The 115,343-nt window shown below is 48.1% G+C and carries 98 protein-coding genes and 4 pseudogenes (1 of these 102 running past the window's edge); 56 read left to right on the forward strand and 46 right to left on the reverse strand.

All coding sequences use genetic code 11. The features are described from left to right. Positions 1–274: 274 nt before the first annotated feature. The 4 genes from umuD to EDF88_RS00020 all read left to right on the forward strand — a co-directional run bounded on the left by umuD (position 275) and on the right by EDF88_RS00020 (position 5,558). Positions 275–694: a translesion error-prone DNA polymerase V autoproteolytic subunit gene (umuD, locus tag EDF88_RS00005; protein ID WP_134182058.1), complete on the forward strand. Its 420-nt coding sequence runs from the start codon at positions 275–277 to the stop codon at positions 692–694. Positions 695–696: 2 nt separating this feature from the next. Next, positions 697–1,971: a Y-family DNA polymerase gene (locus tag EDF88_RS00010; protein ID WP_134182060.1), complete on the forward strand. Its 1,275-nt coding sequence runs from the start codon at positions 697–699 to the stop codon at positions 1,969–1,971. A 273-nt stretch (positions 1,972–2,244) separates the two neighbouring features. Beyond that, positions 2,245–4,626, forward strand: a complete 2,382-nt coding sequence (locus tag EDF88_RS00015) for a dynamin family protein (RefSeq protein WP_243839561.1) — start codon at positions 2,245–2,247, stop codon at positions 4,624–4,626. Then, entirely contained in the window at positions 4,623–5,558 is a 936-nt protein-coding gene (locus EDF88_RS00020) for a hypothetical protein (protein WP_134182062.1), read from the forward strand. The genes EDF88_RS00015 and EDF88_RS00020 overlap by 4 nt, the downstream gene beginning before the upstream one ends. Before the next feature lie 62 nt (positions 5,559–5,620). Here EDF88_RS00020 and EDF88_RS00025 read toward each other — a convergent pair whose 3' ends face one another. Then, positions 5,621–6,295: an SOS response-associated peptidase family protein gene (locus EDF88_RS00025; RefSeq protein ID WP_134182064.1), complete on the reverse strand. Its 675-nt coding sequence runs from the start codon at positions 6,293–6,295 to the stop codon at positions 5,621–5,623. Between the two features lie 405 nt (positions 6,296–6,700). Between EDF88_RS00025 and EDF88_RS00035 the strand changes: the two are divergent. Both EDF88_RS00035 and EDF88_RS00040 read left to right on the forward strand, forming a co-directional pair. Further along, positions 6,701–6,820, forward strand: a pseudogene (locus EDF88_RS00035) (DUF4113 domain-containing protein); the annotation flags it as partial. Between the two features lie 346 nt (positions 6,821–7,166). Beyond that, positions 7,167–7,730 (forward strand): hypothetical protein, encoded by a 564-nt coding sequence (locus EDF88_RS00040; protein WP_134182068.1) that lies wholly within the window; start codon positions 7,167–7,169, stop codon positions 7,728–7,730. Positions 7,731–8,187: 457 nt separating this feature from the next. Here the strand turns inward: EDF88_RS00040 and EDF88_RS00045 are convergent. Together EDF88_RS00045 and EDF88_RS00050 are read right to left on the reverse strand one after the other, a co-directional pair. After that, positions 8,188–8,864 (reverse strand): annotated as a pseudogene (locus EDF88_RS00045) (SOS response-associated peptidase family protein). Positions 8,865–9,794: 930 nt separating this feature from the next. Further along, on the reverse strand, positions 9,795–10,817 hold the full coding sequence (locus EDF88_RS00050; protein ID WP_134182070.1) for a transporter substrate-binding domain-containing protein: 1,023 nt from the start codon (positions 10,815–10,817) through the stop codon (positions 9,795–9,797). A gap of 202 nt (positions 10,818–11,019) precedes the next feature. Here EDF88_RS00050 and EDF88_RS00055 point away from each other — a divergent pair, with 202 nt between their 5' ends. From EDF88_RS00055 to EDF88_RS00065, 3 genes are all read left to right on the forward strand, one after another. Next, the gene (locus EDF88_RS00055; protein ID WP_134182072.1) at positions 11,020–12,510 is read left to right on the forward strand and encodes a SulP family inorganic anion transporter; all 1,491 of its coding nucleotides are present in this window, start codon (positions 11,020–11,022) and stop codon (positions 12,508–12,510) included. Between the two features lie 416 nt (positions 12,511–12,926). Continuing rightward, positions 12,927–13,454: a GNAT family N-acetyltransferase gene (locus EDF88_RS00060; RefSeq protein WP_134182074.1), complete on the forward strand. Its 528-nt coding sequence runs from the start codon at positions 12,927–12,929 to the stop codon at positions 13,452–13,454. 55 nt (positions 13,455–13,509) lie between these two features. Continuing rightward, positions 13,510–14,154, forward strand: coding sequence for a metallophosphoesterase (locus EDF88_RS00065; RefSeq protein WP_064511920.1), 645 nt, complete (start codon positions 13,510–13,512; stop codon positions 14,152–14,154). 2 nt (positions 14,155–14,156) lie between these two features. Here the strand turns inward: EDF88_RS00065 and EDF88_RS00070 are convergent, their stop codons facing one another. The 5 genes from EDF88_RS00070 to yebS form a co-directional block, all read right to left on the reverse strand. Then, entirely contained in the window at positions 14,157–14,348 is a 192-nt protein-coding gene (locus EDF88_RS00070) for a YebW family protein (RefSeq protein ID WP_064511919.1), read from the reverse strand. A 105-nt stretch (positions 14,349–14,453) separates the two neighbouring features. Beyond that, positions 14,454–14,693 carry a YebV family protein gene (locus tag EDF88_RS00075; RefSeq protein WP_134182076.1) on the reverse strand — a complete coding sequence of 80 codons (240 nt, stop codon included), beginning with the start codon at positions 14,691–14,693 and terminating at the stop codon, positions 14,454–14,456. 113 nt (positions 14,694–14,806) lie between these two features. Then, on the reverse strand, positions 14,807–16,249 hold the full coding sequence (rsmF, locus tag EDF88_RS00080) for a 16S rRNA (cytosine(1407)-C(5))-methyltransferase RsmF (RefSeq protein WP_134182078.1): 1,443 nt from the start codon (positions 16,247–16,249) through the stop codon (positions 14,807–14,809). Positions 16,250–16,321: 72 nt separating this feature from the next. Continuing rightward, the gene (locus EDF88_RS00085; protein WP_064511872.1) at positions 16,322–18,955 is read right to left on the reverse strand and encodes a PqiB family protein; all 2,634 of its coding nucleotides are present in this window, start codon (positions 18,953–18,955) and stop codon (positions 16,322–16,324) included. After that, on the reverse strand, positions 18,924–20,168 hold the full coding sequence (gene yebS / locus EDF88_RS00090) for a membrane integrity lipid transport subunit YebS (protein WP_064511871.1): 1,245 nt from the start codon (positions 20,166–20,168) through the stop codon (positions 18,924–18,926). The genes EDF88_RS00085 and yebS overlap by 32 nt, the downstream gene beginning before the upstream one ends. A gap of 171 nt (positions 20,169–20,339) precedes the next feature. Here yebS and EDF88_RS00095 point away from each other — a divergent pair, with 171 nt between their 5' ends. The 4 genes from EDF88_RS00095 to htpX all read left to right on the forward strand — a co-directional run bounded on the left by EDF88_RS00095 (position 20,340) and on the right by htpX (position 24,758). Next, positions 20,340–20,828, forward strand: a complete 489-nt coding sequence (locus EDF88_RS00095; RefSeq protein WP_134182080.1) for a GAF domain-containing protein — start codon at positions 20,340–20,342, stop codon at positions 20,826–20,828. 104 nt (positions 20,829–20,932) lie between these two features. After that, complete coding sequence (gene proQ / locus EDF88_RS00100) at positions 20,933–21,613, forward strand: RNA chaperone ProQ (protein WP_034455172.1); 681 nt, start codon at positions 20,933–20,935, stop codon at positions 21,611–21,613. 20 nt (positions 21,614–21,633) lie between these two features. Beyond that, the gene (gene prc, locus EDF88_RS00105) at positions 21,634–23,682 is read left to right on the forward strand and encodes a carboxy terminal-processing peptidase (RefSeq protein WP_064511869.1); all 2,049 of its coding nucleotides are present in this window, start codon (positions 21,634–21,636) and stop codon (positions 23,680–23,682) included. Between the two features lie 194 nt (positions 23,683–23,876). After that, on the forward strand, positions 23,877–24,758 hold the full coding sequence (gene htpX, locus EDF88_RS00110; RefSeq protein WP_134183195.1) for a protease HtpX: 882 nt from the start codon (positions 23,877–23,879) through the stop codon (positions 24,756–24,758). 45 nt (positions 24,759–24,803) lie between these two features. On the opposite strand, the gene EDF88_RS00115 is transcribed toward htpX, so the two are convergent. Further along, the gene (locus EDF88_RS00115) at positions 24,804–26,180 is read right to left on the reverse strand and encodes an MFS transporter (RefSeq protein ID WP_064511868.1); all 1,377 of its coding nucleotides are present in this window, start codon (positions 26,178–26,180) and stop codon (positions 24,804–24,806) included. 179 nt (positions 26,181–26,359) lie between these two features. Between EDF88_RS00115 and kdgR the strand changes: the two genes are divergently transcribed. After that, positions 26,360–27,151 carry a DNA-binding transcriptional regulator KdgR gene (gene kdgR / locus EDF88_RS00120; protein WP_034455177.1) on the forward strand — a complete coding sequence of 264 codons (792 nt, stop codon included), beginning with the start codon at positions 26,360–26,362 and terminating at the stop codon, positions 27,149–27,151. A gap of 46 nt (positions 27,152–27,197) precedes the next feature. On the opposite strand, the gene EDF88_RS00125 is transcribed toward kdgR, so the two are convergent. Further along, positions 27,198–27,440 (reverse strand): YobH family protein, encoded by a 243-nt coding sequence (locus EDF88_RS00125; protein WP_034455179.1) that lies wholly within the window; start codon positions 27,438–27,440, stop codon positions 27,198–27,200. A 157-nt stretch (positions 27,441–27,597) separates the two neighbouring features. Between EDF88_RS00125 and mgrB the strand changes: the two genes are divergently transcribed. From mgrB to rlmA, 7 genes are all read left to right on the forward strand, one after another. After that, positions 27,598–27,741, forward strand: a complete 144-nt coding sequence (mgrB, locus tag EDF88_RS00130) for a PhoP/PhoQ regulator MgrB (protein ID WP_074391970.1) — start codon at positions 27,598–27,600, stop codon at positions 27,739–27,741. Between the two features lie 74 nt (positions 27,742–27,815). Then, positions 27,816–28,103, forward strand: coding sequence for a YebO family protein (locus EDF88_RS00135; protein ID WP_134182082.1), 288 nt, complete (start codon positions 27,816–27,818; stop codon positions 28,101–28,103). A gap of 36 nt (positions 28,104–28,139) precedes the next feature. After that, the gene (locus tag EDF88_RS00140) at positions 28,140–29,141 is read left to right on the forward strand and encodes an MBL fold metallo-hydrolase (protein ID WP_134182084.1); all 1,002 of its coding nucleotides are present in this window, start codon (positions 28,140–28,142) and stop codon (positions 29,139–29,141) included. A 531-nt stretch (positions 29,142–29,672) separates the two neighbouring features. Further along, positions 29,673–29,816 (forward strand): DUF2627 domain-containing protein, encoded by a 144-nt coding sequence (locus tag EDF88_RS00145; RefSeq protein ID WP_072009398.1) that lies wholly within the window; start codon positions 29,673–29,675, stop codon positions 29,814–29,816. A gap of 13 nt (positions 29,817–29,829) precedes the next feature. Next, the gene (gene cspE / locus EDF88_RS00150) at positions 29,830–30,039 is read left to right on the forward strand and encodes a transcription antiterminator/RNA stability regulator CspE (RefSeq protein ID WP_001062678.1); all 210 of its coding nucleotides are present in this window, start codon (positions 29,830–29,832) and stop codon (positions 30,037–30,039) included. A gap of 233 nt (positions 30,040–30,272) precedes the next feature. Then, positions 30,273–32,018: a peptidoglycan glycosyltransferase FtsI gene (gene ftsI, locus EDF88_RS00155; protein WP_134182086.1), complete on the forward strand. Its 1,746-nt coding sequence runs from the start codon at positions 30,273–30,275 to the stop codon at positions 32,016–32,018. Positions 32,019–32,080: 62 nt separating this feature from the next. After that, the gene (rlmA, locus tag EDF88_RS00160) at positions 32,081–32,893 is read left to right on the forward strand and encodes a 23S rRNA (guanine(745)-N(1))-methyltransferase (protein WP_134182088.1); all 813 of its coding nucleotides are present in this window, start codon (positions 32,081–32,083) and stop codon (positions 32,891–32,893) included. Here rlmA and mntP read toward each other — a convergent pair. From mntP to manX, 5 genes are all read right to left on the reverse strand, one after another. Beyond that, positions 32,885–33,457: a manganese efflux pump MntP gene (gene mntP, locus EDF88_RS00165; protein WP_064511863.1), complete on the reverse strand. Its 573-nt coding sequence runs from the start codon at positions 33,455–33,457 to the stop codon at positions 32,885–32,887. The genes rlmA and mntP overlap by 9 nt on opposite strands. Before the next feature lie 396 nt (positions 33,458–33,853). Further along, the gene (locus EDF88_RS00170; protein WP_064511862.1) at positions 33,854–34,312 is read right to left on the reverse strand and encodes a DUF986 family protein; all 459 of its coding nucleotides are present in this window, start codon (positions 34,310–34,312) and stop codon (positions 33,854–33,856) included. A gap of 65 nt (positions 34,313–34,377) precedes the next feature. Beyond that, positions 34,378–35,232, reverse strand: a complete 855-nt coding sequence (locus EDF88_RS00175) for a PTS mannose transporter subunit IID (RefSeq protein WP_034495941.1) — start codon at positions 35,230–35,232, stop codon at positions 34,378–34,380. A gap of 12 nt (positions 35,233–35,244) precedes the next feature. Continuing rightward, positions 35,245–36,045 carry a PTS mannose/fructose/sorbose transporter subunit IIC gene (locus EDF88_RS00180; RefSeq protein WP_064511861.1) on the reverse strand — a complete coding sequence of 267 codons (801 nt, stop codon included), beginning with the start codon at positions 36,043–36,045 and terminating at the stop codon, positions 35,245–35,247. Between the two features lie 75 nt (positions 36,046–36,120). After that, on the reverse strand, positions 36,121–37,089 hold the full coding sequence (manX, locus tag EDF88_RS00185) for a PTS mannose transporter subunit IIAB (RefSeq protein ID WP_134182089.1): 969 nt from the start codon (positions 37,087–37,089) through the stop codon (positions 36,121–36,123). Between the two features lie 476 nt (positions 37,090–37,565). Between manX and yoaE the strand changes: the two genes are divergently transcribed. After that, a complete protein-coding gene (gene yoaE, locus EDF88_RS00190; RefSeq protein WP_064511859.1) occupies positions 37,566–39,125 on the forward strand; it encodes a CNNM family cation transport protein YoaE in 1,560 nt (519 codons plus the stop codon). A 1-nt stretch (position 39,126) separates the two neighbouring features. Here yoaE and EDF88_RS00195 read toward each other — a convergent pair whose 3' ends face one another. From EDF88_RS00195 to EDF88_RS00205, 3 genes are all read right to left on the reverse strand, one after another. Further along, on the reverse strand, positions 39,127–40,722 hold the full coding sequence (locus EDF88_RS00195) for a cyclic diguanylate phosphodiesterase (protein ID WP_134182091.1): 1,596 nt from the start codon (positions 40,720–40,722) through the stop codon (positions 39,127–39,129). 164 nt (positions 40,723–40,886) lie between these two features. Continuing rightward, on the reverse strand, positions 40,887–42,062 hold the full coding sequence (locus EDF88_RS00200) for an amidohydrolase (RefSeq protein WP_134182093.1): 1,176 nt from the start codon (positions 42,060–42,062) through the stop codon (positions 40,887–40,889). Between the two features lie 10 nt (positions 42,063–42,072). Next, a complete protein-coding gene (locus EDF88_RS00205; protein ID WP_134182095.1) occupies positions 42,073–43,263 on the reverse strand; it encodes an MFS transporter in 1,191 nt (396 codons plus the stop codon). A gap of 158 nt (positions 43,264–43,421) precedes the next feature. On the opposite strand from EDF88_RS00205, the gene EDF88_RS00210 reads away from it, so the two are divergent. After that, entirely contained in the window at positions 43,422–44,330 is a 909-nt protein-coding gene (locus EDF88_RS00210) for a LysR substrate-binding domain-containing protein (RefSeq protein WP_134182097.1), read from the forward strand. Between the two features lie 45 nt (positions 44,331–44,375). Here EDF88_RS00210 and sdaA read toward each other — a convergent pair whose 3' ends face one another. The 3 genes from sdaA to pabB all read right to left on the reverse strand — a co-directional run bounded on the left by sdaA (position 44,376) and on the right by pabB (position 47,952). Next, positions 44,376–45,740 (reverse strand): L-serine ammonia-lyase, encoded by a 1,365-nt coding sequence (gene sdaA, locus EDF88_RS00215; RefSeq protein ID WP_134182099.1) that lies wholly within the window; start codon positions 45,738–45,740, stop codon positions 44,376–44,378. Positions 45,741–46,014: 274 nt separating this feature from the next. Next, the gene (locus tag EDF88_RS00220; RefSeq protein ID WP_064511853.1) at positions 46,015–46,593 is read right to left on the reverse strand and encodes a CoA pyrophosphatase; all 579 of its coding nucleotides are present in this window, start codon (positions 46,591–46,593) and stop codon (positions 46,015–46,017) included. Between the two features lie 3 nt (positions 46,594–46,596). Beyond that, positions 46,597–47,952 (reverse strand): aminodeoxychorismate synthase component 1, encoded by a 1,356-nt coding sequence (gene pabB, locus EDF88_RS00225; RefSeq protein ID WP_243839562.1) that lies wholly within the window; start codon positions 47,950–47,952, stop codon positions 46,597–46,599. 114 nt (positions 47,953–48,066) lie between these two features. On the opposite strand from pabB, the gene EDF88_RS00230 reads away from it, so the two are divergent. Further along, positions 48,067–48,336, forward strand: a complete 270-nt coding sequence (locus EDF88_RS00230; protein ID WP_064511851.1) for a YoaH family protein — start codon at positions 48,067–48,069, stop codon at positions 48,334–48,336. A gap of 23 nt (positions 48,337–48,359) precedes the next feature. On the opposite strand, the gene EDF88_RS00235 is transcribed toward EDF88_RS00230, so the two are convergent. Continuing rightward, a complete protein-coding gene (locus EDF88_RS00235; RefSeq protein WP_134182103.1) occupies positions 48,360–48,704 on the reverse strand; it encodes a RidA family protein in 345 nt (114 codons plus the stop codon). 129 nt (positions 48,705–48,833) lie between these two features. Between EDF88_RS00235 and EDF88_RS00240 the strand changes: the two genes are divergently transcribed. The 5 genes from EDF88_RS00240 (at position 48,834) to rnd (ending at position 55,241) form a co-directional block, all read left to right on the forward strand. After that, the gene (locus EDF88_RS00240; RefSeq protein WP_134182105.1) at positions 48,834–50,744 is read left to right on the forward strand and encodes an ATP-dependent DNA helicase; all 1,911 of its coding nucleotides are present in this window, start codon (positions 48,834–48,836) and stop codon (positions 50,742–50,744) included. A gap of 71 nt (positions 50,745–50,815) precedes the next feature. Beyond that, positions 50,816–51,511, forward strand: coding sequence for a tRNA (adenosine(37)-N6)-threonylcarbamoyltransferase complex dimerization subunit type 1 TsaB (gene tsaB, locus EDF88_RS00245; RefSeq protein WP_134182107.1), 696 nt, complete (start codon positions 50,816–50,818; stop codon positions 51,509–51,511). 45 nt (positions 51,512–51,556) lie between these two features. Beyond that, on the forward strand, positions 51,557–52,159 hold the full coding sequence (locus tag EDF88_RS00250; protein ID WP_064511847.1) for a Slp family lipoprotein: 603 nt from the start codon (positions 51,557–51,559) through the stop codon (positions 52,157–52,159). A gap of 203 nt (positions 52,160–52,362) precedes the next feature. Continuing rightward, entirely contained in the window at positions 52,363–54,048 is a 1,686-nt protein-coding gene (gene fadD / locus EDF88_RS00255; RefSeq protein WP_134182109.1) for a long-chain-fatty-acid--CoA ligase FadD, read from the forward strand. Positions 54,049–54,131: 83 nt separating this feature from the next. Beyond that, positions 54,132–55,241 carry a ribonuclease D gene (gene rnd, locus EDF88_RS00260; protein WP_134183197.1) on the forward strand — a complete coding sequence of 370 codons (1,110 nt, stop codon included), beginning with the start codon at positions 54,132–54,134 and terminating at the stop codon, positions 55,239–55,241. A gap of 159 nt (positions 55,242–55,400) precedes the next feature. Here rnd and minE read toward each other — a convergent pair whose 3' ends face one another. From minE to minC, 3 genes are read right to left on the reverse strand one after another with little or no spacing between them, the layout of a single operon-like run. Next, positions 55,401–55,679, reverse strand: a complete 279-nt coding sequence (gene minE, locus EDF88_RS00265) for a cell division topological specificity factor MinE (protein WP_034455225.1) — start codon at positions 55,677–55,679, stop codon at positions 55,401–55,403. A 3-nt stretch (positions 55,680–55,682) separates the two neighbouring features. Then, positions 55,683–56,495: a septum site-determining protein MinD gene (gene minD / locus EDF88_RS00270; protein ID WP_064511844.1), complete on the reverse strand. Its 813-nt coding sequence runs from the start codon at positions 56,493–56,495 to the stop codon at positions 55,683–55,685. A gap of 24 nt (positions 56,496–56,519) precedes the next feature. Continuing rightward, on the reverse strand, positions 56,520–57,227 hold the full coding sequence (minC, locus tag EDF88_RS00275; protein WP_064511843.1) for a septum site-determining protein MinC: 708 nt from the start codon (positions 57,225–57,227) through the stop codon (positions 56,520–56,522). A 126-nt stretch (positions 57,228–57,353) separates the two neighbouring features. On the opposite strand from minC, the gene EDF88_RS00280 reads away from it, so the two are divergent. From EDF88_RS00280 to EDF88_RS00305, 6 genes and pseudogenes are all read left to right on the forward strand, one after another. Continuing rightward, complete coding sequence (locus EDF88_RS00280; RefSeq protein ID WP_034455230.1) at positions 57,354–57,629, forward strand: YcgL domain-containing protein; 276 nt, start codon at positions 57,354–57,356, stop codon at positions 57,627–57,629. 75 nt (positions 57,630–57,704) lie between these two features. Further along, the gene (locus tag EDF88_RS00285; RefSeq protein ID WP_134182111.1) at positions 57,705–58,772 is read left to right on the forward strand and encodes a lytic murein transglycosylase; all 1,068 of its coding nucleotides are present in this window, start codon (positions 57,705–57,707) and stop codon (positions 58,770–58,772) included. Positions 58,773–58,850: 78 nt separating this feature from the next. Further along, positions 58,851–59,510, forward strand: a complete 660-nt coding sequence (locus tag EDF88_RS00290) for a fumarylacetoacetate hydrolase family protein (protein ID WP_134182113.1) — start codon at positions 58,851–58,853, stop codon at positions 59,508–59,510. An 89-nt stretch (positions 59,511–59,599) separates the two neighbouring features. Further along, the gene (locus tag EDF88_RS00295; protein ID WP_064511840.1) at positions 59,600–60,046 is read left to right on the forward strand and encodes a YcgN family cysteine cluster protein; all 447 of its coding nucleotides are present in this window, start codon (positions 59,600–59,602) and stop codon (positions 60,044–60,046) included. A gap of 95 nt (positions 60,047–60,141) precedes the next feature. Then, positions 60,142–60,261, forward strand: a pseudogene (locus EDF88_RS24835) (cold-shock protein); the annotation flags it as partial. A gap of 128 nt (positions 60,262–60,389) precedes the next feature. Further along, positions 60,390–60,626, forward strand: coding sequence for a DUF333 domain-containing protein (locus EDF88_RS00305; RefSeq protein ID WP_064511839.1), 237 nt, complete (start codon positions 60,390–60,392; stop codon positions 60,624–60,626). Between the two features lie 48 nt (positions 60,627–60,674). Here EDF88_RS00305 and dsbB read toward each other — a convergent pair whose 3' ends face one another. Together dsbB and nhaB are read right to left on the reverse strand one after the other, a co-directional pair. Then, on the reverse strand, positions 60,675–61,205 hold the full coding sequence (dsbB, locus tag EDF88_RS00310; RefSeq protein WP_134182115.1) for a disulfide bond formation protein DsbB: 531 nt from the start codon (positions 61,203–61,205) through the stop codon (positions 60,675–60,677). 144 nt (positions 61,206–61,349) lie between these two features. Further along, positions 61,350–62,915 carry a Na(+)/H(+) antiporter NhaB gene (nhaB, locus tag EDF88_RS00315; RefSeq protein WP_134182117.1) on the reverse strand — a complete coding sequence of 522 codons (1,566 nt, stop codon included), beginning with the start codon at positions 62,913–62,915 and terminating at the stop codon, positions 61,350–61,352. Between the two features lie 298 nt (positions 62,916–63,213). Between nhaB and fadR the strand changes: the two genes are divergently transcribed. Beyond that, positions 63,214–63,933, forward strand: a complete 720-nt coding sequence (gene fadR / locus EDF88_RS00320; protein WP_064511836.1) for a fatty acid metabolism transcriptional regulator FadR — start codon at positions 63,214–63,216, stop codon at positions 63,931–63,933. Positions 63,934–63,997: 64 nt separating this feature from the next. Here the strand turns inward: fadR and EDF88_RS00325 are convergent, their stop codons facing one another. Next, entirely contained in the window at positions 63,998–65,533 is a 1,536-nt protein-coding gene (locus EDF88_RS00325; RefSeq protein WP_064511891.1) for a SpoVR family protein, read from the reverse strand. 326 nt (positions 65,534–65,859) lie between these two features. On the opposite strand from EDF88_RS00325, the gene EDF88_RS00330 reads away from it, so the two are divergent. Both EDF88_RS00330 and dadX read left to right on the forward strand, forming a co-directional pair. Continuing rightward, positions 65,860–67,158, forward strand: coding sequence for a D-amino acid dehydrogenase (locus EDF88_RS00330; RefSeq protein WP_134183201.1), 1,299 nt, complete (start codon positions 65,860–65,862; stop codon positions 67,156–67,158). A gap of 20 nt (positions 67,159–67,178) precedes the next feature. Next, positions 67,179–68,252: a catabolic alanine racemase DadX gene (dadX, locus tag EDF88_RS00335; RefSeq protein WP_134182119.1), complete on the forward strand. Its 1,074-nt coding sequence runs from the start codon at positions 67,179–67,181 to the stop codon at positions 68,250–68,252. A gap of 76 nt (positions 68,253–68,328) precedes the next feature. On the opposite strand, the gene EDF88_RS00340 is transcribed toward dadX, so the two are convergent. Continuing rightward, a complete protein-coding gene (locus tag EDF88_RS00340; RefSeq protein ID WP_064511833.1) occupies positions 68,329–70,059 on the reverse strand; it encodes a potassium/proton antiporter in 1,731 nt (576 codons plus the stop codon). Between the two features lie 91 nt (positions 70,060–70,150). After that, positions 70,151–71,071, reverse strand: a complete 921-nt coding sequence (gene ldcA / locus EDF88_RS00345; protein WP_134182121.1) for a muramoyltetrapeptide carboxypeptidase — start codon at positions 71,069–71,071, stop codon at positions 70,151–70,153. A 134-nt stretch (positions 71,072–71,205) separates the two neighbouring features. Here ldcA and emtA point away from each other — a divergent pair, with 134 nt between their 5' ends. Further along, complete coding sequence (emtA, locus tag EDF88_RS00350; protein WP_034455250.1) at positions 71,206–71,814, forward strand: membrane-bound lytic murein transglycosylase EmtA; 609 nt, start codon at positions 71,206–71,208, stop codon at positions 71,812–71,814. A 116-nt stretch (positions 71,815–71,930) separates the two neighbouring features. On the opposite strand, the gene EDF88_RS00355 is transcribed toward emtA, so the two are convergent. Then, positions 71,931–72,662, reverse strand: a complete 732-nt coding sequence (locus tag EDF88_RS00355) for a flagellar brake protein (RefSeq protein ID WP_134182123.1) — start codon at positions 72,660–72,662, stop codon at positions 71,931–71,933. Positions 72,663–72,895: 233 nt separating this feature from the next. On the opposite strand from EDF88_RS00355, the gene EDF88_RS00360 reads away from it, so the two are divergent. Continuing rightward, on the forward strand, positions 72,896–73,147 hold the full coding sequence (locus EDF88_RS00360; protein ID WP_064511831.1) for a GlsB/YeaQ/YmgE family stress response membrane protein: 252 nt from the start codon (positions 72,896–72,898) through the stop codon (positions 73,145–73,147). Between the two features lie 164 nt (positions 73,148–73,311). Here EDF88_RS00360 and ygjK read toward each other — a convergent pair whose 3' ends face one another. Both ygjK and ygjJ read right to left on the reverse strand, forming a co-directional pair. After that, the gene (gene ygjK / locus EDF88_RS00365; protein WP_134182125.1) at positions 73,312–75,681 is read right to left on the reverse strand and encodes an alpha-glucosidase; all 2,370 of its coding nucleotides are present in this window, start codon (positions 75,679–75,681) and stop codon (positions 73,312–73,314) included. 9 nt (positions 75,682–75,690) lie between these two features. After that, positions 75,691–76,758 carry a protein YgjJ gene (ygjJ, locus tag EDF88_RS00370; RefSeq protein ID WP_134182127.1) on the reverse strand — a complete coding sequence of 356 codons (1,068 nt, stop codon included), beginning with the start codon at positions 76,756–76,758 and terminating at the stop codon, positions 75,691–75,693. A 185-nt stretch (positions 76,759–76,943) separates the two neighbouring features. Here ygjJ and ebgR point away from each other — a divergent pair, with 185 nt between their 5' ends. From ebgR to EDF88_RS00390, 4 genes are all read left to right on the forward strand, one after another. Further along, positions 76,944–77,927: a transcriptional regulator EbgR gene (gene ebgR / locus EDF88_RS00375; RefSeq protein ID WP_134182128.1), complete on the forward strand. Its 984-nt coding sequence runs from the start codon at positions 76,944–76,946 to the stop codon at positions 77,925–77,927. Positions 77,928–78,098: 171 nt separating this feature from the next. Further along, entirely contained in the window at positions 78,099–81,170 is a 3,072-nt protein-coding gene (gene ebgA / locus EDF88_RS00380) for a beta-galactosidase subunit alpha (RefSeq protein ID WP_134182130.1), read from the forward strand. A 13-nt stretch (positions 81,171–81,183) separates the two neighbouring features. Next, a complete protein-coding gene (locus tag EDF88_RS00385) occupies positions 81,184–81,636 on the forward strand; it encodes a beta-galactosidase subunit beta (protein ID WP_134182132.1) in 453 nt (150 codons plus the stop codon). Positions 81,637–81,727: 91 nt separating this feature from the next. Then, the gene (locus EDF88_RS00390; protein ID WP_134182134.1) at positions 81,728–83,227 is read left to right on the forward strand and encodes an amino acid permease; all 1,500 of its coding nucleotides are present in this window, start codon (positions 81,728–81,730) and stop codon (positions 83,225–83,227) included. Between the two features lie 82 nt (positions 83,228–83,309). On the opposite strand, the gene EDF88_RS00395 is transcribed toward EDF88_RS00390, so the two are convergent. The 5 genes from EDF88_RS00395 to EDF88_RS00415 form a co-directional block, all read right to left on the reverse strand. Further along, positions 83,310–85,487, reverse strand: a complete 2,178-nt coding sequence (locus EDF88_RS00395) for a TonB-dependent siderophore receptor (RefSeq protein WP_134182136.1) — start codon at positions 85,485–85,487, stop codon at positions 83,310–83,312. A gap of 304 nt (positions 85,488–85,791) precedes the next feature. Beyond that, complete coding sequence (locus tag EDF88_RS00400; protein WP_134182138.1) at positions 85,792–87,504, reverse strand: alpha,alpha-trehalase; 1,713 nt, start codon at positions 87,502–87,504, stop codon at positions 85,792–85,794. A 136-nt stretch (positions 87,505–87,640) separates the two neighbouring features. Further along, positions 87,641–89,026 carry a protein kinase gene (locus EDF88_RS00405; RefSeq protein ID WP_134182140.1) on the reverse strand — a complete coding sequence of 462 codons (1,386 nt, stop codon included), beginning with the start codon at positions 89,024–89,026 and terminating at the stop codon, positions 87,641–87,643. A gap of 40 nt (positions 89,027–89,066) precedes the next feature. Beyond that, the gene (locus EDF88_RS00410; protein ID WP_134182142.1) at positions 89,067–90,017 is read right to left on the reverse strand and encodes a hypothetical protein; all 951 of its coding nucleotides are present in this window, start codon (positions 90,015–90,017) and stop codon (positions 89,067–89,069) included. A 59-nt stretch (positions 90,018–90,076) separates the two neighbouring features. Next, a complete protein-coding gene (locus tag EDF88_RS00415) occupies positions 90,077–90,571 on the reverse strand; it encodes an SH3 domain-containing protein (RefSeq protein WP_134182144.1) in 495 nt (164 codons plus the stop codon). Between the two features lie 288 nt (positions 90,572–90,859). On the opposite strand from EDF88_RS00415, the gene EDF88_RS00420 reads away from it, so the two are divergent. The 4 genes and pseudogenes from EDF88_RS00420 (at position 90,860) to tnaB (ending at position 96,736) form a co-directional block, all read left to right on the forward strand. Continuing rightward, entirely contained in the window at positions 90,860–92,731 is a 1,872-nt protein-coding gene (locus EDF88_RS00420; protein WP_134182146.1) for a putative nucleotidyltransferase substrate binding domain-containing protein, read from the forward strand. A gap of 2 nt (positions 92,732–92,733) precedes the next feature. Further along, entirely contained in the window at positions 92,734–93,447 is a 714-nt protein-coding gene (locus EDF88_RS00425; RefSeq protein WP_134182148.1) for an exonuclease domain-containing protein, read from the forward strand. Between the two features lie 523 nt (positions 93,448–93,970). Beyond that, a complete protein-coding gene (gene tnaA, locus EDF88_RS00435; RefSeq protein WP_134182150.1) occupies positions 93,971–95,386 on the forward strand; it encodes a tryptophanase in 1,416 nt (471 codons plus the stop codon). Positions 95,387–95,486: 100 nt separating this feature from the next. Next, a pseudogene (gene tnaB / locus EDF88_RS00440) lies at positions 95,487–96,736 on the forward strand (low affinity tryptophan permease TnaB). 156 nt (positions 96,737–96,892) lie between these two features. On the opposite strand, the gene EDF88_RS00445 reads toward tnaB, so the two are convergent. From EDF88_RS00445 to EDF88_RS00455, 3 genes are all read right to left on the reverse strand, one after another. Continuing rightward, positions 96,893–97,822: a dihydrodipicolinate synthase family protein gene (locus EDF88_RS00445; RefSeq protein WP_134182152.1), complete on the reverse strand. Its 930-nt coding sequence runs from the start codon at positions 97,820–97,822 to the stop codon at positions 96,893–96,895. A gap of 231 nt (positions 97,823–98,053) precedes the next feature. Next, on the reverse strand, positions 98,054–98,701 hold the full coding sequence (gene zinT, locus EDF88_RS00450; protein WP_064511817.1) for a metal-binding protein ZinT: 648 nt from the start codon (positions 98,699–98,701) through the stop codon (positions 98,054–98,056). Between the two features lie 94 nt (positions 98,702–98,795). After that, entirely contained in the window at positions 98,796–100,268 is a 1,473-nt protein-coding gene (locus tag EDF88_RS00455) for a PLP-dependent aminotransferase family protein (RefSeq protein WP_134182154.1), read from the reverse strand. Between the two features lie 110 nt (positions 100,269–100,378). Between EDF88_RS00455 and puuE the strand changes: the two genes are divergently transcribed. The 3 genes from puuE (at position 100,379) to EDF88_RS00470 (ending at position 104,903) form a co-directional block, all read left to right on the forward strand. Continuing rightward, positions 100,379–101,644 carry a 4-aminobutyrate transaminase gene (gene puuE, locus EDF88_RS00460; protein WP_134182156.1) on the forward strand — a complete coding sequence of 422 codons (1,266 nt, stop codon included), beginning with the start codon at positions 100,379–100,381 and terminating at the stop codon, positions 101,642–101,644. Positions 101,645–101,655: 11 nt separating this feature from the next. Next, on the forward strand, positions 101,656–103,104 hold the full coding sequence (locus EDF88_RS00465) for an NAD-dependent succinate-semialdehyde dehydrogenase (RefSeq protein WP_134183205.1): 1,449 nt from the start codon (positions 101,656–101,658) through the stop codon (positions 103,102–103,104). 320 nt (positions 103,105–103,424) lie between these two features. Beyond that, positions 103,425–104,903: an APC family permease gene (locus EDF88_RS00470; RefSeq protein ID WP_134182158.1), complete on the forward strand. Its 1,479-nt coding sequence runs from the start codon at positions 103,425–103,427 to the stop codon at positions 104,901–104,903. Between the two features lie 52 nt (positions 104,904–104,955). Here the strand turns inward: EDF88_RS00470 and EDF88_RS00475 are convergent, their stop codons facing one another. Together EDF88_RS00475 and EDF88_RS00480 are read right to left on the reverse strand one after the other, a co-directional pair. Continuing rightward, complete coding sequence (locus tag EDF88_RS00475) at positions 104,956–105,651, reverse strand: cache domain-containing protein (RefSeq protein ID WP_134182160.1); 696 nt, start codon at positions 105,649–105,651, stop codon at positions 104,956–104,958. Between the two features lie 24 nt (positions 105,652–105,675). Further along, the gene (locus EDF88_RS00480) at positions 105,676–106,401 is read right to left on the reverse strand and encodes a GntR family transcriptional regulator (RefSeq protein ID WP_134182162.1); all 726 of its coding nucleotides are present in this window, start codon (positions 106,399–106,401) and stop codon (positions 105,676–105,678) included. 279 nt (positions 106,402–106,680) lie between these two features. On the opposite strand from EDF88_RS00480, the gene EDF88_RS00485 reads away from it, so the two are divergent. The 5 genes from EDF88_RS00485 (at position 106,681) to EDF88_RS00505 (ending at position 112,885) form a co-directional block, all read left to right on the forward strand. Then, entirely contained in the window at positions 106,681–108,111 is a 1,431-nt protein-coding gene (locus EDF88_RS00485) for a gamma-aminobutyraldehyde dehydrogenase (RefSeq protein WP_134182164.1), read from the forward strand. A 15-nt stretch (positions 108,112–108,126) separates the two neighbouring features. After that, complete coding sequence (locus EDF88_RS00490) at positions 108,127–108,603, forward strand: ester cyclase (protein WP_134182166.1); 477 nt, start codon at positions 108,127–108,129, stop codon at positions 108,601–108,603. A gap of 12 nt (positions 108,604–108,615) precedes the next feature. After that, positions 108,616–110,508, forward strand: a complete 1,893-nt coding sequence (locus tag EDF88_RS00495; protein ID WP_134182168.1) for an NAD(P)/FAD-dependent oxidoreductase — start codon at positions 108,616–108,618, stop codon at positions 110,506–110,508. A 6-nt stretch (positions 110,509–110,514) separates the two neighbouring features. Beyond that, positions 110,515–111,717, forward strand: coding sequence for a cytochrome c (locus EDF88_RS00500; RefSeq protein ID WP_134182170.1), 1,203 nt, complete (start codon positions 110,515–110,517; stop codon positions 111,715–111,717). Between the two features lie 271 nt (positions 111,718–111,988). Continuing rightward, positions 111,989–112,885, forward strand: coding sequence for a transporter substrate-binding domain-containing protein (locus tag EDF88_RS00505; protein WP_166671926.1), 897 nt, complete (start codon positions 111,989–111,991; stop codon positions 112,883–112,885). Between the two features lie 24 nt (positions 112,886–112,909). On the opposite strand, the gene EDF88_RS00510 is transcribed toward EDF88_RS00505, so the two are convergent. The 3 genes in view from EDF88_RS00510 to EDF88_RS00520 are tightly spaced (at most 5 nt apart) and all read right to left on the reverse strand, a layout consistent with a single transcriptional unit that may run on beyond the window. After that, positions 112,910–113,740 carry an A24 family peptidase gene (locus EDF88_RS00510; RefSeq protein WP_134182174.1) on the reverse strand — a complete coding sequence of 277 codons (831 nt, stop codon included), beginning with the start codon at positions 113,738–113,740 and terminating at the stop codon, positions 112,910–112,912. 5 nt (positions 113,741–113,745) lie between these two features. Beyond that, positions 113,746–114,321 carry a general secretion pathway protein GspB gene (locus tag EDF88_RS00515; RefSeq protein ID WP_134182176.1) on the reverse strand — a complete coding sequence of 192 codons (576 nt, stop codon included), beginning with the start codon at positions 114,319–114,321 and terminating at the stop codon, positions 113,746–113,748. Beyond that, positions 114,318–115,343: the 3' portion of an AAA family ATPase gene (locus EDF88_RS00520; protein WP_134182178.1), read on the reverse strand. 552 nt of this gene lie beyond the right edge of the window; only the last 1,026 of its 1,578 coding nucleotides appear in the window; its start codon lies off the right edge, out of view — the gene reads right to left on this strand; its stop codon occupies positions 114,318–114,320. Before EDF88_RS00520 ends, EDF88_RS00515 begins: the two co-directional genes overlap by 4 nt.

Raw genomic sequence — 115,343 nt, forward strand, 5'->3', positions numbered from 1 at the left:
GTGTCGAGATGCCACATGACAGCATTTATAACCAGGCACAAGAGGCCGCACAAAAAGCCCTGGAGGAAGCCGCCCGCAAAGCGACTGAGGAAGCACAAACTGATCCGAACCAACCAGAATCCTGAAAAATTTACACAGTGCATAATCCCTTCATCAGTAAAGCCCTTTAATCCCGTTAGCTCAAAACCTCGCCAGCCCACTCAGCCGGTTCGCTTGATCAGATTTAACGATAGATATACTGTATAAATACACAGTAGATAATTATGGCTATCATATGAACCTTATCAAGCCCGTCTTACTTCGCGAAGTTATTACCATTCCGCTGTTTAGCGACCCGGTGAAGTGTGGTTTTCCGTCCCCCGCGCAGGACTATGTAGAAGAGCGCTTAGATATTAGTGAGTTAATCGCACCTCACCCAAGCAGCACTTATTTCGTTCGTGCGTCGGGTGACTCAATGATTGACGGTGGGATTAGCGACGGCGACTTGCTGTCAGTTGATTGTTCACGTACCGCCAGGCATAACGATGTGGTCATTGCCTCGGTTGACGGTGAATTTACGGTTAAGCGCCTGCAGCTTTATCCGACGGTCCAGCTTAACCCGATGAACAAAGCTTATTCCCCAATACTGATCGACAGCGAGGGCACGCTCAACATTCTGGGCGTGGTCACGTTCGTCATTAAATCGATGGGCTGAGCATGTTTGCCCTGGTGGATGTCAATTCGTTCTATGCCAGTTGTGAAACGGTATTCAGGCCTGATTTACAGGGCAGGCCGGTAGTCGTGCTCTCGAATAACGATGGATGTGTTATTGCCCGGAGCGCAGAGGCGAAAGCCATTGGCGTCAAAATGGGTGACCCGTATTTCAAGCAAAAGGAGTTGTTCCGGAGGTTCGGTGTTGTCTGCTTCAGCTCCAATTACGAGTTGTATGCCGATATGTCTGACCGGGTGATGACCACACTAGAAGAAATGTCGCCACGCTGTGAAATTTACAGCATTGATGAAGCTTTCTGTGACCTTACTGGCGTGCGTAATTGTCGCAACCTTGAGGATTTTGGCAGGGAAATCCGGGAAACCATCTTGCTGCGTACGCGTCTGACCGTGGGCGTTGGGGTGGCGCAAACCAAAACTTTAGCCAAGCTCGCTAACCATGCAGCAAAGAAATGGCAACGCCAAACGGGTGGTGTGGTGGACCTGACGAATTTAGAGAAACAGCGCAAGCTGATGGCGTATTTCCCGGTTGATGAAGTCTGGGGCGTGGGCCGCCGTATCTCCAAAAAGCTCGAAGCCATGGGAATTAAAACGGTTCTACAGCTGGCTGACACGGATATCCGGTTCATCCGGAAGCACTTCAACGTAGTACTCGAGCGCACCGTTCGTGAACTACGCGGCGAACCTTGTCTCGGCCTGGAAGAGTTCGCACCAACCAAACAGGAAATCGTCTGCTCACGTTCATTCGGTGACCGGGTGACTGAATACGAACAAATGCGCCAGGCCATTTGTAGTTACGCAGCGCGTGCCGGGGAGAAACTCCGCGTTGAACATCAGTTCTGCCGATATATCTCGGTATTCATCAAAACATCACCGTTCGCGCTGAATGAGCCCTATTACGGGAATCAGGGGGCCGTGAAGTTAATGACACCCACGCAGGACACCCGCGACATTATTGCGGCGGCAATGCGCTGTCTCGATAAAATCTGGAAGGATGGATATCGATACCAGAAAGCCGGAATTATGCTGGGTGACTTCTTCAGCCAGGGCGTGGCGCAGCTCAATTTGTTTGACGACAACGCGCCGCGGCAAAACAGTGCAGCGTTAATGGAAGTGCTGGACCATCTCAACCACAAGAATGGGAAAGGGGCGCTGTATTTTGCAGGGCAGGGCATTCAGCAGCAGTGGCAGATGAAGCGGGACATGCTTTCACCACGCTATACGACGAGATGGTCAGATTTGTTATTGGTGAAGGTTCGATAGGTTGAGCTGCTCGCTAGGTATGAAAACGTCTGCTTTGCACTGTGTGTTGCATCCTTTGCTTGAACATACAACCAGAAACGGACATTGCTTGCACTGGACCATGTTAATTCATGGTAAGCAGACGACAGTAACATTAAGATTTTTTTCAATACTTTTGATAACACTTAATAACAAGTTTCTTCTATTTGTCATTTCATTCTGATACGCGATTACTATCAAAGACTTACCGGAGAGTCGATTATAACCTAACGGGAAAGTTGATTTTTTAGACCAATGCGTCTGGATTTATTACTTGCTCATTGCTATTTTAGACGTACCGGTCTGAAAATGGTAGGCATTGTAATGAACGATAAGCTGAAAATGTGGCGGGTTAAATCGGGTTTAAGCCAACAGGAGGTGGCTGAGCGGGCAGGTGAAAGTGTTTTGACCCAAAAGCAGGTCTCTCGTATTGAACAGGCGCCACTCTCGCAAAATTTAGAACTTGTTCTGGCCTACCTTCGCATCGTTGCACCTGAAAAGATTCAGGAATTTATCTCTGAGTGTTTACAGGCGCAGTTAAACACATCCTCTTTAAATGAAAACTACACACAGCAAAAAGAGAATATGATGAGAAATAAAAAGGAACTAATACAGTACCTGGAAAAATCAATTTCCACGCTTTCCAATACCTCTAATCCATTTATTAAAAACAGCAGTATCACTAAAGATATTTCCGAGCTTAAGGACAATCTGAAAGATATTCACGCCAAGCCCGTCCTAAGTGCGATGGGTCCTTCGGATGCAGGAAAGTCGACGCTGTTAAACTATATTCTGGGTAGCGAAATTCTCCCAGCGAAATGGCAACCTGCGACCTGCCTTGTCACACTACTGATGCATACTCAGGATAAACCTGATTATCTGGATAAGCATAAATCCGTCTTTATTTTCAAAACGGGTTTCAAGCCGCATATGATTTTTGATCGGCATATGTTAGCTGATTTCCTGATCGATTCCGGCGGCAAAGAGCTCATTAAAACCTATGGCGAAAAAGATGAAAATGATAACGTCCTTAATCCACAAGCTTATATGGTCGTGGTATTTGAAAGTTTCGCGATTTTGGAAAACATCTGGTTACTTGATACCCCCGGGCAATTAATCGAACCCGAGATGTATGATGAAATTGAGGGGTGCTCCAGCGAAGAAATCCTTAATGATAAAGCCAAAGCTATGAGCGCGATTTCGCTGGTGGATGGCCTTATCTTCGCCTCAGCTACCACCAAATTTATGCGTGACGAAGATCCACATTTCTTACAAAATATTTTAATGCATAAAGTCCCTCTGGAAGGAGACAAGCCGCTTGCGAATTTGATTATATTGAAAACCCACAGTTACGATCAAATCACCGCCGAAGCAAATGACGCAACGTTTCGTACTGCCGCGAATCACCTGACGAAATCATTTTCAGATACTTTGTACGATGAATGGGAGCATCAGTTAAATAATCCCGCTCATCCACAGAAATTACTACGACCCGACGCCGCTGTCTGGTCCAGCAGAATGTTGCCTTTCTTCCGCGAAAATAGCCAGTATTGCGAGGCTTTTGATGCCCGTCTGCTAGATGTGATCAATTATCTCCTTGCCAATCGAACAGCATTGATTAACAACCGGGTTGAGACCATCCAAAAACGCATCCAAAATCGGATTGCAATAGCGCTACAGGAGTTAAAGCAGAGTAGCCGTTCTGTTCAGGAGAAAAAGGAGGATATTGCTCAACAGGATGCGCGATTTCGCGAAGGTTCCGGCGCGTTAATTGCTCGCTTTACTGAAATCAGTAACCAGTGCTCGCGCTACGCTGAGGAAGATATCGAGCGCATCCGCGATATTTTCTATTCGCTTTGCAATGAAGAGAGTATGTACCGTTTCATCGACAATCGCTTTGAAGATAAAGATGAAGCGAAACGCGCTATTAATAAAGCGCTGGGTAATCATTTCGAAAGTAAATTTCGTCGTGTGATGGAAGATAGCACCCGTAGGTTCAGCCTTGAGGTGGAAAGCGTGGTTCAGGCATGGCAGAAAATCGTGCCCTCAGCCCAGGGCGCAAGCCACGCAGGAATGCCGGATACTGATATTTCCCTTTCCGCTAGCTCCGACTTCGATGCTTACTCCGCGTTCGTCGGTGGTATGGCCGGATTAACCAGCTTCGGCGCGATGGCGGGTTATGTGGCAACGATATCCAGCAACTTAGGAGCTTACATTTTAGTTGGTAAAGCGGCTGGCGTACTGACTTCTCTGGGAATTACCAGTTCAGTCACGACATTACCGACGCTGGTTGCTGCCACGGGTGGCCCAGTGGCATGGGGCGTAGCCATTGCCGCAGTCGTCGGTTTGCTGGTTTATCGGTTGTTCTCAAACTGGAAAAAAGCGCTCGCTAAATCAGTTGTTAAGGGGCTGGAATCCAGCAATACGTTAAGCAATGTGGAAACCGATATCACCCGATACTGGCAGGATTCACGCAACGCACTGGCGGCGTCGGTTGATTCCCTGAAAACTGAAACTGACACCTTTATCAGACATTTGTATGCAGAAGCTAATATAGAATATCAGCAGCAGGACATTGCTGAAGCTGAACAAATTTTGAATACAATCAACAATAATCAGGGTGGTGAGACTAAATGAGTTTTTTTCAACCATTCATGGGTATCTTTAAAGAGATCACAGATTCTTTAACTAATGCCTCGGCGACAGACAATAAAGAAGAACGTCGCAGTGATGAAAAATTTACCGATGTCAAAGACGACCGCAGCCTTATTAACTTTCTGACAAAGCAATATATCGACAAGGAACTCGCGGTCGATAAAAGCAAAGATCATTGGGAGATTTTCAGCAAGCACCAGCAGCCACTCATAAGGTGTTTGAAACGCTATGAGGATGCCAGCCTCAGCAAGCTTGAAGTCTCGCAAAAAGAGCAGGCGGCAGCTCTGCTGGAAGCCCTACAGCAGGGTAAAGAACTACCGGAGCACAGCGGCAACGGCGCAATCATTGACAGAGATGACTATGTCAACTGCCTGAAAAAAATCACTCTTAGCTATTGCCAGAAGCACGTAATCACCATGAGTGACTTCGTGGATTACGTTCCTGAACATCTGTGCGACGGAAAAAATGCCAGCACCTCATGGCAATCGGATAGAAATGATGCCAGTAAAAAACGCTGGAAAAACTTTGACCAAGCATGCAGTGACAATTCACTTTATGGTTTGAGGGGGAACGTCTTATTTGATACTACGTTGTGGGGCTCAGGGAAGAATGGATTTATGTTAGGGCACGATGCTATTACTTGCTTAGGTGGGGAGCCAGACAAGTTCCGTGTTTTATGGAGCAAAGTGACAAGCTTGTGGTATCACAAAGGCTATCTTTACGTGAATGATTATAAAACAGGTTTTGTCGCGAATGATGAAGCTTGTGAATTACTAGAATTACTGGAAGAACATTACGATAAAACGAAACGTTCCGAAGGAAATCTGTTATTAGCATATCTGAATTACGACCACTCTAGCCAGCAAGCCATTAAAAATGCTTACGAAGCGGATGTGCAGCAGTTTGTTGAATGAGAAAAAGACGACTGCTACAGTAAATATCATACTGTGACGGGCCTCAGTGCCCGTCACACTGCCTAATGGTCAATTTTTATGATCAAACCTTTACTCTGATTTTTCACATTACCCACGGATCGAGTTACAGGATGCCAGGTAAATTCTTTAGCCGGTATAGCCGCCTCATGAGCCAGCTCACTCGCTTGTGCACCGCTGGTTTCCGGATTCATCCATTCTAGGATAGCTTCAGGCGTAAACACTAAAGGCCTACGGTCGTGAATATCAATCAGGCCTTTATCGGCTGCCGCAGTCACAATCAAAAATCCCTCTGCTTCATCCCCAGTATCAAACGGCTGCTTACCAATAGCTGCGAAGAAAAGTGGCTTCCTGTCTTTCCTGTAGATGTAATAGGGCTGCTTTTTGTCTCCATCCTTTTTCCACTCATACCAACCATCAGCAAACACAATCGCCCGACCATTATTCCACAGCGTCTTTAACATCCGGCTGGTGGCCGCTGTTTCGACCCGCGCGTTAATTAGTGGTGGTTTGTTCCACCAACCTGGTGCGTATGACCAGACAACGGGATCAAGGTGAAAGGTATCGTCGCGATTATTTAGAAGGAGAACCTTGGAGCCAGGTGCGACGTTGTATCGACCAATAGGGTCGGGATCGTAAGCAATATCTTTCCCGACTTCTTCAGCCAAAAATTCAAGATAGTCATCGCGAGATTGGATTTGAGTAAAGCGTCCGCACATAGCCACCTCCAGTTTGCTTACTTAAAGCATAGGCAAAAAAGAGATCAAAATACGATCCGAAATTATCCCGTCGAGCATCCGAAAAAGATAGCAAGTGTTTGATCGCCAAAGGGCGCAATGGTAAGTGTTGATGAGTGATTTTAATGCGAATTGTTTAGGTATATAATTGATTTTAAATGGAAAAATGACAATGGATAGTAAACAGGAATCGTATTCGGTCTTTTTTTATATGTCTTTAAATACAAGGGCTTAGGTTGGTCATTCCGAAATTCCATATCCGGTCTTTTCGCCCTGTTAAATCAATGTAAACATTTTCTCCCTCACATCCAAGTACTTTTCGGCCATTTTTTCTGACTTATGTCCGAGCAGTTTTTGGGTGAACTCCTTTCCAAAAGCTTTCTCATAAAAGGGGCGCTGTATTTTGCAGGGCAGGGCATTCAGCAACAGTGGCAGATGAAAAGGGACATGCTTTCACCTCGATATACGACGCGCTGGTCAGATTTGCTGGTGGTGAAGGTCAGATAGGTTAAATTTGTTATATCTCCTACTCTCCCAGTTTGGGCGCATTCAGGGAAGCGCATCCATTACAGATGATGGCGACGTGATAGAGAGCCAAGCGCTGGATGATGTAGTCATAATTGGAAAGGTAAAGATGACGATTGCGAATGTGCAGCAGGAGCGCAATCCGGTCATCTAGGTGGACAGAGTATCATTGTCTGGCAATTGAATTATTCAGGCTCGGTGATTATCTGAGGTATTACAGTTATTTAGTCGTGCGAGTAAGAGGGAAATTCCTAAAGTGTAGTATTACGTTTTTTGCGAGTAGGGCATTATGATAATTTAACCCCTGAATTTTATCAGGAGATAGGCTATGGAAGGTAAAAAAGAAAGTAAGGTTTCAGCCTGGCACATTATTGTAACCGTGCTGGTGGCGCTGATTGCATTTGGCAAGATGGGTAGCAGACTTTATCAGGAACAAGTAGTTGAACCCAGACAACAGGAAGAGTCTAAAAACAGCCTGATGGTTCAGGTTTTGAAGATGGCTCAAGCTCGCTACGATCATATGGATATGATTCTTAAAGATCTTAATAAAGAAATATCCGGTGTGGATAAAGCTGAAGATGGAAATTATATCGAGAGCATTGTCCGAGTTGAAGACGATATTGTACTTACTACGGTAATGACGAAACCACTGGAGCCGAAAGATCTCAAAGAGATTAGTGAAGCGCCAGATAAGGTGAAAAGAGAAACACTCGCCGAAACTCTACCATCAGTTTGTGAAAAAGGTTTTTTTAGAAATATTATTGATGATGATTTTAATGTGAAATTAGTACATAAGGATATTAATAAGAAAGAATATATTTCCTACGTTATAACAAAAAGTGACTGCGAAAATTTTGAAAGTAAAAATTCTGCAGTTCCGAAAAAAAGATGATTCATGATTTATTAAGAAGGACGTATCTAATCTCTGTATTCTGTCATTTCTTTATTTGGCGTGCATAGTTTATTATTTGTTCTTTTTGAAAATTATTGCGAAACTAAATCCAAACTGATGTGCATCCTATTTATCCATGCAATGGAATGCTTGCTACGTCTGCTTAGTGTCAGTATGTCTGCCACCCGTACCATTCACTTTTAGAGATCTTTCGTCAAACTGATTCTGTCCGCATGAGGCTAACTTTCGCTTTTCGCTCATGGTAGTTCTTCCTGCGGGCGATTTAGTGTCAGAAATGGGCGTTAAAAAATATCGCCTGTTTTAGTCAATGGGGAGCAAGTAAAAGATTCACTGCCCCAGTATTTAGAGATTTTCAAAAATCCGGCTTTGATATGCGCGGTTAGACACAAGACGATCATGAGTATGTCCGCATCTCGCTGATAAGGGACAGTCAAGTTCAGTCGTCAGTATTCCTGATCAGCTCTGAACCTTGATTTTTTACATTCCCGACAGCTCGTGTCACAGGATGCCAGGTAAATTTTTCTGCCGAAATTGCGGCATCATGGGCTAGTTCGCTGGCCTGTGCTCCTGTAGTTTCAGGATTCAGCCATTCCAGTGCTGCTTTAGGCGTAAATACCAAAGGTCTACGGTCGTGAATATCGACCAGACCTTTATCAGCAGCAGCAGTCACAATCAAAAATCCCTCTGCATTATCCCCCGCATCAAACGGCTGCTTGCCAATCGCGGCAAAGTAGAGTGGCTTCCTGTCTTTCCTGTAGATGTAATACGGCTGCTTTTGTCTCCTTCCTTCTTCCACTCAAACCAACCATCAGCAAACACGATCACCCGGCCATGATTCCACAACGGTTTAAACATCCGGCTGGTGGCCGCAGTTTCTACTCTGGCATTTATTAGCGGTGCTTTATCCTACCAACCCGGTGCGTATGACCAGACAACAGGATCGAGGTGAAGGGTATCGTCGCGATTATTTAGCAGGAGAACTTTAGTGCCGCCTGGCGCGACGTTATACCGACCAATTGGCACGGGATCGTAAGCGATATCGCTCTCGACTTTCTCAGCCAAAAAATCTAGGTAATCATCACGAGACTGGATTTGAGTAAAACGACCGCACATGTTCACCCCTGGGTAAAATTGAAGTATAGATGGCCGCTAAAGGTATGAGTTTTTCAAAACGAATAAAGATGCAATTGGGCGCAAAAACATTACAAAGAGGTTAAAAGGTACCGAGGAAGGTATTCACGCGGTTTTACAGTGTTTTGTAAATTTTGACGGATTTCTTAGGGTAGATAATCCAACGAAATTTTCCCGAACCTACCCGAAAAAAATGATATGTGTTTGATTATTTGGGCATGTTTTCGCATGTGTTTTTGAGCGTAATTTGCGCATAAAATCACGCAAATCATTGAAATTAAATGGTTTATTTGTGCTCGAGCGAGAACGGGAATCGTGTTCGGTCTTTTTTATATGTTTTTATATACAAAGACTTGGCAATGCACTGTCTGGATGTTCACGAAAAAATTTCAACTTTCCCTATTGGAACTGACGTAAACCCCGTAACAGACTCATAACAACATAAACTTCTTTTTGGATGAATCCAAATACTTTTCGAGCATTTTTCTGGGTGAAGATGGGACTGTTTAAGCCAAAAAAAATCAAAACACTCTTCAAAAGCTTCTGTTCACCTGATGTCAGAATCCATTAACTTACTGAGCTTTATATTGAAAATATCACTTCAGTGGGAACAGTATCAGAATCACAACTTTGATGAATTATCATCACTTAAATCTTCCGTATTCATCTGATATTGCTCTCAGTTTTCCAGGTTTGTGTATTTCCCGCGAATACATGTAGTCTTGATTCAGTTTTTTGCATCATTAATGCGGCAGTCCCACAACTTATTACACCCACGGAATGCCCTGCCAATATTTATGTATTTGCTATGTTTTCTGACTGCGCTTCAATTATTGATTATTTATCATTCTAAAATGAAGTGAGTAGTTTTGAGGAGATGCTTACATTCTTTTAATATTTCTCTGCTCATTTTTAATCTGTAGTTGGAGTTTCTGTTGCAGGTAGATAGCTATTTTTTTCTTTGATGAGGTCTTTTGACATGGGTTGCCTCATGTTTTCACCAGTAGGGGAAATAGGGGACATAAACCATTTATTATATAACTCATCAAATCGTTTTGAGATAAACAGGTTTTTTAACTCTTCATTGATGATGGGCTCTATTTCATCTGCATCCTTAGCTATCACCATTCCATAGGGTATTACGTCACCAAATCCTTCGGTACTCATTTGATAGTCATCTCTGTCAGCCATTTCAGCTAACTTGCTATGTATGATAATGTCATCAGTGACAAATGCCGAGATGTGCCCTTGTTCTAGTAAATCAAATCCTTCATCGAAACTTCTCATCAGCTTAACTGAGATCGAATAGTTAATGTTTTGGTTCATTGCAGAGAGTAATAATGCAGATGTTCCGCCACTAATAGCACCCACGGTCCGTCCCGAGAGCATCTCCAGGCTATTTATATGCTGCGATTTTTTAGCCAGAAAATTTGTCCGTGTAAAAAACCATGGCTTTGAAAAATTAACAAATTTATTACGCTGCGCTGTATTTCCGGCAATGGCACAGAGAATGTCTGCTTTATGATGAATTATATATTCAAAGCGCGCAGCTGAAGAAATTTCTACCCATTGTATATTTATATTTGTGTTGTAGCGTTTTTTTATACTATCGACAACACCCTGGCAGATATCCACCGCCATACCCGTCGGTTTTCCATTTAGCTCCCAGGAAATAGGCTTGGAACTACCCACCCAAGCCAAGGTAATACTATGCGTGCTAAGTACTTTATTAAGAACAGGATCGGCAACAGCATTGCTGCAAAAAAATATCATAGCAGCCAACAGAAAAGAACCAATCATTTTACAATAAGTCAAATGACTAAACAAAAGTAAGCCTCCATTAATTAAAATGGCTAAAGTAAAATTATATATTTCGAAAATATCGGCGGTATTGTAATTGCTTTTATGTTGGTTTACTAATAATTGTCTTTCCAATAATAGCCATTAATATCAATCTTTGTGGTATGCCTCAATATTCATCTCCCTGAAATCGTCCACATGAAAACCCTTGTTTGCTCAGAGGATAGGTCTGAGATAGGGATCACATTAATTAGCATCCATACTATCCTCTCTGTACAATCACGCCCGACCTGAAGGTCGCTTCAACTAATAACGACAAACCTGCAAAGACAAAACTATGACCACAACTCAAACTGAAACACATCGTCGGGAAAACTCTCTCGCCTCGGTTTTGCGTAGCCCTCGTTTGCTCGCTCGCGAATCCCTTGCGGGAGTGGTAACGGCATTGGCACTCGTACCTGAAATCATTTCATTCTCAGTAATCGCTGGTGTTGACCCGAAAGTCAGCCTCGTCGCCTCTATTGTGCTTTGTTTATCCATGTCACTGCTTGGTGGGCGCCCTGCAATGGTGACAGCTGCTGCTGGCTCAGTAGCATTAGTTATCGGTCCAATGGTGCATCTGCATGGTGTTGAATATATTTTCCCGGCGGTGTTGCTGGCAGGGTTAATCCAGATTTTATTCGGTATCACTGGTCTTGCTCGTATGATGCGCTATATACCGCTGTCGGTGATGACCGGGTTTGTGAACGCGTTGGGCATTCTCATTTTCTTTGCGCAGGTGCCGCATATTTGGGGGGATAACCCGCTGATCTGGGGGCTGTTTGCGCTCACCCTGGCAATAGTGCTGTTTCTCCCTCAGGTATTTAAAATGGTTCCGTCGCCGTTGGTGGCGATTATTGTGATTACAGCCGCATGCATTGGGATGGGGTTATCTGTACCAACAGTGGGTGAGGCGGGGCCAATGGCTGCTGGATTACCAGGAATGACAGAGTTGTTGGTGCCTTTGAACCTGGATACTTTACGAATTATCTGGCCTTGCGCTTTGAGCATTGCCTTCGTTGGCTTAATGGAGTCGTTGTTAACCGCCAAACTCGTTGATGAGCTGACTGACACACCATCGAGTAAACGTCGTGAATGTTGGGGGTTGGGAGTATCTAACATCTTCGCCGGTTTTTACGGTGGTATTGCCGGCTGCGCTATGATTGGCCAGACCATGGTCAATGTGGAACTTGGCAAGGGGCGTACGCGTATCTCGACAATTGCTGCTGGCTTAGTGCTGTTGCTGTTAGTCACCGGTTTAAGTGAACTGATGGCAAAAATTCCAATGGTGGTTTTAGCCGGAATTATGGTGATTGTGGCGGTGAAAACGCTCAACTGGCACAGTGTTAAACCCGCTACCTTAAAAAGAATTCCCATTCCGGAAACTTTAGTGATGGTGAGTACTGTCGCAGTGACCGTTGCGACCGGAAACCTGGCATTGGGTGTCGTCGGTGGGGTGGTTTTTGCGATGATCTTGTTTGCTCGCCGAATTGCCCACGTGGTACGCGCAGAAAGAACATTAGCTGAAGACGGGCAATCCGTAAGATATACGGTAACCGGGCCGTTGTTTTTTGCCAGTAGCAACGATTTGGTTGAACATTTCCAGTATGCCGACGATCCGCAAAACGTGATTATTGATTTGTCGCAGGCCCAAATTTGGGATGTATCGACAGTTGCCGTGCTTGATGCTATCGAAACCCGCTATCAACGCTATGAAAGCAAAGTACAAATTGTCGGTCTCGATTTACGCAGCAGCGACTTCCACGAGCGGCTGAGCGGCAAAATTTGAGCACTACTCACGCGTTAATCCAGATTTATTTGATGAGAAAATGGCAAAACTGTGAATTTGCCGTTACTTTTACAATGTTAAGGCTGCTAGATTAGCTTTAGTTCCAGAGTGAAACGGAGGTGCCAGATAGTTTTGAAACTGATCCTCAAAAGTAAACTGGTGGGTTCGTGGTAGGTTTAATGACCACATTCCCTTGGGGCGTAAGCCATATTTCATCGCTTTAAGAAGCGTAGTATTTACCAGACAACTCGTATCACCTCTCTAAAGGCTGCATTTATGCAGCCTTTTCTATTTGTAACGCTGACTCGCTTTTCCTTCAACTCCCACGAACGCAGTGTGCTGATTGTGTCTCAAGCCGTATGGCGGCAAAATAAGTAAAAAATCGTACGCCAATAATACGTTTGAAGGATATGAGCATGGTTAATGCAGCGCCTCGCCTGGAAACTGAACGTCTAATTCTCCGCCATTTTACGCTGGATGATTTTCCGGCATTAGCTGCCTGTTGGGCGGACCCAGAAATGGTGAGATTTATTGGTGGTGGACAACCGCAAGGCCCGGAAATGACTTGGGGAAGATTGCTGCGTTACATCGGTCATTGGCAGGCGCTGGGTTACGGCTACTGGGCTGTCTTTGAAAAAGAGACTGAGCGTTATATTGGTTCGTTTGGTTTTCAGGACGCACAACGTGAGTTAACTCCAGCGCTTGAACTTCCAGAAGCAGGATGGTCACTGATTCCAGCTGTTCACGGTAAAGGCTATGCCAGCGAAGCGCTAAACGCGATTCTGCAATGGGCTGACCGTGAGTTTACGACACCAGTTTGTTGCATTATTGATGATGACAACCTGCGTTCCATCCATCTGGCTGAGCGATTTGGTTTCCAGTTCCAGCATTTTGTTGAATACCACGGCAAGCAAATCAAAATGTTCATTCGTTCTGCCCGCTAACCATTACTGCCCACTGGTTTATAATTGAGCAATAAATAAACAAAGTGGGGGCGGTATGTATCAGAGAATTGACGGCGAAGAGTGGCGGCATGTGTTTATTGTTGGTGATTTACACGGCTGTCTCTCTGAATTAATTAGCCAGCTTAAACTTCATCATTTTGACTATCATCAGGATTTACTTATCTCGGTGGGTGATCTTATCGATCGCGGTGCAAACAGCCCAGGATGCCTGGCACTGCTCGGTAGTAAGTGGTTCAAAGCAGTAAAGGGCAACCATGAAGCGATGGCTTTAGAGGCGCTTGACGAAGGTGAGGGGATCCTCTGGCAGATGAACGGTGGTGATTGGTATCGGGAATTGCCAGAACAGCGTCAACATAATGTGCAGCTAGCCTTATTACAGTGCCGCGATTTGCCGTTGGTGATTGAACTTCATACACACGACAAGACGCTGGTTATTGCTCATGCAGACTACCCTTCAGCACATTACAGTTGGAATCAGCCCGTCGATGAACATTTACTGGTCTGGAGCAGGGATCGGCTTAATAAGAATTTACAGGGACGAGGCGAGGATATCGACGGAGCTGATGAGTTTTACTTCGGGCACACGCCGCTCAAAGAAGTGAGTCATTTTCATAATCAATATTATATTGATACCGGCGCGGTGTTTGGTAATAAGCTGACTATGGTGCAGGTTCAGTAACACTACAACGAGCTGTATTCTTGCGCCGGGCGCCAGAAACTATCAATAAAATCTTCCACCGGGAAACAGCCACCGTAGCGTATCCGCTGCTCATCCATAGCGAACAGGCACTGCTGTTCAGTATTAAAGACATCTACCACAATATCTTCGCAGCCGCCGTCCAGGTAGCAAACAAATAAAACCAACGCAAACATGATTGCCTTTGAGTTGCACCGTTTGGCTTAATTGTAGGGGAAGTCACGAGAAGAGGGTAATCAGTGTCAATTAATTAACCCGTCTGGGCGACGGGTCACTTTGAGTTATGCAAGGCGCATGACCCAGGCATCAGATTTTTGGTCGTAATGTTGACGGTAGAGGACTGAATGTTCGCCATCAAGGACGGCGGGAATGCTTGTTTCATCATCCCAGGCATCAAGTTGCATGCACAGGTCCGGGTCGGATTTACAAGGGATGCTCAACGTGCGGTCCCCTTGCTGCTCGCCATGTAATTCAGCATCATCAATTTCGAAGATGCCTATTCGTACGCAAGTTTTCGTCATCTCGCTCTCCTTGGGTCTGGGTACATGTGGTATGACCAGTAAGGCCTCCCACAGTAGAGCGTAGACAAACGTACAAAAACTGCAAACTACATGGCGACTATTTTTTTTACGCATCAGCCCCTGGCGGCAAACAGTTTTCCGTCGCGAACCAATTCACGCGGATAGCTATTTTTCAGGCGAGATCCAACTTTTCTTGCCAGACCAAGAGGTTGCCCCTGGTATGTCACAACAACCTCATTTAGCGCGGGTGATACATCGGGGTAAATATCGCGACCGTGATACCACTCGTCCGCTTCAAATTCAGTAAGCGCAAATCCTAGCGGTGAATCACCAGGCACCAGGGCTATGACGGCTTCATGCTGCCAGCGGTAACCTTTGTTGTATTGCTCAGCAAGGCGCAAACCAATACGTGAAAAACGAACCTGGCCAAATAGCGGAATAATCTCTTTGGGAAATAGCCAGATTTCTTTATCTCTCAACCAAAGTTGTTGGTCAGCTTGCCAGGCGATCCCAGACTGTTTTGCAGCAGCGGTTACTTCCGCAGCTTGTTTTCCGTGCATTGGTACAAACGGGAATTTCCCCACTTTGTAACCGGGGGCCGGGAGCGCTTCTACGGATGCAGTTTTGCGCAGACGAGCAACAAAGAATCCTTCGCAATCGTAAATTTGCGGGAAAACATGCAGGTAACCTTCGGCGGTAATAGCTTTATTCGCCTCTGGGAACAGATCGTCAAGCGGGGCGATTTCAACTGCATCAGGCCACTCATCCAGTAACCACTGGCAAATTTTCTGATTCTCTTCACGGTTTAAAGTGCAGGTGGAATAGATCAACGTACCGCCGGGGCGCAGCGCATGAAAAGCACTGGCAATCAGCTCACGCTGCGTATCGGCAATGCTCGCAGTGCTTTCTGGCGTCCAGTTGCGCAGGGCGTCAGGATCTTTACGCACCACACCTTCACCTGAGCACGGGGCGTCCAGCAAAATTGCATCGAAACACTCCGGTAGCGCAGCACCAAACACCCGGCCATCAAAATGCGTCAACGCGACGTTGCTGATACCACAGCGGCTGATGTTAGCGTGTAGCACTTTTACCCGACTAGCGGAATATTCATTGGCAAGGATAGCGCCATGATTGCCCATACGCGCAGCAATTTGCGTGGTTTTGGAACCAGGTGCCGCCGCGACATCCATAATCCGGTCCGGTTGATTGCCGTCAGCAAACAATGCCGTAACGGGTAACATTGAACTGGCTTCCTGAATGTAGAACAGACCACTTAAATGTTCGGCAGTACTACCCAACGGCAGGCTTTCTTCATCATCTCGTTCAATCCAGAACCCTTCTGCGCACCACGGAATCGGTGTCAGATGCCAGTCATAAGAGGCGACAAGCGCAAGAAAATCGTTGACCGAAATCTTGAGGGTATTTACACGCAAGCTGCGACGCAATGGGCGTTGGCAATACTCGATAAAGCTCTCGAGAGTTTGATCTGCCGGGAGTGCATCACGAATAACATCAAGAAAAGCTTGCGGGAGAAAGGCGGTGTGAGAGTGAGCCACTAAGGAAGTCCAGAAAAAAATGAAGGAGCGATGGTAACACAAACGCCCCGGTGAGACACCGGGGCGAAAGTATTAGCGAGGCAGTGCGGTGCCCCATTGACGCCACTCTTTAGGCTCACTTTGCTCTAACAGGAAGTGTTTACCCGTTTCTGCTTTCGGTGCCAGTGGTGTACCAGGCGGCGTGGCGAAGGCGATACCACCGCGGATGAACTGGTTGAAGGTGCCGGTTTTCACTACACCACCCGTCAGACCGAAATCGAGACTATAACCAGAGGCCAGCCAGAATACTGAGCTATCACGCACCAGATGCTGGAAGCGCTTGCTGATACGCAGGCCGACCATCACGCGGTCAGAGAGGTTGCCGAGGGTTAACCCGGTCACCGTACCCACTTCGATGCCGCGGAATAGTACTGGCGTACCGATGTTTAGTGCGCCCGCTTCAGTCACTTCTACAACGATGTTCAGACCGTCTGAATAGCGAGAGTCGGTAATAGAGGCTTCCTGCAATTCAAAGTCACGACGTGCTGCGCCGCGGCCGGGTTCAACGTTGATATAAGGCTGGAGGATAGTATCGAGATTATCCACGCCAGAGGCCGAAATTTTCGGGGTGACAACAGAGAAGCGTGTGCCGCTGCGAGCAAATGTCTCTACAAACTCAGGGTAGAGTACCGCTTTGGCTTCTACTTCACTGCGTGAAGCTGTCAGATTCAGCGACTCAAGCTGGCCGATGTTAATACCCAGATAACGGATTGGCATACCTGCGGAAAGCTTACCTGCGTCAAAGGTGTGCAAGGTAATCTGGCTGCCAACGGCACGGGCGGCGGTTTCAGAGGCGTAAAGTATCCGCTTATCACCTTTTTTCAGGCCGACGCTTGCGCCACTTAAGTTGTCGAAACTGATTGCCCCTTTTAAGGCGCGTGAAAGCGGTGAAGCCTGAACCGTCAGGCCGCTACCGTTAAGTTGCACGCGTGCGCCACCTTCAGCCCAGAAGACGCTGTTGGCGGTAAGCAGACTGCGATATTCCGGTTTAACGTTGACGTCGATATCAAAACTATTCGCTCGTGGACGCACGCTGATAATTTCACCGACCTGGAATTTACGATAAAGCACCACTGAGCCGGTCTGAATATCTGGCAGGCTGGCCGCGGTTAACGTTAATGTGGTCGTTGGTAGGTCGCTCAGGCTGTTTTCCACCGCCTTTTCAAGGTTGGCGTAGAGTGGATAGCTATCTTTCATAGCGCCTTTGTTACCTGGAATGACCCTGACACCGCCGTTGACCCATTCGCTGGCGCTGGCGCCCAGGAATTCAACGCCATCGATACCCAGCTTTACATCAATACGGCTGTTGACGACGAATTTGCTGTCGCCCTGAATCAAATGGCGATATTCAGGATCAATAGCTGCGGAGAAGGTGACGCCTTTTGCCGACAATTTGCGTTCAAGAATCTGCCCTACCTGCACGCCATGCAAAATAATCGGCTGGCCTGCATCAATGCCATAACTTTCCGGTGCCGTGAGGTTCAGGGTCAGAACATCAGGTTGCTGCAAGAGAGTTTTATCGCTTGGGAAAACCACAAAATGATTTTGCGGTTCACCTTCACCGGGCACCAATTCAAAAGTACTTCCCGTTAACAGACTGCTGATATTCGGGTTGCTGAGGGAAATCTTAGGGCTGCGCAATTCAATGCGTGTTCCGCTCCGCATCAAATTGACAACGCTTGGGTCCACCGTCATTTGACCGGTTACCGTGCTGCCTGGATTGAGGTTTAGTTTTGTCAGCGTTCCGACTTCAAGCCCTTGATACATCAGCGCGGTTGAACCGGCGTTTAAACCTTGTCCGCTCGGCAAATCAAGATCGATGATTACGCCACGCTGGCTATGCGCTAGATCTTCATACAGGCCAAACTCATCATCAGCTTTGGCTTCGGCTGAGTTTTCAGGTGAGTCAAAGGCGATAGCGCCGTTGACCAACGCCGCCAGGCTTTCTAGCTGAACTTGTGCGCCGGAAAGACTTACGTTGGCTTTTACCCCGGATACGTTCCAGAAACGGCTGCCTTTCTTCACCAGTTGGGTGAAGCGGCGATCAATAAGCACGTCAATAGTGACGCCCTGCTTATTGTTGTTGATGGTGTAGTCATACACTCGGCCTACCGGAATTTTGCGGTAATAAACTAGCGATCCACTGTTAAGCGAACCTAAGTCAGGAGCATGGAGATGAATCATCAACTCGCCGTTATTTAGGCGATATTTCGGTTGGGTATCCAGCGCGGTAAAATGCTCCTGCGGCTTGCCTTTACCTGGCATCATGCCGATATAGTTACCGCCTACCAACGCATCTAGCCCAGAAACCCCAGCCAGCGAAGCTTTCGGTGTCACCAGCCAGAACTGAGTATCTTCACGCAGTGCGTCTTTCATATCGCTTTTGACGCTGACTTTAACTTCAATTTTGCGCAGGTCTTTACTTAGGCTGATGCTTTGCACCGTGCCTACTTCAACACCCTGATAGCGTACAGGTGTGCGCCCGGCAACAATGCCGTCGGCTGAAATAAAATCAATAGTCGCTGTGGTGCCGCGCTCTTCCCAGGTTGTCCAGATGAGCCAACTGGCAATCATCAAGGCGATAATTGGCAGTAACCAGAAGGGCGAAATTCGGCGTTTTGTTTTAATTCGCGCTTCAGTCGGTGAAGCGGGCATTTCCTGACTCATGTGCGTCCCAAAGTAGTCGGCTATCCAGCCATTCGACTGCAAGAATAGTTAAAATAACCGCTGCGCCAAAATAAAACGCAGCCGGTCCCATAGTAAATGCCAGTAATTGATCGCGGTTAACCAGCGACATCGTTAGCGAAATAACAAAGAGATCTAAAATTGACCAGCGGCCAATCCAGGTAATAAAGCGTAGCAGCAAAATTCGCGTTCTAAGTCCTCGCTCGCATTTGAAATGAATGCTTACCAGCAGTGAAATCAGCACGATAACCTTGGTGAATGGCACCAGGATACTGGCAATGAAAACCACTGCGGCGACGGCAACATTACTGCTAGCTAGAGAGATAATGCCGGAAAGAATAGTATCTTCCTGACGCGAACCATTGACGTAAAGAATCGAAATTGGCAGTAGGTTGGCCGGCAGTAGGAAAATTAACGAACCGATTAATGCTGCCCATGATTTTTGTAAGCTGTGGCGACGACGTGCTCTTAATGGCACATGGCAACGAGGGCAACGCCCACGGCTGTCAGGCACTCCTGTGAAATGGCAGCCCAGGCAAACTCGTAACTGGGGACCCCACGCTCGAGGAGGTCGCTGTGGATAAAAGCGAGCCCATAGCTGTTCTACATTTAGGTGAATTAGCGTCAACAGGCTCAGCACCACTAATGCAATAAACGCCACGAGACCTACGCCCGGTTGGATAAATGCAAACTCTCTGACTTTGATGCAGGCCACACCGATAGCGACCAGGTAAATATCTAACATTACCCATTCTTTGAGTTTATCAAGCATGAGTAAGACCGGGCGTAAATTCATCCCAAGAATATTACCAAAGTAGAGGTAAGCAATTGCGGCAACTAATGTTGCTGGCGCACCCACAGCACAGAACAACACCATTGCGGCTGTCAGGGGATCACCCTGGCTAGTCATCTGCCATATGCCCTGGAACAAGTTGGCATCTATTCGCGTACCCAGTAAATAGATGCGTACCAGAGGCTCGGAAAAAGCGACAGGCATAAGCAGTAGCATGGCAATTGCCATTGCCGCCAGACGAGTAAGTGACCAGTCGCGTCCATGGTAAACTTTGGCATCGCAGCGTGGGCAATACGCGCTCTGCGAGGATTTAACCGACGGTAACGAGAAAAGTGTATCGCATTGGGGGCAACGCTGATAACGTGCCTGCGGTACAGCATGGCTAATGGCGTGTATTTTCATGTGTCATCGTAAACTGGGAATACCGCTGGCGCATGGGGTATCTCAATGGGTTATGAAATATTCGTTAAGCGTATAGTAATTCATTGAATGATACACCTTGTGGCATAAGGCATTTAATGCTTATTTTACTATGCTATGCAGTTGAGTAAGACAACATACTATGGTTAATCAATGAACAAAGAACAATTTTACGCGGACTTGAACCGCGATTTCAGTGCGTTAATGGCAGGTGAAACAAGTTTTTTGGCGACGTTGGCAAATACCAGCGCGTTGCTGTTCGAACGTCTCGACTGCGTTAACTGGGCAGGCTTTTACCTATTAGAAGACGAGACTCTGGTTCTGGGACCTTTCCAGGGCAAGATTGCTTGCGTTCGTATCCCGGTAGGAAAAGGTGTTTGCGGTACTGCGGCTTCCACTAAAAGCATCCAGCGCGTCGAAGATGTGCATGCTTTTGATGGTCACATCGCTTGTGACGCTGCCAGCAACTCCGAAATTGTCCTGCCACTTACGGTAAATGGCGAGCTAATAGGTGTTCTGGACATTGATAGCACGGAGTTTGGGCGCTTCACACCTGAAGACCAACTCGGCTTATCTCAACTGGTGACGCAGCTTTCGCTGACGCTTGCCGACACGGATTTTAAAAAATTCTTCACTCGTTAGCATGATAAACAACGGATAACGTGGCATTTGCTGATAGCGTCATTATAATGTCGCCTGTTCATGCCTGCGGATTGTTGGCAACTCCGTTGTAATCAGGAAATTTCATGGAAAATCAACCTAAGTTGAATAGTAGCAAAGAAGTCATCGCCTTTTTGGCAGAGCGTTTCCCACAGTGCTTTAGCGCTGAAGGTGAAGCCCGCCCCCTGAAGATTGGTATCTTCCAGGATTTGGTCGCGCGCGTTGAAGGGGAGATGAGTCTCAGTAAAACTCAACTTCGCTCCGCGTTACGTCTTTATACTTCAAGTTGGCGTTACCTGTACGGTATCAAAGTCGGCGCAATCCGTGTTGATCTCGACGGTAACCCTTGTGGTGAACTCGATGAGCAGCACGTAGAGCATGCTCGCAAGCAGCTTGAAGAAGCAAAAGCTCGTGTTCAGGCACAGCGTGCAGAGCAGCAAGCGAAAAAACGTGAAGCGGCTATTGCTAACGGCGAAACCGTTACCGATAAACCTCGTCGCGAACGCAAGCCTCGTCCTGCTCCGCGTCGTCCAGAAGCTACAGAACGTAAACCTCGTGTAGAAAAACCGGCGCCGCAAGCTCCGCGTGAAGAAAAACGCACTCCGGTTACAGACATTTCTGCTTTGCAGGTGGGTCAGGCAATCAAAGTCAAAGCGGGTAATAACGCGATGGATGCCACAGTACTGGAAATTACCAAAGATGGCGTCCGTGTACAGCTGACTTCTGGTATGGCAATGATCGTACGCGCAGAACACTTGCAGTTCTGAAACGGAGGCCAGACCCGGGCATGAACAAATTCTTTAAGCGTACGGCTGTCGCTAGTCTGTTGTTTCTTGCAGGTAGCGCACTGGCCGTCGAAAATATCACGCAAGCTTCTCAAATCCCGCAGTTAAAGGAAGAGACACAGCATGCAACGGTGAGTGAGCGTGTAACTTCACGCTTCACTCGCTCGCACTATCGTCAGTTTGACCTGGATGAAAATTTTTCCGCAAAAATTTTCGATCGCTATCTAAACCTCCTCGACTATAGCCACAACGTGCTGCTAGCCAGTGACGTTGAGCAGTTTGTGTCGCGGAAAAAACAGATTGGCGATGAATTGCGCACCGGCAAACTGGACGTATTTTACGATCTCTACAATCTGGCCCAACAACGTCGTTTTGAACGTTATCAATACGCGTTGAAGGTGCTGGAAAAACCTATGAATTTCACGGGTAACGATACCTTTAATGTTGACCGCAGCAAATCGCCGTGGCCTGCAAACGTTACAGAGTTAAATTCCCTGTGGGACAGTAAAGTTAAATTTGACGAACTGAGCCTGAAGCTGACCGGTAAGACCGATCAGGAAATTCGTGAAACGCTGACCAAGCGTTATCAGTTCGCCATTCGCCGTCTGGCTCAATCCAATAGCGAAGATGTTTTCTCTCTTGCGATGACAGCCTTTGCCCACGAAATCGACCCGCATACCAATTACTTATCGCCACGCAACACAGAACAATTCAATACCGAAATGAGTTTATCTCTGGAAGGTATTGGTGCTGTGCTGCAAATGGACGATGACTACACGGTTATCAACTCGATGGTAGCGGGTGGTCCTGCTGCGAAAAGCAAAACGATTACCGTTGGTGACCGTATTGTTGGTGTCGGCCAAACAGGGAAACCTATGGTTGATGTGATTGGCTGGCGTCTTGACGATGTCGTTGCGCTGATCAAAGGGCCTAAAGGTAGCAAGGTTCGCCTGGAAATCTTACCGGCAGGTAAGGGTACTAAAACACGTGTGGTTACCTTAACCCGTGAACGCATTCGTCTTGAAGATCGCGCCGTCAAATTGACGATTAAAACGGTCGGTAAAGATAAAGTGGGTGTGCTGGATATCCCAGGCTTCTACGTTGGTCTGACAGATGATGTCAAAGTCCAGCTTCAGAAGATGGAAAAACAGAACGTGAAAGGCGTGATCATCGATTTACGCTCGAACGGTGGCGGTGCATTGACCGAGGCTGTCTCACTTTCTGGCCTGTTTATCCCAAGTGGCCCAGTTGTTCAGGTACGTGATAACAACGGTAAAGTGCGTGAAGATAGCGATACTGACGGCGTTGTCTACTACAAAGGTCCGCTGGTGGTGATGGTTGACCGCTTTAGTGCTTCGGCTTCTGAAATCTTTGCAGCAGCAATGCAAGACTATGGGCGTGCGCTAATTGTGGGTGAGCCTACCTTCGGTAAAGGCACTGTTCAACAGTACCGTTCTTTGAATCGTATCTATGATCAGATGCTGCGTCCGGAGTGGCCTGCGCTTGGTTCTGTGCAATACACCATCCAGAAGTTCTACCGCATTAATGGCGGAAGTACTCAGCGTAAAGGTGTAACGCCAGACATCATGATGCCTACCGGTACTGAAGAGACTGAGACTGGCGAGAAGTTTGAAGATAATGCGCTCCCTTGGGATAGCATCAACGCCGCTACTTACGTTAAGTCAGGCGATCTGACTCAGTTTGAGCCGCAATTGCTTAAACTGCACCAGGATAGAATAGCAGCCGATCCTGAGTTCCAGTACATCATGAAGGATATTGCTCGCTTCAATGCCCTGAAAGATAAGCGCAATATTGTTTCCCTGAATCTTGCTCAGCGCGAGAAAGAGAACCAGGAAGATGATGCTACGCGTCTGGAGCGGATTAATGACCGCTATAAACGAGAAGGAAAAGCGCCGTTGAAGAAACTCGACGACCTGCCGAAGGATTATCAGGAACCTGATCCTTATCTCGATGAAACGGTTCATATCGCGCTGGATTTTGCAAAAATGCAGCAAGATAAACCAGCTGAGCAACCCGCTCCTGCTAAGTAACTCCTCCAACGGGCACAAAATTTTGTGCCCGTTTTTTTTACCTCTATCAAGCCGCGTAAATCAACCTCTTCTTAAATGTAAAGTTATGTATTATTAACCACTTGGCAACGATGAATGCTTGAAAATAGCAAGCTTGCCCCTACGATGTGGGGTAACGCAGAATGCGTATTTTTAACCGAGGTAAAAAGAAAATTATGATGCGTATCGGGCTTTTCCTGTTGACCAACCTTGCAGTCATGGTCGTTTTCGGGCTAGTGCTAAGCCTGACGGGGATCCAGTCGAGCAGCGTGCAGGGTCTGATGATCATGGCGGTGTTGTTTGGCTTTGGTGGTTCAATCATCTCATTACTGATGTCCAAATGGATGGCATTGCGTTCAGTGGGCGGGGAAGTGATTGAGCAACCGCGCAATGAAACAGAGCACTGGCTGATGGAAACAGTGCGCCAACAGTCTCAGCAAGCGGGTATCGCCATGCCGCAGGTGGCTATTTACCATGCGCCAGATATTAATGCGTTTGCCACCGGCGCTCGTCGTAATGCATCGCTTGTTGCTGTTAGCACCGGTCTTCTGCAGAACATGAGCCGTGATGAAGCAGAAGCGGTTATCGCACACGAAATCAGCCATATCGCGAATGGCGACATGGTAACCATGACGCTGATTCAGGGCGTAGTGAACACCTTCGTAATCTTTATTTCTCGTATCATCGCGCAAGTCGCTTCTGGCTTCTTGTCTGGTAATCGGGATGAAGGTGAGAGCAACAACGGCAACCCGTTTGTCTATTTTGCCATTGCGACTGTTCTGGAACTGGTATTTGGTATTCTGGCGAGCATCATCACAATGTGGTTCTCACGTCACCGTGAATTCCATGCTGATGCCGGATCTGCAAAATTGGTCGGTCGTGAAAAAATGATTGCCGCACTGCAGCGCCTGAAAACCAGCTATGAACCGCAAGAAGCTAGCAGCATGATGGCGTTTTGTATCAATGGTAAGGCGAAGTCTATGAGTGAATTGTTCATGACTCACCCACCGTTGGATAAACGCATTGAAGCGCTGCGTAACGGCGAATACCTGAAGTAGTCGTAAAACGTGGTAAAAAAGCGTGCCATCGCTGGCACGCTTTTTTTATGCCTGCGAAGTCGTAGGTTGGGACATGCGTAAACTGCTGACAATGGCGGCGATGGTTGCAAAACTCCCTGCCAGTAAAAGCGAGGCATGCGTTCCGTGAATCGCGAAAAGGTTGAACATCAAAGCCACCAGGGCTGCACCGCAACTCTGTCCTAATAAACGAGCCGTGCCTAACATGCCACTAGCACCGCCGCTGCGGTTACGCGGCGCTGAAGAAATAATGGTGTGGTTATTAGGTGACTGGAACAAACCGAACCCAGCACCGCACAAAAGCATGCGCCAGATGATATCGATATCGGTAGGGTTGTGTGGTAACAACGCTAAAGCAAATAAACCGAATGCCATAATAACAAGCCCGAGCCCACCCAGCAGCCCTGCATGTACTCGCCCAATCAAATGACCTGCAACCGGAGCCATTATCATTGTTGCAATTGGCCACGGTGTGAGAAGCAGACCCGTTTCGACTTCGCTGCGTCCTAATGTTGATTGCAGGAAGAAGGGAAGTGAAACCATCGCTAGCATTTGAGCGGCGAAGGAACAAACGGACGTTCCCATAGATAATGAAAATACAGGAATACGTAATAAATCCACGGGTAACAGAGGGAAGGGCAGTTTCAGTTGGCGACGAATAAAGAAGAAGCCAATCACAGCTAATGCAACGAGCTCGGAAATGATCAGCCACCCTGACTGCCCTTGGGCAAAACCACTAATTGCCGAGATCAACAGACCGAACGTCAAGGCATTCATAATCGCGCTGGGGATATCAAAGCGTTGGCCCTGTGATTTTTGTTGATTGGGAGGTAGAAAACGAATTGCTAGCAATAGCGCGAGAATACCAATTGGCACATTAATCAAAAACAGCCATTTCCAAGACGCGACAGAAAGAATAGCGGCGGCAATAGTTGGCCCGGCAGCTGAGGATACGGCGACAATAAACGAGTTAATTCCCATTCCGCGGCCGAGATGTCTTTGCGGGTAGATAAGCCTGATGAGAGCAGTATTGACGCTCATTAATGCGGCACCGCCAAAGCCCTGAAGCACACGAGCAAACGTCAACATGGGCAATGAATTCGACAGCGCACAGAATAGTGATGTCATGCAAAACAGAATCAGCCCGCACTGATATACCCGGCGATAACCAAAAATATCGCCTAAGAATGACATCGACAGTAACGAAATAATTATCGCGATTTGATAGCTGTTCACTATCCAGATGGATTCTGCCGGACTGGCGTTTAGTTCTCGGGCAATAGTTGGAAGTGCTACGTTTGCGATCACGCCATCCAGAACTGCCATTGTGATACCCAACGCAATGGCCAAAATAGCACCATAGCGCTGCGGTATTGGCAGCCCATCAGCAAGGGTTTTATCCATAAGGGAAATTTAACTTCATGGGTGATTTATTCGAAGAGCAATAATAATAGCACTAAATTTAAGGGATATGTCGCAGATTTGTAACGAAATAGAATAGATTCATTGCGATGACATGGTAGTCAACTTATACTAAAAACCAGTTCTGATTTTTATAAAACAAATGCGATCGAGGTGATTTAATGGCTATCGCAGATCTGGATAAACAACCTGATTCTGTCTCTTCTGTCCTGAAAGTTTTTGGCATTTTACAGGCGCTTGGCGAAGAACGCGAAATTGGTATTACTGAATTATCGCAACGCGTAATGATGTCAAAAAGCACCGTCTATCGCTTTTTGCAGACTATGAAATCCCTGGGTTATGTTGCTCAGGAAGGCGAATCTGAAAAATACTCGCTAACCCTAAAGCTGTTTGAGCTGGGTGCGCGTGCATTGCAGAACGTTGATTTGATTCGTAGCGCAGACATTCAAATGCGAGAACTATCGCGTTTGACGAAAGAAACCATCCACTTGGGTGCGTTGGATGAAGACAGTATTGTCTATATCCATAAGATTGACTCTATGTACAACCTGCGCATGTACTCGCGCATCGGTCGTCGTAACCCATTGTACAGCACCGCGATTGGTAAAGTGCTTCTGGCGTGGCGCGATCGCAATGAAGTGCGTGAAATCCTTGCTGATGTGGAATATAACCGCAGCACTGAGCGCACTATCATGAGTACCGACGAATTGTTGGACGTTCTGGATACCGTGCGTGAGCAGGGTTACGGTGAAGATAACCAAGAACAGGAAGAAGGTTTACGCTGCATCGGCGTACCTGTTTTTGACCGATTTGGAGTTGTTATTGCCGGTTTGAGTATTTCATTCCCGACACTTCGTTTTTCTGAAGACAGGCTCCATGAATATGTAGCGATGCTTCATGACGCAGCGCGAACTATTTCTGAACAAATGGGTTATCACGAATATCCATTCTGATGAAAGAGAAAACGCCGCTATTTAGCGGCGTTTTCTTTATATGTTCCTAGTTACCCGTATCGATAACTTCATCACTTTTACGCAATACTGGGCAATCGCTAAGTCCGATAATTCCACTACTGGTATGAACAAATTGTGCGGTGGTGACATTTCGAGCAGTTAGGTATTTGCATTGAAGCCCCATACCTGCAGCATTTTCATGACTTCCAATCAAAACTCCATATCCAGAGAGGAGTAAACCGATCCACAAAAGCGCTATTACAATAATAGTGCGGATCACAATACGCATAGGTGCCTCTTATTATTAAGTAATTAGACTTCTAAGCGTAGCGGATTGCACTGTACTAGCAATGTGATGATTCTTAAATAATATACGTGAGAGTTATGTGTCGTTTAGGCTGTCTATGTCAGACTTTACAATAAATAGGAAAGAGGTGGAGAGTGTAGTGAGAAAGTACAGATGGCTTATTCTGATTGCGGTTTTTTTCGTCTGCATGCTGCTATGGACCCAAATGGTCAATGTAATGTGCGATCAGGATGTACAATTTTTCAGCGGCATTTGTACAATTAATAAATTTATTCCCTGGTAGTGTGTTTTTATCCACATAGTGCTTACCTTAAGACCCGGCAGGTGTAGAATAGCGCGTTTTGCTGAGGTGGTAATATGAACGAATTAAGTGTTGGCGCGTTGAATATCGTGTCCCTGACAGTTTCCCTGGTGGTACTGGTTATCGGCCTCGTAATGTGGTTCTTTGTTAACCGTGCAAGTAGCCGCACCAATGAACAGATCGAGCTTCTTGAAGAGTTGCTGGATCAGCAAAAGCGGCAGACTGCACTGTTACGACGTTTGTGTGAAGCGAACGAGCCTGAAGTAGTCAAGGAAGCACCAGAAGTAGCAAAGGAAGATGACGAAGTGGAAGATGATTTTATTCGTCTGGTCGCTGAGCGCTAATCCTGATTAACCTGTTTGTGTTGCTGTGGAGTGACCATGCGGTGGAAAAATCCTTGGTTTGATCCCCTAAAATCTCATCACCAAATTGACGGTTTTCGTAATCTGGAGTCAAGCTTACGAAAACCGGGTGATGTTGAACGTTGGCGTAAAGAGCGAAAAGCGCAGGGATTGCCCCATCCTCCGAGTAATGGTTATGCCGCCTTCACTGAACGTTGGTGGCAAAAGGCTGAACTCCAGGGAGAAGATGACCGGCTGTGGTGGTTAGGGCATGCAACGGTATTGTTGCGTATCAATGGCCTGTATTTACTTACCGACCCCGTGTTGTCCCAGCGAGCTTCCCCATTATCGTTTGCAGGCCCTAAGCGCAAGACTCCATCCCCAATTCATATCAATGAATTGCATCAACTTGATGCTGTTTTGATTTCACATAATCATTACGATCATCTGGACCGTTCCACCATTCAACAGATTGTCCGTCGTTTCCCCGACACTCATTTCTTTGTCCCGCTGGGCTTAAAGCAGTGGTTTACCCGTCGTGGTATACGCCATGTAACTGAGCTTGACTGGTGGCAGAGCTTTACCCTGCAAGGAATGACTTTTACAGCGGTGCCGGCACAGCACTGGAGCATGCGTTCATTCTGGGATCGTAACCGGAGTTTGTGGTGCGGGTGGATTATCGAAAGTAGTCACTTAAGGATATGGTTTAGCGGTGATACAGGCTATACGGCAGGACTTGCTGATATTGCTTTGTTCAGAGGCTCCCTGGATGCGGCATTGATACCAATAGGTGCTTATTCCCCGCGCTGGTTCATGAGTAGCCATCATATGGATCCGCAGCAGGCGGTTAAGCTTTGGCAGCAATTGGGCAGGCCTTTTACGGTTCCTATCCATTGGGGGGTATTTGAACTGGCTGATGAATCACTGGACATGCCACCGCAAGAGCTACTAACCGCACTTGATGATGAAGGTGAGGATGGGCGACTCTTTTCGCCGTTGTGTATTGGTCAAAGTTCACACTTATTTAAAATTAAGACTTAAACATTATTAAAAATTTTTAAGACGCTATTACGAGCTATCTTTTGGTTACTTTATTACATCGAAAATATAGCGAAACGTTTTTATTGCCTCATCATGAAGCATGGGTTGATTAAACTTTCATTCTTTTGGTGCAATATAAACAGACAACTGCTCAAGCTTTATTCATTTTTCCATTCTCGCTATTTCTTATACCAGTTATATTGTTTTAGTAGCAATGTGAGATTGTTCATTTTTTGCATAGCTATGCTAAAAAAATCATAAGCATAATGCCGGTGATATCGACTTTTTCGCACTTCGCCTGGACGAAAAGATATCTTTGGGCTATGGTAAAAACGTTGTCTGTGGTCGTCATATGAATGCACGGAATCATCATTGTTTACTGTTAATCTATGCACAAATTGTGCATTTCATTTTCATTACAATATGAGTTTCGGAATTTGTGCGACAGATCGATACACGCCGAAAAATGGCTTGCCATTGATTGCGTTGTATGTGATAACACGTTGGGTTAAACGAGGTACAGTTCTGTTTATGTGTGGCATTTTCAGTAAAGAAGTTCTGAGTAAACACGTTGTCGTTGAATACCGCTTCTCTGCCGAGCCTTATATTAGTGCCTCATGCAGTAATGTCTCTGTTTTAGCTAAGTTATGCCTCCGGGCAAAGAAAACAATCTAAGGAATTTTGCAAAATGGCAAAGATTAAAGGTCAAGTTAAGTGGTTCAACGAGTCTAAAGGTTTTGGCTTCATTACTCCTGCTGACGGCAGCAAAGATGTGTTCGTACACTTCTCTGCAATCCAGGGTAACGGCTTCAAAACTCTGGCTGAAGGCCAGAACGTTGAGTTCGAAATCCAGGACGGCCAGAAAGGCCCTGCAGCGGTTAACGTAACTGCTATCTAATTCGTCTGAATTAGACCTGGCGCGAATAACGCCAAATTTTGATGAAAGCCTCGCTCTTGTAGCGGGGCTTTTTCATGTCTGAATGTTGACCATTATTTTTCTATGTGTTTCTGGAAAGCTCTCTCAGTTATGTCTTGTAGCAAAGCAGCGCATCTTGTAGCACTGTTCCTGTCTGGTTAGTTTCCCCATTATGTTTAAATTTTCAATCGCTTAGTTGTCGTTAAGGATTGAATGTGAGAAAAACCGCCCCTGGAATCGTGGGTAATTTTATTCAGTGGCGTTTTGCTCTTCTTTGCATCGCTATCTTTATGTGTCTGGTGTTCTTACTGGGGCGTGTTGCCTGGTTGCAAATCATCTCACCCGAAAATCTGGTTAAGCAGGAAGACATGCGTTCATTACGTGAAGAACCCATCGTCGTACCGCGTGGAATGATAGAAGACCGCAATGGCAGACCTTTGGCGGTGAGCGTCCCGGTAAAAGCAATCTGGGCTGACCCGAAAACAGTAATGGAAAAAGGTGGCGTGCAAATTAGTAGCCGCTGGCAGGCTCTGGCAACAACCTTACATATGCCACTTAATGAAATTGCCGCCCGCATTCGCCGTAATCCAGCCGATCGCTTCATTTACCTCGCCCGCCAAATTGATCCGCAACAAGCGCAATACATCGAGAGCCTGAAACTGCCAGGAATTTCATTACGTGATGAATCACGTCGGTTTTATCCCGCAGGCCATGTTGCAGCAAACTTGCTCGGCTTTACCAACATTGATGATCAAGGTATTGAAGGTATTGAGAAGAGCTTCAATCGCCAGTTGACGGGTAAAGCGGGCGAGAGACTGGTTCGTAAAGACAGGCATGGGCACGTCATAGAAAATATCACGGAAACTGCAGCAAACCCTGCTCACAACCTCATGCTAAGCATTGATGAACGACTGCAAACGGTCACGGAAGACGCACTGAGTAATGCTGTCTCCTGGAATAAAGCTGAATCTGCCGCAGCAGTTATCCTTGATGTGAATACTGGCGAAGTATTAGCGATGGCGAGTTGCCCGACGTTTAATCCAAATAATCGTGACGGTGCCACGCTGAACGATTTCCGTAATCGGGCAATTAGCGACACATTTGAGCCAGGTTCAACTGTTAAACCGATGGTAGTTATGACCGCACTTCAGCAGGGGATTGTCCAACCAGATAGCGTGGTGGACACCCATCCTTATACCATCGATGGTCACCGTATACGCGATGTGGGTTACTACCCGCAGCTTACGTTGACCGGAATCCTGCAAAAATCGAGCGACACAGGGGTTTCACGGCTTTCTCTGGCGATGCCAATCCAAAAATTGTTGGATACCTATAAGAACTTCGGTTTTGGGATGCCAACAGGATTGGGGCTGACAGGGGAGAGCAGTGGCCTGTTACCGCACCGTAAGTTCTGGGGAGAGTTGGATCGCGCCACATTTTCATTTGGTTATGGTTTGATGGTCACACCTCTGCAACTGGCGCATGTTTACGCCACTATCGGTAGCTATGGCATTGCCCGCCCACTTTCTATTACCCGTGTTGATCCGCCAGTAGTTGGGCAAAGGGTGATGTCTGAAACCATTGCCCATCAGGTTGAACATATGATGGAAAGTGTGGCATTGCCTGGCGGCGGTGGGATTAAAGCCGCGGTGCGCGGCTATCGAGTTGCCATTAAAACCGGAACGGCCAAGAAAATTGGCGATGATGGCAAATACATCGACAAATACATTGCTTACACCGCAGGTGTCGCTCCTGCGAGTAATCCGCGCTTTGCGCTGGTGGTGGTAATTAACGATCCGGAAAATGGTGCCTACTACGGCGGTGCAGTTTCGGCACCGGTCTTTAGCCAGATAATGAGCGATGTGCTGCGACTGGAGAATATCGAACCTGATGGTTTGCCACAGGGAGATACCAATTTAACGGTGTTAAATAAGGCTGTTGTCGAGGGTCCTGCAGGTTAGTGGCTTTTCGAAGCGGAGCGTAAGCGGTACACTTGCGCCCTTTACGATTGCCTGGAGTTCTTATGTCTTATCTTTGCCCGCTTTGTCATGCACCGCTTGCTCCCGAGGGGAAGAGCTTTGTTTGCCCGCAAGGCCACCAATTCGATAAGGCAAAAGAGGGATATGTGAATTTGCTGCCAGTTCAGCATAAGCGTTCAAAAGACCCGGGCGATAGCAGCGAAATGATGCAGGCCCGCAGAACATTCCTTGATGCCGGGCATTATCAGCCGCTGCGCGATGCTATCTGCCTTATTTTAGAACAGGCTGCCCCGGTTACTTTGTTGGATATTGGCTGCGGGGAAGGGTATTACACGGCGGGTTTTGCACAAATTGTCGCAAAAAATGAAGGAATGACCTGGGGATTAGATGTTGCAAAAGTAGCGGTTCGCTATGGGGCAAAGCGCTATCCGCAGGTGCAGTTCTGTGTGGCATCGAGCCACCGTTTGCCGTTTGATGATAATAGTCTGGATGCCGTGGTGCGCATTTTTGCCCCGTGCAAAGCTGAAGAGTTGGCGCGGGTGGTGAAACCTGGCGGCATCGTCATCACTGCCACGCCTGGCCCACGCCATTTAATGCAGCTGAAAGGTTTAATTTATGACAACGTGGTGCTGCACAGTACCGAGTCTGAGTCTTTACCCGGTTTTGTAGCAGAACAGACGCAGAGGATTGGCTGGCCGATGACGTTACAGGGAAATGAAGCGGTTGCGCTATTGCAAATGACGCCGTTCGCCTGGCGTGCCCGCCCGGAAGTGTGGCAGGCTTTGACGGCTGAAACGGCATTCACTTGCGAGACAGATTTTGTCATTCGCGTCTGGCGACGCGAATCATCAGTTTAATGTGCTGAAGTGGCTATAAAGAATCTGACAACCAATCCCAATTAGCACCACACCGCCGAGGATCTCGGCGCGCTTACCGAGCAGAGGGCCGATAAACCGGCCCAGCATCATACCTAGCGTGGACATAATCATGGTCGCGCAACCAATAGCCAGAGCAGTTTCAATAATATTGACTTGCAGGAATGCGAGGCCGACACCGACCGCCATGGCATCAAGGCTGGTGGCGATAGCCGTGGTGACTAATAGCCAAAATCCATGACGTTGAAGCTTTGGCGCTTCTTCGTCATCGTTACCGCGCACACCTTCATAAATCATACGAATGCCGAGAAACACCAGCAGGATAAATGCAACCCAATGATTCCATTCCAGCACGACCTTGCTTGCCAGAAGACCCAGGCACCAGCCGATAAGCGGGGTGATGGTTTCGATGACGCCAAAGATAAGCCCGGTTCGTAACGCTTCAGAAAACTTAGGTTTATGGAGAGAGGCACCTTTCCCGATTGATGCAGCAAAAGCATCCATCGACATGCCAAAAGCGAGAATAATAGTAGCGGAGAGATTCATGCAAATGCCTCAGTTGGGAATATCCATATACACGTCAACCATCCCCAACTTAAATGATGGTTACGTGCCTATGGTCTCGCCTACTCAGTATTTGAGTCGTACATGCCACGTTATAAATCTTGCTTAAACAAGTAACGAGTATGTTGACATGTACATTTTCGCAATCGCGAAAATCGGCTACTCCCCAACGACGGGCGCAACCTTAACATATTCTTTAAAGATAAAACAATAATTGAAGCTATTATTCTTAATGCTTAAATGATAACGATTTTCATTAACTTTAATTGATGACCTAATCGTTAAAATAAGAGCACACTAATTGTGCGAAATAGCAGCGGCTATATTTTATAGATTGTACAAAAAATATAAAAATATAGACTTTGCTATGTTGCTAACTTATTGAGTAACAACCATTAACTTATAAATCCTCTCCAGGTCATCAATGTTTTTCACTCGGATGAGCAAGCGGCGTTGTTCTAATTGCAAAACCAGAACACCATCCTCAGATAAATTCATCTCTTTAATTCGAGAATATAAAACCCACGCGTTCGCGAAGAAGAAGCCCTCTGTTTTAAACAGTAATTTAGGTTGTCTAATCCACGAAATATAAATAGCAATGAGTGCCAGCGCAGATAATAACCAGGTGGTGACCGGGGCGCCGCCAGAGGTGACGTTGTTGTAGATGAGGATAGCGACCAACCCGAAGAAAATGGTTCCGTCGATACGGTTGCGGCGCAGAAGGGGAACTTTCAGCAGGGTTTTGCCTTTGAGCTTATCCATGATGAACTCATCGTAAACTGCCCAGGCAAGCAACAGCACAATAAATACCAGCAGAACTACATCCGTCAAAGTCATAACACTACCTTCACTCTAAACAATAAAAAACCGGGGCAAGTGCCCCGGTTCGTATAACAAACTAATTACAGGCCTAGCAGGCCGATAGCATAACCGACAATACCAATAACGAAGAAGCCCATGATGATCCACAGCGCGTTGACTTTCTTACGCAGCAGCCACATACAAGCAAACGTTAACAGCAGTGGCACAAGGCCCGGCATCAACTGATCAAGAATAGTTTGAACGGTGGTCACTTTCACAGCGCCAGTCTGGTCGGTAATCTTCGACACGACTAGCGGTATATTAACGTGTGTCCACTTGTTAACCAGCGCCCCCATGACAAACAGGCCGAGAATTGACGCCCCCTCAGTCAGTTTTTGCAGGAAACCGCCGCCCATATCCTTAACGATATCGATCCCTTTACGGTAACCGTAAGCGACGCCGTAATAACGAGTCAGCAAACGCACGGCGTTAAACAGGATGAAGAACAACAGTGGGCCAAGCAGGCTACCGCTCATTGCGATACCAGCACCAAGTGCTGCGAATACTGGACGTACTGTACCCCAGAAGATTGGGTCGCCTACACCAGCCAGCGGCCCCATCAAACCAACTTTGATACCGTTAATGGCACCATCGTCAATCTCTGCACCGTTTGCACGCTGTTCTTCCATCGCAAGCGTAACGCCCAATACAGGAGCCGCAACGTATGGATGGGTGTTAAAGAATTCCAGGTGACGCTTAATTGCTTGTTTACGAGCATCGTTATTTTCAGGATACAGGCGTTTAATTGCCGGAATCATGGAGAAGCAGAAGCCCAACGCTTGCATACGTTCGAAGTTCCAGGAACCCTGGAAGAGGTTTGAACGCAGGAACACGCCACGAATATCACCTGGGGTGAGTTTCTTCTCGGTAGTCGTTGTTTTGGTGGTATCAACCATTTCGCTCACCTATTAATCTAATTCGTTATCGAGATCGTTAGCACCGGCAGCAGAGGCTGGAGCACCTGCGGAACGGTTGTATTTCGGGCTCAACTGGATGTACAAAATTGCCATCACAGCACCAATCACACCCAGTGCTACCAGGTTGAAGTTGGTGAAAGCCGCGGTAACGAAGCCCAGATAGAAGAATGGCATCAGGTAGCCTGCGCGCATCATGTTGATGACCATCGCATAACCCACAACAACAATCATGCCACCGGCGATGTTCAGACCGCTGGTTACCACTTCAGGAATGGCATTCAGCATGTTCTGTACTTCGCTTGTACCGACGGAAACTGCGACGATAACGGCAGGAATTGCGATACGCATTGCTTGCAAGAACAGGGAGGAAACGTGAATCCAGGAGAGGGCCGATAGGTTGCCATTTTCGGCGGCCTTATCTGCTGCGTGCTGGAAGCCCACGGTAATAGTACGAACGATAATGGTCAGTACCTGGCCTGCTGCTGCCAGTGGAATGGCCAGAGCGATACCAGAACCGATGCCCTGATGCCCGGCTATAACCAGTATGGTTGAGATAATTGACGCAAGTGCGGCATCGGGAGCAACTGCCGCACCGATGTTCATCCAACCCAGCGCGATCATTTCAAGCGTACCACCGATAATAATACCGGTTTTCATATCACCGAGTACCAGACCGATTAAGGTACAGGCGACCAGCGGACGGTGGAACTGAAATTCATCGAGCACCGACTCCATACCGGCAATACAGGCTACGACAAACACCAGCACAATCTGAAGAGTGGTAATCTCCATTGTACTTCTCCTTAAACGTATGACTTATGTGTGAAAACTGAGCAAAACGTAGAATTAAGCAAATCACATTAGTAATTAGCTTTTCACCTTCGCGATCAGATCCATCATTTTCAATTTTTGATCGGTTGAAACTTTACGGGCTTCGAGCTCAATGCCGCGCTCGTTAAGTTTCTTAAAGGCTTCAATATCTTTTTCATCGACAGAAATCGCGTTGTTAACCTGGGTTTTACCCTGGCGGAACGCCATACCACCGATATTGACTGACTTAATGTCCACTCCACCTTCCACGACGCGTTCAACATCGGTTGGGTTGGTGAACAGCAGCATCACACGGTCGCCTGCATATTTCGGGTTATTCCACACGCGGATCATTTTAGCGACGTCAACGACGTGTGCCGTCACACCAGGAGGAGCAACTTGCGTCAACAGTGTTTTGCGTACGGTATCGGCTGCCACTTCATCACTGACAACAATAATGCGTGTTACGTTGGTTTCTTTGGTCCAGCGGGTTGCGACCTGGCCATGAATTAAACGGTCATCGATACGCGCCAGACCGATATTCATGTAGTCCTTCGGACCCATTGGCTTGAGCGGCGCTGCGGCTTTAGGTGCAGCAACAGGCGCAACAGTTACAGCTTTTTCAACAGGTTTAGCTTTCAGGGCTTTAACCCCTTCACGACCTGTTTCAACAGCGATTGCCACTAACTCATCAAATGAAGGGTTATCATCACGAGCCATCAAGGTCTCAACTAGCATCGGAATATTGACCCCGGCGACGACCTCGTAATGCTCTTTATCGACGACAATACGGCTGGCTGCGTTAAACGGGCTACCACCCCAGGTATCGACGAGAAACAGCACACCTTTGTCGGTGTTCAGGTTTGCCAGTTGAGCGTTGTACTTCTCGATTAGAGTTTCGGCGTTTTCACCGGGAACGAAATCTATCCAGCCAACATTTTCTTGTTCGCCCAATAGCATTTCTGCGGTTTTCAGCAATTGTTCTGCTGCCCAGCCATGCGTGCCTATGACAATAGCAATAGTCACTTGCTACCTCCTGTGTTGGTATAGCCACACCCTTAATAGGTGTTTTGTAGATTATCCGTTTCTCAAGCGAATCGATTCAGATAACGGTATGAGTAAAGATGTGTAACTTAAGACGGATTTATTTTAGTCAGTGAAAAAAATATTTTATGTGATGAAGATCCGTAATTTAGGTTTGCTAACAACTTAATGATTCGCTGGGCAAATAATGAACGAGGTCAATGACAGTAAAATTGCAAAATCAGGTAAATCTTTGCAAAAGGGTATTTTGCTCTGATATTGTTTGCATCTCGTTTAATTACTAAGGAGTAAAGGGCAGTAGCCCACCGTATGGACCGTCACCGACGTCTTTTCAATTTCAGGTCTGAAAACTCAGTCCTTCATATTGGCGTTTCACGCCCCGTTAATACCTCAATTTGCCTCTTTGCGTCCGCCTTGCGCGCGATGCCGATGAGTTATTCCCAAAGCAGGAGCTTGTCATGGAACTCTTAATGGATCCCCAAATATGGGTGGGTTTACTGACGCTGATTGTGCTGGAAATAGTGCTGGGTATTGATAACCTGGTCTTTATTGCCATCCTTGCAGACAAACTTCCACCAAAACAACGAGATAAAGCACGACTCATCGGTTTATCCTTGGCTTTGGTAATGCGACTGGGCTTATTGTCGTTAATTTCATGGATGGTGACGCTAACGCAACCGCTGTTCAGCGTTGGCGAAATGACGTTCTCCGGGCGCGATCTCATTATGTTATTTGGTGGCCTGTTCTTGCTGTTTAAGGCAACGACGGAACTACATGAGCGGCTGGAAAACCGCCAGCATGATGATGGGCATGGCAAAGGTTACGCCAGTTTCTGGGTTGTGGTTTTACAGATTGTTATATTGGATGCGGTGTTTTCACTGGATGCGGTTATTACCGCGGTGGGCATGGTAAATCACCTGCCAGTGATGATGGCGGCGGTAGTTATCGCGATGGGTGTGATGTTGTTGGCGTCCAAACCGTTGACGAATTTTGTTAACCAACATCCTACGGTCGTCGTGCTGTGCCTGAGCTTCTTGTTAATGATTGGTCTGAGCCTTGTAGCAGAAGGTTTCGGTTTCCATATTCCGAAAGGTTACCTGTATGCGGCAATTGGTTTCTCGATAATCATCGAATTTTTCAACCAGATTGCGCGCCGTAACTTTATTCGCCATCAGTCGAATGTGCCGTTACGTGCCCGTACGGCTGATGCGATTTTGCGTTTGATGAATGGTAAACGCCAACAGCGTTCGTCTAACGAAGACAACAAAACCATCACGCCAATTGAAGCAGAATCTTTTGCTGAAGAAGAGCGTTACATGATTAATGGTGTGCTGACACTGGCATCTCGTTCGCTACGCAGCATTATGACGCCGCGTGGTGAAATATCATGGGTTGATGCCGATAAAACCACTGCTGAAATTCGTGAGCAGCTGCTGGAATCTCCGCATAGCTTGTTCCCGGTTTGTCATGGTGAGCTTGATGAAATCATCGGTATTGTGCGTGCCAAAGAGTTACTGGTAGCACTGGAAAATGGTGGTGATGTGGTTTCTATTGCTGCACGTTCACCTGCAATTGTGGTTCCGGAAACACTGGACCCGATTAACTTGCTGGGTGTGCTTCGTCGTGCTCGCGGTAGTTTCGTTATCGTGAATAACGAGTTTGGCGTGGTTCAAGGCCTGGTAACGCCGCTGGATGTTCTGGAAGCTATCGCTGGTGAATTCCCTGATGCCGACGAAACACCCGAAATTGTGCGAGATGGCGATGGTTGGTTAGTTAAAGGTTCAACCGACCTGCATGCGATTCAGCAGCATCTTGATATCAACAATCTGGTGAACGATGAGGAAGATATTGCCTCTATCGCCGGTTTGGTTATCGCGGTGAATGGCCAAATACCTAAAGTGGGCGATGTTATTGAACTGGCTCCGTTACGCATCCAGATTGTGAAGGCCAACGATTACCGTGTGGACTTGGTTCGTGTGGTAAAAGAACGCTCTGAACATGAAGACGAGGAAGAGTAAATTAGCGTAGCGGGATAATGGGAATAACGTGACCATTCCTGCGTGGGGGCGGCGTGCTGCTCCCTAGCCAGCGTGGAAACTCCTTCAAAGGCATTGGCCGCGCATACAAAAATCCTTGTAGTACATTTACGCCGTGGTTACGCAGGTACTCTGCTTGCTGCGGCGTTTCAACACCTTCCGCAACTAAACCAATATCTAGCCGCTGCGCCAGCGCAATAATAATGTCAGTCACTGTCGAATTGACCGCGTCGGTCCCAATCGCTGCAGTAAACGACTTATCGATTTTCAGCACGTCTGGATTTAATGTTTCGAGATAAGCCAGTGAACTTTGTCCTGTACCGAAATCGTCAATGGCTAAATCGACCCCCATGCGATGTAAATCGCGTATCACCCGAAGATCGACATCTGGTAAGGCATCACGCTCCGTAAGTTCAAGGGTGAGTTTCTGGATGGGGTGGACTGGAAACCAGTAGTGGCGCAAATCTTCGATAACTTCCCCATTATGGAAATGGCTAGCTGCGATATTGATCCCAATATTGAAATCAGGCGATTTCGGAAAGATATCAAGATTACGTACTGTTTCCGAAAGCACAAAACGTGTTAATGGTGCTATCAAATTTTGCTGTTCGGCAAGTGGGATAAATACATCAGGTGAAATCCAACCCTGGCGGGGATTATTCCACCGCAAAAGTAACTCCACGCCAACACATTGAAGATTACGTGAACTGACTAGAGGCTGACAAAAAACTTCGAACTCATGTAATGCAAGCCCAAGATTAATTTCCCAGGAAAAACTCATTCGGTTCGCGGTGGCAAGCCACGCTATATAGCCAATCAACATGCTGAGAATTAGTGCCAGCGGCAGTTGCGTTGGCATATTTTGTAATGCCAGCTGACTGGAGGATGGGCCAATAATGGTGACGGAAAAAGGAAATATATCGGATTCCAGTTCATGGCTGACTTGCCCGTCGTCAACAGTAATTCGGGGTAGTAACCCTTTCCCATATTCATAATGCGAATCGGCGACATTTAACATCGCACGGGAGACCCAGGGGCGTCTGGGTTCAAGCATAAATCCCGATAGCAACTCAATATTAATAATTTGCATGACACCGTCATGCCGACTATTGCGCAGAGGATGCCAGGATAGAAGAATCGGCGTGCCTTTAAGTAGCGTATGGTCTATCGAGAGGAATAAGAGTGGCAATGATGATGGCAAACGGGGCTGCACCAGATCAATGGGTATTGAACGCGGGCCAAAAATACTTGAGCAATAAAAGATATCATCCTTAATTAGGCCAATATCACGTACTGTTTGCATACGAGCCACTAATTCCCGCATTCTCAGTTGCGCGGCTTCACATGATAACCCCATTAACTGCATCGCATCTTTGCTTGCTAAATCAAGCGGTATCAGGACGTTTTCAAGTGAACTGACAGCCCGTTGGTTAAATGCCTGCATACGTTGTTCATTCGAATCACGATCGGCAATATAGCGCGCACTGAGTGTCAGCAGCAGGACTAATACGGCTAACGCAACGCAGACAGTTAAACGTCTGCGGCGATAATCTCTTAATATGCGTTGTGCCGTTTGCATCCGCGACCACCTTGTTTAGAACCGCGACCGAAATCGGCACACAGAACATTCCAAGTGTAGTGGGGGATTGGATATCCGAAGGCAAAATCATACTTTTAGATGAAAGCTAATGGAGTATTACGTGCAAGCGTCGCAGACACGACGCTTGCTATTCTAGTGAATATTTAAACAAACATTTGGCTTATCAAACTCAGGTGCGTTTTAACCCCCACTTTCATTGCATCTTCATCCAGCAGGAAGTGAGGATTATGAACATTCCAAACGGCACCTTTGTCGGGATTTCTACAGCCGACGAAAATAAAGCATCCCGGAACATGTTGCTGATACGAAGAGAAATCTTCGCTACCAAATAAAGGTGTTGTTACTGTGTGCAACGTTTGAGGAGGGAAATTTTCTTCGATAACTTTGCGCGCAATCTCGCAGGCAGAAGCATGATTATTCCCGACGGCATAACCCGCTTGCCACTGAATATCAAAACTTGCCCCGTGAGCGGCAACAATCCCTGAAATCACTTGTTGCATGAGTTGAGGAACCTGTTCACGCACTTTTTGGTCGTGTGTACGCAGCGTACCCGCAAGATGGGCTCTATTCGGGATGACATTGTAGCTTTCACCCGACTGGAAGGTTGCGATGGTTAATACTGGTGCGTGCAGAGGGTCGAGTTTGCGAGCAACAATTTGCTGCAATGCGCTGACAATTTCTGCACCGATAACAATTGGGTCAATACACAAGTGCGGCATTGAGCCATGACCGCCTTTCCCGGTTATCACAATATCGAAGTTATCGCTTGATGCGCTGAATACGCCTTCTTTCAATGACAAGGTTTGCGTGGGCTTATCTGGCATCACATGCAGGCCAAAGATGTATTCGACATCTTGCAACACACCCAAATTTACCAGCTCTTGAGCACCACCCGGTGGCACTTCTTCCGCATGTTGGAAAATAAAACGTACCGAGCCTTTAAGCTTGTCCTGAAAATGACACAGCACTTTTGCCGCACCCATTAACATCGCCGCATGGGCGTCATGCCCGCAGGCATGCATCACACCAGGTTTACATGAGGAGAAAGCTTCGCCGCTCTCTTCCTGAATGGGTAGGGCGTCAATATCCGCACGTAGCGCCCATACTGGGCCGGGGAGCTTTCCCTTTAATTCGGCCACAACGCTATTTGGTGTAAGACGACGCAACTCAAGCGGCCCAAAGCTTGCTAACTCTGCGGCGATATAATCAGCCGTGGCTTGTTCCTGAAAAGAGAGGTCCGGGTTGGCATGAATATGTTGGCGCCAGCGAGACACGTCATGGGCCACTTCGTCAGTCAGAATATCGATATTGAAGGTCATAATGTCTCCGTTAATCAGTAACAGGTTTTAAAGCAGATTTCTTCGTCAACAGCGGTATGACGGCAAGTGCTGCACAGACCATAGCTAACGCGAGGAAAATGAAAGTGGTGTAGTAGTCCTGGCTAACGCCAATTAAATATCCCATCACAATAGGTGAAACAAAACCGCCCAATGTGCCACCAGTGTTGATAAGCCCCATCGCGGCACCCATGGTTTCGACAGGGAGACGTTTCATCGGCAGGGTGAAGACGGTGACAAAACTACCCATCAAAAACACCTGTCCCAGGAACAGAAAGACGCTGGCGGCGGCAGGCGAACCCGTGTGATAAATCGCAAAAATACACAGCGAGCTAATGAGTGAGCAAATGACAATCACCCCAGGCTCACGCCCCTGGAAATATTTGCCGACCAGCCAGCCGGTTCCCAGAGATGAAATCCAGATCCCCAGCCCACCCGCTGCAATTACCAACCCGGAGATTTCAAGCGGCATATGACGTTGCTGCACCAGGAATTTAGGCAACCAGGCCATCAGCCCGTAGCTTGGAATGTTGATGCAGAAAATCGCAATAAACAGCAGAATTACCGTCGGGCTTTTCAGTAACGTGCGATAACTGACGGACGATGCTGATTTCGGTGCAGCGGCAGGTTTTTGCACCAGCATAAAAATAACAATCGCGACCGCGCAAGCCATCAAACCGAGCCCGGCAAACGAGCCACGCCAGCCAATATGCGTTAATGCACTGACTGCCACCATCGGGCCAATGGTCATTGCAAGGCCAGCGGATGAGAGCAGGATTGATTGGGCGAATGTCCGTTTTTCAACGCTAAAATTACTGACCACCGCTTTGGCGCAGGAGCATGGATATCCAGAATGTCCGATTCCCGCCAGGAAGCGGAAGACTATCAACATACCAAAGCTTAACCCCAGAACACCGAAACAAAGCGCAAATCCACCGAGCAGGCAGAGTGAAGCAACCAGCATGCTACGAAAACCAATGCGGTCATTTAGCCAGCCTGCGGGTATCTGAAACAGTGAGTAAGAGAGGAAGAAAATGCCGGTGATATACCCCAGTTGCTGTGTGGAGACGCCAAACTCTTTTTCGATAGGCAATAATGCGAAGCCCATCACCGTTTTATCTATATAGACAATGACATAGCCCAGAAATAACAGGAAAATCATCAAGGAGTGATTTTTTTTCATCGTGCGGACCCTTATGCGGAATTCCGTTCCAGGAGCGAATCGCCCCGTTGGTTGCAACGTTCATATGGATAACTCTGATAGCTATATAAGCAGTGCGGGTATTCTCGCAAAAGATGCAATTTTGTTTAGGGTGATGCTTTTTCTTGATAGGGGTACGCATGAAGTATTTGCCGAAAATGCAGCAGTTACATGTCTTCAGACAAGTGGTGCGCAGCCGCAGCATCCGTGGAGCTGCGCGAGTAATGGGGCAATCTCAGCCAGCGGTGAGCAGGACATTACGAGAGCTGGAGCAAACTTTATCAGCGCAACTATTTCTACGTGGAAACGAAGGCATCACCTTAACCGAGGCAGGAGAGGCATTTTCCCGTCGGGCTGAGTGGATTCTGGAGGAACTACAGCGTGCGGCCGAGGAAGTGGAACAAATTAACCACTTTTCCCAAGGCAAACTGACCATTGGTTTTTCATCATTGATTGCGTTAAGTGTTTTTCCGGCCGTAGCCGACAGTTTTAAATCACGCTTGCCGCAAGCAAGTTTGCATATCAAAGAAGGGCAACTGACAACACTGCTGCCGCTATTGCAACAAGGAGAGCTCGATCTGGCTATTGGGACAATCAATCCTGCCAAAGTGCCAGAAGATGTCATTGTTGAGCCGCTGTTTAGCGCACCATTCTGCGTGATTGCCCGGCGTGACCATCCCTTAGCGCAGGCGACATCACTTGCCCAATTACGTAGGGCGAAATGGTTATTACCGGAAGCAAATATCGGTTATTACCAACAGCTGCAAGATGAACTCAATGAGTTTTATGGCCAGATGCATGAAGCACCGATTCGAACAGATTCAGTGATTTGTGGGCTTAATATGGTGCTGCATTCGGATTATTTGACGATAGTCGCCCGAGCGATGAGCACACCATTATTCTTACAAGACCGGCTGACCGTATTACCTATAACGACGCTGCCGTCGGCACAGTATTGCGTTATTTGGTCACAGAAGTCGGACTTGACAGCAACTGCGCGGCAATTTTTATTAGCGCTGCGTCAGCAGTGTCAAAATTATCCGTGGTAGGTTTGGCAGAGTAGGTTGGCCCTCTTTGCAGAGGGCCAGAAGGGATTAGTCACACTGTACTTTGATTGCCAGGCCGCCACGTGAAGTTTCACGGTATTTGGCGTTCATGTCTTTGCCTGTCTCGTACATGGTTTCGATAACCTTATCGAGAGACACTCGCGGTTCACTGGTACGGCGCATCGCCATACGAGTGGCGTTGATAGCCTTCACGGAAGCGATGGCATTACGTTCGATACATGGCACCTGAACCTGGCCTGCAACCGGGTCACAGGTTAAACCCAGGTTATGTTCCATACCGATTTCCGCGGCAACACAAACTTGCTCTGGGCTTGCGCCTAAAATTTCAGCAAGACCTGCGGCAGCCATAGAACAGGCCACGCCTACTTCACCCTGGCAGCCGACTTCTGCACCAGAAATAGACGCATTCATCTTGTAGAGCGCACCAATTGCACCTGATGCGAGGAAGTAGCGGATATAGGTATCCGGGCTGACTGACTCGATAAAGTGGTCATAGTAAGCAAGAACAGCAGGAACGATACCGCAGGCACCGTTAGTAGGTGCAGTTACCACGCGCCCACCAGCAGCGTTTTCTTCGTTAACCGCCAGCGCAAACATATTCACCCAATCGACCACGATCATTGGGTCGTTTGACAGTTTATCGCTGGAAACCAACATACGGCGCAATGCCGATGCACGGCGCGGCACACGCAATGGGCCAGGCAGAACACCTTCGGTATTCACGCCACGGTCAATACACGCACGCATGGTTTGCCACACGTTGGCAAAATACTCTTCGATTTCTTTACGGCTATGCAAAGCCAGTTCGTTTTGCATAATCACGCCAGACAGCGACATGCCCGTCTCTTTGCAGTGCTTAAGCATCTCTTCGGCAGAGTTGAACGAGTAAGGCACGACGATCTCGTCGGCCGCTTCTTTGCCGAAATGCTCTTCATCAACGATAAAACCGCCGCCGATGGAATAATAGGTTTTGGTGTAGATCTCTTGCTCGCCGCTGAACGCATGAATGGTCATGCCGTTCTCATGTAGCGACAAATTATCGTTACGGAAACACATGCCGGAGTCTTTCGGGAAATCGACTTCATGGCGACCCTGAGCCAACCACAAACGGCTGCGGGTTTCTACATCACGGATAAACGCCGGGATAGAATCAATATCAACAGTCGCGGGTTCGTTACCTGCAAGACCCATAATGATAGCGATGTCGGTATGGTGCCCTTTACCTGTCAGCGACAGGGAACCGTAAACATCGACAGCGATACGCGTCGTAGTTTCCAGTAATCCTTTTTCGACCAGATCATCGACAAACAACTTACCGGCCTTCATTGGACCGACGGTATGGGAACTGGATGGCCCAATGCCGACTTTGAACATGTCGAATATGCTAATCACACAAAACTCCTTCCAAGGCACCAGATAAATAAAATTTGCTGCTGCAAAATCGCAGTCAGCTAGTTTAAAAATTTATTGCTCACTGTAGTAAACTATTCACATGAATTAAACTAATGGTTAACTATAACTTGACTAATCCGGCCTGAAAAGGCGGTTGTCGGGGGATAAGGCCAGAGTCATTCACCATTTCTTTTACCCATGATGCAAATAAGGGAATAAACCCTCAGCAAGACACTCTGCTAAATATAGCCGTTTTTACAGGATTAAAGAGTGATCAGGGTTCCACACTTATCTGCAAGGCTAATTCACGGATGATTCCGGCCGTCATGCCCCAGACAAAATAGTGCTGATACCAGGAAAGCCAAACTCTGTGGGCGTTGCCACGACGGTGAATATCCAGCGGATGGTAACGGCCAAGTGTAAGGGCCTCCATCAATGGCATTTCAAATACAGCCGCGACTTCATCCTCGCTGGCATGGTAGGGCAAGTTGGGCGGAATAATGCCTACAACCGGCGTGACCTGAAATCCTGTAACGCTATCAACCGGTGGCAAAGTACCAATCACTTCGACACTGTCAGGAGAAATGGCGACTTCTTCCCAGGCTTCGCGCAGTGCGGCCGCAATTAACGACTCATCCGTGTCATCAACCGCCCCACCGGGGAAGGCCACTTGTCCAGCATGTTTGCGCATCATGGCTGAACGCTGTGTCAGCAGCAATCCGGGTTGCGGGCGGCGGACGATAGGGATCAATACGGCGGCCTGGCGTTTATTACCACTCAAACGCGTTGCTGGCGGTTGTAGCAGTTGAAAACGCGATAAAAAATCGTTCATGGTCAAGGAGGAACCAGACATTCATCAACTCTCTAATTGCGGCAGAATACGATTAACTTTATCAAAGGTTTCCTGATATTCCGCAGATTCAACACTATCGGCAACTATGCCACCACCTGCAGAGCAGTACAGTTTGCCACCCTCGGCGGTGAGTGTCCTGATGGTAATACTGGTGTCCATATTGCCGCAGAAGCTCAGATAACCAATGCTGCCACACCACGCATTGCGCCGTTGCGGCTCCAGTTCTTCGATGATTTCCATAGCGCGTACTTTTGGTGCTCCGGTAATAGAACCACCCGGGAAACATGCACGCAGCAAATCTGTTGCCTGTAGATGTTGTGGCAACTGTGCGGTGATCGTACTGACGAGGTGATGAACTGCCGGGAAGGGCTCGACTACAAACAGTTCCGGCACTTTTACGCTGCCTGGCACGGCAACCCGGCCAATGTCATTACGCAGCAGATCGACAATCATCAAATTTTCGGCCCGATCCTTTGGCGAGTTGGCGAGTTTTTCAGCTTGCTGCGCATCGGCAATCGGATCGGCAAGGCGCGGCAAAGTCCCCTTAATCGGGCGTGTTTGGATATTCTTGCCTTCGAGCAAAATAAAACGCTCAGGAGACAGGCTAAGAATTACGCTTTCAGGAAGACGAATAAAGGCGCTAAATGGTGCTCGATTAGCGGCATTCAGTTGCTCGAATGCTTGCCACTCATCACCTTCGTAACAGGCGTTAAAGCGCTGCGCGAGATTGACCTGGTAACAATCGCCGCTTTTGAGATATTCCTGTACCTGCCGGAATTTAAGTCCATACTGCTCGCGGGTCATACTGGAGCGCCACGCGCTTGTCAGGCGGAATGGCTCAACAACCGGAGCTTTTTGCGCTTCCAGCCAGTTAAGTCGTGCAGAACATTCACCCCAGCAAATAAGCGTGAGCTTTTTTAGTTTATGGTCGGCAATCAAAGCCCAGTCATAAATGCCAATTGCCATGTCCGGAGTGTTAAGATCGGCCTGTGCAATTTCTGGTACTTTTTCGAAATGACGACCCAGATCATAACCAAATAACCCCAACGCACCGCCTAAGAAAGGTAATTCCGGGTGAGTTGCTGACTGGTAGCCAAAACTATCCAGCGTTTGCTGCAACAGTTGTAGTGGGTCGCTATGATGGGTCGAGCTGACTCCTTCCACGCAGATTGTCGTTTGAGCGCCACGGGTTACTAACGTTGCACGCGGCTCGGCCACCAGAATATCAAAGCGATTATGGGGATGTTCAGCAAAACCGGAATGCAGCAGCATTGCCCATGGTTGCAGTGCAATAGCTTTGAAAGTGTGTTGAACGGCATTCGGATGCCATGGCAAAGTGCGAAAAGTTAGAGTTTGCAACGTCATAAACCACAACTAAAAAAGAGACAGATCATCCTGCTTACCTGGAAACCCTCTGGAATCAATGAAAGCAGCGTGAAATAATTAACCCAGGCAATGTAACAGGAGTCGAAAATGATTTCAGGATTACCCTCATTATCCCACGAGCAACAGCAAAAAGCCGTTGAACGAATTCAGGAACTGATGGCTAACGGCATGAGTAGTGGCGAAGCTATTACTTTAGTGGCCGCAGAGATTCGTGCCAATCACACCGGTGAAATGGTCGCAGTCCGTTTTGAGGATGATGATGTCGGCGACGCAGAAAACGACGAAGACACCGCTAACGATGATGACGAAGAAGAACACTACGTCGATCATTACGAAGAAAACGACGACGATAAGTAACGCGGGCCGCAGCCCGCGTAGTTTCAGACTGCTGCGATAATCTTAATTTCTACTTTGTAACGCGGATTCATCAATTTTGCCTGCACGGTACAACGTACCGGCGCATGGCCCGCGACCACCCACTCATCCCAGGCCTTATTCATCGAGGCAAAGTCAGTACTTTCTGGCAGGAAGATCGTGGCGTCGAGGATCTTACTCTTATCGCTACCTTGTTCGAGCAGCATTGCGTCAATCTGCGCAAGGGTGTTCGCGGTTTGTTCGTAAGCATCCGCATCCAGATTTTCCGGCACACCGGTGTAGTACAAGGTGTTGTTATGAATCACCGCATCTGACCAACGTGCTTCAGGTTTTATACGCACAATACTCATCACTGTTTCCTTTTCAGCTCACTTATATTGCGTGACAGCCTGCCACAATCCGCAGGTGGCTTCCACAGGCTTGCTGGATTAACACCGCTCACACTGACATAATCACTGTCAATAAACCCAGGGGGTATTGTGACAGACGATTTTGCAGCAGATGGCCAACTCGCCACGGCGATAAAAGGTTTTAAACCGCGTGAACCGCAACGGCAGATGGCGCAAGCCGTCACTAAAGCTATTACTTCCGGGCGTGAGCTGGTGGTGGAAGCTGGAACTGGCACCGGTAAAACCTACGCTTACTTGGCCCCAGCTCTGCGTTCAGGCAAAAAAGTCATTATCTCGACCGGATCAAAAGCTTTGCAAGATCAGCTTTTTTCCCGTGATTTACCCACCGTTGCAAAAGCACTCGATTTCAAAGGGCGGCTGGCGCTGCTTAAAGGGCGATCTAACTATTTGTGTCTTGAGCGCCTGGAGCAAAATGCGCTGGCGGGTGGTGATCTTCAAGTCCAGACGTTAAGCGAAATCGTTAAACTGCGTGGCTGGGCGATTGAAACCGTTGACGGAGATATCAGCACCTGCGCAAGTGTTGCTGAAGACTCAGCCGTTTGGCCAATGGTCACCAGTACCAACGATAACTGTCTTGGGCAAGACTGCCCGCTCTACAAAGATTGTTTCGTAGTTAAAGCGCGTAAAAAAGCCATGGATTCGGATGTGGTGGTAGTGAACCACCATCTCTTTCTGGCCGATATGGTGGTGAAAGAGGGCGGTTTCGGTGAACTTATTCCCGAGGCCGAAGTGATGATTTTCGATGAAGCACACCAAATCCCCGATATCGCCAGCCAATATTTCGGCCAGTCAGTCTCAAGCCGCCAGTTGCTCGATATTGCTAAAGACATCTCTATTGCCTATCGCACTGAAGTGCGTGATGCGCAGCAATTGCAAAAAAGCGCTGACCGTCTGGCGCAGAGTACACAAGATTTTCGTCTGCAAATGGGCGATCCCGGTTATCGCGGTAACTTACGCGAATTATTGGCTGAACCGTCAATTCAACGGGCCTTGCTGCTACTCGATGACGCGCTTGAACTTTGCTACGACGTCGCAAAACTCTCACTTGGCCGCTCCGCATTACTGGACGCGGCATTTGAGCGGGCGGTAATTCTGCGTGGGCGTATCAAGCGACTCAAAGAGGTTGATACGCCCGGCTATAGCTACTGGTATGAATGCAATGCGCGTAACTTCACGCTTGCTCTGACACCGTTGTCGGTGGCCGATAAATTCCAGGAAGTTATCAGCCAAAAAGCAGGAACCTGGATCTTCACCTCGGCAACGCTGTCAGTAAATGATCAACTTAGCCACTTTACTGAACGCCTGGGGATCGCTAACGCAGATACGTTGTTACTAGCCAGTCCGTTTGATTACGCCAGCCAGGCATTATTGTGTGTGCCACGTGGACTACCAACACCCAATCAACCAGCAGCAGGCAGGCATCTTGCCAAAATGCTCAAGCCACTAATTGAAGCCAACAATGGTCGTTGCTTTATGCTGTGCACATCTCACTCGATGATGCGTGATTTAGCCGAACAATTTCGCGCCACCATGACGCTGCCAGTTTTACTGCAAGGTGAAACCAGCAAAGGCCAGCTATTGCAGCAGTTTGTTGATGCGGGTAATGCCTTGCTGGTGGCAACCAGCAGCTTCTGGGAAGGCGTTGATGTGCGCGGTGATGCGCTCTCCCTGGTGATTATCGACAAGTTGCCGTTTACCTCACCTGACGATCCGCTGCTGAAAGCACGCATGGAAGATTGCCGTCTGCGTGGCGGCGATCCCTTTGAGGATGTGCAACTTCCTGATGCTGTTATCACCTTAAAACAGGGCGTCGGCCGCTTAATCCGCGATGTCGATGACCGTGGTGTGTTAGTGATTTGCGATAACCGCCTGGTGATGCGCCCATATGGTGCCGTATTCCTCAATAGCCTGCCACCGACGCCGCGAACGCGGGATATAAATCGGGCAGTTGAGTTCCTTAACTTCCGTCCGGCGCAGTAATTTGTGCCAGGCTATGGTATGATGCGCGCCGATTTTTGACCCCACTTTTTACCGCCAGAGGTTGGCAAATCATGCGAATTTTAGCCATCGACACCGCGACAGAAGCTTGTTCGGTTGCCCTGTATAACGAGGGGACTTCCTGTGCCCGTTTCGAACTCTGCCCACGTGAACATACCCAACGCATATTGCCGCTTGTCCGCGATATTCTCAATGAAGGGGGCGTTGGTCTGACCGCATTGAACGCCCTTGCTTATGGCCGTGGTCCTGGTAGTTTTACCGGCGTGCGCATAGGTATTGGTATTGCGCAAGGACTGGCCTTGGGTGCTGAATTGCCGATGATTGGCATATCAACACTTGCCACCATGGCGCAAGGTGCATGGCGTGTGACGGGCGCTACCCGTGTGCTGGCCGCAATTGACGCGCGTATGGGAGAGGTTTATTGGGCTGAATATCAGCGTGATGAAAATGGTGTCTGGCACGGTGAAGAAACTGAAGCGGTATTAAAACCTGAAGCGGTTGCTGCGCGGTTGAAACAACTACAGGGTGAGTGGGCTACTGTTGGAACGGGTTGGCAGGCCTGGCCGGATATGGCGCAGGACAGTGAACTGATAATCCGTGATGGAGAAGTCAACTTGCCTGCGGCGGAAGATATGTTGCCTTTGGCGATTCAGGCATTAAATGCCGGACAGACAGTTGCGGTTGAACATGCCGAACCGGTTTATCTGCGTAATGAAGTGACCTGGAAGAAATTGCCTGGCAGAGAGTAGTTCCCGACGTTTTCGTGAAGCGAAATTGCGTTAAGGAGAAAGGATATGGCTGGTTTACATGTCAGGATTGTTACCCGGGTTTTAGCCATCGCGGCAGTCATTGTGCTTAGCGGTTGTGTCAGCATACCTGATGCCATAAAAGGCACCAGCGCCATGCCTCAACAAGATTTAGTCCGGGTGATGAATGCACCACAGCTCTATATCGGGCAAGAAGCACGCTTCGGCGGGCGAGTGGTGAATATTGATAACAAGCAGGGCAGAACACGGCTGGAAATTGCCACCGTTAATCTCGATGAAGGTGCGCGTCCAGAGTTAGGTGAGCCTTCCAAAGGGCGTATCTACGCAGATGTGAATGGTTTCCTCGACCCTGTAGACTTCCGTGGTCAATTGATTACCGTGGTTGGCCCAATTACTGGTGTAGTTGAAGGTAAAGTGGGTGAGAGTGCGTACAAGTTTATGGTGATGCAGGTGAATGGCTATAAACGCTGGCGTGTCACTCAACAAGTGGTAATGCCACCACAACCGATAGACCCGTGGTTCTGGGGCGGGCCGTATCCTTATCGTGGTCGTTACGGCTATGGCGGTATGTGGGGCGGCGGATGGTATAATCCAGGCCCTGCACAGGTGCAGACCATCGTAACTGAGTAACAAATTGCTTTACTGAAACGAAGAGGCAGCGGCATGTCCGCTGCCTCTTCGTTTTATCATGGAATAAAAATAATTAGTGATGCGCTTCGCAACCTTAAATCAGTCTAATTAATAAACTGGTACGCTGAGTTAATATTATGTTAACGGCATGTTTATATATTGGGGTTGTGATGACGACGAATATTAAATTCAGAGGTGGATCCTTGAAGAAGGTTTGGCTTAACCGCTACCCAGCCGATGTTGCGGCTGAGATAAATCCTGACCGTTATCAGTCCCTGGTTGATATGTTTGAGCAAGCAACGGCACGTTATGCCGATCAGCCTGCATTCATGAACATGGGCGAAGTGATGACGTTCCGTAAACTGGAAGAGCGGAGCCGTGCGTTTGCTGCATATTTACAACAGGGTCTGGGCCTGCAAAAGGGCGACCGTGTTGCGTTGATGATGCCGAACCTGTTGCAGTATCCGGTCGCGCTGTTTGGTATTCTGCGCGCGGGTATGGTGGTGGTGAATGTTAACCCACTGTACACACCGCGTGAGCTTGAGCATCAGCTTAATGACAGTGGTGCCAGTGCGATTGTGATAGTTTCGAACTTCGCTCACACCCTGGAAAAAGTGGTTGATAAAACCCAGGTTAAGCACGTTATTTTGACGCGTATGGGCGATCAGCTCTCTGCGGCAAAAGGTACGTTGGTTAACTTTGTTGTTAAGTACGTCAAACGTCTGGTGCCGAAATACCATCTTCCTGATGCCATTTCATTCCGTAGTGCTTTGCAACACGGCTACCGTCTTCAGTACATCAAGCCTGAAATAATCAACGATGATCTCGCATTCTTGCAATATACCGGCGGGACCACCGGGGTTGCCAAAGGTGCGATGCTGACGCACCGCAATATGTTGGCGAATCTTGAACAAGTTAGAGCCGCATATAGCCCGCTGTTGTACGAACGCAAAGAGCTGGTGGTGACGGCGTTGCCGCTTTATCACATCTTTGCGTTAACCATGAACTGCCTGCTATTTATTGAACTTGGCGGACAGAACCTGCTGATCACTAACCCGCGTGATATTCCGGGGCTGGTGAAGGAACTTGCAAAGTATCCGTTTACCGCCATGACTGGCGTAAACACGCTGTTTAATGCGTTGCTCAACAACAAAGAATTCCAGCAGCTTGATTTTTCAAGCCTGCACCTTTCCGCGGGTGGCGGTATGCCTGTACAGCAAGTGGTAGCCGAGCGTTGGGAAAAACTAACAGGACGCTTCTTGCTTGAAGGTTACGGTCTGACCGAGTGTGCCCCATTAGTGAGCGCCAATCCTCACGATATGGATTACCACAGCGGCAGTATCGGTTTACCAGTACCGTCCACCGAAGTAAAACTCATCGACGATGAAGGTGAAGAGGTCCCTGCTGGCGAACCGGGTGAACTGTGCGTGAAAGGCCCACAGGTGATGCTGGGTTACTGGCAGCGTCCGGATGCAACGGATGAAATTCTGCAAGACGGTTGGTTGCGTACCGGTGATATTGCGGTGATGGACGACGAAGGCTTTATGCGCATTGTCGATCGCAAAAAAGATATGATTCTGGTCTCAGGCTTTAACGTCTATCCGAACGAAATTGAAGACGTCGTTATGCAACATAGCGGTGTGCTCGAAGTTGCAGCCGTTGGTGTTCCGAGCGGTGCTTCCGGAGAAGCGGTAAAAATCTTCGTCGTGAAAAAAGATGCATCACTCACCGAAGAAGCGCTGATTGTTTTTTGCCGTCGTCAGCTGACTGGTTACAAAGTGCCTAAGCTGGTGGAGTTCCGCGAAGAGCTGCCAAAATCAAACGTGGGCAAAATATTACGACGAGAACTACGTGACGAATCGGTCAGTAAAGGCAACAATAACGCCTGAACTCCGAGTCAGTCGCCCTAACGCCGGTTCTGCCGGCGTTTTTTATGGGCGCAAACCTAAGAGAACTGAATTTGACTTACCAAATGATTACTACCGACGAAGGCCTGGCTACCGTTTGTGAGGCTGCACGTCAATTTCCGGCTGTTGCGCTGGATACTGAATTTGTTCGTACCCGGACATACTACCCGCAACTGGGTTTGATCCAGCTGTACGACGGTGAAACCGCTTCGCTTATCGACCCGCTGACGATTTCTGATTGGGCGCCATTCAAAACGTTGTTGCAAGACACTGCGGTGATTAAGTTCCTGCACGCTGGCAGCGAAGACCTGGAAGTGTTCCTCAATGCGTTCGGCATGTTGCCCGACCCGTTTATCGACACACAGATTCTGGCCGCATTTAGTGGGCGCCCACTCTCCTGTGGCTTTGCCACCATTGTTGAGTCGTTTACCGGTATTGCACTGGATAAAAGTGAATCGCGCACCGACTGGCTGGCACGTCCTCTGACTGAGCGTCAGTGTGATTATGCTGCCGCTGATGTGCTCTATCTGTTGCCAATTGCACACAAGTTGATGGAAGAGACACAAGCTGCGGGCTGGATGGAAGCCGCTCTGGATGAATGCAACCTAATGGCCTCCCGTCGTCAGGATGTTCTCGATCCTGAAGAAGCCTGGCGTGAAATTGGTAACGCATGGCAGTTAAGAACGCGCCAGTTGGCTTGCCTGAAGAAACTGGCATCGTGGCGTCTGCGTAAAGCGCGTGAGCGTGATATGGCGGTTAACTTCGTCGTACGCGAAGAACACCTCTGGCAGGTTGCACGCTATATGCCGGGATCGTTAGGTGAACTTGAACACCTTGGCCTGAGCGGCAGTGAAATTCGTTTTCATGGTAAAACGTTGTTGGCATTGGTTGTTGAAGCACAGGCGTTATCTGATGATGAACTACCTGAACCGCTGAGTAATCTGGTTGATATGCCTGGATATCGCCGCGTATTTAAAGCTATCAAAGCGTTGGTTCAGCAGGTGAGTGAAACTTGTGGTTTGAGTGCAGAGTTACTCGCTTCACGCCGACAAATTAACCAGCTGCTGAATTGGCACTGGCAATTAAAAACCCAGACTACACAGCCGGAATTAATCAGTGGCTGGCGTGGACGTGTAATGGGTGAAGCTTTAAAAACGTTGCTGGCTGATTTTTAATATTTGCTGAAGGTTACTGGGAATAATTACAGTGTTTTGCTAAATGGTAATAGAATATATCCATTAACCTTTAAGAATAGTCCGTATTTAAACATTGTCAGTTCGTAAAAATAAATAAGCCTCCGGAGTAATTCCAGGAGGCTTATTACGTAAAATGTATTACGCGGATTTGGTTGTTGCTTCCTGAGTTTCTGGCAACGTGACGTTAAGCTCCAGAACAGAAATATCGTCATCCTTTTGATCGAGAACGACTGTTAACATCTCAGGATCGATTTTTACATATTTGCAAATGACTTCCAGAATATCGCGTTTTAGCTGCGGCAAATAATGAGGTTCACTATCACCACGGCGACGCTCTGCGACGATAATTTGCAGACGTTCTTTTGCAATGTTGGCGGTGTTCTTTTTCCGTGAGAGAAAAAAGTCTAGTAATGCCATAACTTATCCTCCGAACAGGCGTTTGAGGAAGCCTTTCTTCTCTTCTTCAATGAAGCGGAAAGGGCGATCTTCGCCAAGCAGGCGCTCAACAGTATCTGCATAAGCTTTACCAGCGTCAGCCTCCTGGTCAAGAATGACCGGCTCACCCTGGTTTGAAGCACGCAGAACAGATTGATCTTCAGGAATCACACCAACCAGAGGAATGCGGAGGATTTCCAGCACATCTTCCATGCTCAGCATGTCGCCGCGGTTTACACGGCCCGGGTTGTAGCGAGTTAACAGAAGGTGTTCTTTAATTGGCGATTCACCGTTTTCGGCACGGCGAGATTTTGAAGAAAGAATGCCGAGAATGCGGTCTGAATCGCGCACTGATGAAACTTCAGGGTTAGTCGTGATAATTGCTTCATCAGCAAAATAGAGCGCCATTAATGCGCCTGTTTCGATACCCGCAGGTGAATCGCAAACGATAAACTCAAAGTCCATATTTTTCAGATCTTCGAGTACCTTCGCCACACCTTCGCGGGTAAGGGCATCTTTATCGCGGGTCTGCGATGCTGGAAGAATGTAGAGTTGTTCGGTGCGCTTATCTCGGATCAACGCCTGATTTAATGTGGCGTCGCCTTGAATAACGTTAACGAAGTCGTATACCACGCGGCGCTCGCAGCCCATGATTAAATCCAGGTTACGCAGGCCAATATCAAAATCGATAACGACGGTTTTTCTTCCCTTCTGGGCCAAACCCGTAGCGATGGCCGCGCTGGACGTGGTCTTACCGACGCCCCCTTTACCCGACGTAACAACAATAATGCGTGCCATAAAGGAATTCCTTGTTAAAAGGGCTTAATTCAAAGATTGAACGGAGAGAGCACCACTCGCCAAACTCAGGCGCGCCGCTTTCCCATAATAATTGGCTGGTATTTGTTCACTTAGCCAGTATTCTCCCGCTATTGAGACCAGCTCAGCAGCAAGATTAGTACAGAATATTTGTGCATCACGATCGCCACTGGCGCCCGCCAGAGCACGGCCACGCATCATGCCGTAAACATGAATATTACCATCTGCTATAAGTTCTGCACCGGCACTGACGTGATTGGTGATAATCAAATCACAGTTTGGCGCATAAATGCGCTGACCGGAACGAACCGGGGCATCAATCAAACGCGTTTTTGTGATCGGGCTAACAATTGGTTCTACTGGTGCCGCAACCTCAGCGGGAGTGGCCCTGGAACGCGAATTCTTTTCTTTCCCTTCAGTCAGCAGTGGCAAGCCAGCGAGTTCGATTTCCCTCTTCAAAGCTTCGTCTTTACAACCACTTATACCGACTACTCGCAAACCGGAAGAAACAACCGCTTGCTGGACTTTCTTCCAGTTAACTGAACCATCGAGGCTGGCAACATTCACCACCACTGGTGCATTTTTCAGAAAGGCCGGAGCCTGGGATACTTTGTCCTGAAGGGCCTGGAGAATGACTTCGGGTTGTGCATCATGTATATGAAGCACTGATAAGGTAAAACTGCTGCCTTTTAACTCGATTGGCGTGTTTGACATCCTGGCCTTACTCAATTCAGTTTTAATCCCCACCTGTGTGGGACGATATTCCGAAGTACATCTGGCATGTTATAGTCACAGATATATTCAGGCAAGCCACCATCTGGCTAAAATAGAGTAAAAAAAATGTTTTGTGTGATCTACAGAAGTAGTAAACGTGACCAAACTTATCTTTATGTCGAAAAAAAAGACGATTTCTCACGCGTACCTGAAGAATTGATGAAAGGTTTTGGTACCCCACAATTGGCAATGGTATTACCGCTTGATGGGAGTAAAAAACTGGCTAATGCTGATTTTGATAAAGTAAAACAAGCTCTCAAAGATGTTGGCTATTATTTACAATTGCCACCACCACCTGAAAGTTTGTTAAAAATGCATCTCGAAAACAGTCCGAAAAAATAAGTTTCAGACTACTGCCAAATCTTTCCTGAACATAAAGGTAGATGATATTTAGAACAAATAACCGCGGGGAAAAAGATGAACACTCCAGCAATTTGTTTAACCGTCATCACCTTTATGTTGACCAGTTTTAGCGCTTTATCTTCTGACGAACAGGCGCAATCCATTGTTAATCCCTCAGTTGCGACGCAACCTGAGAGTACGCCTGCACCTACAACGCTTGCGCAGCAAGGGCGAAACCCCGCCGAATTTCCAGCTTTTGTTGAGATACTAAAAGAGCAAGCCCGCCTTCAGGGAATTGGCAACAGTACTATCAGCAACGCATTCGCTAGCATTCATTTTGTTGATCGGGTCATCAAATCCGACCAGAGTCAGCTCGAAAAGAAAATTATGTTGGATGAATACCTGTCTCGGGTGATTACGCCACAAAAGATTGAACAAGCGCGCGCGCAGTATCAGCAGCACCGAAATGAATTAGAAGCTATCAGCACCCGTACTGGCGTTCAAAGTCAGTACATTGTTGCTCTGTGGGCGATGGAAAGCCATTTTGGCGAAATCCAGGGTAAAGAGGACATTGTTTCTGCGCTGGCAACGCTGGCATTTGAAGGGCGGCGTGAAGCATTCTTTACCAAAGAGTTGATGGCTGCATTAAAAATTCTCGATCAGGGCCATATCACCGTGCAAGAGCTGAAAGGTTCATGGGCGGGGGCAATGGGGCAAAGCCAATTTATGCCAAGTTCCTATTTGCGCTATGGCGCGGATGGTGATGGTGATGGGAAAGTCGATATCTGGACTAACACCAGTGACGTTTTTGCTTCAACCGCTAATTATCTTGAGACTGAAGGCTGGAAGGCGGGCGGAGAATGGGGCAGAGAAGTCACGCTTCCCGAAGGTTTCGATGGCACGCTTGCCGGAACCAAAACAGATCAGGGTAAAACAGTTAGCCAATGGCAAAAATTAGGAATCACGTTAAAAGACGCAACCACACCACCTCCACCTTCGCAAAAAGCCTGGATTATCACACCCGATGACAACTTGGGGCGCTCGTTCCTTGTCTACAATAACTTTCGCACCATCATGCACTGGAATCGTTCTTACTACTTTGCGATAAGCATCGCGACTATGGCTGACGCTATCGTACGATAACTGATACTCATCAGTATTCAGCCGCGATTTTTTTCACTAGTATCAAAGGTAATTAACACAACGACGCAGAGGAAAGGCATGTATCAGCATCATAACTGGCAGGGTGCGCTGCTGGATTTTCCGGTCAGCAAAGTAGTGTGTGTAGGCAGTAACTACGCAAAACATATCAAAGAGATGGGCAGTGCAACGCCGGAAGAGCCGGTGTTGTTTATTAAGCCTGAAAGTGCATTGTGTGATATTCGCCAGCCACTGGTTCTACCACATGGTTTGGGTTCGGTGCATCATGAAGTTGAGCTTGCGATTCTGATTGGATCTACGCTGAGACAGGCAACAGATGAGCATGTTACTAAGGCCATTGCAGGATATGGTATAGCACTTGATCTGACGCTTCGTGACTTGCAGGGGAAATTAAAAAAAGCGGGCCAACCCTGGGAAAAAGCGAAGGGGTTTGACAATTCCTGCCCGATTTCTGGGTTTATTCCAGCCAGCGAGTTTAACTGCGATGCGCAAAATACGCCTATTGCATTAAAGATCAATGGCGAAGTTCGCCAGCAGGGCAGTACTTCAGACATGATCCATAAAATCGTGCCTTTGATTGCTTATATGAGCCGCTTTTTCACCTTACGAGCCGGTGATGTGATCCTGACCGGAACACCGGAAGGTGTGGGGCCGCTTGTGAGTGGCGACGAACTCGAAGTCAGCTTCGCAGACCGCAACTTGACCACCCGCGTTCTATAATCAATTTGCCGCCTGAGGGCGGCAAAACTTGCATCTGCGGCTCAGACTGTTTATAAGGTGCGCTTGTTTTTTATTACCGGACAAACATCATGACTACAGCACCGTTCTGGCAGCGCAAAACTCTTGACGAAATGAGTGACACTGAGTGGGAATCACTTTGTGACGGCTGCGGCCAGTGTTGTCTGCATAAATTGATGGATGAAGACTCGGATGAAATTTACTTCACCAATGTCGCCTGTAAGCAATTAAACATCAAAACTTGTCAGTGTAAAAATTACGAACGCCGATTTGAGTATGAGCCGGACTGTATCAAATTGACTCGTGATAACTTGCCAACCTTTGAGTGGTTACCGCATTCGTGCGCGTACCGTCTCTTAGCTGAAGGCAAGGACTTGCCGGTATGGCATCCCTTGTTGACAGGTTCAAAAGCTGCAATGCATGGTGAACGCATTTCTGTGCGCCATATTGCAGTGAAAGAGTCTGAAGTGACTGACTGGCAAGATCATATTTTAAACAAACCTGAGTGGGCAGACTAAACCACCAGCTTCGAGAAAGAACACAAAAATAAATCGTACAAAACGAAATCTTTATGATACGGTGTTCTTTCAATAACAAATAAAAGTAGGTTTTTATCCAGTACTTAACATTTAAGTGTCCGTCATGTGGCGGTTCACAGTATCGCACCTCCCCTTACGATGTCCGAGAAACAAATCCCCATGGCGCTGTTTGTATCTTCTGTAAATCAGGGATGCATCTTCTTCATCGTCCGATGAGTGCGATTCATCAATATAGTGTAGCTGCTCGCTAAGAGCGAATTGCGCTGCTTTTGCTTTCCCCACTTCTGCACTGTTAACATTCAGCCTCCATAACGGAGGAATAATGAAAAAAATAACATTACTAATTGGGGCACTCATCCTCAGCGGCTGTTCATCGCCTGAACCCGTGGCACCTAAACCGCCGCAGGTTATCGGCATGCCGAACCCGGCGTCAGTTTACTGCAAAGACAAAGGCGGTGAGTTGAGAACGGTGAAAACCGATCTGGGTGAAGGTGGCGATTGCATATTGCCAAGTGGCGAGCGAATAGATCAGTGGACGCTTTATCGTCGCGACCACTAATAATAAAAAACCCGCCAAGGCGGGTTTTTGTGTATCTGAATTTCGAACTTAGCGGCCGAACAGATCGCGACGTTTTGGTTTGAAAGGTTGAGCAACTAACACCAGGACGGCAATCAGTAGGAAGACAGCAAAAATCCCCACTAACCATTGCACCATATCCAGCGACAAAAATTCCCACTGACGTACAGAACAGTCACCTGTTGCCACAAATACTGACGGCATCCACTTATCTAGCGGCAGCCAGCTTGGGAAACGTGCGGCAAAGTCACAAGTCACAAACGGGGAAGGGTGAAGCTGAAGCATGGTGTGTTCCCACGCTAATTGCAGACCTTTCCCTGCACTGTAGATCCAAAGCGCAATTCCGGCGTAACGCAACGGAGTTTTTGGCGCAATGGCACCGACAATCCCTGCACCCATAATGCCAAACAGTGCGCAGCGCTCGTAAATGCACATAACACAAGGTTTCAGCATCATGACGTGCTGAAACCACAATGCCACCATTTCCAGGGCAAAGGCTGTTAATGCCAGAAGAAGCCAGGCACCACGCCCACGGGAGCATTGGTTTAAATATCGCAACATAATCAGTATCCCTGCAACATGCGTTGAGTCGGCAGTGTAAACGAATTCGATTTCTGCGCCAGTACGCACATCAAAATAACACGCTAATTGAATGTTATTCAGACAAATAAGGTAAACGGGCGCTATACCGCCCGTTAGAATAACTTAATGCGGTATGGCGTTCATCACCGGTGAGGAAATCCAGCCGGCATGCAGCATCCATTCGGTTGCTGGCACCAGCGTAAATTCAACACCTAATAATCCAACGATGGTCAATACCAGCGTATACGGTAGAGCCATCAGCACCATACGGCCATAAGAAAGACGAATCAGCGGAGCCAGTGCGGAAGTGAGCAGGAATAAGAAGGCTGCCTGGCCATTTGGTGTAGCAACTGACGGCAAGTTAGTGCCGGTGTTAATCGCCACTGCCAGGAACTCAAACTGCTTGAGGTCAATAATGCCGTTGGTGAGCGCAGTTTTCGCTTCGTTGATATAAACGGTGCCGACAAACACGTTATCGGAAATCGATGAAAGGATGCCGTTAAACAAGTAGAACAGCGCCAGTTGCGAATGTGGTTCGGCCTGCAAAACAAACTGAATAACAGGCGTAAACAGATGCTGGTCAATTATCACGGCGACGACCGCAAAGAACACGGTAAGCAGGGCGGTAAACGGCAGCGCTTCGGTAAAAGCTTTACCTATCTGGTGCTCATCAGTCACACCACACAATGAGGTGGCAAAAATAATCACTGAAAGGCCAATTAACCCTACCTCGGCTAAATGGAGTGCCAGAGCAATCACCAGCCAGATACCAATCAGTGCCTGAACGATCAGTTTTACACTATCCTGACGGGTACGTTTTTGCGCACTTTTAGTGTCATAGTCCTGCAAAATTCCACGCACCTTTTCTGGCAGTTTCTCACCGTAACCGAGCATTTTGGTGGACTCGAGCAACACGCAAGTGAGTAAGCCGCAGATTAGAACCGGAATGGTCACCGGAGCCATACGTAAGAAGAAATCGCCAAAGTGCCAGCCAGCATTTTTCGCAATAATCAGGTTTTGCGGCTCGCCGACCATTGTCATCACACCACCCAACGCGGTGCCCACACCGGCATGCATCATCAGGCTGCGCAGAAAAGCGCGGAATTGCTCGAGTGTGCTGCGAGTGTCGGAATCAAGTTGGGTGTCATCCTGAATACCATCTTCAAGATCGCCAGTCGACGCAACGCGGTGGTAGATGTCATAGAAGCCAACCGCCACGCTGATAACGACAGCGACCACGGTAAGAGCATCGAGGAAGGCCGATAAAAATGCGGCTGCGATACAAAAAGCGAGGGAAAGCAATATCTTTGAGCGGATGCCTAGCAGGAGCTTGGTAAATAGCAGCAGCAGAAGCTGTTTCATGAAATAGATGCCCGCAACCATAAATATCAGTAGCAGCAAAACTTCAAGATTTGATGCAATTTCTGCGCGCACATGGTCTGGCGTTGTCATTCCAATGAACACGGCTTCAATAGCCAGTAGCCCGCCTGGAAGCAGCGGATAACATTTCAGAGCCATTGCCAGAGTGAATATAAACTCGGCAACCAACATCCAGCCTGCAACGAATGGACTAACAAACCAGAATATTAAAGGATTTATGACTAAAAAAGTCAGTAAAGTCAGCTTGTACCAATTAGGTGACTGACCTAAAAAGTTGCGAAAAAGCGCACGCCCGGTAGACATTTCCATCGTAGAATTTTCATGCTCCACTTATCCGTAATATGTCAAAGTGCCGGAGATTTGAGCTTTTCTCCCCAAAACTTAAAACAGAAATATTTCGGATAAAGATAAAGTTGCGTCAATTGAGTTGTTTCAGGTTACCCGCGCATAAGATATCAATCAAGGTATAGGAATATACTTTGGTTGTGCGATGGTCTGCAAAATTAAACCATGATTCCAAATTTGGCGCACCTCGCTGCTACCTGCGCCGCATGGCATCTGGTATGATGAGTCTCTTTAGCAAAACCTGTGTAATGGAAAGCATACTATGGTCATTAAGGCGCAGAGCCCGGCGGGTTTCGCGGAAGAATACATCATCGAAAGTATCTGGAATAACCGCTTTGCCCCGGGAACAATTCTTCCTGCTGAGCGTGAGTTATCCGAGCTAATCGGTGTGACCCGTACCACATTGCGCGAGGTGCTTCAGCGCCTGGCGCGTGATGGCTGGTTAACGATTCAGCATGGCAAGCCGACCAAAGTGAATAACTTCTGGGAAACCTCCGGTTTAAACATTCTGGAAACTTTGGCGCGTCTCGATCATGACAGCGTGCCGCAGTTAATTGATAACCTGCTGTCAGTGCGAACTAACATTTCCACTATCTTTATTCGTACTGCTGTTCGCCAGCATCCGGATAAAGCGCAAGAAGTGTTGGCTACCGCAAACAGCGTTGAAGATCACGCTGATGCGTTCGCTAAGCTTGATTACAACATTTTCCGTGGTCTGGCTTTTGCTTCCGGTAACCCGATTTACGGGCTGATCCTCAATGGAATGAAAGGGTTGTATACCCGCATCGGGCGTCACTACTTCTCAAGTCCGGAAGCGCGCAGTCTGGCGTTAGGTTTCTACCATCGTCTGGCGGAAATTTGCCAACAAGGTTTGCACGATCAGGTATTTGATACTGTTCGTACCTACGGGCGTGAAAGTGGTGAAATCTGGCATCGGATGCAGAAAAACCTACCGGGTGATTTGGCAATGCACACCCGTTAATCTGGCCATGTCATCACCATCTGTAAAATGAAAAACGCTTCCTTTGGGAAGCGTTTTTTTATGCTTACAAGCTATTGAGTCGTGGCGGGCAACGCTCTAGTAACTCAACGCTGCCATCTTCGTTTTGCTGTTCAAGCGTTACGTCAAAGCCCCATAAACGATGTACATGTTTGAGAACTTCACGACGACCTTTATCTAGCGGAGCACGGTTATGCGGGATATAGCGCAACGTCAGCGAGCGGTCGCCGCGTAAATCAACGTTCCAGACCTGAATATTAGGTTCAAGGTTACTGAGATTGTACTGTGCAGAAAGCTCAGCACGAATCTTGCGATAACCCTCTTCATTGTGAATCGCCGCAATTTCCAGATAGTTATTGCGGTCGTCATCCAGCACGGTAAACAGGCGGAAATCACGCATCAGTTTTGGCGACAGGAACTGGCTAATAAAGCTCTCGTCTTTGAAATCGCGCATCGCAAAATGCAATGTCTCTAACCAATCTTTACCCGCAATATCCGGGAACCAATAGCGGTCTTCTTCCGTTGGCGACTGGCAAATTCGCTTGATGTCCTGGAACATGGCAAAACCGAGTGCATACGGGTTGATGCCGCTGTACCAAGGGCTATTGTACGGAGGCTGGAATACCACATTGGTATGGCTATGCAGGAACTCCAGCATAAAGCGGTCAGTCACTTTTCCTTCATCGTACAGATGGTTAAGGATGGTGTAGTGCCAGAACGTCGCCCAGCCTTCATTCATAACCTGGGTCTGTTTTTGTGGATAGAAATACTGGCTGACCTTACGCACAATGCGCAAAATCTCGCGCTGCCAGGATTCCAACAACGGCGCATTCTTCTCCATAAAATAGAGCAGGTTTTCTTGTGGCTCAGAAGGGTAACGACGCGCTTCGGCAACCGTTTTTTCTTCTTCACGACGTGGTAGGGTACGCCACAACGTGTTTACCTGGCTTTGCAGATACTCCTCACGGCTTTTCTGCCGCGCCGTCTCTTCCTGCAACGAAATTTTTTGTGGGCGTTTATAACGGTCAACGCCATAGTTCATCAGCGCATGGCAGGAGTCGAGCAGGCGCTCCACTTCGTCCACACCATAACGCTCTTCACATTCGGTAATGTATTTACGGGCGAATATCAGGTAATCGATAATCGAGCTGGCATCGGTCCAACTGCGGAACAGATAATTGTTTTTGAAGAATGAGTTATGACCATAGCAGGCATGGGCGATCACCAGAGCCTGCATCGTAATAGTGTTTTCTTCCATCAGATAGGCGATGCACGGGTTGGAGTTGATCACTATCTCGTAGGCCAACCCCTGTTGTCCATGTTTGTACAGCCGCTCCGTTTCAATGAATTTCTTACCAAACGACCAATGTGGATAGTTAATCGGCATCCCAACGCTCGAATAGGCATCCATCATTTGTTCGGAGGTAATCACTTCAATTTGATGAGGATAGGTGTCCAGCCGATAGAGTTTGGCAACACGGTCTATCTCTGCGAGGTAGACATCAAGTAGTTCGAACGTCCAGTCAGGTCCATCACTTAGACGTTTAGAATCCTTTGTGGCGGAATCGGTAACAATAGCCATCAGCGCGCCCTCATTGTTGGCGGCTCTCTCTGGATGGAAAGCCTCACTTTCAAGAATAGACAACTCCTGAAACTTAGCTGCCGCAAGCAAAATTTTTTCCACGCGATTTACATATTCCAATGCCCCGTTAATTCTCTGATAGTCAGCATAATATTTTGTTGAGAATATTTTCATGCGCAGGAGATTCTAATTATCACTATCCTGCTATAACAGGCCAGGATGTGAGGAAAGTCACTATAACAAAGCCATATGTTGAATAACATTTTCATCTGAGTTATCAATTTGTAATCAGAAGATTATTCTTTTAGCTAAATGGTGGAATGGATATGCGAGTTGTGGTGCTGGGTAGTGGTGTAGTGGGTGTCAGCAGCGCCTGGTATTTACGCCAGGCAGGGCATGATGTCACTGTTATCGACAGGGAGCCGGGTCCTGCTCAGGAAACCAGCGCGGCGAATGCCGGGCAAATTTCACCGGGCTACGCTGCCCCATGGGCGGCTCCTGGTGTGCCGCTTAAAGCGATTAAATGGATGTTCCAGCGCCATGCACCGCTCGCTATTAGCCTTGATGGCACGCAATTTCAGCTTAAGTGGATGCTGCAAATGCTGCGCAATTGCGATATGCGCCACTATATGGAAAACAAAGGTCGTATGGTGCGCCTTGCGGAATACAGCCGTGATTGCCTGAAGGAATTGCGCCACACCACCAATATCCAGTACGAAGGCCGCCAGGGTGGCACGCTACAACTTTTCCGCACCGCCCAGCAGTATGAAAATGCCGCCAAAGATATAGCAGTACTCGAAGATGCGGGTGTGCCATATCAATTGCTGGAGGCAAGCCATTTAGCCGAAGTTGAACCCGCGTTGGCTGATGTAGCTCATAAGCTCACGGGCGGCTTGCGCTTACCGAATGATGAAACTGGCGACTGCCAGCTGTTTACGCAAAACCTGGCTCAGATGGCGGCAGAAGCCGGTGTTGAGTTCCGCTTTAATACTTCGGTTGATCGTCTGTTGTACGAAGGCCAAAGTATTTACGGCGTGCAGTGCGGCAAAGAGGTCGTGAAGGCCGATGCTTACGTCGTTGCTTTCGGCTCATATTCCACTGGCCTATTGAAAAATATCGTTGATATTCCTGTTTATCCACTCAAAGGTTATTCGCTGACAATCCCCATTGCGGATGAGCAAGGCGCACCGGTTTCGACTATTCTCGATGAGACATACAAAATTGCTATCACGCGTTTTGATCAACGTATTCGCGTTGGCGGAATGGCAGAAATTGTCGGCTTCAATACGGAATTGCTGCAACCACGTCGTGAAACCCTGGAAATGGTTGTTCGTGATTTGTACCCGCGCGGAGGGCATGTTGAGCAAGCCACATTCTGGACGGGTCTGCGCCCAATGACGCCAGACGGTACGCCAATTGTTGGGCGTACACCGTTCAAAAATCTATGGCTTAACACCGGGCACGGGACATTAGGCTGGACGATGGCCTGCGGTTCCGGCCAGATGTTAAGTGATTTAATTTCCGGGAGAACACCTGCGATTCCATTTGATGACCTCTCGGTTGCACGTTATTCCCCGGGGTTCAGGCCGACAGGATCACCGCGTCTGCATAACGCTCATAATTAAATTCTAACAAGGAGAGGACAATGTCCCGTCCTGTTGTTGCGACGCTGAATCTCAGCGCGCTACGTAACAATTTAAATGTTGTTCGCCAGGCCGCTCCTCATTCGCGTGTCTGGTCGGTGGTTAAAGCGAATGCTTATGGTCATGGAATTGAACGTATCTGGTCGTCGTTAAGGCAAACCGATGGTTTCGCGATGCTTAATATTGAAGAGGCGATCCTGCTGCGTGAGCAAGGCTGGAAAGGGCCGATTTTAATGCTGGAGGGCTTCTTCCACGCCGATGAGTTGCCGCTATTTGACCAGTATCGTTTGACCACCAGCCTGCACAGCAACTGGCAGGTAAAAGCTTTAGCTAATGCCAAACTCAATGCGCCGCTCGATGTTTACCTGAAGATGAATAGTGGAATGAACCGACTCGGGTTCAGCCCGGACCGCGTGCATTCTATCTGGCAGCAACTGCGTGTTATCCCGAATGTCGGCCAACTTACGTTGATGGCACACTTTGCTGATGCAGAACAACCTGATGGCATTGTTGAACCAATGAAGCGGGTAGAGCAGGCGGCTGAAGGTTTAGATTGCCCGCGCTCGCTCTCCAATTCGGCGGCAACACTCTGGCACCCGGAAGCGCATTTCGATTGGGTACGTCCAGGGATTGTGTTGTACGGCGCATCACCGAGCGGGCAATGGTGCGACGTTGCCACCAGCGGCCTGCAGCCAGTGATGAGCCTGCAAAGTGAGATTATTGGCGTGCAGAACCTTAAACCGGGCGATGCGGTGGGTTATGGCAGTCGTTACCGGACAAATACCGAGCAGCGTATTGGTATTGTTGCCTGTGGTTATGCCGATGGTTACCCACGCCATGCGCCAGATGGTACGCCAGTGCGTGTTGATAGTGTGCTAACGCATACCGTCGGGGCTATTTCCATGGATATGTTGGCGGTAGATCTCACCCCATGTCCGCACACCGGTATTGGTAGCCCGGTCGAGTTATGGGGCAATGAAGTGAAAATTGATGATGTGGCCCATGCAGCCGGCACGGTGGGGTACGAATTAATGTGCGCTCTGGCACCACGCGTCCCTGTAGTTACAACATCCTGACTATTGTTGCATTAACGCTCTTTTGCACATCGGTATTGATATGCGGGTAAGTTACCTTACCCGCCATATCGTTTTATTACTCAGTCTCTTCACTCTCGACGCGCACACCAATCTTACGCACCTGGTTATCTTCTTTCTCGGCGACAGTCCAAATCATGCCCGCGAACTCTACCTGGTCACCAACCACCGGCGCACCGCCTAACATGCCCACCACAAACTCACCCAATGTTTGTTGAGTATTGACGTTGTCATCAAGTTCAAGGCCGTAAATGGTCGCGACATCGCCAAACTGGGCGCTGGCTTCGAGAATAAAATCACCGAAGAAGCGTTGGTCGAGTGCCACTGGTGGCGACTGGCTAAACATCTTACCCAGAGCCGGTAAGTCGCGCTCACGTCCAATAACACAGAGCACATCACCCACTTGCAAACGTGTACGGTCACCTGGTTGCATCAGAACATTGTCACGGAACAGGGCGGCAATTCGTGTGTCTTTCGGCATTTTCAGATCCCGCAAAGAGGCACCGATGCACCATTTGTCTTCGCTAAGCTGATAAACGAACTGCTCCCAAGGGTTTTCCGGATGAATATCCAGGCCAACGCGGGATACCGGCCAGCCGACAGGCGGAACCACAACTTTGGCTTTTTTCGCCGCCCAACCGAGCGACGTGCCTTGTAATAACAACGACACCAGGACCACGAAGAAGGCGACATTAAAGAACAGGCGCGCATTTTCAAGGCCCGCCATCATCGGGAATACGGCAAGGATGATTGGCACCGCGCCACGCAGGCCAACCCAACTGATAAACACACGTTCGCGCAGGTTAAAACCACGGAACGGCAGCAAGCCGAGGAAAACAGACAATGGACGAGCAAAGAATATCATCCAGATAGACAGCAACAGCGCCGGAATAGCAATCGGCAACAGATCGGTTGGATTGACCAGTAAGCCCAGCACCAGGAACATGCCGATTTGTGCAAACCACGCCAGACCATCAAAGTTTTGTAGAATACCAAAGCGGCTGCGAATAGGGCGGTTTCCGAGTAAAAAGCCACACAAATAGACCGCCAGAATACCGCTGCCGTTTAATGCGGTGGTGATGCCAAACACCATAATCCCGCCGCTTAATGCCAGCAGCGGATACAAACCTTGTGGCAGCGTAATGCGGTTAATCATTTGCAGCAGCAGATAACCGCCGCCGAGGCCAAGCAAAATGCCCAAACCAAACTGTTGGATAATATCCACCAGGAACATCCAGCTCAGGCCGGTTTGCCCATGCTGAATCATCTCAATCAGCGTGATGGTCAGAAACACCGCCATCGGGTCGTTACTACCTGATTCAATCTCAAGCGTTGAACCAACACGTTCGTTCAGCCCTTTGCCGCCGAGCAACGAGAACACGGCTGCCGCATCCGTTGAGCCGACTATCGCGCCAATCAGCAAGCCTTCGATGACATTGAGATTAAACAGCCAGGCTGCAGCCATGCCAGTCAAGCCTGAGGTGATAAGTACACCAACTGTAGCAAGCGAAAGTGCCGGGCCAAGCGCTACGCGAAAGGAGCTTGCCTGGGTGCGCATGCCGCCATCAAGCAGAATCACCGCCAGTGCCAGGTTACTGATTAAATAAGCGAAAGGATAATTATCAAACGGAATGCCGCCAATGCCATCGATCCCCGCCAACATACCAATAGCGAGGAATATAACCAGGATGGGGATACCAAGACGCGAGGAAAAAGAACTCAATAAGATGCTACAAGTTACCAATACGGAACCTAAAATAAACAGACTGACTATCGCCCCTGCGTCCAAAATTATCTTTCTCCTTTGCGTGTGTATCTATTCGTGAAGCAAATTTTAACACGGAAAGCATTGATTCATTGTGCTTTCTGAGGGGCATATTCTACTTATTTTGTCTCATTACCGGATGACCGCTGACGGTGAGACTGGCGGTTTGCCCGTCATGCTGTAGTTCGCCAAAAGCACCCAATGGCAGAGTGACAGTTTCTGGTTCATGACCAAACGGTAAACCGCGCAGCACGGGAATGGATAACCGCTGCTCTAACATGCGACACATTTCATCGAAATCGTAACCGCCGTCGTAGTCACTTAACGTTGCTCCGTTGAAACTTCCGAGAATCAGGGCTTTCTGGCGAGCTAAAATTCCGGCGTGGTGGAGTTGCAATAGCAGTCGCTCCACGCGGAAAGGGTGCTCGTTAATATCTTCGACCACTAAAATGCCACCATCAATCACGTTGAGCCACGGCGAGCCAATCATTGATACCAGCATCGCGAGATTGCCGCCCCACAGCGTCCCACTCGCCGAACATGCAGGCGTTGGGCTTTGCCAGGTGAGGGTAAATTGCGGCTCAGTAATCGCCTGCCAGAAATGCTGCCAGGTAAAGCTGTTTAACTCATCGGCACCAAAATTACCTGCAAGCATCGGCCCGCTAAAGGTAATAGCACCTGTCTGGGATAAGAGGGCTAACTGGATTGCGGTAAAATCGCTATGCCCGCAAATAATCGGTGTACGTTCGCGGAACGCGTGCCCAAGGCTCGAATAGTCAATATTTTCAAGCAAACGGGATGCACCATAACCACCGCGCACCGCCAGAACGATATCGCATTCATTCGGGAGTGCGGATAAATCCTGAATATCAGCAAGTCGTTGGTCGTCAGTTCCGGCGAAACGCTGAAAGCGCCGGGTAACGACGGATTGGTTTTCCACTCGGTGTCCCGCGGCTTTCAGGCGTTCGATACCGCGCGCAGCAGCAGCCTGATTAACACAGAAACCTGAAGGAGCAATCAAACGAATCGTGGACATGGCATTTCCTTGCTGAAAGTGAATTGGTTATCATGCCGTTATCAAAGGTGGTTGTCATCCGCCAGGCGGCGATGAATCAATGTTGTTTACCCCACAGATTTCAATATTCCGGGTAACTTTATAAGGATAGATGCGTGAATATCAGATGGCTCATTGTATTGGTTTTGTTTTTAGCAGGCTGTTCAAGCCATACCACCAAACAGCCCGAGTGGGACCCTACAAAACCGGTACAACGTGCATTAACCTGGATGCCAATAACCGATCAGGCCGCAAAAGAGTGGGGAGTAAGTCCACGGGTGGTTACGGCGATTATTGCTGTGGAATCAGGCGGTAATCCCACGCTTGTCAGCAAGTCCAACGCGGTTGGTCTGATGCAGATTAAAGCCTCAACCGCTGGCCGCGATGTGTATCGCCACCTGGGATGGGGCGGCGAGCCGTCAACCAGCGAGCTCAAAGACCCGGCCCGTAATATTTCGATTGGCACGGCTTATTTAAGTATCCTGGAACATGGCATTCTGGCTGGTATTGAAGATCCGCAAACTATGCAATATGCGTTGCTGGCCTCTTATGCTAACGGTGCAGGGGCTCTGCTCCGAACCTTCTCATCGGATCGCAAAAAAGCCATTAACGAGATTAATGATCTGAGCCCTGACGAGTTTTACGATTACATTGCCAAGAACCACCCGGCACCTCAGGCGCCGCGCTATCTATATAAGGTGTCGCGGGCTTTAAACGCCATGTAACAAGTCATTTTTAAAGCACAACCGCACATCCCAGTCATATCGTTTTCTATGCGTCTGGGGTTTGCGGCCTTTCGCCTTTATGCAACTCGAATTTTTTAGTGTCTGTCTTAAACTGTTTACTTCACTCGTTCTGCTTTTTCACGCGCCGATCGTTCCAGCGAAAAAATAATGCGCTGTAGTTCGCGCTCAACGGCCGGGTTCACATTCAGGAAGCGGAAACTCAGGCGAGGGGTGCTGATGGTCTGATTTTTACCGTCGATGACTTTTCGTTCCGAAAGCGTTATCAGCTGCATATCAAAGTGAAATTTACCCCACTGCACTAAATCTATTTCCACCTGTGAGAAACGCATTCCGGCGCTCAGCCCTTCCGGCAGAGGCCCATCAACCAGTGCGCCCATTCCCCCTAATGACAAATCACATAGCCTGAACTGGAATGGCGAGCCATTAGAGAGCGTGGTATTGCAGAGGTAATAGGGCTGAAGTGGGGCACTGATGCGAAAGTATTCCCGGCGTTGTACGAACCACAAAGCGGGAGGTAGCGGGGCGTGGAATGCCGGTAAGTTCAGGTAACTTATTACCTGCATCTTAGGCATTATAAATTCTACCTTTGCTCCTTCCGTCTCAGCAATGAACTGTATGTTGGTCGCTTTTTGCGCCGCCTGATTTTCATGCCCCTGGCTTCCAAAATCCACGATCAAACCAGTCGCCGTAACCTCAAGGATTTTGCTGATAAATTGCCCCGATGGCCAACTCAGACGAACCGGGACTTGGTTTTTATGGAGATCACGTAACACGCCTAATACTGCCAGAGGACTTTGTTTCAGAAACTGCTCGTTATAGTTACTCAAGGCCAGGTCCATGTTGTGGTTTTTTGAAAGCGGTAAGCAATCTTATCGGCAATAATGTAAAAAACTTAAGATAAATCTCAAGGCGCGATGCGGATAAATTCAATAACTTAGTGATGCTAATCACATTTTTCTAACATTTGATTATACTTAGCGTACCGACAGACAGAACCCGCGACGAAACTGATGTGGATTCTGGCTTGTTACCACACACAATAATGAAGAGGATGTTCAACATGGGTATTCTGGCCTGGATTATTTTCGGTTTGATAGCTGGTGTTATCGCAAAATTAATTATGCCTGGTAAAGACGGCGGCGGGTTTATCCTGACCTGTATTTTAGGGATTATTGGTGCTGTCGTTGGTGGATGGATTGCAACATTTCTTCATATCGGCGGCAGCGTCACGGGCTTTAACTTGCCAAGTTTCCTTGTCGCAGTAGCAGGTGCGATTATTGTTTTGGTTATTTACCGTATGGTTCGTCGCTAACTATCCTCGTCATACTTGAAGTCGTCTCGGCGTTGGCTGCACTCACTCACCCCAGTAAGCTCCTGGGGATTCCTGAGTTTGCCGCCTTGATGCAACTCCAATTATTTAGAGGATAGGTCTTTACCTATTTTGTAACGGCCCCATTTGGGGCCGTTTTACGTTTGCTACTTTTGCGTGAAGAAATCGTTATACAGCATGTAGAGATGTGCGGCGCTCCAGGAGAAATTCGGTGCCCCCTGTTGCGCGCCATTAAGCGGATTATAGTTCTCGCGAATAGGACCATCGCTCATCAGGCCATTGGCGTGGGCAAAGAAACGATTAGCCATCTCCACGGCATCGGCGCGATAGCCATACCGTTCCATTCCTTTTAGCCCAAAGTAGAATTGATCCACCCACACTCGTCCACGCCAATAAATATCAGCGCCAAATGCCGGATTCGTCAGTGCCGCGGTCCCGAGTGGCACGTAAGTATTAAACTCTTTTGGATCTTTCATGACCTTCACGACGGCATCAGCATGGGATTGAGTTGCAGCACCATTAAATAACGGTGACCATCCTTCCGGTCCCTTGCCCCGCGCAACGATTGGTTTGCCGGCACAGCCATTGGCCAAAGGTTTATCTTCAATCCGAATGTCGTAATAGAAGCCCGTGGCATCGTCAAACATACAGGTGTTGATATAGCTGGCCAGTTTCTTAGCGTGCTGGCTAAAGTGTTGTTCATCTTGCGGTTTGCCGAGAATTTTCGCCATTTCAGCCAGATAACTGCTGTCGCTGTACATGTAACTGGCCTGGTCAACTGACTCCTGCAAAAGTGAAAAACCGACAAGGCGCCCACTTGAGTCGCGGTTTTCAGCAAACAGCACCTGCCAGTCTTCGCGTTTGCCGCCTTTATCCAGATAACGTTGCAGTTGGTCAGGGTCGATAAAGCCAAATACGGCAGCGTCATCACGCCCGGACTCCCACGAAGCAGCAACCTGAGCCGGAATATCAATGCTGTCATATTTCCCGCTACGCAAAACTTGGTTGTAGTTCTCAAGCCCTACCATTTTTTGCTCTTTGCTGCCGCGTTTGACGGTAAAGATCATTTCACCCTTTGCGGTGTTGTGGGCTTTGTCACGAGTGGCACCATACTCAGGTACACCATTTCTGTTGTGGTCACGGTTACGTAACCACCAGTCATGATAAGCCACCAGATGCGGATACATTTCCTCAAGCCAGGCTTTATCCCCCGTGGCTTTGTAGACTTCCATCACAGACCAGGCGGCAAGGCTTGGCTTGGTATTGCGTTCATTCCAGTTGCTACCATCACCGCCACGTTCTGGGCTGGTGTTATAGGCAATCAAATCTGGAACAAAGCCTGCATCCCATGGGCGTAATGGGTCATCGGTTGGAATCTGCCAGGCGAAGACTGCGCGAATGTTATCTTTTGCCACGTCAGGATTAAAATGTGCCATAGCGTAAGCCTGCTTCCAGGTATCCCACGGCCAGGTTTGGTTACCGGAAAACCAGCGTCCAGTTACAGAAGGTGTGACGGAGTCAAATTTCATCGCACCTGCCACGCCACGCCAGTTTCCATTCAGCGTTTCGATAGCTTTTACTGCCACACGGGTTTGTGCCGCCGTCGCGGCAGGGTTTTTTAGCCCGGATTTCAAATAACCTTCCCAGCGCTGCTCGGATGCTGTCTGGTAGGTTTGAGGATGCTTGAGAATATCAGCGATTTTACTTTGTTCTTTTTGTACTTCAGTAGCCGTCAATAAATGAGAATAAGTGGTGTAGAGGGTGGTCGAGCTTTCAATATTGGCTTTTGCAATAAAGCGGTGGCCGTCAATTTGGGTGCGCATCGGCAGCGTTTTATGGATTTGGTACTGTGATTGGCCAGATGTCATCAGGTTTGAGTCGGCACGCACTTTGCCAAAAGTGACATTCAGACCATCTGATGTGGCATGTAGCGTGCGGGTGTAGCCCGGAAACGCCTGCTCAATGGTTTCATCAGACTGAGGTTTTTGCTCCTGAAGATGAGACTTCTCCAGTAATTCGCCATCCCAAACTAGCTCCAGCGGTGCGTCAGTGGTGATTTCTGTTTCCAGCAAGGAGGTGCGTGATGTCACAAAGCGCAACGTCATTTTCACAGTGACACCAGGGGAGGTGAGTGTCTGTATCAATGCCCCAGGAATGCTGTATGCCTTCATTGTAAATGCGATTTTTTTACCATTCTGGTACACGCTCAGGCGGTCGAAATTATTCGCCATAAAGTTGATGTACTCTTCGGTCAGCAAAGCAGGGCCTGGGAAACCACCCATTCCTTCGCTACTTGCTGGCAGCAAATGCCCATGCCAGGCACCATCATCAAAAAGCGGATTAAATCGTTGATGTTCGTCGAAATCGTAATCAAGCATCGCGTGTGGTGCACCGGTGCGATCGATAACGTTCTGGAAATCATTGGCCATTAACGTGGTGGTGTCGTGCTTTGTTGAATGGCAACCCGCGAGCACAAGCAGCATCGCGAGCGGGGCAAGACGGAAAATTGTTTTCATGAAGTATCCTTACCAGTAGAAATATTGCATCACGAATATCGAATTGCTGGCGTTCGTGGTGTCGTTATGAAGATAAAAACGGCTGTCGAGTGCAGTGGCGAGTTTTCCACCAAAGTATTCGTACCAGATACCAAACTGTGCGTAAGAGGTGGTCTGGTCTTCGGCGTTATCTAACAGATGCTGCGCGTAGCTCCAGGCGGTTGAAAGATAAAGTCCTTTAGCAGGTTCAACCATGCCGCTGATCATCATCCCGCTCTCACTACCAGGGTTATAACCATCGCCTTTGCCGGTATGGTGCCAGACTCGTCCTGCGAGGTGTTTACCCTGTAAACCCAGCAGATACATCAGCCCGGTGCCGTCGGTCACTTCCAACCCGCTCAACATGGTTAAATCATCAAGAATGTCGTACTGGAGGTAGCCGTTGATCATCGCCTGATAGGTATATTTATCTGAATAGCGGTCATATTTACCGAAGTGCAACCACGCTTTGCTCTCGTCGACACGGCTCTCTGGAGCTGCTGTGACACTGTAACGTAGCTTCCCAGTCAGGTTTTGTATCTTAGCGGCGTAGGTTAAATCACGGGTATTGGGGATGACATAGCCATACTCCGGCGTGAAATCTCCCCACCATTGCAAATCGTCCAGCGATGAATCGTTACGGGCACTTAAAATAAACTCGGTGCCTTTATCGGTACGATAGCCGCCATAAAAACGGTTAATCCCACCTTCAAAACCGCCCCAGCTGTGATCGGGAACCCAGGCATTACCATTATTGTCTGCCTGAACCGTCCAGCCTTCCCCATATAGCAGACCAAACCAGTTACCGTGTTTGACCTCAAGGCCGCCTTCGATATAAGTCCCGTCGCTGTATTTATGCTTGTCGTCGCCGTTAAGGTAAACGCTGCCACCCAGGCCCATCTCGCCATAAAAACGAAAGGCGGTGTTACTAGTATCTGCTGTAAGCGAAGGTGGTTGCGGAGTCTGGCGTGCTGCCGGAACAACGCTTTCTGCTGCCAGCAATCCCCCTGCGGGTGCGAACAGTGTTAGCAGCGGTGCCATAGATAAAATCTTAACCATACAATCCACTCCTTGTTGTTATTGCGGTTATCGATCCGTGGAATGCCGCTCATACTAGTTAAATATTTACTAAAATATATACTTAAATCGGTAAAGCGATAAGTGGATCACAATGCGAGTAGGGCTATACACGTAGTCGCAATGCCATTAAGCTATTGTTTTCACCTCTTGATTATTGGGATCTTATGGCTACATTGAAGGAAATCGCTCATGCGGCTCAGGTATCTGTGGCTACGGTTTCACGGGTCCTGAATGACGATCCCACACTGAGCGTGAAGAGTCAGACCCGTCAGAAAATTCTCGAAGCGGCAGAGCGGCTGGAATACAAAGTCCCCAGTGCCAAACGTCAGGCCGGTCAGCGTCTTACCTTTGCGGCTCTTTATACTCATGGGCAAGAGCTGGAAATCAACGATCCCTATTACCTGGCTATGCGTTATGGCATTGAAACTCAATGCGAAAAACTGGGTATTACGCTGGTTTCCTGTTACGACTTCAAAGGCGATCGCCCCTTGGTGGCAGCCGACGGTTTACTGGTAATTGGTAAACCCCAGCCTGCAACACAGGCGGTGCTGGAGCAGCAGGATTTGCCGTTGGTGTATCTCGATGGGGTAACTAACGATCCACGGTTTGACTGCGTAAGCGTTGATTTAGCGAAAATCAGCCAGAAGGTGATCGACTTCTTTATTTCACGTGGTTACCTGCGTATCGGCTTTATCGGTGGCCGGGATGACCCGGAATATGCCGATCAGCGCGAACAGGCGTTTGTTGATTATGGGCGTAGTAAAAAAGTTGTTCAGCCGCAGGATGTTTACTATGGGGACTTTAGTAGCCAGGCCGGATACCAGTGCGCGATGAAAATGCTTGCATCATCAAGCGATTACCCACCAGCCTTGTTTGTGGCGACCGACTCTATTGCGATTGGTGTTCTACGCGCTCTGCATGAACACGGTATTAAAGTACCAGAGCAACTGGCTCTGATAAGCGTCAACGATATCCCTACCGCGCGCTTTGTTTACCCGGCGCTTTCAACGGTAAGAATTCACTCTGAAACCATCGGTGCGCAGGGCGTTAACCTGCTGATGGAACGGCTGCGTGACGATCGCACCATCCCGCTATCGGTATTTGTCCCCAGCTCTTTGCAATTGCGTGACTCGACAACATCTGAATAAAATCAACAACTCATCCCATAAGCCCTGCTGGTTTCTTACATCAGCAGGGCTTTTTGTTTTATACCGCGTGTTGATTTATTGTGATCGCCGCGGCATTTAGTAAACTTTAATTTTTAGTTTTACTAAATATTTACTATTGTTTGCCCATACCCACGTAATGAGGATGTTGGCGTGAACAATTGGGAAAACATAGAAAAACAATCTGAGAACCGACTGCCACCGCGCGCCTGGTTCCACGGTTATGACAGTGTTGAAAAGGCAAAAGAGCTAAACCGCGAGCAAAGCCTGGGCTTTTCATTGCTAAGCGGAAAATGGGCGTTTAACTATTTCGACCATCCGCAAAAAGTACCGGCCGAGTTTTACCACCAGCCTATGGCTGAATGGGGTGAAATCACTGTTCCGGGAATGTGGCAAATGGAAGGCCACGGTAAACTGCAATATACCGATGAAGGTTATCCTTTCCCTATTGATGTGCCTTTTGTTCCGACCAACAACCCAACCGGTGCCTATCAGCGCCAGTTTTCGCTACCGTCAGACTGGTTACAACGCCAGGTCATTATTAAATTCGACGGCGTAGAAACCTACTTTGAAGTTTATGTAAATGGCCACTATGTAGGCTTTAGCAAAGGCAGCCGTCTGAGCGCCGAGTTTGATCTCAGCCCGTATGTGAAGGCCGGAGAAAACTTGCTGAGCGTGAGGGTGATGCAATGGGCTGACTCCACCTATATTGAAGATCAGGATATGTGGTGGATGGCGGGTATTTTCCGTGATGTTTATCTTATTGGTCAGCCGAAAGTTCATGTACATGACTTAACCGTGGTGACGGAATTTGATGAAAACTACTGTGATGCTGAGCTCCAGGTATCGTGCGACTTAAACAATATATCGGCCGCACCTGTCGCGGGTTTGCAACTGCATGCGCAATTGTTTGATGGTGAAAAATGTATCGCTGAGCAAATCCTTGATGCACTTAGCGTACAGAACAGTGCCACCTGTCAGTTCCTGATACCGGTAAAACAACCGAAGCAGTGGAATGCTGAGCACCCCAATCTTTATTTACTGCTGCTGACGCTGCGCAATAACCACGGTGAAATCATCGAAGTAGTGCCGCAGCAAGTCGGGTTCCGCGACATCAAAGTGCGCGACGGCCTATTTTACGTTAATGGTCGTTACCTGAAATTGCATGGTGTGAACCGCCACGATCACGATTGCCAGAAAGGCCGTGCAGTCGATATGGCGCGTGTTGAGCGTGACATCGTCCTGATGAAGCAACACAACATCAACTCAGTACGTACGGCCCATTACCCGAACGACCCGCGTTTCTATGCATTGTGCGACCAGTACGGCCTGTTTGTGATGGCGGAAACTGATGTCGAGAGTCACGGTTTTGCAAACGTCGGCAATATTAGCCGCATCACTGACGATCCAACGTGGGAACAAGCCTACGTCGAGCGTATAGAACGCCACGTTCTGGCGCAGAAAAACCATCCTTCTGTCATCATCTGGTCCCTGGGTAACGAGTCAGGCTACGGCTGCAATATACGTGCGATGGCAGCACGCTGTAAGCAACTTGATCCCACCCGTCTGGTGCATTACGAAGAAGATCGTGACGCCGAAGTCGTGGACGTGATCAGCACTATGTATTCACGCGTCTCAATGATGAATGCCTTTGGTGAATACCCTCATCCTAAACCACGCATTATCTGCGAATACGCCCATGCAATGGGCAACGGGCCTGGCGGGTTAGCGCAATACCAGGCCGTATTTAATCAGCATAAAAGTTTGCAAGGGCATTACGTCTGGGAGTGGTGCGACCATGGTTTACTGGTGCATGACGAGCAGGGGCGTGAGCGCTATCAGTATGGCGGTGATTACGGCGACTACCCAAACAACTATAACTTCTGCATGGATGGGCTTATCTATCCGGATCAACGTCCAGGCCCAGGCTTGCGTGAGTACAAGCAGGTGCTTTGCCCGGTCAATATTCGCCCGACGCAACAGTGTGATGTGTTGCTGGTGGAGAACCGCTACTGGTTCAGCACACTTGGTGACATCGAGTTCAAGGTCGCATATCAGGTCGATGGTAAAACCATCGCACAGCAAACATTGTCACTGCCACACTTGCTGCCAGGTGAAGCCGAAGAGCTGCAATTGGCTGCACCTGTGGTGCCAGCAGGTGAAGTGTTTATCAATGTTGAAGTTGTTAAGCGCAGTGCGACAAGCTGGAGTGATGCGATGCACTCGCTTGGTCAGTTCCAGATCTTGCGCCAGCAGGCGGTTTCTCGTGAGCTATTGCCACTCAATCAGCACAGCGCATTACGCTGTGAAACGCAGCAAAACAGCCTGGTTATCAGCGGCAATCAATTTTCTCTGACTTTCTGCCGCCTGAGTGGTGAGTTGGTTTCATGGTTGGTAGACGGTGAGGAAATTGTTGGGCGCGCGCCGCATCTAACCTTCTTTAAACCGACTATCGATAACCACAAGCAGGAATTTGAGGGTTTGTGGCAGCCGTATCACGTGCACCTGATGCAGCATAATTTCCGCACCATGCGTCATTTCTCGCAAGGTGAAGATACGGTTGTTGAGGTTACCAGCACGATTGCACCACCAGTGTTTGATTTCGGTATGCGCTGTACTTATCAGTGGCGCATAACTCCGGCAGGCCATGTCAGCCTGGATTTGTCAGGTACACCATATGGAAACTATCAGGCCATTGTTCCAAAAATTGGCCTCGATTTCGGCATCAGCACACGCTTTAAACAGGTTGAGTATTATGGCCGTGGGCCAGGTGAAAACTATGCTGACAGCTGCCAAAGCAATCTGATTGGCCATTACCGCCAGCCGGTAGAAAGCCTTTTTGAAAACTACCCGTTCCCACAGGATAACGGCAACCGCCAGGATGTGCGTTGGTTGAGTGTTGAAGATGAAAAGGGTAACGGTATTTTCATCCAGCCATCTAAGCCGATTAACTTCAGCCTATGGCCATATAGCGCAGAAATGTTGCAACAGGCGCAGCACATTAATGAGCTGGAAAAGGGCGATTACCTGACATTAAACCTCGATGATCAAATCCTCGGACTTGGCTCCAACTCATGGGGTTCCGAAGTGCTGGATTCATTCCGCGTTTACCTCAAACCATTCCACTACGGTTTCACTATGGTGCCGTTCAGTAAAGCGCAGGTGGAGACGGTTGATCTCGCGAAATACGATTTCCAACCGCAAACCAACCGCGCACTTTCTTGATAGGGCAAACGTAATGATTATTTTAAATACCTTAGAAGATTTTAAGCAGATTTATCGTGCGGGGAAAAAATGGCAGCGTTGTATCGAAGCTATTAATAACCTCGAAAATATTCAACCTAATATTTTTTATTCAATTGGTGATTCTTTGGTTTATCGCCTTGCAGAAGGCCCAGTAAATAACATGGATTTATTCGAAGGGAATCGCCGTTATTTCGATGTTCATTATTACCTTGCGGGACAAGAAACCGTTGAGGTTGCAGCGAAAAACGAGTTAACCCCAGAAATTGCTTACAGCGATGAAACTGACCGTGAGTTTTTGCGTGGGCAGGGTGTTAAACATCAGCTTAACGCCGGAAACGTCATCATCTGTGAAAACCACGAAGCACACCGGTTTTCGCAGGGGAAAGACGTCAAAAAAGTGATTTTAAAAGTCACGATTGAAGAAACGTATTTTCTAAATAAATAGGGTGTTAAACGCCTGACTGGTGTCGGATGGCGCAGGCGCTATCCGACCTACGAAAAAATTATTAAAATTTACCCTACAGTGTGGAGTTCGTATGGCTTCAACAAACAGAAATACTATTGGCAAGTTCGGGTTATTAGCGATGACATTTGCGGCGGTGTTTAGCTTCAATAACGTCATTAATAACAATATTCAGTTAGGTATAGCATCGGCACCGGTTTTCCTGGTGGCGACACTCATTTATTTTATTCCGTTCTGTTTAATCATCGCGGAATTCGTCTCTCTGAACCGTAATTCCGAAGCGGGAGTTTATGCCTGGGTGAAGAGTGCGTTAGGTGGCCGCTGGGCATTTATCACCGCCTACACCTACTGGTTTGTTAACCTGTTTTTCTTTACCTCGTTACTACCGCGAGTTATTGCCTACGCCTCATATGCGTTCCTTGGCTATGACTATATTTTCACGCCGATAACGACGGCAATAATCAGCATTTGCCTGTTTGCTTTCTCCACCTGGATTTCAAACCACGGGGCAAAATTGTTGGGGCCGATGACCTCAGTGACCTCCACGCTGATGCTTCTCCTTACGTTCTCCTACATCATTCTTGCAGGGGCTGCCGTGATTGGTGGCGTCGAACCGGCTGACCCAATCAACGTGCAGGCGATTACACCGCAGTTTAGCTGGGCATTCCTCGGTATTATCGCGTGGATTTTCCAGGCCGCAGGTGGTGCTGAGTCGGTTGCGGTGTACGTCAATGACGTAAAAGGCGGCAGCAAAGCCTTTGTTAAAGTGATCATTTTGTCTGGTTTATTCATCGGTGGCCTTTATACCGTCTCCTCACTGCTGATTAACGTCTTTGTTCATAAAGCTGATTTGCATTACACCGGCGGTACGGTGCAGGTATTTGAAGGGCTGGCGAATCACTTTGGCTTGCCAACGTCGCTGATGAACCGCTTTGTCGGGATTGTCTCCTTTACTGCGATGTTTGGCTCACTGCTGATGTGGACTGCTGCTCCTGTGAAAATCTTCTTTACCGAAATTCCAAAAGGTATTTTTGGTGAGAAAACCGTGCGTCTTAACCAGCATGGCGTACCGACTCGTGCAGCGTGGATTCAATTCCTGATTGTTATCCCATTGATGCTTATCCCAACCGTGGGTTCGGGTAGCGTACAGGAGTTGATGAACACGCTTATTAACATGACCGCTGCCGCGTCAATGTTACCGCCGCTGTTTATCATGCTTGCCTACCTGAACCTGCGTATGAAATACGATGAGGTCAATCGTGATTTCCGTATGGGCACACGGATGCAGGGGATCACCATTGTTAGCTTGTTGATAGTCATTTTCACCGTCGGGTTTATTGCATCCACATTCCCGACCGGTGCCAGCATTATGACCATCATGTTTTATAACGTTGGTGGGCTGGTTGTCTTCCTCGGTTACGCCTGGTGGAAATACAATAAATACGAGAAAAGCCTCGATGCCCGTGCGCGCTATGAAGCTGATACGCCATTGGCACAAATCGCACTGGAACAGCAGCAGGGAAAGCCAGCTTCACCGCTCGCAGGTGAGGTCGCGATAACACGTCAGCCATAGAAAAACGGCCCCAAACGGGGCCGTATCTATGTTTCGCAGGTCGGATTAGCGAAGCGACATCCGACACTGGAGTTAACAAAACTTAAAAATCATATCCCACGGTTGCAATAACAGAACGCTCTGCACCCCAGTAGCAATAGCCGGTACCGTAACAGCCCGCAACGTAATCACGGCCTGTCAGGTTGGTGGCATTAACTTGTACGAAAGCCCCTTTCAAAGATGGCGTCCACGCACCCATATCGGCACGTACCATCGCATCAAGCAGAGTGACAGAAGGTACACGCAGGGTATTCTCGTTATCTGCCCATTGCTTGCCAATGTAGCGTACACCAGCACCCAGACTGATACCTAAGTCGGCTTTGAACATTCCCCACAAGCTTGCCATTTGGTCAGGCGTCACATACGGCGTGTTGCCGTCGTTACCGTCGATTGCATCTTTAAAGCGTACTTTGTTGTACGTGTAACCAGCGATGGTTGAGAAACGCTGATTCCACTGCGAACGCGCTTCCAGCTCAACGCCCTGCGAATGAACTTTACCTGCTGGCTCAAAATAGCTGCCCTGAACTACACGGTTACCGACATCTTTTTGTGTCAGGTCGTACAGCGCAACGGTATACATATCTACTGTGCCAGCTGGCTGATATTTCACACCCGCTTCGTACTGCTCGGCAGTGGTCGGCTTCAGCAATTTGCCTTCAGCATCAGGCAGAACCTGCGGTGTAATTGCCTGGCTGTAACTGACGTAAGGAGAAACCCCGTTGTTGAACGCATACAGCAGGGAGGCACGTCCGCTGAAATGATCATCGGTGCGGTTATCTGTCACGTCACTGTCAATGGCTTCAGCCACGATATGGCTTTTGGTCACCATATGGTCGTAACGACCAGAGAGTGTCATATGCCACTGATTCCACTTCATATCATCTTGTAAATAGACGCCGGTTTGTTCGTACTGACGCTTACCTGCTTTGGTCAACAGACCCTGGTTGATAGTGGAGTAAGTCGGGTCACGCGGATCGTAATAGTAGAAACCGCCAGGTCCACCGGACTCGCCCGTCCATGGGTTTAGGTTGGTGGTATAAGCAGAATCGTCAGACAGGTTATTGGTGTATTTATGGAACTCCCCGCCAAGCACCACTTTGTGGTCCAGTTCGCCGGTTGCGAAATCTGCTTCCAGTTGGTTATCGATGGCGTAAGCGTCGAGAGACGAGGTTTCACCGCTGTAATAACGCATCAATTCGTCGTGCGCGGCATCTGCCCAGCCAATCTGGTAAGCCTGCTTGAGGCCCACGTTTGAGTGGGTGTAGCTGGCGTTGGAGCGGAACGCCCAAGTGTCATTAAAGCTATGAGCGAACTCGTAACTGTAAATCTGCTGGTGGCGTTTGAATTCGTCATTGCCCGGTTCTACATCAGAGAAGCCGGTGCTGAGTTTACGGCCAGTAGACGAATAGAGACTACCATCTGCCGGAACCGATCCGTGGAAGCCACCTGAAGGATCTTTTTCCAGGTATGCACGCATCACCAATGAGGTATTTTCGCTCGGCTGCCATAACACAGACGGGGAGATGGCATAGCGTTCTTCACGGGTTTTCTCATACTGGGTATCACTATTTTTTGTCATACCGATGAGGCGCCAGGCCCATTCATCGTTAATCGCATTGGTATAGTCGAATGCGGTGCCGGTGGTATTGTTGTTACCGTACATGGCGCGAACGTGGCCTTCCTCAATGAACTGCGGTCGCTTTGAGGTCTCCATTACCAGTCCGCCAGGAATGGTTTGTCCGTAAAGAGCTGAAGAAGGCCCTTTGATAACGTCAATACGCTCAAGGAACCATGGATCAACCTGCACCACGTTGTAGCTGCCGCCGTCACTCATCAGGCGCAAGCCATCAAGGAAGATGTTATTCACATCACCGCCGTGGAAACCGCGCAGTGCGACAGTGTCATAACGAGTTGCACCACCAGCAAAACCAGTGAAAGCACCCGGTGTGTAGTTGAGCGCGCTGTTTACAGATAATGCACCCTGATCATCAATTTGTTGACGAGTCACGACAGACACCGACTGACCGGTAGTGATTAACGGCTCATCAGTTTTAGTAGCACCACGACTAACCGTCGCGCTGTAACCCTGAGTTGGGCTGGTGGAGGTTTCTGTCAGTGTGTCGGTCACAATAACGGTATCTTCCGCCATCGCGTAGGTTGGAGCAGCAAGAGCAAGCGCGCAGAGTAAAGCGGAACGCTTTACGGTAAATGCCAGTTTCATTTTATTATTTTCCCGAGAATGTCTTTTTGTTATCACCTGAAGGGCCGATCTGTGTCGGAGAGGTTGGTATAAATTCAGGCGATCTTATAACGAATAGGAATGCGAATTATTATTGTTATTGTTTGTGTAAGCAAGTGCAAATATTGGCAGGTAGAGAATTAAAACCCATGAAAATATTGGTGTTTTTACAGAGGAGTACGACCCTTTCCATGGGAGAGGGTCTAAGGGGAATCGGTGGTGGGAGAATTTTTACTCCTTCTCCTTGAGAGAAGGAGAAGGAGGGAGTGAGGCCGTTGGAACGACGTTACTGGGTTGAGGCCGCAGTAGGTTTCGTAGTTTCAGTCACAGGCCCCGGTGTTGCTGAAGGCAATTTATCCGGTGTGGAATCGCAGGGCTTCTCTTTACCGCATAACAAATCGAGCATTTTCAGCGTCACGCCGTTGGTCCAGCCAAAACCATCCTGGAGAGGATATTCTCCGCCACCACCGCCCGTACCCGTGCTGGATACATCATACTTTTCAACCAGTTTCTGTTCGCGGTTGTAGGTATGCTGCACATTGGTGAGGAAGCGCCAGGTGACTTCCATGGCTAAATCTTTATGCCCATAGTTCTGCAGCCCTTCGGTGGCTACCCATTGCAAGGGAGCCCAGCCATTTGGGGCATCCCACTGCTGGCCCGTTTTCAGATTGGTTGTCGCAAGCCCACCGGCTTTCAGCAGTTGCGCACGGGTGATGGTTGCCATTTTGTCCGCGCGCTCTTTCGAGGCCGCATGCACATAAAGCGGGAACAGTGCGGCGGCGGTCAACTGAGAACGAACAGCATTATTTTTGAGATCGTAATCGGCATACCAGCCCTGTTTGCTATTCCACAAATGCGCTTCCATAGCTTTCTGGCGAGCATCTGCCAGTTGCTGGTATTGCGTTGCTGCACTGGTGTCTTTCGCTACAGTGCTGGCGTGCGCCAGCGTTTTTTCCATCTGGAATAACAGGGCGTTTAAATCCACCGGCACGATTGAGGTGGTGCGAATCGAACCAAGTTGTTCTGGGTTATCCATCCAGCGAGAGCTGAAATCCCAGCCCGAGTCGGCAGCGGCACGCAAATCACGATAGATTTCTGTTGCCGGGCGATTCGGGTTGTTCTTCGCGGTAGTCACATCATCCAGATAAGATTCTGTACGTGGCGTATCTCTGTCATCCCAATAGCGGTTCAGGACTGAACCATCTTTAAGTTTCACCACGCGCAGGTTTTCAGAACCCGCTTGCAGCGTATCGCTGCCCTGCATCCAGTAGGCGTACTCTTTTTTCAATTGCGGCAGGTAAGTGATGTAGGTTTCATCACCATTATGGCTGGCCAACAGTTTGACCATAAAGGCAAAGAACGGTGGTTGCGAACGGCTTAGATAATAACTGCGGTTGCCATTGGGAATATGCCCCCAGGCATCAATTTCATGGGCAAAGTTGTCCACCATATCCTGCACTTTGTCCCAGTGACCGCTTTCTGCAAGCCCAAGCATGGTGAAATAGCTGTCCCAATAATAAACTTCGCGGAAACGCCCACCGGGTACGACATACGGCTTAGGTAGCGGCAGCAACGAGTCCCATTTATCAACGCTATCTGTGGTGCGCGTTAGCACCGGCCACAGGCTATCGATATGTTCACGCAGCGTCTGTCCTTCAGGTGGAACATATTTTTCACCCTCGCGCGGCAAGGTGAAGTTCACATTCACAAAATGACGTAAATCGAAGCCAGATTGATTGCGCTGCATGCGGTAGTCCGCAAGGATCATTAACGGATCGTTATTAGGAACCGCATCTGCAAATGTCTTTTGGTCAGGGAATAATTTTGCAGTCTGGACATCGGTAAATAACGGGCCAAGGAGCACATCTGGTGGCTGGGGCTGCGGTTGTTGTTCGTCAGCCGCCGAAGCGGGCAAGGTAAAAGCGACGAACGCACAACCGATAGCTATTTGAATCGCAAGCAATAAACTACGAGGACGGCGCAAAGCAGGATTTATCATCTATTGTTCTCCTTTTCATGATCGCGTGAAGTTTTAGCGATCAACCCTATGAAAACCTTAGACGAATTTGCGGCCAGTACCAGGTGCCATGTCGCATATTAAAGGAAAGCAGATAATTTACCGGTGGCACTGGCTCTTACCCTTGCGGATTAATCAACCATGTTCCTGCTTTTTCTACAGACAACGTCATGTTTCGCGTCTGGTTATTATCACGCAGGGTAATCTGATATTTTCCGGCAGGCAGTTGCAGGAAACCATAACCATTGGCCCCCGGCGTGATTTTTTCTGTTTTGCCATTCACATCCAACTCTTCACCGTCATTCATGCGGACATAAACGCGCGCCAGCATACCGTCAGTGGCGGGTAGAGCAGTTTGAGTTGCCACCGCCTGGACTTTTTGTACCGCGGGTGTCTCAAGTTTCGCTGTCTCGGAAGTCGGTGTTGTCGAGAAATGGCCACCAAAAATAACCGCACCTATAGCCACGCCGACCAACACACTGGCCGCTATCTGTAGTGGCAATTTGTAGCGTTTGCGCAACGGAGACAACGGGGTAATCTCTGCATCTTCCAGAGCAACCAACATGGTCCCTGGTTGTTTTAGCGATGCGAGGCCATTGATACCGCTCATCGGAATCTCGGCAAGGGCTGCAAATTCAGCAATAGATTGCGGGCGGTCTTCAGGTTTTAGCGCCAGGGCGTGATCGACGGCCTGCAACAAACTCTGGGAATAGCCTTCAGGGCGATTCTTCGCGAGCTTAACGCAAGGGTCCTGAATCGTGCGGGTGACACTGGCTGGAGGGCAGGTGCCTGTTATCAAAGTATATAGAATGGCGCCGAGTGCATAGATATCAGTCCACGGCCCTAGTTGGTTTTCGAGATCGTCAGCGTACTGTTCCAGCGGGGCAAAACCAGGATTAAGCGGCGTTTTAATCTCGTCGCTGTTTTCTGAATTGGCGCGCAGTGGAGCACCTGCATTAAGTAGCAGCGGCGCTCCGTTGTCCTGAATTTGAATACTGCGCAGGGACAAATCACGATGAATAAATCCTTCGTCGTGCAATGTTGCCAGCGCCCCGCACAGCATCGGCAATATCCTGCGTAACCAGGCATCGTTGATGATTTCAGGATGTTGTTGATGAAGTTCGGCAAGCGTCATACCGCTGGAGTAACGTGTTGCTGCATAAGCGGTTTCGTTTTGCGTCCAGAAGCTTAAAACCTGAAGCAGGTTTGGGTGGTTGAATTGCGCAAGCTGACGAGCCGACTGCACAAAACGATTCATACCCGAGCTGAATGCCAGGCTATCTTGTTTATTGCGCAAAACCAGCTGCATATTGTCGCTACGTATGGTCAGCGCACGCGGCATAAACTCATTGATAGTTACCGGTCGTTCGAGTTGATGATCCCACGCTTTATAAACCACGCTGGTGTTGGTGGACTCAGTCACTTTCTGAATTTCAAACTCGTCGAAACGGAAACCAGGTGGCAGAGCGTCGGGAAGCTCTTGTTCGTAATCTTTATCAGTCATGATGGCCTTTCTCTGCACGAAATCGACGAATGTTCACAGGTTATTTCTGGGCGCGCCATGCGCCCACCGCCGGATCACGCAATTGCGGACGCAGGGAGTCAATCAACAGCAAGGTAATAGGCGTATCTGGCGCAAGCCATGCCGACCATACTTTGCGTACTTGGTTTAATCGCGCCTGAATTCCAGCCTCATCAACCGTCATTTCACGCGGAACTTCAACAGCCACGGTTCCGGTGGCTTGCCAGCCATTTAGCTCGGAGTTATAGGGCAAAATCATCCAGCTCTGCGGCGCGTGTTCATTACTGACGACCATGCGTTCATTGTTCAAGCTTGTGATAAGCAGGCTGTCAGAACCCGCATCGGCGCTCAGCCCACTGACCGGGAAACCATGCACGAAGGTCATTTCATTGCGTTTTTCACCGTGAATACCGCTTTGAATGATTTCACTACGTCCATTCAGCCAGCCGCCGTTTTCACATTTCCCGTTGGGGATAAACATTGCCGAAGCATTGGCGTCACCTTGCCAGAAGGTGCGCAGATGGCAGCCATCCTGCAACGTAAACTCTTGCCATGGCGTGCGGTCTGCTAAAGGCGAGCTCTCATTGGAAAGTGGCAGTGTGTTTGGTTCACCTGAAACTACCGGCGCAATAATGACTGCCCAATCACTGTTTTTGGTCGCAGTGCCGACGGCAAGCGTCTGGCCTTGCGGATCTTCCAGTTTCCAGCTCACCAGTTGAACAGAGCTACACTGGCTTTCCAGCAAGGTGCCAAGACGCGGCATAAAAACGTTGAGCACAGACGGATTTTTATCGCCATTGGCTACGATTCGTAAGGGGAGTTCAGTAGCACACCAGCTCTGTGGCGTGTTGTTTTGCACATCATCTATCCAGACATCCAGCTTTTGCGAAGGAGACTGAACGATACGATAGTTCCCAGCCCATACGGTTGTAGATGCCAGCAACAGCGCCAGACCCGAAAGCCAGAGTTTCATAGAAATCCTTGTTAGCCGAGCAATATTAAATAAAAGGCCGTGACACAAAATGCCTTTGATTAATCAATAATCCAGGTGCCGCTGTTAGCGTTCTGACAGGCTTTGCTAGCGTCATCGACGGCAACACAAGTCGTTTTCTTAGAAGCCTTACGCGGACGTGGGCGATCTTTTTTTAGCGCCTGGGCATACAATTCACTTTTGACCAGAGCGCGTGCAGGAACATAGCCCAACATTTCTTGTTTATCTTGCTCTGCAATCGCGAGCCATTTGTTCTCGACCTCGCCAAGCACGGTATAACTTTGTCCGTTTTCAAGGGTACTTATCACTTTCCCACCAAAATCCGGCTTGCTCAAAATAGAGCCCGGATAGAGTGCCCGATAACTGGCGTTAACTGGGGTAAACTCTTGTGGCGCGGCTACAGCGTAACGGTGTGTGAGGGTGACGCCATTGATTTCACTAGTCACGATAGTATCGTCCGTCATTTTTGGCGGCGGTGCTTTACAACCCACTACAGTGGCAACAACAGCAAGGATCAACAGGCTTCGCAATTTCATCGTAACTTTCCCTGAAAATATGATTCAAACCTGGTCGCCGGGAGGAGGTAAAAATGGCGAAGAAGAAATCCAGGAATCTGAAGAATTATTCACACTGCTTATACATAGTAACTTCAATTTTACATCGCTTGATTCACAATTCAATGCTGATGTAACTGATTGACATCATTAAGTGTTAAGTGGGTCAAGAACAGGGTCTGCAATGATAATTCACAAGCTGAATGTTATATGCTTAAAGCTAACCAGTAGCATATATTATAAAACATGATTTCAATTTTAGGACTGAGTATGACGATGGAACCGTTATTGCCTAATATCTGCGATTTTATTGCACATGTTTCGCCACTTAACACGCTCCCGGTGGAGGCGCAAAATGAAATCGCGCGCTCCATCAGCATTAGCTATCTGGCGGTTGGCGAGACGCTGCCTTTCGATATTGCGGCTGTTGAGCGCTATCTCTACATCGTACGTACCGGTTCGCTTGAGCAACGCTGGAGCGATGGGGTGCTACGTGCCCGTCTGGGGCCAGAAGACTTGTTTGGTTTCACCTTCCTTGAAGGGATTCCGGGTAACCCTGAAGATTGTTACAACGTCACTGCTATCGAAAACACGCTGCTCTATCAAATCCCACACAGCGTGTTGAAATCGATGCTGCAAAAATATCCCCAATACGCGACACACTTTTCGATTAACGCTCATGAACGCCTGAATTGCGCGATGGACGTCGTATGGAGCGATGAAGACAAAGGTATGTTTGTGCGTAAGGTTGCGGATCTAGCGAGCAACACGATTTCCGTCGTTGATGCTAGAACGTCCATACAAGAAACGGCCAGGCAGATGCGCTGGGTCGATCGCTGCTCAACGGCAGTGATAATGGATGATGATAAAATCATTGGCATCATCAGTGACCGGGACATGACGCGACGCGTAGTGGCGGAAGGTTTTGATATTTCACGCCCGGTTAGGGATGTGATGACCGCTGCACCGATAACTGTTTCATCTGGTGATCTGGTGATGCATGCGGTGGCGCTGATGATGCGCCACGGTGTCAGTAGCTTGCCGGTAGTTGATTGTGAAAAACCAGTTGGCCTACTGACGGCTTCGCATTTGGTGCAGCATCATCGCGTGCAGGCCATTTTCCTGATCGAGCGTATTAACCACTGCCAATCTGTCGATGAACTAGCCGTTCTTAAAGTTGAACGCCAGGCAATATTCGAAGCGTTGGTGGAGGGGAATTTGCGCAGTGGCGTGGTTGAAATGGTGATGTCGATGCTGATGGATGCCTTCACCCGCAGGTTAATTGAACTTGCCCTGAGCGAGTTTGGCGAGCCACCTTGTGAATTCTCATGGATAGTTGCAGGCTCGCACTCCCGAAATGAAGTTCATGTTCATTCCGACCAGGATAGCGCGATTATTTTGCCCGACAATGCAGGTATTGAAGAGCAAATGTGGTTTTTACGCTTTGCCCGATTTGTTTGCCTGGGGCTTGATGAGTGTGGCTATCCATTATGCACAGGCCATTTTATGGCTTCTGAGAGCCGTTGGTGCCAGCCGCTGTCGGTATGGCAAGCCTGTATTCGCAAATGGGTCACTAACCCGGAATATACGCAGCTATTGAATGCCACAGTATTTCTGGAAACGCGCGCATTTTACGGCAACACCTGGCTGCATGATGCATTCCAGCAATCCTTGCTGAACGATATTGCGGCTCATCCTGGCTTCTTACGTTCACTCACCCGTGATTCGGCCAATACTTCGCCGCCACTTGGTATCTTTAACAATCTGGTGCTGGAAAAAAGTGGCAACGACAGTAAGACACTTAACATCAAACGCTTTGCACTAACGCTTATCATCGACTTGTCGCGGATATACGCGCTGGCAGCAGGGAGCAGTGAAACCAACACCGAAGCGCGTTTCCGTGCCGCACGAGATAAAGGATTAATGTCACCCGGTGGGTGTACTGACATCATTGATGCTTTTCATTTTTTAACCCGGCTGCGTTTTAACCACCAGTTGTCGCAGCTGCGTAAAGGTATTACCCCCGATAACCAGATTGATCCGCGTGAGTTTGGCAGCTTTGAGCGAAAGCATCTGAAAGATGCCTTTCGAATTATTGCCCGCCAACAAGAGCTGGCCCGTATGCTGTTTGTGAAGGGGTAATAATGAGTTTTCTATCGCGTATTTTTCCGCCTTCACGAGAAAATCGTTTGCAGACCGAGCGCGAGCAGTGGCTGCGTGTGCCAGGCCTGAGTCATGCATTGAAACGCCTATTAGAAACCCCATTGCCGGATTTCAACGCGACCGTAACTGATGTTCCCTGGTTGGTGTTTGATTTTGAAACCAGCGGGCTTGACGCCACTACGGATTGTATTTTGTCGATTGGCAGTGTGGTTGCCGAAAAAGGGCAAATCGTGCTTGCGAGCGCGCAGCACCACTATATTTCCACCGGCAATCCAGTGAATGCGCGTAGCGCGATTATCAATCACATCACCCCGGAAATGCTGCGCGAGGGCATTGCCCAGGATGAAGCAATGGAGGCTTTGTTCGCGAGCCTTACGGGGCGAGTGGCAGTGGTTCATGGCCGAATGGTTGAGCGGGCATTTATTAACGCCTGGCTATTTACGCGTTACGGGCGGGAAGGGCTGCCCTTATTGTGGATTGATACGCTGGAGCTTGAACGACGTCATCAGCAAGCGGCAAGACGCATGCAGAATGACTTGCGGCTATCGAGTATTCGCCGTGATTACCATCTTCCTGACTATCCGGCACATCATGCATTGTGCGACGCGGTGGCGACAGCAGAAGTACTACTGGCCCAGATCCGTGCGCGCTCGCATAGCCATGATTTACCGTTGAAAGCGTTTTTGTGCGATTGAAGTAAAATCTGGGCTGAGGCTTGAATTAATTGCTGAGACTGCGGTGCAGTTATAATTTAAACCTCAATAAGTTTAATTTATGGTGATTTAACTCACAGATAAGCTCATTACTATTAGACAAATATATCCATTGCAATAATGTATTATTATGTTTAACGAGAGTTGATTTATTATGATTATCGTAATTAATTCATATGCAATCTCTAAGTGGTTCAACATTGACACCATTATCGTCAACCATCGCCCCTAGTACCCCTCCTGATTAATGCGATATAAACAAGCGCAGATACTGCGTCATCTGTTTTGTTTCGCATGCCCCAAATGATTATGTCCTGTTGGCGAAATACTCACGCCTGATTTCCTATTTGCCTTTATCTGGCAAAGTTTAGGGTTATGGCGGTAATTCTGCCTATGTTTGTGCGGCATAATACCATTAAGGGATACATACAGCTTATGACAGCCATTCATAATAGGTGAATGACTGCGGGTCCTGCTATATATAAATATGATTAAGGATTTTACAATGAATAACTTCAAACATTTGCCAGAGCCATTCCGTATTCGTGTCATCGAGCCTGTTAAACGCACTACCCGTGAACACCGTGAAAATGCCATTATAAAATCAGGTATGAATCCATTTTTGCTCGACAGTGAAGATGTTTTTATTGATTTACTGACAGACAGTGGTACGGGTGCTATTACCCAGAATATGCAGGCTGCAATGATGCGTGGCGATGAAGCCTACAGTGGAAGCAGAAGTTATTATGCCTTAGCCGATGCGGTTAAAAATATTTTTGGCTACCAGCACACTATTCCTACTCACCAGGGGCGTGGTGCAGAGCAAATTTATATTCCTGTATTAATCAAAAAGCGCGAGCAGGAAAAAGGGCTGGGCAGAAGCAAAATGGTTGCGTTCTCAAACTATTTCTTCGACACCACCCAAGGGCACAGTCAAATAAACGGTTGTACCGTGCGTAATGTTTATATCAAAGAGGCATTTGATACCTCCGCTCGCTATGACTTTAAAGGTGATTTTGATCTCGAAGGGTTAGAAAAAGGAATTGATGAAGTCGGGGCCAGTAATGTTCCTTATATTGTTGCTACAATCACCTGTAATTCTGCTGGTGGGCAACCTGTTTCAATGGCAAACCTGAAGGCGATGTATCAGCTTGCTAAAAAATATGACATTCCGGTAGTCATGGACTCAGCACGTTTTGCTGAAAATGCCTATTTTATTCAGCAAAGAGAAGCTGGCTATAAGGACTGGAGCATAGAGGAAATTACCCGGGAAACATATAAATATGCCGATATGTTAGCCATGTCTGCGAAGAAAGACGCCATGGTTCCAATGGGTGGATTACTCTGTATCAAAGACGATAATTATTTTGATGTTTATACCGAGTGCAGAACGCTTTGTGTTGTCCAGGAAGGCTTCCCAACGTATGGCGGTTTAGAAGGCGGCGCAATGGAGCGCCTTGCAGTAGGGCTCCGTGATGGCATGAATCAAGACTGGCTGGCTTATCGCATCGCGCAGATTCAATATTTGGTAGACGGCCTTGAAGCTATCGGTGTTACCTGCCAGCAGGCGGGTGGCCATGCTGCATTTGTTGATGCGGGTAAATTACTGCCGCATATCCCTGCAGAACAGTTCCCGGCTCAGGCACTTGCCTGTGAGCTATACAAGGTTGCAGGTATTCGTGCAGTTGAAATCGGTTCATTCTTACTGGGCAGAGACCCTAAAACAGGCGAGCAATTACCATGTCCGGCAGAACTGCTCCGTTTAACCATTCCGCGGGCAACCTATACCCAATCACATATGGACTTCATAATTGAAGCCTTCAGTCATGTAAAAGAAAATGCAGTTAATATTAAGGGATTAACTTTTACATACGAACCAAAAGTATTACGCCACTTTACCGCTAAGCTCAAAGAAATTTAATTAATTACAATCTACCTGGGATGGTCACATTTCCCGTGGCCATTCTTTTTCTGCTTGAAGGTATATAGATAAAGAAAAATAACATTAAATAGGAGGCCATATGGAAGATAACTCCAGTACCAAGCATTCATCTTTTTGGGGAATTATGGTTATTGCAGGAACCGTAATTGGTGGGGGAATGTTTGCTTTGCCGGTTGATCTTGCCGGAGCCTGGTTTTTTGGGGCGCATTTATATTAATAATATCTTGGTTTTCAATGCTGCATTCCGGTTTGTTGCTATTAGAGGCTAACTTAAACTATCCCGTAGGCTCTAGTTTTAACACGATCACAAAAGATCTAATTGGTAATAAATGGAATATTGTAAGTGGAATCACTGTTGCCTTTGTTTTGTATATATTAACGTATGCTTATATTTCGGCAAATGGTGCGATTATTAGTGAAACCATTAGAATGAATTCTGGGGTTAACATGAACCCGAGGGTTATAGGGATTTCTACAGCTGTTTTTGTTGCTTGTGTCTTATGGTTTAGTTCGCTTGCGGCCAGCAGGATTACCTCTCTATTTCTCGGCATAAAAATAATTGCTTTTGTTATTGTCTTTGGTTCACTTTTCTTTCAGGTGGATTATTCGATATTAAGTGGCACAGGTGAGGGTGGTGAGGTTATGCAATCATACTTCCCTTATATTTTTATGGCGCTACCTGTATGTCTGGCCTCCTTCGGTTTTCACGGCAATATTCCTAGCCTTATCATCTGTTACGGAAAGAAAAAAGATAAATTAATAAAAAGTATTGTCTTTGGTTCTTTACTTGCTCTGATTGTCTATCTGTTTTGGTTGTACTGTACGATGGGTAACATCTCACGTGATAATTTCAAAGGGATTATTGCCTCAGGTGGGAATGTTGACTCTTTGGTAGGTTCATTCCTCGGAACAAACCAAAGCGGTATGATTGAGTTTTGTTTACTTCTTTTTTCTAACCTGGCTGTAGCAAGCTCCTTTTTTGGCGTCACGTTAGGGTTGTTCGATTTTCTGGCTGACTTATTTAAATTTGATAACTCACATATCGGTCGGCTTAAAACAACATTACTCACTTTTCTACCCCCGGCACTATTATATCTGATTTTCCCTAATGGTTTTATTTATGGCATAGGCGGTGCCGGACTCTGTGCAACAATCTGGGCGGTCATCATTCCTGCCATTCTTGCATTAAAATCAAGGAAAAAGTTTCCTGAGCAGATCTTTACAGTTTGGGGTGGCCGAGTCATTCCCGCTGTGGTTATTGTCTTTGGGGTGGTTGTGATTTTTTGTTGGTTTGGAAATATGTTTAATATCTTACCCAAACTTGGATAATAAAAACTATGCCGGATAGAAGTCACTGTCTCCCAGACTCGACTCGTCCGGCATCTCTACCTGTAGTGATGTGATTGCCTGTCGTGCACTTGAAGTTTTGGGTTGATTAAGGTGTCCAGCTTGCGGTCAGCCCACTGCTGACCGCGGTTATAAGCGTTACTTCAGCGCTTCTCCCTGAGTGTTAATGACTCCCGCCCGATTAAGAATATTTTCTATTTCAACCTTCATATCTTCAGTTAACGGCGTGGCAGGTGGCAACGAATACACCGGGATATTCAGGCCTACCAGGCGCAGGGCATATTTCACCGCGTTGTAAAACGGCAAGTCCATACTATAAAGCGGTGGTATCCAGGACAGCGATTGTTGCAATTCAATGGCCCGGGAAAGATCTTGTTTGCGCCATGCATCAAGGATCCCACAGGTCAGTTGCGGGGCGAAGTTCGCGCTGGCAGGGATGCAGCCATCACCACCAAGGATCAATGTTCCCAGCAGGTATTCATCGTAACCGGCGAATATCGCAAAGTCGGGTCTGTCCGCTTTCACTGCGTGGATGGTTTCACGAATATGGGACAAGGTATCAACGGTATCTTTTAGCCCGACAATATTTGGGCAGCTTAGCGCCAGCTCGCGAATAACATGCACCGGGATAGCCTGGCCTGTCAGGGCGGGGAAGTTATACAGAAGAATTGGCAACTCAAGCGCGCTGGCGATGGTTTTGTAATGACTCAGCAGATTTGCATCACTTAATGGGTTGTACCACGGGTTGACCACTACCACGCCACTGGCACCCAGTTTTTGGGCATGAAGCCCGGCATCAATAGTCTGTTGCGTGCCACAGTGGGCAATCCCTATCAAAACGGGTTTTCTACCTGCAACCTTCTTTATACAAAACTCTGCAACCTGTGCCCGCTGTGCTTCAGACATATGGGCAAATTCCCCGGCGCTGCCGAGAAAGAACAGGCCATTAACAGGCGATGAGACCAGGTGTTCAATTAACATTGCCTGTGCGACACCATCAAATTCACCATGCGCATCAAACAATGTGGGAACCGGGGGGATAACACCACTAAAACGAGGTTGCTTCATTAGCTACTCCTGCAGGTTTTTGAGTTTATTGTCCGTGAAAAGCTCATTGCTTGAATCTGTGAATGGCATTAATTGTAGCGGAACGAGAGATTGTGAAAGCCGATTATGTCGCATTACTGAACTGTTGTTTTAATTACGTACATTAATCGTTCGGGGAAAGGGTTTGCGACCATCTGGAGATGATGGCCGCAGGTAAATCAATATGCGAGGTGGTGTGAAATTGATAAACAATCAGTGCTCAAGCATCTCATGGACAACCTGTTCTTTGGACAAGTTGTATTGGTAAAACGTCGGCCAGTTATCCATCTCATTAAGTAAGGATTGTTGTGAATCATTACCCATGAATATATGGAAATGTTCGGATTTACGCGGGGAGATAATATGGTCGCTAAATTGCACGTATTTAGGTGCTTTTGATTGGCTGTCTTTGCATTCAAACAGATAGCGCACACCTTTTTTCCCTGAAGTGTAAGTCAGGATTTTATGACCTGCGTAAGTGTACTGGCAGGAGTTTACCGTGTCACCGCGATGGAATTCGATGACGTTATTCTCGATGCCAATCATATCAATATCAGTGGCATAGCCTTTCTTGTAATACTCTTTATATTGCGCCGCAGTTTTGCTGCTGTCGTTGCGCGCTTTTTTCTCCATCACCACATCTAAGTCGCCGTTTAACAGATAAGGATTGACTGACTGCCACACCCCATCCCAATCGCTTAATGCGCGGTCCTTCACCTGTTTATTTTCAAATACGCCTTCGCTGGCTTTGCGCTCTGCTTCAGATAGGGGGGTGCCATGCGTATGGCTGTGTGCAAATGCATTTGCGCTACTCAGTAACATGCCCATGCTAAGAACCATGGTGGTAATCCGTGCGGTCATCAGTCTCTCCGTTGGTGTTTCAGATAATGAAAGAATGTTATAACATAACAATATCGAGATTCAATATCTTTGCACATAAAACCGGAGTGGCAGGTCAGTACTTTTGCTTAATGATATTTGCCAGACGTACAAATGACGGGAGCATATCGCTATCTTTGATGCTGGCAAACCCAACTAATAACCCTTTGGATTTCTGTTGATTAAAGTAATAGCGGGACAATGGCCTGACTAAAATGCCTTCTGCATTCGCCTGTTTTGCAATCTGCATATCATCTGCGTCGGGCGGAAGTTGAATAATCAGATGCAGCCCGGCATTGCTGTTGAAATAGCCCAGATATTCTTCACCCAAATGCTGCTTAATTAACTCAACCAGTTGGTTGCGGCGTTTGCTATATAACTGACGCATTTTGCGAATGTGCGCGGCGTAATATCCTTCTTTGATGAATTCAGCCAGGGCTGCCTGTATGACCTGATGGCCACTACGGTATAGCTCGTTATGTACCTTTTTCAACGGGGCGGCTAAGGGTTTGGGTAACACCACGTAACCCAGTCGTAGCGCGGGATATAGAGTTTTACTGAAGGTGCCGATATAAATAACCGGGCTATCTTCTTCGAGCCCCTGAAGCGAAGGAATGGGCTGGCCTGAGAAACGAAACTCGCTGTCATAATCGTCTTCTACAATCCAACTGTGGAACTCCCGCGCCTGGGAAAGTAATAACTGGCGACGCGGTAAACTCATTACTGAACCCAGTGGGTATTGATGCGAAGGGGTGACGAAAATCAATTTCGGCTTTTCAGCCGGCGATGCTTGCGGAACCAGGCCCTGGTCATCGACCTCAAGTGCTGAAATACTCACGGCGTTCATGCGTAAGATATTTTTAATTCCCCAATAACCGGGTTCTTCAATCCAGGCATGATCACCTGGGTTACACAACGTACGAGTGACTAAATCCAGCGCCTGATGAATACCTTCGGTTATCAATATTTGATCGGTTGAGCATTTCACACCGCGCGCGGTACGCAGATAATCTGATAGCGCAGCCTTTAAATCCTCCAGCCCACCAACCGCATCGTAAGTCAGGTATTCGGGGTTTAAGCGCCTGGAAATACGGTCATAAATCTTCTTAAAAGTCCGATGCGGGAAGCTGTTTACATCGGGCACGCCAGGAATAAAGTCCCCCCATTGTGCAGGGCTGGCACTGGCGTTCTCAAGCAGTTCAAGGCCGCGTAGCGACAGGCTCGAGCGGTCTTCAGGTTGGGAGGTTTGGATTGTTCTCGCAACTTGTGTGTTGAGGTTATCCAGCACACTTTCGGTGACAAAAGTGCCGCTGCTGGTGCGCGTCGAGATATAGCCTTCAGCCTGCAACTGCTCGTAGACCCGCAAAACCGTATTACGCGACAGCACCAATTCGCTGGCCAAATCGCGCGAAGGCGGCATCCGCGTGGCCGGACGAAGACTCCCCTCAAGAATGCAATTACATATCGCAACATAAAGTTTCTTATGAAGTTTCTCGGCAGGTGTCTGGCTAAATGCCTGCTTAATCACATCTACGGCAAGTGAACGCATTTGGATCCTAATAATAAAACGATTTGGCACTCGATTCAGGTACCAGATACTGTCTAAATGGATCTCGTAATTCAACCTGTAAATCTGTTTTGTGTGCGAGGGATAAAAAAATGAGTAATAACGAACTCCATCAACGTCGTCTGGCTGCTACTCCACGTGGAGTAGGTGTGATGTGTAATTTCTTTGCCCAGACGGCAGAAAATAGCACCATCACGGATGTAGAAGGGAAGCAATATATCGATTTTGCAGCGGGTATCGCTGTGTTGAACACCGGCCATCGCCACCCGCGCCTGGTACAGGCCATTGAGCAGCAACTCCATTCATTTACGCATACCGCTTATCAGATTGTTCCTTACGAAAGTTATGTGTCACTGGCGGAAAAAATTAACAAAGTGGCTCCGATTTTTGGGCCTAAGAAAACGACATTTTTCACCACCGGCGCTGAAGCAGTTGAGAACGCCGTAAAAATCGCCCGTGCCCATACTGGCCGCCCTGGCGTGATTGCTTTTAGCGGTGGCTTCCACGGTCGTACCTATATGACTATGGCGTTAACCGGCAAAGTGGCTCCCTATAAAATCGGCTTCGGGCCCTTCCCTGGCTCCATTTATCATGTGCCGTATCCGTCGCAGCTGAACGGTACTTCGACTGATGATGCGGTGAAAGCCATTGAGCGACTGTTCAAGTCCGATATCGAAGCCACCCAGGTTGCAGCGATTATCTTTGAGCCAGTGCAGGGCGAAGGGGGCTTTAATGTAGCGCCACCTGAATTTGTGGCTGCGATTCGTCAGATTTGTAATACCCACGGCATTGTGATGATTGCCGATGAAGTACAAAGCGGATTTGCCCGTACCGGTAAAATGTTTGCCATGGACCATTACGCGCATCAAGCCGATCTCATGACCATGGCGAAAAGCCTGGCTGGTGGTATGCCACTATCAGGTGTGGTGGGTAGAGCGGAAATCATGGATGCACCAGCACCTGGCGGTCTGGGTGGTACTTACGCAGGTAACCCGCTATCGATTGCTTCGGCTCATGCGGTGCTGAATGTGATTGCGGAAGAAAAACTGTGCCAACGTGCTGACACATTAGGTGAGCGTCTGACAAAAACCTTGCTTGATATTAAAGAGAATTGCCCAGCATTAGCTGAAATTCGCGGGTTGGGTTCGATGATTGCCGCTGAGTTTTATGACCCATCAACAGGTGAGCCATCTGCCGCTATTGCCCAGCAGATTCAAAAACGAGCATTAGAGCAGGGGTTACTGCTACTGACCTGCGGCCAAAATGGCAATGTGATTCGTTTCCTCTATCCGCTTACTATTCCGGATGCTCAGTTTGACCAGGCATTAGATATTATTAAGAACGCGACGCAATTGTGAGACTACAGATGATTGAATTAAACAATGCAGACTTGCTGCTAACTACCTGTCCGCTTGATGGTGAGTGGAGTAATGCACTGTCTGGTAAAACAGCTCCAGTTTTGAATGCTGCGACAGGCGAGAAAATCGCCGAGGTTCCTTTTATGGGGCAGGCCGAGACTGCGCAGGCAATTACTGCGGCTGAAGTCGCGCAAAAAGAGTGGAAAAAACAGACTGCGGCAAGTCGCGCCAAAATTCTGCACAGTTGGGTGAGCCTGATTCACGAAAATAGCGAAGATCTAGCCCGATTGATTACCCTCGAAGGCGGCAAACCGCTTGCTGAAGCGCGGGGTGAAATTAACTATGCTGCTTCGTTTATTACCTGGTTTGCTGAAGAAGCCAAAAGGGTGGATGGCGTCTTGTTGCAGCCTACCAGTGCCGATCAGCGTTTTATCGTCTCCAAACAGCCGATTGGCGTTTGTGCAGCCATTACGCCATGGAACTTCCCGGCGGCGATGATTACCCGCAAAGTAGCTCCGGCACTCGCGGCGGGTTGTGCAATTATCGTCAAACCGGCCGAGCAAACACCGTTAACCGCACTGGCACTGGCGAAACTGGCAGAAACAGCTGGTCTACCGGCAGGGTTATTGCAGGTCATCACGGGTGATGCAAAAGAGATTGGTGGCGAGCTATGTCGCAACGCCACCGTTCGTAAACTCAGCTTCACGGGTTCAACCGAGACAGGGCGCTTATTGATGGCGCAATGTGCACCAACGATTAAGAAACTGTCGCTTGAACTGGGTGGGAACGCACCGGTTATCATTTTCGATGATGCTGATATCGATCTTGCCGTTAAAGGCATCATGGCGTCCAAGTTCCGTAATAGCGGCCAGACCTGCGTTTGCGCTAACCGTATCTACGTACAGAGCGGAATTTATCAGGCACTGAGTGTTGAGTTGGTCAAAGCGGTTGAGGCTCTGAAAGTCGGTAACGGCATGGATGATGGGGTCACTCAGGGGCCACTCATTAATGCTAAAGCGATTGAGAAGGTTGAGCTTCATATTAGCGATGCTCTGGATAAAGGGGCCACGGTGTTAACGGGTGGGCAAAAACATGCTTCCGGTGGGAATTTCTTCTCGCCAACGGTCGTGGCAAATGTCACGCAAGAGATGCGTTTTGCCAGAGAAGAGACATTCGGCCCGGTTGCTCCGCTATTTAAATTTGAAACTGATGATGAAGCAGTGAATTACGCCAATGACACGGAATTTGGCCTGGCAGCTTATATCTTTACCCGTGATGCGAAACGCCAATGGCAAATTCCGGAAGCACTGGAATATGGCATGGTGGGAGTGAATACCGGGTTGATTTCCAATGAAGTGGCGCCATTTGGCGGGATTAAACAATCAGGTCTCGGCCGTGAGGGTTCCCGCTTTGGTATTGATGAATACTTAGAAATGAAATACGTCTGCGTGAAACTCTAAGCCCTTCATAGTTCGCGCAGCAGCAGCGTTGGTTGCACTCACAACCCCAGTCACTTACTTGTGTAAGTGACTGGGGTTTGTTTTAACACGAATTATTTTGGGTTACTTCTGCGCACCATAGATCGGATTAGCGCAAGCGACAGCCGACTTTTCCTCTGATCTTTTCACCCCAGATTGCCCCAAATAACTGCTCACCTGCGAATGTTGCAATCATGCTCACGATCTTAACAATTATGTGACATTAGGCGTATACATATAACATATTATGTTTTATAAAATATGAACACTGCCTGCCCTTATGCCACATAAAGAGAAAAGATATGGAACAGACGACAGACAAAGAAAATCTGCAACATCAGCCAGTTAAAGGCGAGCAATTCAACCGCTCGATAGGGCTGATGTCTAACTTCGCGCTGGGATTTACCTACCTCTCACCACTGACAGCGGTTTACTCGCTGTTTGCGCTGGCGGTAACGCTTGCCGGGCCACCGGCGATCTGGTGGATTCTTATCGTTGCCTGTGGCCAGCTGCTGGTGGCACTGGTATTCGGTGAAGTTGCATCCCAATATCCAATTACCGGCGGGTTATACCCATGGGCAAGAAGGTTATGGGGGAAAAAATATGCATGGATTGCAGCCTGGATTTACCTGTGGGCTTTAGTCGTCACCATTACCTCTATCGCTGAATACACCTCCACCTTTGTTGCGTCGTTATTTCACTACGCAACCAGTGCAGGCAACATGATGCTCACATCTGTCGTGCTGCTGCTGATAATGATGGGCGTGAATATGTCCGGGACGAAGAATTTAGCCCGTGTCGCCAAAATTGGCTTCTGGTGTGAAATAGTCAGCGTCATTGCGTTAGGTATCTATCTGTTAATCTTCCACCGTTCACAGCCATTCTCTGTGGTATTTGACTCAATGGGTGTTCTGGCATCCGATGGTAATTACACCACTGCGTTTATGTCTGCATCGCTGATGGGTTTGTTTATGTTCTTTGGCTTTGAAGCTTGCGGTAACGTGGCTGAAGAGGTTAAAAACCCAGGTAAGAAGATTCCAATCGCCATGATTCTGAGTATTGTCTTTGGCGCAATATCCGCGGTGATTTCGATTCTGGGTTATCTGCTCTCATCCCCGGACTTGATTAATATTGTGAACGGTAAAATTGCTGACCCAATTCCAATGATTCTGAACCAGGCGCTGGGTGAGACAGGTGCAACCATCTTTATTGTTGTCGCTATTATTGCCATGCTCTCTTGTATTCTGTCCCTTCAGGCTGCATTAAGCCGTCTGATATTCTCCTTCTCCCGCGATAAGATGCTGCCGGGTAGCGAGTGGATGTCCAAAATCTCTAAACATAGCGTGCCGGATAACGCCATGATGGTGAGTTGTTTATTACCAGTGATTATCTGTGTCTGGGTCTACTTCCAGCCGGATAGCCTGGCGCGTATCACGGCCTTCGCGGTTATTGGAATCTATATTTCATTCCAGATGGTTGTACTGGCGGCACTGCGTCAACGCCTGAAAGGTTGGAAACCAGCAGGTGAGTGGACTGTGGGTTCATGGGGATTAATCGTAAACGTTCTGGCGTTAGCCTATGGCTTGTGCGGTATTTGGTTACTGGCGCAACCGGCTGCAGGAGAAAGCTTTATTGACCGCTGGACGGTATTGGTGGGGCTTGCGATTGTCATCATCTCAGGACTGCTTTACATGTTCATCACTAAGCCGTTTGGCCGTTCGAACGCACCAGAAAATGATGCGATTGAGTATGCGCAAAAGCTAAGCGCTGAACAGAACTAATACATGTGTATTTATAGGGTGGAGTAGCGCTACATGCTAATCCACCCTAAATTTATTTAGCTTGATACAAATTAAAGTAATCATTCTCAAAGACAATCTTCGCCACACTGATATCCAGCAAATCGCCCACCCGGAAACGAGGATGTGTTGAAAAAACAATCCTGCTGTCTTTGTTGGTCAGAATGACTTTATTATCAGCGGCGTAAGGTAATAACTCATCCTCAACACGACTGACCAGCAAATCTATTGCAGCCACTCCTAAGAATTGCTGATTAAAATAAACTGGTACAGCACTGGTGATGGTGTAAGAAGTATTACAAATATAGTCGACGTAGGGGCCATGAATAAATGCGTTTCCGACAGCTGGGGCTTGCTTAAACCACTCAAAGGTTCTGAAATCCAGACGCTGTTGCGTGGCCTGGTCTAAATCAAGATTCACCTGTTTTACACCATCAGCTTTCTTATACCACCACTCGAGCAGCCAAAACTCTTTATTACTTCCTGAGCCTTCGATATGGCTGGCAAAACCAGCACCGGAGCAGTAAATATTACTGTTTAAGGTCGCTTTGATGTGTTCCTGAATGGTTTTTCTGACGGAAGGCTCAAGCAAATGCTCCAGATTAACATCCTCAATTTCTGCCAGCGAAGTTTCAATATTGCGGGCAAGTAAACCGGTGGATTCAATGGTGGAGTTAATGATGCTATCAATTTTTTGGGTTAGGGCATGGAGTGATGTTGTTAATAGCATATTTATGCCTATTTTTATAGTTTGTCAGTTTGCACTGTATTTCAATTTATTTTCTATCAGATAGAAAGTAAACGTATCGATTAGCTTTTTGGCGATGTTAACTGACTCGGATTCATTGTGTGAAGACAGCGTGTTAATTAACGTGGTGTATAGCTCAACAATCTCACGGTGGATGTTTTCTGAACGGAATAAAATAGCCACCAGTGACGACCATTCGGACTGCAAAATGAGCTCCTGGTTAGCGAGACGCGCTGACTGAGAGCAGGCGGCTATAGCTAACAAACAACGCATATCAGCCTGAGTGCGTGCTTCAGGTGATGTCGCAGAATTGAGTACTTCAACAAATTCACGTAGGCGAGTGATATCTGCGTTCGTCATACGACGCGATGCCAGACGTGTGCTGTGGCTAATAATAGCGCAATGCATTTCACCTAAATCCGACAAGTAATCGGTACTTAGGGTCTTAAATGGATTAAGGGTATTACTGAATTCCCAGACTTGCTCGCAAACAAAACTGCCGCCATTACGCCCACGAACAGTGTGAATTAAGTTGTTGGCACGCAGCGTATTTAACGCTTCGCGGATGGTGATGTGCGAAACCCCCATCATTTTTGCGAGGTCGGCTTCATTCGGTAATTGCTCATTTGCCTCAAGCAACCCGGTAATAATGGCATTTGAAAGACGCTGAACTATCTGATCGGAACGGCTGGCCTGGCCTATTGGCGCGAATATCACCGCATGAGTAATCATAATTTTCCCTGGTGAGATAATCCTTTAAATAGTTCACTGAACATAGCATACAACCCCTTGTTAATGAAGGAATGCTTAAGTGTTGATGCTGGTCCACATGCAACATGTGTCGCTCGTTTTGAACCTTTCCATCGCGCTTTATGAACGCTGCGCAATTGCACATTAAAATATCACTTCGAAATGGGATGTATATCATATTGTTAGTAAAATGTTATTGAACTCGCGCCGTATAAAACATATTACATAATATAGTTTATGTTTTAACGAGCGGAGAGCGTAATGAACATCCTGAAGCATTTTATCAATGGGCAATATGTAGCAGGTTCGGAGGATAACCTCTTTGAGCTGGTCAGCCCGGTCAACGGAGAGACCTACGCGCTGTCGCCAAGTGCAGGCCGTAGCGAGGTAGATCAGGCCTATAGCGCAGCGAAAAGCGCGTTTGCCGTCTGGAAACATTCCACCCCGTCCCAAAGACAGCTGGCACTGTTAAAACTGGCCGACGCGATTGAACACAATGTGGACCGACTCGCGCAAGCGCAAAGTCAGGAAACAGGGCAGTTACGCCACTTTATCGAAAAGGAAGAGATCGCAGCATCCTGCGATGCACTGCGTTTCTTTGCTGGTGCGGCGCGATGTCTTGAAGGCAAAGCCTCATACGAATATACCCCCGGTTTAACTTCAACTATTCGCCGCGAGCCGTTAGGGATTGTCGGCCAGGTCACGCCGTGGAACTACCCGTTTATGATGGCGGTGTGGAAAATTGCCCCGGCATTGGCCGCGGGGAACACCGTGGTGCTTAAACCTAGCGATACCACGCCTATCAGTACGTTAATTCTGGCAGAACTTGCCGCACCAATTTTCCCACAGGGCGCGTTTAACGTGCTGCTTGGCAAAGCAGAAACCGGCTCTCTCGTGGTATCGAGCACAGAAGCGTCGTTGGTTTCAATTACCGGCTCGGTTCGCGCAGGTTTACAGGTAGCGGCATCTGCTGCAGCAAACCTTACCAAGGCTCACCTCGAACTTGGCGGCAAAGCACCGGTTATCGTTTTTGCCGATGCCGATATTAATAAAGCGGTCGAAATCATCACCACCGCGGGCTTCTTCAACGCAGGCCAGGATTGCACATCGGCGACGCGCATTCTGATTGAAGATTCGATTTATGAATCATTCCTCGAAAAGCTGGTAAGCAAAACCCGCGAGATCAAATTCGGCGTGCCTGAAGATAAGAATGCGCTGTACGGCGCACTGAACAGCCGCAATCAGTTAGAGCAGGTTAAAGGCTTTATTAGCCGATTACCGGCGCACGCCAAAATCGAAACCGGTGGTAAGCCTGGTGCTGGCCCTGGTTTTTATTTTGAACCGACGATTATTTCCGGGCTTGAGCAACGCGACGAAGCTATCCAGCACGAAGTCTTTGGCCCGGTGATGACCGTACAGAAATTCTCCTCAGAAGAAGAGGCGCTGGATAAGGCCAACGACGTGGAGTATGGCCTGGCATCCAGTGTCTGGACCAGTAATCACGGCCGCGCCCAACGCTTCAGCATGCGTCTCGATTTTGGCACGGTGTGGATTAACAACCATATTCCGCTGTGCGCTGAAATGCCCCATGGCGGCTTCAAGAAATCCGGTTACGGGAAGGACTTGTCATCCTACTCGCTGGATGAGTACACCCGTGTGAAACACATTATGTGCGATACCTCTGACTCTTAATATTAAGGTGATGAAATGAAAGCAATAAAAGTTGCCGTACTCTCCTTCGCTCTATTCTCAAATCTGGCGCTGGCGGATGTTTCCCCGTTGACGGTGGTTAAAGATTATATGTCCGCCTGGAACGCCCATGATTCGGCAAAAGCTGCACAATATTTAGCCTCAGACGTGGTTTATTACGATGCAGCAAATGGCACGCCAGTTAACGGGAAGGCAAACGCGGAAAAAGACGTTATAGGTGCTTTTATTAAAGCCGTACCGGACCTGACATGGAAAATGACCAGCAAGCCAGTCTATGACCACGACACCATCGCCTTCCGCTGGGAGTTTAGCGGTAAAAATAGTGGTGAGTGGGCTGGCAGCCCGGCTACCAATAACCCGATTAAATTTGAAGGCGTCAGCTATATCATCGTCAATAACGGCAAGATTACATGGCAAGGCGATTACTACGACTCCAGGAAACTGGATGAAGAATTAAAACCACAGGCTAAATAAGTAAGGTCTTTTATGTCCATAACCAGACGTGATTTTCTCAACGGAGTTGCCATCACTATTGCTGCAGGGTTAACACCTCTTGACCTTGCCAAAGCTGCCGGTAATGCTCGCGCGGTTATCGGGGAGGATTACTATCCGCCCCAACTTACCGGATTGCGCGGTAACCATCCCGGTTCATTCGAGATGGCGCACGCAATTGGCCGTGACCATGAAAAATTCAGCACAGACCATCTTCCGATTGAAGAAGAGTACGATCTGGTTATTGTCGGCGGCGGGTTAAGCGGCCTTGCGGCAGCCAGTTTCTGGCACGACCTGATGGGTAAAGAGAGCAAAGTGCTGGTGCTTGATAATCATGATGATTTTGGCGGCCACGCGAAGCGCAATGAATTTAACGTCGGTGGCAAAAAAATCATTGGTTACGGCGGTAGCGAAGCCTTTCAGTCGCCAACGCGTAACTTCAGCCCGGTGGTAAATGGCCTGATGTCCAAGGTTGGCGTTAGCATAGCGCGCATGAAGCAGAGCTTTGAGGTCAATTTTTACCCCGACTTAAATCTGAGCCGTGGGGTTTTCTTCGATAAAAAGAACTTCGGTGAAACCAAAATTGTCGGCGGCGATCCTGGGCGCGCAGTCGCCGATGATATCCCGCCAGACAGACTCAATGGCCGCAGCCTTGAGGCATTTATCAATGATTTCCCGTTAAGTGAGAACGACCGCAAAGCCATTCTGGATTTGTACGTCAATCCGCAGGATTACCTGAAAGGGATGTCGGTAGACGAGAAAACCGAATGGATGGACACCCATAGCTACCGCGATTTCCTGGTGGAGAAAGTGGGTCTGAGCAAAATGGCCATCATGTATTTCCAACAGCGCACCAATGACTTCTTTGCTATCGGCATTGAAGGCGTGAGTTGTGGTGATGCGCGCACTTGCGCATTGCCGGGAATGGACAAAATGGGCCTGCCTCCTCTTGATGAAGAATCCCTTGCCGATTTGGAAGAGCCTTATGTCTATCATTTACCGGATGGTAATGCGGGCCTGGCTCGTTTGATAGTCAGGCACCTGGTGCCTGAAGCGCTACCTGGCAACACGATGGAAGACTCCATCACCTCCAGGCTGAATTATCAAAAACTCGACAACAAAGAGAACAGCACCCGCATTCGCCTGAGCAGCATTGTGATTAATGCGGCCAATACCGATGATGGCGTAGTCGTGACCTACGTTAATGACGGCAAAGCGCATCGCGTCAAAGGGCGTAAGGCCATCATGGCGGGCTATAACATGATGATCCCGTATCTGGTGCCTGAAACCCCGGAAGAGCAAAAGGCTGACTTGCGCCTGAACGTCAAAGCGCCGCTGGTATATACCAATGTGGTGGTCAAGAACTGGCATGCTTTTACCAAACTCGGTATCCACGAATTCTATTCTCCTGCGGCCCCTTACAGCCGCGTGAAGCTCGACTATCCGGTGAGCATGGGCAGTTATCACCACCCGCAAAATCCGGATGAACCTATGTGCCTGCACATGGTTTATGTGCCCACATACCCGGGCAGCAAAATGAGTGCCCGTGAACAGTTCCGCCAGGGGCGAGCTTATTTACTTGGCACCACTTTTGATGCTCATGAAAAGATGATCCGCGAACAGCTTCAGGAAATGTTGGGGCAAACCGGGTTTGACCATGAACGGGATATCACCGCTATAACCGTGAACCGCTGGGCTCATGGCTACGCTTATTACGCCAGCGCGTTGTTCGATGATATGGATAAGATGCCGGAAATTATTAAGCGGGCGCGTAAGCCTATCGGGCGAATCGCGATTGCTAACTCCGATTCAGATTGGGACGCCTATGCGCATACCGCGATTGACCAGGCGTGGCGCGCGGTCAATGAACTCAAGGCGATGGGATGAGCTGACATGAAACAGACTTTATTAGCTATCGGATGCATTTTATATACCGGCCATGCAGCGGCTATCTCAGCGGGTGAATACATGGCAAAGGTCTCGGACTGTGTGGCTTGCCATACCGCCGAAGGTGGCCAACCGATGGCGGGAGGGAAACAATTTTCCACGCCGCTTGGGAATATTTACGCTACTAACATTACGCCAGATAAAACCACCGGCATTGGTCAGTATTCGTATGAAGATTTTGAGAAGGCAGTAAGGCAGGGGATTGCGAAAGATGGTCATCCACTCTATCCCGCAATGCCTTATCCGTCGTATGCCAGAATGTCCGATAAAGACATCCACGATCTCTATGACTATTTCATGAAAGAGGTTCCCGCCGCTGACGTGAAAAATAAAGAGAATGATATTCCATGGCTGCTCTCCGCCAGGTGGCCACTGCATATCTGGAATTGGTTATATGTTGAGGATGCTCATCCTGATAATACAGCGCCAAAAACTACGGAGCAGGATAAAGAGTTACTGGCCCGAGGTGCATATTTGGTTGAAGGTCCAGGCCATTGCGGTGCCTGTCATACCCCAAGAGGCGTCTCAATGGAGGAAAAAGCCTATAATGGAGCCAGCGATATTTATCTTAGTGGTGCAACGATTGATGGCTGGTATGCGCCATCACTACGAAATATCTCGATGCCATCGGAGGAATTAAAAGATCTTCTGCGGGTGGGAAGAAGCCAGCATGGAGCAATTTCGGGGCCAATGAGTGAAGTCGTTACGCAAAGTACGCAATATCTTACCGATGGTGATTTAGATGCTATTTCCTTTTATTTGCTGAATTTCAACCATAAAAATTCAACGCCTGTTGCAAAAGATGGTTCAATAAATTATTCACCGACGGATGGGAAAACACTCTATTCAATGTATTGTTCGACCTGCCATGGTGATGACGGTAAAGGTAAAGATTTTACCGTACCTTCTTTAGTGAATAACTCAATAGTCACGGCGAAAGATCCAGCGTCATTGATCTCGGTTATTTATCAAGGTGCGCAAACACCGCAAACCAAGGGTAATATTTCCTTTAGAATGCCAGCATATAAAGATTCAATGTCAGCTGATGAAATGGCTAATGTGGTTAATTATGTAAGAGGGAGTTGGGGAAGTGGTACAGCGCCTATCAGTAAGGATGATGTTGTGAAAGTTAAAGAAGCACAGAAATAATTATTTATTGCTAGAGTGGGTGGTGTAATTGCTTATCCACTCTGGCAAACAGATCACCATAGCAACCAACTGTTAACGAATAACCTTCCTCACCTTAACTAATGGCAGGGAAGATATTGACATCTACATCAGCCAAAGTTTTATTTATGGATAATTCTTTAATCTTGCTGGCTTGTGTGTCATCTTCAGCGCGCATAAGGTTGTGTGGCTCATCATCAATGATGGCAAAGTTCAAGGTATTGGGTATATAGGTTCTATATTGGCATTTCATATGAAAAAATATTTACCTCTGTTCTTTATTATGTGCGCATTTCCAGCATTTTATACTCATGCTAATGATAGCCTTGTGAATATAAAGAAAAATCACAAAATAACATTAAGCTATTCGTATAATGATTTTCCCTTCTCATATATTGATAATACCAAGCCAGTTGGCATGGCAATTGATATATGTCGTGATGTTGTTGGTCAGTTAGAAAAAGAGTTAAATATCCCTCACATTGAGATTAATTGGGTCGGGAAAAAACAGAACGTAACTTTACAAAAAGTAAAGGGGCATACTGTTGATATGACATGTTCGGCAATTACCCGTACAGATGCTCGGCTTAAAACTTATAATTTCTCTAACCCCTATTTTATTACTACTACTGCATTACTTTCTAAGAAAAGTGAATCTGTACAGCAAGCAAGTCAGCTACGCGGCAAAACAATAGCGGCTGTATCTGGTGGTTCCGCCATTGAGCGTATTAACAACCTGAACCATAAACTGGATTATTCGCTTCTGATGGTAACGACGCCAGATTCTGCATCGGCTTTAGAACTCCTTAAGTCTGAAACCGTCAAAATGTTAGCTAACGACGAGGTTTTACTCGCTGCATTTAAAGCCGGGGACCCCGAAAATTATGCCATCAGTTATGTCGATTTCGGCGCTACGGATGCTTATGGATTAATGATGGCAAAAGATTCCGTTGAATTAACCGATCTGGCTAATAAGTCATTAGGCGAAATAATCAACAGCGGAAGGTACGTCGAACTATATAACAAATGGTTTATGTCGCCCGTCCCGCCATTGCAGCAAAATTTGCATATGCCAATGAGTAAAGTATTACAGCACTATGTGAAAGCAAGCGCGCCAGGCGCGGCATACCGTACGTTGTCACCTGAGTAGCAGTAAGATTCCCTGCCCAAAATCTTAAGCTGTAAGGTACAAAAAATAACCAGCAGAAAGAATAAGCCAGGGGCCAAAGGCTACTGGCTGGTTTAACTTTTGGCGTTTTAATAAATGCATCATAACCGCCGCCAATAAGCCAGTGATGGCCGCAATCATGACTAATTGTGGCAAAACTTCCCAGCCTAACCACGCACCAATAGCCGCCAATAATTTAGCATCGCCACCGCCAAGTGCGGCTCTTCCGGTCAATTTTGTGAAAGTGACTGACAGCAAGGCAAACGCCAGATAACCGCAGATGGCGCCGGCTACTGCATCCTGTAGCGTGACGAAACAACCGTTAAAGTTCACCAGCAAACCGCACCAGGTTAAGGGTAGGGTCAGGACGTCGGGTAATAACATCGTCCGCGCGTCAATAACAGCAAGCGTTAACAACACGGATATAAACAACAAACTCGCCGCGAGCTGTATTCCAGGCGGCCATAACACTCCTGCAAAGATAAATAAGGCAGCGCAGGTTAATTCGACCAGCGGGTAGCGCACGGAAATACGCTGCTGGCAGCAGCGGCTTTTCCCACGTAACAGGCACCAACTCACGACCGGCAGCAAATCACGGCGTAATATCGGATGCTGACAAGAACAGCAGGCTGAAAGTGGCCAGCACAAATTATAGTTCGGCCGGGAAGGAGCTGGGATATTCAGAGCAAGCAAGGCCTCATCCTGCCATTGGTCGGCGAGCATTTTGGGTAAACGCCAGGCGACAACATTTAAAAAACTACCGATCAGTAACCCCAGAACACCCAGCATTGCGCCCCAGGTTATAGGGTAGAAAGAGGCCAACTCAAGTAACATCATCACAATCACCAGTCCGACAGTGCCGTTACGCGGAACGTTTGCCCTTCAAACGAGAAAATACTGTCATCAGGTTCAATTTTCATAAGCTTTACTCCCGCACCGACAGCGGCTCCCTCGTGGTAATCATTACCGTTAAGATTGATGACGCTTTTGCCCGTTTCACTGGAGTACACGTGGGCGTTGTATTTGATGGAAGGCATTCGCCGCCGCGCGTCTTCTGATAACTGCTCAAGGCCTGGATAGGTATCTTCATTCGCCATTTTTTCATCCGACACGACATTACCTGGTTCTTTGACCTCTGGTGACTCCTCCTCTGGAACGGCTTCCGATTCTGGTTCTGGTTCGGCAGGCAAAGGCTGTGTGTTAAACGCCAGCGTGTTGCTGATAATGCGCCAGGGTTGAGTTGCCTGGTGAGGTACTTCAACTCTTTTGACAGTCGGCGGATTATGCAGGCTGTGCCAACCGTAGCAGGCAGCAGCACCGGAGAGTGCCGCAAAGGTTAAGCCTGAACACCAGGTTAAAATCAGAAACCCTTTAGCTGACAATCTCGAGTGTGGTTTGAGGGTAAGTGACAGGTTCATGGTTTCTCCTGCTCTGTCGTATCGTTGACTGCCTGGTCGCGGGCAGGAATCGTGCCATCAAGAGTGGGAATTTCCAGTCCGGGCTGGTTGCTCAAACGCAGTAATGTTTGCTCTCCTGCAATCCCATCAGCAGGCAGGTGCTGCAGTTTTTGATATGCGAGGATTCCCGCCTGAATTTTTGCACTCTTTTCACTCACCGGCGTTTTCAATGCTGTCGTGAGTCTTTGAGCCACCCATTGAATATCTTCTGTCGGGCTATGATTGGTCACATAAGTCGCGCCGCTGGCGGGCATTTGCCAGATTAACGTGGCATCTTTTTGAAAGCGCTGATTAAGCCAGTCGAGGGAAACCTCCCATTCCTGGTTGGCGAAAAGAAGCGATGCCTTGCCATCGTTGACGTGGCTGAGTACCGCAAACCAGTGGCCAAAAGTCTTATCTTTGAGATGCACGACAGCTGGATAATTCAGGGAGACTAACTCACTTAAATCGCCAAAAGTGCGAAAGCAGCGTAGCCCAGCGGGGGATATTGTCTCGCATGGCGATATGTCATCCGCACTCTCATAACCCCATGTTGCGTTCAGTAACGAAAAGGCATCACTCTGATTGCGGGCCTTATTTACAGCCGCCGCAAACGACGCCTGAGTTTTAGGGTCGGGAGCAATACTCACCGGAACTTTGACTGTGCGTACTTCCGGTTGTGGCAGCCATCCCCACTGTTTCCAGCTAAACCCACCGACAACAAACACAAGCATGCAGGCCACAATGAGGGTCATGGCTCCGGGAATTCCTCCAATATCTACCCGCCCCGTGACCTTATGAGCAGCCTGCGCGGCATGCGATGAGGTTATGCGCCAGCGCCTTTCCAGAGCTGCATCCACTAACATTTGCTCGCAAAGCCGATTGATAATGCGTGGAATACCTTTACTGATGCGCGTAATGACACTGATCGCACCACGCGAAAAGATAGGGTGTAAGCAGCCCGCTTTTTGCAGGCGAAACCGCACTGCCGCGTCCACATCTTC

This window comes from Buttiauxella sp. BIGb0552 (genome assembly GCF_004366275.1).
Classification (GTDB): Bacteria; Pseudomonadota; Gammaproteobacteria; order Enterobacterales; family Enterobacteriaceae; genus Buttiauxella; species Buttiauxella gaviniae.

Coding starts and splice junctions, on each gene's coding strand:
- EDF88_RS00175 (WP_034495941.1), bottom strand. CDS start 35,232: ATGGTTGATACCACCAAAACAACGACTACCGAGAAGAAACTCACCCCA.
- EDF88_RS00285 (WP_134182111.1), top strand. CDS start 57,705: ATGAACACTCCAGCAATTTGTTTAACCGTCATCACCTTTATGTTGACC.
- yoaE (WP_064511859.1), top strand. CDS start 37,566: ATGGAACTCTTAATGGATCCCCAAATATGGGTGGGTTTACTGACGCTG.
- EDF88_RS00385 (WP_134182132.1), top strand. CDS start 81,184: ATGATTATTTTAAATACCTTAGAAGATTTTAAGCAGATTTATCGTGCG.
- htpX (WP_134183195.1), top strand. CDS start 23,877: ATGATGCGTATCGGGCTTTTCCTGTTGACCAACCTTGCAGTCATGGTC.
- tnaA (WP_134182150.1), top strand. CDS start 93,971: ATGAATAACTTCAAACATTTGCCAGAGCCATTCCGTATTCGTGTCATC.
- EDF88_RS00500 (WP_134182170.1), top strand. CDS start 110,515: ATGAAACAGACTTTATTAGCTATCGGATGCATTTTATATACCGGCCAT.
- EDF88_RS00495 (WP_134182168.1), top strand. CDS start 108,616: ATGTCCATAACCAGACGTGATTTTCTCAACGGAGTTGCCATCACTATT.
- EDF88_RS00220 (WP_064511853.1), bottom strand. CDS start 46,593: ATGTCTGGTTCCTCCTTGACCATGAACGATTTTTTATCGCGTTTTCAA.
- EDF88_RS00095 (WP_134182080.1), top strand. CDS start 20,340: ATGAACAAAGAACAATTTTACGCGGACTTGAACCGCGATTTCAGTGCG.
- prc (WP_064511869.1), top strand. CDS start 21,634: ATGAACAAATTCTTTAAGCGTACGGCTGTCGCTAGTCTGTTGTTTCTT.
- dsbB (WP_134182115.1), bottom strand. CDS start 61,205: ATGTTGCGATATTTAAACCAATGCTCCCGTGGGCGTGGTGCCTGGCTT.
- EDF88_RS00410 (WP_134182142.1), bottom strand. CDS start 90,017: ATGAAACTCTGGCTTTCGGGTCTGGCGCTGTTGCTGGCATCTACAACC.
- EDF88_RS00230 (WP_064511851.1), top strand. CDS start 48,067: ATGATTTCAGGATTACCCTCATTATCCCACGAGCAACAGCAAAAAGCC.
- EDF88_RS00455 (WP_134182154.1), bottom strand. CDS start 100,268: ATGCGTTCACTTGCCGTAGATGTGATTAAGCAGGCATTTAGCCAGACA.
- ygjK (WP_134182125.1), bottom strand. CDS start 75,681: ATGAAAACAATTTTCCGTCTTGCCCCGCTCGCGATGCTGCTTGTGCTC.
- puuE (WP_134182156.1), top strand. CDS start 100,379: ATGAGTAATAACGAACTCCATCAACGTCGTCTGGCTGCTACTCCACGT.
- minD (WP_064511844.1), bottom strand. CDS start 56,495: ATGGCACGCATTATTGTTGTTACGTCGGGTAAAGGGGGCGTCGGTAAG.
- zinT (WP_064511817.1), bottom strand. CDS start 98,701: ATGACCGCACGGATTACCACCATGGTTCTTAGCATGGGCATGTTACTG.
- EDF88_RS00075 (WP_134182076.1), bottom strand. CDS start 14,693: ATGACGAAAACTTGCGTACGAATAGGCATCTTCGAAATTGATGATGCT.
- EDF88_RS00505 (WP_166671926.1), top strand. CDS start 111,989: ATGAAAAAATATTTACCTCTGTTCTTTATTATGTGCGCATTTCCAGCA.
- ldcA (WP_134182121.1), bottom strand. CDS start 71,071: ATGTCCACGATTCGTTTGATTGCTCCTTCAGGTTTCTGTGTTAATCAG.
- EDF88_RS00290 (WP_134182113.1), top strand. CDS start 58,851: ATGTATCAGCATCATAACTGGCAGGGTGCGCTGCTGGATTTTCCGGTC.
- EDF88_RS00060 (WP_134182074.1), top strand. CDS start 12,927: ATGGTTAATGCAGCGCCTCGCCTGGAAACTGAACGTCTAATTCTCCGC.
- nhaB (WP_134182117.1), bottom strand. CDS start 62,915: ATGGAAATGTCTACCGGGCGTGCGCTTTTTCGCAACTTTTTAGGTCAG.
- ebgR (WP_134182128.1), top strand. CDS start 76,944: ATGGCTACATTGAAGGAAATCGCTCATGCGGCTCAGGTATCTGTGGCT.
- minE (WP_034455225.1), bottom strand. CDS start 55,679: ATGGCATTACTAGACTTTTTTCTCTCACGGAAAAAGAACACCGCCAAC.
- rlmA (WP_134182088.1), top strand. CDS start 32,081: ATGTCTTATCTTTGCCCGCTTTGTCATGCACCGCTTGCTCCCGAGGGG.
- EDF88_RS00200 (WP_134182093.1), bottom strand. CDS start 42,062: ATGACCTTCAATATCGATATTCTGACTGACGAAGTGGCCCATGACGTG.
- EDF88_RS00085 (WP_064511872.1), bottom strand. CDS start 18,955: ATGAGTCAGGAAATGCCCGCTTCACCGACTGAAGCGCGAATTAAAACA.
- kdgR (WP_034455177.1), top strand. CDS start 26,360: ATGGCTATCGCAGATCTGGATAAACAACCTGATTCTGTCTCTTCTGTC.
- EDF88_RS00145 (WP_072009398.1), top strand. CDS start 29,673: ATGTGTGGCATTTTCAGTAAAGAAGTTCTGAGTAAACACGTTGTCGTT.
- EDF88_RS00470 (WP_134182158.1), top strand. CDS start 103,425: ATGGAACAGACGACAGACAAAGAAAATCTGCAACATCAGCCAGTTAAA.
- EDF88_RS00195 (WP_134182091.1), bottom strand. CDS start 40,722: ATGCAAACGGCACAACGCATATTAAGAGATTATCGCCGCAGACGTTTA.
- ygjJ (WP_134182127.1), bottom strand. CDS start 76,758: ATGGTTAAGATTTTATCTATGGCACCGCTGCTAACACTGTTCGCACCC.
- EDF88_RS00070 (WP_064511919.1), bottom strand. CDS start 14,348: ATGTTTGCGTTGGTTTTATTTGTTTGCTACCTGGACGGCGGCTGCGAA.
- EDF88_RS00025 (WP_134182064.1), bottom strand. CDS start 6,295: ATGTGCGGACGCTTTACTCAAATCCAATCTCGCGATGACTATCTTGAA.
- EDF88_RS00400 (WP_134182138.1), bottom strand. CDS start 87,504: ATGATAAATCCTGCTTTGCGCCGTCCTCGTAGTTTATTGCTTGCGATT.
- EDF88_RS00295 (WP_064511840.1), top strand. CDS start 59,600: ATGACTACAGCACCGTTCTGGCAGCGCAAAACTCTTGACGAAATGAGT.
- EDF88_RS00510 (WP_134182174.1), bottom strand. CDS start 113,740: ATGATGTTACTTGAGTTGGCCTCTTTCTACCCTATAACCTGGGGCGCA.
- EDF88_RS00135 (WP_134182082.1), top strand. CDS start 27,816: ATGAACGAATTAAGTGTTGGCGCGTTGAATATCGTGTCCCTGACAGTT.
- EDF88_RS00280 (WP_034455230.1), top strand. CDS start 57,354: ATGTTTTGTGTGATCTACAGAAGTAGTAAACGTGACCAAACTTATCTT.
- rnd (WP_134183197.1), top strand. CDS start 54,132: ATGATTACTACCGACGAAGGCCTGGCTACCGTTTGTGAGGCTGCACGT.
- EDF88_RS00205 (WP_134182095.1), bottom strand. CDS start 43,263: ATGAAAAAAAATCACTCCTTGATGATTTTCCTGTTATTTCTGGGCTAT.
- EDF88_RS00055 (WP_134182072.1), top strand. CDS start 11,020: ATGACCACAACTCAAACTGAAACACATCGTCGGGAAAACTCTCTCGCC.
- EDF88_RS00235 (WP_134182103.1), bottom strand. CDS start 48,704: ATGAGTATTGTGCGTATAAAACCTGAAGCACGTTGGTCAGATGCGGTG.
- EDF88_RS00405 (WP_134182140.1), bottom strand. CDS start 89,026: ATGACTGATAAAGATTACGAACAAGAGCTTCCCGACGCTCTGCCACCT.
- fadR (WP_064511836.1), top strand. CDS start 63,214: ATGGTCATTAAGGCGCAGAGCCCGGCGGGTTTCGCGGAAGAATACATC.
- EDF88_RS00390 (WP_134182134.1), top strand. CDS start 81,728: ATGGCTTCAACAAACAGAAATACTATTGGCAAGTTCGGGTTATTAGCG.
- EDF88_RS00140 (WP_134182084.1), top strand. CDS start 28,140: ATGCGGTGGAAAAATCCTTGGTTTGATCCCCTAAAATCTCATCACCAA.
- EDF88_RS00425 (WP_134182148.1), top strand. CDS start 92,734: ATGAGTTTTCTATCGCGTATTTTTCCGCCTTCACGAGAAAATCGTTTG.
- EDF88_RS00180 (WP_064511861.1), bottom strand. CDS start 36,045: ATGGAGATTACCACTCTTCAGATTGTGCTGGTGTTTGTCGTAGCCTGT.
- EDF88_RS00015 (WP_243839561.1), top strand. CDS start 2,245: ATGCGTCTGGATTTATTACTTGCTCATTGCTATTTTAGACGTACCGGT.
- EDF88_RS00490 (WP_134182166.1), top strand. CDS start 108,127: ATGAAAGCAATAAAAGTTGCCGTACTCTCCTTCGCTCTATTCTCAAAT.
- EDF88_RS00515 (WP_134182176.1), bottom strand. CDS start 114,321: ATGAACCTGTCACTTACCCTCAAACCACACTCGAGATTGTCAGCTAAA.
- EDF88_RS00485 (WP_134182164.1), top strand. CDS start 106,681: ATGAACATCCTGAAGCATTTTATCAATGGGCAATATGTAGCAGGTTCG.
- EDF88_RS00125 (WP_034455179.1), bottom strand. CDS start 27,440: ATGCGTATTGTGATCCGCACTATTATTGTAATAGCGCTTTTGTGGATC.
- EDF88_RS00305 (WP_064511839.1), top strand. CDS start 60,390: ATGAAAAAAATAACATTACTAATTGGGGCACTCATCCTCAGCGGCTGT.
- EDF88_RS00210 (WP_134182097.1), top strand. CDS start 43,422: ATGAAGTATTTGCCGAAAATGCAGCAGTTACATGTCTTCAGACAAGTG.
- EDF88_RS00360 (WP_064511831.1), top strand. CDS start 72,896: ATGGGTATTCTGGCCTGGATTATTTTCGGTTTGATAGCTGGTGTTATC.
- EDF88_RS00395 (WP_134182136.1), bottom strand. CDS start 85,487: ATGAAACTGGCATTTACCGTAAAGCGTTCCGCTTTACTCTGCGCGCTT.
- EDF88_RS00040 (WP_134182068.1), top strand. CDS start 7,167: ATGGAAGGTAAAAAAGAAAGTAAGGTTTCAGCCTGGCACATTATTGTA.
- EDF88_RS00250 (WP_064511847.1), top strand. CDS start 51,557: ATGGCTGGTTTACATGTCAGGATTGTTACCCGGGTTTTAGCCATCGCG.
- minC (WP_064511843.1), bottom strand. CDS start 57,227: ATGTCAAACACGCCAATCGAGTTAAAAGGCAGCAGTTTTACCTTATCA.
- EDF88_RS00420 (WP_134182146.1), top strand. CDS start 90,860: ATGACGATGGAACCGTTATTGCCTAATATCTGCGATTTTATTGCACAT.
- proQ (WP_034455172.1), top strand. CDS start 20,933: ATGGAAAATCAACCTAAGTTGAATAGTAGCAAAGAAGTCATCGCCTTT.
- EDF88_RS00475 (WP_134182160.1), bottom strand. CDS start 105,651: ATGCTATTAACAACATCACTCCATGCCCTAACCCAAAAAATTGATAGC.
- umuD (WP_134182058.1), top strand. CDS start 275: ATGAACCTTATCAAGCCCGTCTTACTTCGCGAAGTTATTACCATTCCG.
- EDF88_RS00115 (WP_064511868.1), bottom strand. CDS start 26,180: ATGGATAAAACCCTTGCTGATGGGCTGCCAATACCGCAGCGCTATGGT.
- EDF88_RS00170 (WP_064511862.1), bottom strand. CDS start 34,312: ATGACTTTGACGGATGTAGTTCTGCTGGTATTTATTGTGCTGTTGCTT.
- EDF88_RS00480 (WP_134182162.1), bottom strand. CDS start 106,401: ATGATTACTCATGCGGTGATATTCGCGCCAATAGGCCAGGCCAGCCGT.
- EDF88_RS00325 (WP_064511891.1), bottom strand. CDS start 65,533: ATGGCTATTGTTACCGATTCCGCCACAAAGGATTCTAAACGTCTAAGT.
- yebS (WP_064511871.1), bottom strand. CDS start 20,168: ATGAAAATACACGCCATTAGCCATGCTGTACCGCAGGCACGTTATCAG.
- EDF88_RS00065 (WP_064511920.1), top strand. CDS start 13,510: ATGTATCAGAGAATTGACGGCGAAGAGTGGCGGCATGTGTTTATTGTT.
- mntP (WP_064511863.1), bottom strand. CDS start 33,457: ATGAATCTCTCCGCTACTATTATTCTCGCTTTTGGCATGTCGATGGAT.
- tsaB (WP_134182107.1), top strand. CDS start 50,816: ATGCGAATTTTAGCCATCGACACCGCGACAGAAGCTTGTTCGGTTGCC.
- EDF88_RS00445 (WP_134182152.1), bottom strand. CDS start 97,822: ATGAAGCAACCTCGTTTTAGTGGTGTTATCCCCCCGGTTCCCACATTG.
- dadX (WP_134182119.1), top strand. CDS start 67,179: ATGTCCCGTCCTGTTGTTGCGACGCTGAATCTCAGCGCGCTACGTAAC.
- EDF88_RS00010 (WP_134182060.1), top strand. CDS start 697: ATGTTTGCCCTGGTGGATGTCAATTCGTTCTATGCCAGTTGTGAAACG.
- EDF88_RS00415 (WP_134182144.1), bottom strand. CDS start 90,571: ATGAAATTGCGAAGCCTGTTGATCCTTGCTGTTGTTGCCACTGTAGTG.
- EDF88_RS00020 (WP_134182062.1), top strand. CDS start 4,623: ATGAGTTTTTTTCAACCATTCATGGGTATCTTTAAAGAGATCACAGAT.
- cspE (WP_001062678.1), top strand. CDS start 29,830: ATGGCAAAGATTAAAGGTCAAGTTAAGTGGTTCAACGAGTCTAAAGGT.
- EDF88_RS00330 (WP_134183201.1), top strand. CDS start 65,860: ATGCGAGTTGTGGTGCTGGGTAGTGGTGTAGTGGGTGTCAGCAGCGCC.